The sequence below is a fragment of the Faecalicatena fissicatena genome, from assembly GCF_016900595.1.
GTDB classification, from domain to species: domain Bacteria; phylum Bacillota; class Clostridia; order Lachnospirales; family Lachnospiraceae; genus Claveliimonas; species Claveliimonas intestinigallinarum.
On sequence record NZ_JACLYY010000013.1, the window covers coordinates 1 to 100,668 of the forward strand.

Below are 100,668 nucleotides of genomic sequence, written 5' to 3' on the forward strand. Positions count from 1 at the left end.
ATGTGCAGGGAACGTACCGCTTAACTTTAGAGTTGATAAGTAGGGGATTTTTCTTGATAAAAACCGGAAGGATCATTGAAATGTTGATAACTACAATAGAAAAGCCCCGGGGTAAACCGGGGACTTTGTCTACAGTCTGAAATGCCTGGAAAAACCAGGCATTTGATCAGATGATGTCGTATGAGCCGTCGCCCAGGCACCGGATACCGCACCGGAAAAATTCCTCCATGGCCCGGATCATATTGTCTGTGTCCGAGGCTCCGGCCGTCTCGAAGGGAGAGTGCATGGCGAGCTGGGCCAGGCCGATGTCCACTGTGTTCAGGGCTACCTGGGCATTGGAAATGTTCCCCAGAGTGGAGCCTCCTGCCATGTCGGAGCGGTTCAGGAAGGTCTGGAAGGGAACTCCTGCCCGGCGGCAGATAGTCTTGAAGAGGGCGGCGGAGACAGCGTCCGTTGTATACCGCTGGTTTCCGTTGTACTTGATCACAATGCCCTGGTTCATGGCCGGACGGTTTACGGCGTCCGATCTCTCCGGCTGGTTGGGGTGCACCGCGTGGGCGTTGTCTGCCGACAGCATGAAGCTGGAGGAGAGCATGGCAAGATAGTCCTCCTCCGTTTTTCCGAGACAAAGGCAGATCCGCCGGAGGGTGTCCTTGAGAAAGGTGGAGGCGGCGCCCTGCTTTGTGCCGCTGCCTACCTCCTCGTTGTCCAGCACGCAGTGGACGGGGATAGAGGTGCTGCCGCTTTCCCTCTCCGTATTTAGAAAGGCGGTCAGGGAGGCGAAGACGCACTGCAGGTCATCCAGTCTGGGAGCTGAGATGAACTCCCCTGCCGCGCCCCAGCAGATCCCCGGCATGCGGCAGTAGAGCAGCAGGTCATGGCCTGCGATCCGCTCCGGTACTGTCCCGGCAGCCTCCGCTACGCAGCGGAGGAAGGTGTCCTTCCGGGCAATGTCTCCGTAGAGGGGCAGCATGTCCTTCTGGGGATCCGGCTTGAAGCCGGCGTTGGCCTCCTTGTTCATGTGGATGGCCAGGTTGGGGATGAGGAGGAGATCCCGGTCTATGTTCACAAGTCTTGTCCGAAGCCTCCCGTCCTCCTCCACAAGGATGCGCCCCGCCACGGAGAGCGGCCGGTCCAGCCAGGGAGCCATCAGCATGCCGCCGTACCGCTCCACATTCAGGCGGACGTAGAGCCCGGCTGAGGGAAGCTCCGGCATCTCCTTGATCTTGAAGGCAGGGGAGTCGCTGTGGCTGGCGATGATGTGGAAGCTGTCCGGGGATCCCTCCGGAACCCGGAAGGCGATGAGGGAGGAGAGATTGCGGGTGACAAAATATTTTCCTCCCGGAGCAAGTGCCCAGGGGCGGCTCTCCTCCAGTTGCATGTAGCCCTCTTTTTGCAGAGCGGCCTTCATAGTATCCACCGTGTGGTAGCTGGTGGGAGAGAGCCGGATGAATGAAAAGAGATTGTTGATTGTTGTCTGCAAAGCCGCGCGCCTCCTTATCTCAGTTTTTCCAAATAGGAAATCAGATCCTCAAAGCCTCCCCGGGGATAGCCGGACAGATCCCGTCCCTCCTTGTTGATCAGGCAGTCCGTAAGAAGAAAGACCTTCATTCCCAGTGTTTCCGTGATCATGTCCTCTGATACATCATTTCCCACCATCAGGCACTCCTGGGGACGCAGGCCACAGTGGGCGAGGATGTCCCTGTAGTAGTCCGGGTTGGGCTTGCAGTGGACGGAATTCTCATAGGTGGTGTAGTATTCGAAGTCCTCCGGCGAGACGCCGGCCCACCTCATCCGGCTCTCTGTGGCGATGGAGGGAAAGAGGGGATTAGTGGCCAGGACCCTGCGAAGTCCCAGCTCCCGGCAGAGTGCCACGGAGCGGGCCGCCAGCGGATTGTGGCCGCACACCTGTCTGGCCTCCTGAAATTCTACCTCATAAAACTCCTGGAAGACGGGGATGTCCTTTAGGGCTTTCTCACCGTAGACGTTGCTGAAGAAGTCCCAGAACACCTCCTCGTTGGTGGCTCTGCCGTCGTTTTGTACCATGGCGGCGGTGCCGCCCCACACGGCCTTGATCAGGCCCTCCGGGTCGTAGCCTCTGGGGGCCATCTTTTCAGCCAGCCTTTTGAAATATGATTTTACAAACAGATCCTGATCCATGGGGAGCAAGGTCCCGTCCAGGTCAAATAAAACAGTCGTGATCTTTTCCATATGTATTCTCCTCGTCTCACAAAATGCGGGGCGGACGGGCGGCTGCCCTTTCCCGGGACTGTCCGCGTCCGGCCCCGCGGCAACAGATAAAGTATAGAATGAAAAAACAGTGATTGTCAACTATGCCGTTTTCTCCTATAATAGATAGTAAAATCAAAAACAAAAGAGGAATTTGGTATGAATTTTTTAGAGGAACGCATTGTAAAGGATGGAATTATTACAGAAGGGAACGTGCTGAAGGTGGACAGCTTTTTAAATCATCAGATGGACATTGAGCTGTTTGACCAGATCGGGGCGGAGTTCAAGAGGAGATTTGAGGGCAAGCCCATCAACAAGATCCTCACCATTGAGGCCTCCGGCATAGGCATCGCCTGCGTGGCGGCCCAGCACTTCAAGGTGCCGGTGGTGTTCGCCAAGAAGACCCAGAGCATCAACCTGGAGGGAGAGATGTACGTGGCGGAGGTAGAGTCCTTTACCCACCGCTGCAAGAACCAGGTCATCGTGTCCCAGAAATTCCTGAGTGAGGAGGATCACGTGCTGATCATCGATGATTTCCTGGCCAACGGCTGTGCTCTCCAGGGACTGATCCAAATCGTCCAGGCGGCGGGTGCCACCGTGGAGGGAATTGGAATTGTCATCGAGAAAGGCTTCCAGGCAGGAGGCAGCATTATAAGAAATCTGGGATATCAGCTTGAGTCCCTGGCCATTGTGGACGCCATGGATGAGAAGACCGGAACCTTTGTATTCCGGGAACAGAAATAGGAATAGACGAAAAGGAGCAAAGACAGAATATGAACACATCAGTGCAGCTGGAACAGCAGCTTATGAGCATACACAGGAAAAGCTATCCGGCATACAAGAGCCTGGCCGGGAGCTGGCAGTTCCCCGGCTTTATCCTCCACATCGACCACGTGCAGGGAGATCCCTTTGCGGCGCCCTCCAAGGTGAGCGTGGAGGTGTCCCAGAAGACGGCGGCCTTCCCGGAGGAGCTTTTTGACAGAAAGGACAAGAGGATTGCCCTGCAGGATCATCTTACAAGGGAGTTCTCCCGGCAGATCGGCGAGTACATGTTCCAGGCGAAGGGCTCCGGCAAGAGCGGTCTTATCAGCATCAGCCGCTGCGGCCAGGAGGTGCTGGAGCGGACAGCCCTGGAGATGAACGGAAAGCGGATCCTGGTGCGCTTTGAGGTGGGATTTCCCGCAAACGGCCGGACCATCAACGCTCCGGAGCTGAAGAAGATCCTGTTTGACTACGTGCCCCAATGTGTGAAGAGAGCCCTGTATTACAAAAATCTCAATCCGAAGGTGCTCCGGGAGGTGGCGGACCTGGCGGAGGACCAGACCTTTATCCGGGAGGAGCTAAGAAAGAGAGGCCTGGCCGCCTTTGTGGCCAACGGCTCTGTCCTGCCCCGGCAGAGCGGCGTCTCAGACAAGCCCATGAAAGGGGCGGTGGTGTTTGAGAGCCCGAAGAGCATGGAGGTGGAGCTTTCCCTTCCCCATAAGGGTGCGCTGAAGGGGATGGCGGTGCCAAAAGGCATCACCCTCATTGTGGGCGGCGGCTATCACGGCAAATCCACTCTCCTGAAGGCGCTGGAGCTGGGCGTGTACAACCATATCAGGGGGGACGGAAGAGAGTACGTCATCACAGACGACACGGCTATGAAGATCCGGGCGGAGGACGGAAGGGCGGTGGCCCATGTGGACATCTCGCCTTTTATCAACCATCTCCCCAACGGGAAGGACACGGTGGACTTCTCCACAGAGGATGCCAGCGGTTCCACCTCCCAGGCGGCCAATGTGGTGGAGGCTGTGGAGGCGGGAGCAGGCGTGCTCCTCATCGACGAGGACACCTCGGCCACAAACTTTATGGTGCGGGACGCCCTCATGCAGTCCGTCATCGCCAGAGAGCAGGAGCCCATCACCCCCTTTATCGAGCAGGCCAGGAAGCTCTACGAGGAGAAGGATATCTCTGTCATCCTTGTGGCGGGCAGCTCGGGAGCCTACTTCTACATCGCGGACAAGATCATCCAGATGGACACCTACCGGGCATACGACATCACGGATCAGGTGAAGGATATATGCAGCCGGAATAAAGAGGAGATGGATTTTGTGACAGCCCACAGGAAGGAGTCCGAGGGTATCGCCAGATGGGGTGTCATGTCCCGCCATCCCCGCCTTGGAAAGATCGACAAAAAGCACGGCCAGATCAAGGTAAAGCAGTATGGAAAGGACAGCTTCTCCATCGGAAAGGACACGGTGGAGCTCAAGTATGTGGAGCAGATCACGGACAGCGAGCAGACCACTACGCTCAGCTATGTGCTGAAAAATGTCATCGAGGAGATGGAGACAAAAAAGAACGCCAGCCTGGAGGAGCTGGCGGAGAAAATCTGGAGAGAGATAGAAGGCAGGGGACTTTCCTGCCTGGTGAAGGGCTCGTACATCCCTTCCTCCCTTGCTATGGCGAGGAAGCAGGAGATCTATGCGTGTCTGAACCGTTATAGAGGGTTCCGCTAGGAGCCAGCATGGACAGGTACTTTTCGTAATTGACGCCGTCATTGCGAGGTACCTGTTCTTTTATGGAGTCAGCCATGGCCAGGCTGATGAATTTCCCGGCCAGCCGGACCGTGTCCTCCACAGAGTCCCCTCTTGCCATGCCAGCCGCGATGCAGGCGGCAAAGAGGTCCCCGGTGCCGGAGTAGCTGCCCCCGATGAGGGGGAAGGGGAGCAGGGTGTGACCGCCAGCGGTCACGGTCAGGTTGCCCATCATGGGGACGCCGTCCCCGTCCGTGTAGCGGATGCCAGTGACGAGCACCTCCCGGAGCCTCTCGTGGAGGAGAGAGCGGGCCAGCTCACTGATTACCTCCATGAGGAGAGAGATATTTTTGATGGATCCCAGCTCCTCATAGTCGGCTCCTGTGAGGAGGCACAGCTCAGTCAGGTTTGGGGTGATGATGTCCGCCCTTTTGCACAGCTCCTGCATTTTCTTCAGGAGCCCTTCCGTGAAGAGGCCGTGGGGCTTTCCGTCCCCGCCCAGGACCGGATCCACCAGGAGAAAGGTGTCTTCATTCAGGAAACTGTCCAGAAACATCTGGATCTGCTTCACCTGTCTTTCATCTGCCAGAAAGCCGGTGCAGATGCCGTCGAAGCGGACCCCCATCTTTTCCCACTCGGAGCGGATGAGAGGCATCTTGTCTGTATAGCTGTCAAAGTAGTAGTGGGGATATCCGGTCTGCCCGCTTAAGATGGCTGTGGGCAGGGGACAGGGCTGCACTCCCATGACAGAGATGACGGAAATAGCGGCTGTGAGAGAGCATCGCCCAAATCCGGAGAGGTCGTTGATAACGGCTATTTTTTTTGTCATTTTCTTCAGTCCTTTTCATTTGATGTAGAATGACTCTCGTGTCAATTCATTCTATTGTATACCAGGGGAAGAGGGCAAGTCAAACAAAAGGGCATAAAAAGACCAGAGTGAAAACACTCTGGCCGGAGGGGGAAATTATGAAAAAGAAAATTGAATAAAGGTTTCATTCCTTTGTTCGATTATTACTATACCGGGAAAATGTGATGAAAATGTGACTGCGATATTAAATAAATGTGAAATGAAAATGAAGGTTTTCTGATGAAAAGCATCCGACAGGAACAAAAAAACGGGCTCCATCCCGGAACCCGTCTCCAAAGCGTGGGCAAGAGGATTCGAACCCCCGACCTTCTGGTCCGTAGCCAGACGCTCTATCCAGCTGAGCTATGCCCACATTGCTGCGTATCTCTCACAGCAAAAATTATTATATTATACTTTGGCAGGCCTGTCAAGAAAAAAATGAAAAAACTTGGCAGGCCGTCGAAAGAAAAGGGGGAAGGCCTAGCTGTCCGCCGCAAACTGGCTGTAGTACAGGTCCGCGTAGAAGCCCTTCTTTGCCAGAAGCTCCTGGTGCGTCCCCTGCTCGATGATGTGCCCCTGGTTCATGACAAGGATCACGTCTGCCGTCTGGATGGTGGAGAGGCGGTGTGCTACCACAAAGCTGGTGCGCCCCTTCATCAGCGTCTCAAAGGCCCGCTGGATGCGGATCTCCGTCATGGTGTCGATGGAGGAGGTGGCCTCGTCCAGGATCAGCATGGGGGGCAGGCAGAGCATGATCCTGGCGATGCACAGGAGCTGCTTCTGTCCCTGGGACAGGTTGCCGCCGCCCTCGGAGATGATGGTGTCATACCCCTCCGGCATACGCATGATAAAGCTGTGGGCGTGCGCCTTTTTGGCTGCCTCAATGATCTCCTCCTCTGTGGCGTCAGGCCGGCCGTAGGCGATGTTGTCCCGGATGGAGGCGGATTTCAGCCAGGTCTCCTGGAGGACCATGCCGTAGCTGGTGCGCAGGGAGTGGCGGGTGATCTGACGTATGTCGTGTCCGTCCACCTGGATGGAGCCCTTCTGTACATCGTAGAACCGCATGAGCAGGTTGATGAGGGTGGTCTTGCCGCAGCCCGTGGGTCCCACGATAGCGATCCGCTGCCCCGGTTCTACGGACAGGTTCAGCCCCTGGATGAGAGGCACCTGGGGCGTGTAGGAGAAGTCCACATCCTGCAGGAGAATGCGCCCCTCCGGCTCGGTAAGGACAATGGCGTCCGCAGGCTCAGCCGGTGCAGACGGCTCGTCTATGAGCTCAAACACCCGGGCGGCGGAGGCGATGGAATTCTGGAACTCGGTCAGCACGCTGGTGATGTCATTAAAAGGCTTTGTGTATTGGTTTGTGTAGCTCAGGAAGCTGGAGAGCTGTCCCACGGTCAGCATGCCGCCTATGACAGAAAAGCACCCTGCAATGGCCACGCCCGCGTAGATGGCCGAGTACATGAAGCGGGTGGCGGGGTTGGTGATGGAGGAGAAGAAGGTGGCCTTCAGAGAGTACTCGGAGAGCCTTCTGTTGATCTCGTCAAACTCCTCATTTGCCTCGTCCTGATAGCCGAAGGCCTGGACCACCTTGATGCCGCCCAGCATCTCGTTTGTAAAGCCTGTCAGCTCCCCCCGGGTCTCGGACTGTTTTTTGAACATGGTGAAGGACTTCCTGGAGATGAAATTGGCTACCAGGAAGGACATGGGGCTTAAAACCACCACGATCAGGGTGATCCAGGGGTTAATGCCCAGCATGAAAAGGATGGTTCCCACAATGGTGGCCACCCCTGTAAAGAGCTGGGTGAAGCCCAGAAGCAGTCCGTCGGAGAACTGGTCGATATCCGTGATGACACGGCTTAACAGATCCCCTGAGGAGTGCCGGTCCACATAGGACAGGGGCAGCTCCTGGAGATGGCCAAAAGCCTGGGTCCGAAGATCCCGGACGATACGGTAGGTGATCTTGTTGTTGATATGGTTCATGATCCACTGGGCCGCCGCGGTAATGGCGATGGAGATGAGAATCCCCGTGATCACGGCCATGAGCCCTTTGAAATCCACCTGTCCTTCTCCCACGATGCAGTCCACGCCCCGCCCGGTCAGAATGGGGATGTAGAGTGTCAGCCCCACGGTCAGAGCTGAGAGAAGGAGGGAGAGGATGACGAGAGCTGTGTAGGGCCGGATATAGAGGAGGATCCGTTTCAGCGTCTTCTGGCTGTCCACTTTTTTTTCTGTTTTTTCTTTATGCATTTGCAGATGCCTCCTTTCCGGCAGACTGAGATGCGCAGATCTCCTGGTATACGTGGTTAGAGGAGAACAGCTCCTCGTGAGTGCCGTACCCGGCGGGACGGCCGTCATCCAGGACAAGGATATGATCCGCGCTGCGGATAGCGGATACCCGCTGGGAGATGATGAACACGGTCATATTTTCGGTGCTTCCCTTGATAGCCCTTCGGAGTTTCGCATCCGTGGCAAAGTCAAGAGCTGAGGCACTGTCATCCAGGATGAGGATGTCCGGCTCTCCTGCGAGAGCCCGGGCGATGGTGAGCCGCTGCTTCTGCCCGCCGGACAGGTTGCTGCCGCCCTGCTGGATCATTAGATCCAGTCCCTTCTCCTTGCTGTCTACGAACTCTCTTGCCTGGGCGATATCCAGCGCCCGGTAGATTTCCTCGTCCGTGGCGTCCCGCTTGCCCCACTGCATGTTTTTTCTGAGCGTGCCGGAGAAGATTGTGGCTTTCTGCGGGACGATGCCCACTATTTTCCGGATGGCGGAGGGCTTAAGGGAGCGCACATCCTGCCCGAAAAGGCGGATGGTGCCGGAGGTGCAGTCGTAGAACCGGGGGATGAGGTTTGCCAGCGTAGATTTCCCTGAGCCTGTCCCGCCGATGATGCCGATGGTCTCTCCGGGCATGACGGAAAAGCTGATGCCCTGGAGAGTCTCCTCTCTTGCGCCGGCGTAAGTAAAGCCTACATTTTCAAAGGAGACGGCAGGCTGTCCCTCCTGGGCAGAGGAGAAGGAGGGAGATGCCCCTTCATCGGGCATGGAGGGCTCCACATCGAAGATGGCGTCTACCCGGGCAAGGCTTGCCAGGGCACGGGAGAGAAGAATGATCAGATTGGCCAGCTTCACCAGCTCTGTCAGGATCTGGGACATGTAGTTGATGAGGGCAATGACCTGTCCCTGGGTCAGGTCTCCTGCATCCACCTGGCGCCCGCCGAACCAGAGGACCGCGATGATCCCAAGATTGATGATGACGTAAGTGAGGGGATTTAAGAGGGCTGAGATTTTTCCCACGAAGATCTGCTTTCTGTACAGCCCGTCCGCCTCCCGGCTGAACCGCTCCTTCTCCTCCCGCTGCCTCGCAAAGGCTCGTACAACCCGGATGCCAAGGAGATTTTCCCGTGTCAGGAGGAGTACTCTGTCAAGCTGTCTTTGTACTTTCTTGTAGAGGGGCATGCTGATCAGGAGGATGGCGAAGACAACCACCAGGAGCGCAGGAATGGTGACGGCAAAGGGAAGTGCTGCCCTGACATCCACGGAGAAGGCCATGACCATGGCTCCCAGGACAACAAAGGGAGAGCGCAGGAACAGGCGGAGAAACATATTGATTCCGTTCTGTACCTGGTTCACATCATTGGTCATCCGGTTGATGAGGGTGGAAGTGCCGATCGTGTCGATCTCCTGGTAGGAGAAGGTGCCGATGTGGGCAAACAGGTCGCTGCGCATGGCCATGCCGGCACTGACGGCAGATTTGGCCGCAAAGTACTGGGCGGTCAGTGAAAAGGAGAAGCCCACGATGCCAAGGAGAATGAGGAGTGCGCCCATTCTCCAGAGATAGGGAGTATTGTTCCCGGCAATTCCCACGTCGATCATCTGCGCCACTACCAGGGGGACAAAGAGCTCGAAGGTGGCCTCCAGCATCTTAAAGAGAGGGGCCATGACCGTGATGATGGGATGGGGCCGCAGGTAGCTTAATAATCGTGTCATTGTATGTTCCTCCTTCGGTAGTCACGCGGGGTCAGACCCGGCATTTTTCTTTCAGTTTCCTGTACATGTCCGCAGATACCGGAGCATCTACTCCAAGGCGCTGCGCCTCCCGGACGATATAGCCGCTGAAGGTCTCAAGCTCTGTAGGACGCCCGGCGCCTACGTCCCGCTGGAGAGAGCTGGTCGCATCGTACTGCAGCTTGTAGTAGAAGCGGTAGATGATGGCGTCCCGGTCTGCCTGCGTCACGTGGATGCCCTTTGCCAGAGCCACCCGCCATGCCTCGTCCACGAGAGCTTCATAGATGGCGGCCTTCTTGGGGTCCTCCCGGAGCTGCCCGATGGAGTTGTCGTAGAGAGCTGTCTCTACATTGTAGGCGCAGTTCAGTATGTATTTTTTCCAGATCTCAGCCTGGATATCCCGGGAGGCGGTGCAGTCCACGCCGGCGATGTTCAGCAGGTCTGTCACATCACAGCATTTTTGCCAGCAGGGAGCGCTGGCATCCTGGATGCCCACGTAGAGGTTGGCAAATTTGTCCTGCTGGGTGATGGAGAAGTCGGCGTTTGCAAAAGCCACGATGTAGATGAGAGAGTCGACGACCGTGCCTTTTGGCAGGTACTCCCGCACCCGGTCACCGGGGTCTGCGCCGTTCATGACAGGGACGATGACGGTGCCCTCGGACACGCAGCCTGCGAGGGAGAGGCAGGCCTCCTTTAGGGAATAATTTTTGACGCAGATAAAAATGTAGTCCTGGGTTTCCAGGCTCTCTGCTGTCTCCACCACACGCTCCGGGCGGACAGTGCGTTCTCCCCGGTAGTCGCTGTGGAGGACAAGGCCCTTCTCCCGGATGGATCTTCCCCGCTCTCCACGGGCTACAAAGGTGACGTGGGGATATGCGTCCGCCAGCAGGGCGCCTACGTAGCCGCCTACGCCTCCCAGTCCCAGGACAGTGATCTTCTTGTCTGCAAATGGTTTCATATGCACAAGCCTTCTTTCTATAAAATGATTTCATATTTAAATACGTTGGATACAACAAAAAGAATTATAACATACAGAGCAGGATGGCGGAACATTTTTTTGAAACTGAACAAAACCGCAGGAGACCGCCGGCCCGATGTGCGATCCATACGGAACAGCTATAGGAATGTATTGTTTTTAAGTATTTGCCCTTTTTGAGCGGCCATTTTATAATAAATTGTGAAAAAAGGGGACACAGGAGGAGATACATATGGAATACCGCACACTTCCAAGAGGAGGAGAGAGAATCAGCGTGATCGGCCTTGGAGGAGGCTACATCGGCGAGGGCGGAGAGAAAGAGACGAGGCAGGCCCTGGAGCTGGCTGTCAGCCGGGGCGTCAACTATTTTGACCTGGCTATGTCAGAGGCAGTCCCCTTTGCCGCGTACGGAGAGGCTCTGAGAGATCAGAGAAAGGACATCTACTACCAGCTCCATTTCGGGGCCGAGTACACCACGGGGAAATACGGATGGACACTGAACCTGGAGAAGATCAAAAAATCTGTGGACTGGCAGCTTGCTATGCTCAAGACCGACTATATTGATTTTGGCTTTGTTCACTGCATCGACGAGGAGGCGGACTTAAGGAAAGCCGCAGAGGGAGGAACGCTGGACTATATGAAGGAGCTGAAGGAGGAGGGAGTTATCCGTCACCTTGCCCTGTCCTCCCACACGCCGAAGATCGTGAACATGATGCTGGACACAGGACTCATCGACATGGTCATGTTCAGTATCAATCCTGCCTACGACTACCGACACGGAGACTATGCCGTCGGGACCGTGGACGAGCGGACGGCTCTGTACCGCCGGTGCGAGGCGGAGGGCGTAGGCATCTCTGTCATGAAGGCATTTGGGGGCGGACAGCTTTTGAGTGCGGGAACTTCCCCCTTTGGTCAGGCTCTCAGCGAATATCAGTGCATCCAGTACGCGCTGGACAAGCCGGGCGTGCTGACCGTCCTTCCGGGACTTCGCAGCACAGCGGATCTGCAGCGGCTTCTGGGCTTTTTTGAGGCGTCCAAGGAGGAGCGGGACTACTCGATCCTCGGCTCCTTTGCGCCCCGGGACGCGGAAGGGGTCTGCGTCTACTGCAACCACTGCCAGCCCTGCCCCTTCGGTCTGGATGTGGGACTTATCAACAAGTACTATGACCTTGCTATGGCGGGGGATGCTCTGGCAAAAGACCACTATCTCCATCTGGAGAAAAAGGCGTCTGACTGCACCGGCTGCGGCCACTGCGACAGACGGTGTCCCTTCCATGTGAAGCAGACGGAGAGGATGCAGGAGATCCAGGCGTACTTTGGGGCGTAGGGAAGATACAGTAGAATAGAGAAAGATGGCGCCGGCGCCGGTTTTCCCTTGAACAGACTGTCCGAGGAATCCGGCGCCGGATATTTTTGCAAAGATTTGGGAAAATGCCGGGTGAAAAACAAACAGGTCTAATCGTGAACATAATCTGAGAGGCCGCTGAAACTGCCAGATAGACAAAGAGAGATGCCAAATGGACAGTCTGCATTGACGGCTGTCCATTTTTCTTTTACTTTATGCAGATAGGTGCCGGGACTCAAGCGCTGCAAGGAGACATATCGCCCCCCTTTTTTGGAAATCAGTTATCTTTGCAGACAGATGCTCCCGGCATCTGGACAATAGGATAAAGATTGCAAAAGTAATGACACAGTAAGGAGAAAAAAGGATGGACCTGAAAAGACAGAAGACAGAGCAGGCGGCTGCGGCCCACGGCTTTGTCATAGATACAAGGAGAGAGCTGCCGCAGATAGGGGCTGTTCTCTGGCAGATGCACTTTGCGAAAAACGGCGCCCGGCTTTTGTGGCTGGAGCGCAGGGAGGAGAACAAGACATTTGCAGCGGCGTTCAAGACGCTGCCGTCGGACGACACAGGCGTCTTCCACATATTGGAGCACTCGCTTTTGTGCGGATCCCGGAAATACCCGGTGAGCAAGCCCTTTGTGGAGATGATCAAAAGCTCCCTGCAGACCTTTATGAACGCCTTTACCTTCCCGGACAAGACCATGTATCCGGTAAGCAGCCGCAACCAGAAGGATTTCCTCAATCTGGTGGACGTGTACCTGGACGCTGTGCTGCATCCGCTCTGCCTGGAGAAGGAGGAGATCTTCCGCCAGGAGGGCTGGCACTACGAGCTGGACAGCCAGGAGGGAGAGCTTTCTTGCAACGGCGTGGTGTACAACGAGATGAAGGGGATGTACGCGTCGCCGGACACGCTGATCGACAGCGCCTTGAACCGGGCCCTCTTCCCGGACAACTGCTACCAGTTCCAGTCCGGCGGGGACCCTGCCTGCATCCCGGCGCTCACCTACGAGGAGTACAAGGCGCAGTACCGGGAATACTATCACCCGTCAGGCGCATGGTTCCTCTTGGACGGGGAGATGGAGATCGGGCCGGTGCTGGAGAAGATCGGGCAGGTGCAGTCCGGCTTTGGACCCCAGCAAAAGGATCATCCGATCCCCTTCCAGAGCCCGGTACACCCAGGGGAGGTACGTATTCCCTATGAGGCCGGGGAGGAGGACGTGGAAAGGAAGACGATCCTGGCAAAGGGATGGGTCTACGGGCGGTTTGATGAGCCGGCAAAGGACTTAGCCTGCCAGACCTTATGCGAGATGCTCTGCGGCTCTGACGAGGCGCCTCTTAAGAAGGCGCTGCTGGAGAGAGGGCTGGCTGAGAATGTGGAATTTTCCAAGGTGGACGGCGTCCAGCAGCCCTTTGCCGTCCTGGTGGTAAGACATGCCGCCAAAGAGAAGGAGCAGGAGATCTGGGATACCGTGCGCACAGTGCTGGAGCAGCTGGCCGCCCAGGGGCTGGACCACAGAAGGCTGGAGGCGGTCATCAGCCGGATGGAGTTCCGCTATCGGGAGAAGGAGACAGGAGGCTTTCCCCAGGGGCTTTTCAACTGCATGAAAATGCTGGAGAGCTGCCTCTACGGAGGGGATCCGGCCCAGAATCTCTGCCTGGGGGACGCCTTCTTGCGCCTGCGGGAAGGAATAGAAGACGGATATTTTGAGCAGTTTATCCGGGAGAATTTCCTGGAGAACCCACACTGTGCCCAGGTGGTGCTTTTCCCCTCCAGGGAGCTGGGAGAGAGGAAGAGAAAGGAGGAGGCAGAGCGTTTCCGCAGGATAAAAGAGAGCTGGAGCAGCCAGGAGAGGGAGCAGGTCATCCAGAAGCTGGCAGCCCTTAGGGCCTTCCAGAATAGGCCGGACCGCCCCCAGGACCTGGCCGCGCTTCCGGTGCTGTCCCTTGCGGATATAGAGGAAGAGACGCCGGACATCCCCCAGCAGGTGACAGAGGAGGCGGGGGTCAAGGTCCTTTGTCATCCTCTGGAGACAGAAGGCATCGCCCATCTTGTCTGGTACTTCCTGGCCGGGGACCTGACAGAGGAGGAGCTGCACCTTCTTTCCTTCCTGCAGACCCTGCTGGGGCAGACCAGGACGGCGCGTTTTTCCGTCCTGGAGCTTGCGGCGTCTCTGGAAGGAGAGCTGGGGCGTTTTCAGACCAGTGTGGAGGTGTTCGCGCCAAGAGGGGAGACGGCAACGTGTAAGCCCTGCTTTGCCGTCCATGTGTCAGCCCTGGAGGAAAAGCTGGAGGAGGCAAAGGAACTGACAAGGGAAGTGCTGCTGGACACGGATTTTGGTGATCTTGCCTACCTAAGAGGCCGTCTGCGCCAGCTCAAGCTGTCGCTGGAACAGCACGTCCTCATGCACGGTGACAGCTATGCCTCCCTGCGCATCGCCGCCGGGTGCTCGGCGAAAGGCGGGGCCAGGGAGGCGCTGCGGGGCGTCAGTATGCTGGACTGGCTGCGGGAGATGGACAGCCAGTTTGAGGAGAGAGGCGCGGAGCTGGCAGGCAGGCTGAAAGAACTGTGCAGACGGCTCTTCGTGAGAAGGCGCGCCGTCCTTTCTGTCACAGGACAGATGCCAAGAGAGGAGCTTCCCGGTCTGGCCTCCTTCCTGCCAGAGGGACGGGCCCCGAAAGAGGCGGTCTCCTGGTCTTGGGAAAAGCCGGCGAGGAAAGAAGGTATCCTTGTCCCGGCCCCGGTGGGCTTTGCCGGCAAGGGAGGACATCTGGCCCAGTGCGGGGCCAGGTACAGCGGAGCTATGGCAGTGGCAGCCCGCATCCTGTCCTACGGGTATCTGTGGAACACCGTCCGGGTCAAAGGGGGAGCCTACGGCACCCGGCTTGCCATCACGCCTGGCGGGGACGTGGCCTTTACCAGTTTCCGAGATCCTTCTGCCGCCGCCTCCCTGGCCGTCTTTGACAAGGCCGGGGCCTCCCTTCGGGAACTGTGCGCCAGCGGGCAGGAGCTGACCTCCTATATCATCAGCACCATCGCGGCCACAGAGCCTCTTCTTACAGCAAGGCAGAAAGGCATGCAGGCAGCGGAAGATTACATGGAGCAGGTGACAGGGCAGATGCGCCAAAGGGACCGCAGGCAGATCCTTTGTACGACCAAAGAGGATTTAGAGAAGGTCAGCCGTATCCTGGATGAGATCTGTGAAAAAGGAGGCTCGTGCATCGTAGGCGGCCAGGAGATCCTGGAGGCGGCAGACGGGGCCTTATCCTGCAGAAGGGACCTGTAAAACTGCCGAACAGACAACAAAAACATCCGAATAGACATGTCGTATTGTGCGGAAAAACAGAGACGTGTTAAGATTGTTAAAATTATTTCAGAAGGAATATGAGCAATACGCAAGATACAGTCGTCTAAGGAGAGTGGCAGAAGTGGAAAATGAGGAAAAGGTCCAGGTACAGGACGGACAAGAGAAACAGCCGGAAGGACAGAAGAAAAAAATGAAGACCAGGACAAAGGTCATTGCAGGTGTCGCTGTGGCCGCCCTGGCCTGCGGCGTGGGGACAGGCGCTTACCTGATCTCTAAGAACGGCGGGATAGAAGAGCTCCTGGAGGACTCGCCCCTGGCCGACCTGGCGGACAAGATCAAGGGAGATGACGTGGACGCTGGGAGCGCAGGAAATCAGGATAAAGACGGAGCCGACGGCGCGTCGGGAGCCGGCGGGGCCTCCGGAACAGACGGAGCTGTACAGCAGACAGGCTATGTGGACAACGGGGGCGCACAGGTGGGAGGCACCAGCGCCAGCAACAGCTACCCCATCAAGATGAGTGATCTTTGTACGTTCTCGGATCCGTCCGGGCTCAGCTTTGACACCAGGTACGTGCTCCATGGAGGCTCCGACTGCATCCCGGCCAAAAGAGCGAATGCGCAGGGGTATAGCTGCAAAGAAGCGTATGTGGTCCTCTATGCGAAGGGGGGCCAGGCGGCAGGCGAATATGTCTGTTACGTCATGAGTAGCGAGGCGGAGGCACAGAGGATGGCTTCGGCCTATGCGGGAGTATATAATGGAGGCGGACAGAGCGCCGGACGCTGGGGGGATGTCGTGTATGTGTACTCATCAGGAGACTACGTGCAGACTTCGATCCGGACATATTACGATCAGGGCGTTATCAAGTCCGAGACTCCGGCAGCTTACCTTGGCATGCAGTTCTACTTTGGCGGCATGAGCGAGTACCAGCCGCCTGCATCCTCCGGAAACGGCAGCGGCGGCAGTGGCGGTGGAGGCGGCGGAAGTACGCCGGGCGGCTCCACGCCAGGGGGAACTACACCGGGTGGTAATACGCCGGGAGGAAATACGCCGGGAGGGGACACCCCGTCAGGCCCGGAAGAACCTGACCAGCCAGATAAACCGGACGACCCGGATACACCCGATCCCTCCGGGGAGACGAGCGTGGCCGTGACGGATGAGCAGCTTACCGACAAGCTGGAGGAAGCTCTGGCGACGGCGGACAATTCCTTCCCTGTGGAGATCACAGACAAATATACCTTTGAAGATCCAAAAGGACTGGAGTATGATACAAGGTATGTGCTCTACGGCGGAGAGGACAGCGGGGCGGTCTCGGCAGCAGGCCAGATCGGAAGTCAGGTTAAAGGGGTCTATGAGATCTATTACTTGAAAGACGGAAAACTGGCGGCCGTGTACCGGTGCTACGATGCGGCCAGTGCAGATGACGCGGCCCAGATCGAGAGCATGTACGGCGGCATGGGAGAAGTCGAAGTCACAGGCAGAGTGGCCTGCATCGATATGGATCTTGCCATGATCGAGAGCATGATGGAGATGTACGTGCAGATGGGCTATGCGGACGAGGCGACCCCGGAGGCATATATGGCGGCTCTTTACAAGAATGAGGGCTATCAGTATTTCCGCAATCCCAACCCGGCAGAGGAGCCGGAGGAGCCATCTGGCGGACTGACAGGCACCACGCCGGATGAGGCGTTCAGCGTGAAAGTGAGCGACAGCTACACGTACGATGAGGCGCAGGTGCTGCCGGGTCCAGAGTATGACAGACGATATGTACTGTATGGAGATGAGACAAACGGATTTGCGGCTCAGCAGGGAGCCAATGCATTCTATGAGGTCATCTACGAACAGGACAGCCGTGCGCTTTACGAAATCAAGATTTACGTCATGCCGAGTGCAGAGGAAGCCGGAGTTCTGGCAGGGCAGTTCGTGGACGCGGGCCTGTATGCGGTGGCAATGCCGGGGACAGATGCGGTGCTGGTGATCGGGACGGATCTGCAGGACACGATTGATATGTATGCACAGTACGGACAGATCGCAGAGGCAACGCCCCGGGCCTACATAGAAGGATTTTTGATGAAGCTGGGCATGACCGAGGTGACGGCAGACGGAAAAGCGCTTACCTACATCTGCCTGCCTCAGGCAGATATGAACCGCCTGCTCTACGAGGCGGAGGGACTGCTGGATACGGGAGCCGCGCAGTGGGCGGAGACGGAGCCCACGCCGGTGATCCCCGTGACGGGCGTGCTGGACCCGGAGGCGGATCTGTCGGCAGAGAGCGTAGCCCGGACCGCCAGGGAGGCGGAGGCCTTTGACCCGGCAGACGCAGGGACCGTCGCAGGCGAGACCGGGCAGCAGGAGGGATTTGACCCGGCAGCAGCCGGAAATGCGGCTCAGGCGGCAGATGGTCAGCAGGCAGATGGCCGGAGCGAAGCAGGGCAGGCAGAAGACAGCTTATCACAGGCAGGGACATTTGATCCCTCCACGGCAGGCAGTATGCCGGCAGGGACTGACGGGACAGGAGATGAAGGAGCGGCGTCCGGGGCCGGAAGTGAGACGGCGGCAGACGGCGGGATGGCCGGAGAGTCCGGCGGGACAGCACTGACGGTCGGCAGCACGGCACAGTGGAACGATGCGGACTTTGACGACGCGGCGGACCGTCTGAGAGCTGGCAGCCCGGCAGGTCCCCAGGAGCTTACTGTGGGGGAGGGTGTCTGTTTTGCAGATCCCCAGGATCTTGATTTTGACACGCGGCTTGTGTATTGGGGAGACGCCCGGAGCGCTCTGGCGGCCCAGGCGGCAGGCCAGGGCCAGATAGCAGTGACTCAGGTGTACGAGATCCTTTACGCGAAGGATGGCCAGGCGGTGGCCCAGTACCGGTGTATCGTGGCGGGAGATCATATCTTCTGCCAGAGGATGAAGCCGGAAAAGCTGGCGGAGCGCATCAGCGCCCTGCCGGTCGGACAGCCGGCCTTTGAGGCCTCCTTGCAGGGATACACAGGATGGATGAAGCAGATAGAACAGCTTGAGGAATATAAGGAAGGAGAGGAAACAAGATGAAGAAGAAACTGATCACAGTCCTGCTCTGTCTCACCCTTGGCCTGGCGGCCACAGCCTGCGGCGCCGGCAAAGACAAAGGGAGCTCTGACGCGGGAGACGCGGGGCAGGAGACAACGGTGGACAAGGATTTCAGCCTTGCCATGACGGACACCTATACTTACACAGACCCCCAGGATCTGGACTTTGACCAGCGCTTTGTGCTGACCGGGGATGAGAGCTGCAAGCTTCTGTCAGATATGAAGAACTTTGGCTATACCGCTACGAATGTATACCAGATCATCTACGCCAAGGACGGGGAGGGCGCGGCGGAATACGACTACTACGTGACGCCGGACGAGGCGTCCGCCCAGGCGCTGGCCCAGTTCTACACCTCCCAGGGGCAGCAGGTGACGCAGGAGGGCAATGTACTCTACTCGGTGATGGACGGCGACACACTCCAGGCGACCATCATTACCCTGTCATCCCAGGGGGCTATGTCCGGTGACACAGTGGAGGACTATGCGGAGATGATGAAGAATTCTTACGGACTGACAGATTATTAGGCACCTTCCGGACGGCGGGCAGAAAAAAGAATGTTCTGTCTGCCGTCTTTTCATATACGGGATCTGAAAGGAGATACGACAGTGAGTAAAGTTAAAAAAGAGGGACACAAGGGCGGGGGAAACTGGAAGGATTTCTTCCATGTGATCCGGAAGATGCGCCTGCCGTGGCACTGGATCATCATTGCCTTCCTGTGCAATTTCCTGTACAACAGGGTCATGCTGGACCTTCCCACGGTGACAGCAGGCCTGATGAGCGGCAGCACGGACAGCCAGGCTCTGGTGGACGCGGTCTGGTTCTATGTGCTGTTCACCCTGGTGCTCTGCGGGGATGTGGCCCTGCGCTCGCCCGCCAGGCATGTGGCGGCCAGGAATATAAGGAGGGTGATCTGGAAGAAGATGCTCCGCATCCGCATGGATTACTATGACGGACACAATCCTTCGGATCTGATGAGCACTATGACAAACGACGCTACGACGGCGACAGAGTATCTGGTGGAGTTCCTGGTGGGCTTTCTCCCCACGATCTACTATGTGGCGGCAGCCCTGCAGACCATCTCCTCCTACAATGTGTGGCTGATGGTGTCGGTCTTTCTCCTCCTTCCTCTGAAGCTTATTTACGCAGTCTTTGTGGGAAGATGGCAGTACAGGACCCAGTTCGGCGTGTTTAAGGAGATCGGCAGCCTGACCGCGTACCTGGCGGAGAGGGTGCGCAACCTGATGCTCATCAAGACTTACACCAACGAAGAACGGGAGCTGAAAAACGGGGAGAAGACCTCTTACGGGCTTTTTGACGCCAACATGAAGGTCAATAAGCTGAACTGTGTGATCACAGCCCTCACCACCCTCCTTGGCATGGCCCAGGTGATGGTGGTCATGGTGTTCGGCGTAGTGCTCCTGAAAAGAGGGGACATTGACATCCAGCAGTGGGTGGCTTTCTATATGTTTTCCGGCACGCTCTCCACTTCCTTCAGCAATCTGATCGACTATTGGATGAAGCTTAAAAGCGTGCAGGGAGCCATGGCCCGCACGGCGGAGCTTTTGCGCGCCCCTGAGGAGGAAGAAAAAGAAGGGCAGGGGGAAGGAAAAAGCGCTGGCACCGAGGTGCGTTTTGACCATGTCTCCTTCTCCTACGGGGACAAGGAGGCCCTAAGGGACGTGTCCTTCACTATCCCGGAGGGCAGCTCCGCGGCAGTTATCGGCCTGTGCGGCAGCGGCAAGACCACCTCCCTGAGTCTGCTGGAGCACTTCTATGAGCCCCAGGAAGGGACCGTGTCCTTAGGCGGAGTGCCGGTGGCGGACATCCCGCTTCAGGCGCTGCGGGGGCGTATGGGCTATGTGCAGCAGGGGGCGGATGTCTTCAGCGGCACCGTGCGGGAGGCTCTCACCTACGGGCTCCACCGGGAGGTGCCGGATGAGGAGATCTGGGAGGCAGCCCGCAAGACGGGCTTTGCGGAAATCCTGGAGAAATGGGACGCAGGCCTTGACACGCCGGTGGCCCCAGGCGGCACTTCTATGTCCGGCGGACAGAGGCAAAAGCTGGTGCTCACCAGGGAGTTCATGCGGGGCGCAGACGTGCTCCTGTTTGATGAGCCCACCTCAGCTCTGGACGCTGCGGCGGCCAGGATGGTACAGGATACGATCTTTGATACATTTCCAGATCAGACGAAGATCATCGTCACTCACGACCTGTCTCTTATCAGGCGGGTGGACCAGATCATTGTCCTGGACAGAGGCGTACTGGCCGGGTGCGGGAGCTACAATGACCTGTATGGGAAGTGCGGGGCTTTCATGGAGCTGATCGCAGCCTGTCAGGCAGAGAAGGAGGCGGCGCAATGCTAAGACAGATCAAAGACTACACAAAGATATTTAAGGGCATCCGGCTGCCCTGGTTCCTCATCCTCCTGGTGCTTGTCATCTCCATGATCAAGTCCCATGTGGAGGTGGAGGCCATCACGATCACGGCCTCCATCATCGACGGGACCCAGAACTCCATCAAGACAGACGAGCTGATCCGCTATATCGAGTTCCAGCTCATTACAGGGGGCATCACCATCGCTTTTACCTACCTGACCGGACTGCTCCTGCAGAAGATCAACCTGGCGGTGAGGCTGCGGATGTGGAACAAGATGATGCGCCTGCCCACCAGCTATTATGACTCAGACAATGTGAACGAGCTGGTGACCCGTGTGACTACGGACGCGGAGAGTGCGGGAAACTATTTCCAGCTGCTGATCGACATTTTCACTGCTGTGTACGCAGGCATTGTGGCCTACCAGAAGCTGTTCAGTTTCCAGTTCCAGATGGCCCTTGCCAGTCTGCTGGTGATCCCGGTCATGGTGTTTATCACCTGGCTCTACGGAAGGCTGACCTACACGGCGGGAGCTGCCGCCAGGACAAGGCTGGCCTCTGTCATGGGGTACCTGGCAGAGCACGTGCGCAGCATCCGCCTTATGAAATCCTTCTGCACGGAGGGAGAGGAGCAGAAAAAGGCAAGGGGACTTTTTGGAAGACAGTGCAAGGCGGACATCCTCCTAAGCTACACATCCATGATCCAGCTTGCCGGCATGGAGGTCATGGGATGCCTCAACATCGTCATCTCCTTTGTGCTTGGAAGCCGCATGATCGCCTCCGGCGACCTGACCGTGGGCAAGCTGATCGGTTTCTACACCCTGTGCGGCCTGGCGGTGACCCGGCTTGCTACCTTGTGCACCAGCGTGGGGACTTTCTCCCAGAACGCGGGTATCATGAAGAAGATCGGGCAGGTCTTAGATGTGCCTGACGAGAAGGAGGAGGGCTGCGAGATGGACGTGGCGGACGAGGACATTGTCCTGGACCACGTGGACTTCTCCTACCAGAGCGCCAAAGTGCTGCGGGATCTAAGCTGCTCCATACCAAAGGGGAAGGTCACGGCCATCGTAGGGACCAACGGCGCCGGCAAGACGACCCTCTTTAAGCTGCTGGAGCGGATGTACGATCCCACAGAGGGGACTATCCTCTTTGGGGACCGGGATGTCAGGGACTTTAAGCTGTCCGCCTGGCGCAAGAGCTTTGCCATCGTGTCTCAGGATAAGCCTCTCCTATCTGGCACTGTGCGGGACAATATCCTCTACGGCGTGGAGCGGAAGGTGACGGAAGAAGAACTCATCCACGTGGCGAAGATGGCCAATGTCTATGACTTTGTCATGGACACGCCGGGACAGTTTGACGCCCAGGTGGGGCCGGGAGGCTCCAACTTCTCCGGCGGCCAGCAGCAGTGCATTGCCATCGCCAGGGCCATGATGCGCAACCCGGATTACCTGCTCCTTGACGAGGCTACCAGCAACCTGGATGTGAAGAGCGAAAAGACGGTGACAGAAGCCCTAAGCAACCTGATGAAGGGCCGCACCACCATCCTCATCGCCCACAACTATTCCGCCACTGTGTTCGCGGACCAGGTGATCGTCCTGTGCGACGGCCAGATTGAGGCCTGCGGCACGCCAGAGGAGCTGCTGCGGACAAACGACTACTACCGGACCTTTGCCCACCAGGCGGCAGAGGCGGGGAAATAATATAGACAGACGGAAGGCGAACAGCAGAAAGGAAAGGATACAAGATGAGATCAAAGTTGACACAGTGTTATGACTACCGGCAGCTTGCGGTGCCGGAGGAGTTAAAGAAATGGCGTTTCCCGGAGAGCCAGATCGACGAAGAGCTTGAGGCCCTGGCCAGGGACCACTCCAGCGAACAGCAGATGGAGGGGCCTGTGAAGGACGGGCACAGCGTGCAGTGCACCTGTCTGAAGGATGAAAAAGGAAACTGGGAGGGGCGCACGGTGCTCCTCTATCCAGGCCGCAGCCTGCCGGGGGCCCAGGAGGCAGAGCAGGCTGTGCTGGGCAAAAGACAAGGGGAGACCTTCTCCTGCCAGCTGAAAGCAAGGACCCTTGTGCTCAAGGTGGAAAAGGTAGTGGAGAAGCGCACCCTCACAGTGGGCGATACGCTGGTGGGCCTTTTGGGACTGCCAGGCGTGGAGACCGTGGAGGACTACCGGCGCTGGTACCACGAAAAGCACGACCAGGCGTACCGGGACAAGGCCAGCATCCGCATCTGCCAGTTCTGGCTGGAGGCGATCCTAAGGGAGAGCACCTTCGATGTGGACGAGGCAGAGAAGGCGGCCTGGTGCCATCACCAGGCCAAGACCCGCTACGACGCCCTGGAGGCGGCAGGTGTGGACCCGAAGAAACAGCCGGACGGCACATCCCTCACAGAGGAGGAGACTATGAAGGTCATGGAACAGGAGCAGGAGAAATACTACCTTCCCAATGTCATCTACTGCTATTTCTGTGAGAAGGATGGCTTTTCTGTCACAGAGGAGGACATGGAAGAGATGGTCCGGCAGATGGCGGCAGAGAGAAAGGAAGATGTGGAGGAGCTTAAGAAACAGGCGGATTTTGAGATATTTAAGAGTGTGAAGCTCCAGGAGCACACATTCCATATGCTGATGAGAGAGGCCAATACATATCTGGAGGTGTAAGAAGATGGCAGTGATAGAAGCGACAGAGGAAAATTTTGACCAGCTGGTACAAGGCGCAGAGTACGTGATGGTGGATTTCTACGGGGACAACTGCGGGGCCTGCGTCGGCACGGCTCCCTACTACCGGGAGGTGGCGGACGATATGGCGTTCATCCGCTTCATCCAGGTGAACACGTCTGTGTACCGGAAACTGGCCAGGAGATACAAGATCATGGGCATCCCGGCCTTCCGCTATTTCCACAACGGGCAGGTGGTCCACCAGTCCGTGGGGGGCATGGACACAGAGCGGATCCACAGGGAGTTGGCAGAGCTCCTCTACCACGATGAAAAGATTGAAAAGTAGCAGAGGGGATGCTATACTAAAACATATTTGAGGAAACGATCACAGAAGAAGGAGGAGGTACCATGCTGTTTGCCGATTACGCACTTCTTGGACTGGGCGGAGCCGTGTCATGCTTTGCGGCTCTGCGCTGGGAGAGGGAGAGAGTACGGCGCAGCCTGGTACTTTCTTTTATAGGCGGAGCTGTCTGCGGGCTGGCCTGGTGCCTGGACGCAGGGATCCGTCTGGGCAGCGGGGCCTGCCTTCTCTTTCTGGTCTCCTACATGGCGGTGCTGCTGCGCCATGGGGCGGAGCAGGAGAAATCCCTGGTCGATATCCTGGCAGCCGTGTCTCTCGCCTGCGGCTGCTTTGGCATGCTGCGGGTGGTGTCGGGAGCGCTCCTTGGGATTTCTTACCTCTCCCCTTTCTTCCGGACGATGCTGGCGCTGATGTCCGTCCTGGGTGTCTGCGCAGGCCTGGCTTATTTGTCCCGGGAGTTCCCGGAGGAGGGATGGCAGCAGTACTTCTGTAAGGAGGGGACGCAGGATGGGGACAGGCCGGGGAGGCGTGCGCTGCTCTTTGCAGCCTTTGGCCTGTGCCTGTCGCTCCCCGTCCTGGGAAAATGCTCTCTGCCCACGGCAGCCCTCGCCCTTTTCGCCTTCTTCGGAGGCCTGCGGCTTTTCTGCCTGGTGGTGGCAGCCAGCAGGGAGAGGGAGTCCCTGCGCACGGAGAAACAGTACCGGGATGACATGCAGACCTACATGAGCGTGGTCCGCTCCCAGAGGCACGACTACAATTTCCATGTGCAGACTCTCCACGGCCTGCTCCTCAGGAAGGACTACGAGGCCTGCGAGAAGTATCTGGAGGAGCTTTTGCAGGATTCGGTGGCCATGAACCGGTTGCTGCCCCTAAAAGACGCCGCGGTCAGCGCCCTCATCCTCTCCTTCCAGAGCCGGGCCCAGCAGGAGGGCATCCGCCTGGAGATCACGGTGGAGAACGACCTGTCCCAGATCGCCACCAATGTCTATGAGACAAACAAGATCATCGGCAACCTTCTGCAGAATGCCCTGGACGAGACGGAGCGGCTGCCGGACCGATCCTTTGGCATCCATCTGACGATCCTAAAAAGGGGCGAGTTCTGCATCATCAATGTGGCCAACAAGACGCGGCAGGGGGACCCCATGGCATCCTACCAGGCAGGCGCCTCCTCCAAGAGCGGGCACGAGGGCATCGGCATCGCCTCCATCCAGGCCCTGGCGGCCAGGTACGGGGGCGTGGTGTACTCCCGCATGGAGGGCCAGGTCATCCATTTCGTGGCAAAGATCCCGCTTAGACTTGTGAAGGAGGCATCGTGATGTTTGAGGGAAAGATACTTCTGGTGGACGACCAGCCTGTGGCGGCGCAGGACTCCATCGCCGCCTTAGAGCATTTTGCAAAGCCGTCCCAGATCCTCTTTGCCGAGGACGCCAAGGCGGCCAGGCAGATTCTGGATACGGAGCCGGTCCGGCTGGCCTTTCTGGATATAGAAATGCCTGGCGGGGACGGCTTTTCCCTGGCGGCTTACATTGAAGATAGGCATCCGGGTCTGCCCTATGTATTCCTCACCGGGCACGCGGATTTTGCCTTGGAGAGCTACGAGTATGAGCCGGTGGATTTCCTCACTAAGCCAGTGGATATCCGGCGGATGGAGCGGACCTTTGAGAAGGTGCGGAAAAAGGCAGGTGTGCCGAGAAAAGAGAAGATTGCTGTCAGGAGCGGGGCAGACTATCTGTTCCTGGAGCCAGATCAGATCCTCTACATATGCAAAGAGAAACGGAAGGTGCAGATCCACAGGAAGGACGGAGGGACCTGGCAGACCTCCCACACGCTGGAGGAGCTGGAGCGGATCTTCCTAGACTACCATTTCTTTCGCTGCCATCAGTCCTTCCTGGTGCCCCTTGCCAATATACGGGCAGTAGGCGCCAGCCGTTTCGGTCAGACTTACGAGGCGAAGTTAGAGGGAGGGACATCCGTCCCGGTCAGCAGAAGCCGGTACGGAAAGCTTAGGGAGGAGATGGAAAAACTGGGTATCTCCTTCCTAAGAGGAACAGGAAGAAAAGGAGAGACAGGGCAAGGTGGACCACATACTGATCATAGACGATGACACAAATATCAACAATCTTTTAAGGGAGGCCCTGGAGAAGGGCAGTTACACCTGCAGCCAGGCCTACTCCGGCACTGAGGCGCTTTTGCGCCTGGACATGGAGCCCTTTGACCTGGTCCTCCTGGACCTGATGCTACCGGGCATGTCCGGGGAGAGGGTGCTGGAGGAGATACGCAGAAAGAGGGATATCCCGGTCATTGTGCTGACTGCGAAGGACCGGCTGGACGACAAGGTGGACCTCTTAAAGAGCGGGGCGGACGACTATGTGACAAAGCCCTTTGAGATACGGGAGGTGCTGGCAAGGATCGAGGTGCAGCTGCGCAGGCGGGGGACAGCCGAGGCTGCCGGGGACACTCTGAGCCACAGGAAGATGACCCTGGACAAGGAGACCTTTAAGGTCTTTGTGAGGGGAAGAGAGCTGCCCCGGTTTACACGCCAGGAGTTTGCCATCCTGGAACTCCTCCTGTCCCACCCGGGGCGGGTCTACAGCAAGGAGGAGATCTTTGAGTACGCCTGGGAGGAGCCCTACATGGGGGAGACCAAGACGCTGGATGTGCACATCAGCAATATCCGCAGGAAGATAAAGAAGGAGACGCAGGAGGAGTACATTGAGACTATATGGGGTATCGGCTACCGTATGCCCCGGTAAGCTTTACCTTTTCTTTAGATTTTATTTGCGAAGGATTAAGGAAAGGTCCTTAGAATGTAAGACAGATCGAGAGAAAAGGAGTGAGACATATGAGTGAGCTGCTGCTGCAGACAAGAGCATTGACAAAACAGTACGGCAGGCACAGGGCAGTAGACCAGGTGAGCATGCATATAAAGAAGGGGGCGATATACGGTTTTATCGGCAGGAACGGAGCGGGCAAGACCACTACCCTGCAGATGATCAGCGGTCTGGCCTCCCCCACGGCGGGAGAGATCGAGCTGTTCGGGTGCAGGGGCCGCGAGCTGAGCCGGATACGCTCCAGGGTGGGCTGCCTTATCGAGGGGCCGGGCCTCTATGGAAGCATGTCTGCCAGAGACAACCTGAAAATGAAGAGCATGCTCCTTGGCGTGTACAAGAGGGGATACGAGGAGGAGCTTCTGGATATCGTGGGCCTTGGGGGCGTGGGCAAGAAGCCGGTGAAGAGGTACTCCCTGGGCATGAAGCAGAGGCTGGGCATCGCCCTGGCCCTGGTGGGAGAGCCGGACCTGCTGGTCCTCGACGAGCCCATCAACGGCCTGGACCCACAGGGGATCGCGGAGGTGCGGGATACGGTGCTGAAGCTGAACAGGGAAAGGAATATGACGATCCTCATTTCCAGCCATATCCTGGAGGAGCTCTCCAAGATAGCCACAGACTACGGGATCATCCACAACGGGACTCTTCTCCAGGAGTTGACGAACGAAGAGCTGATGGAAAAATGCAGCGAGAGGCTGGAGGTCACACTGGATGACCCGGAGCGGGCTGTTCCGGTGATGGACCGCCTGGGAATAAAACGATACCAGGTGGCAGACAGGGAGCACATCTATATTTTTGAGAGGCTGGAGGAGAGCGCGGCGCTCAACATGGCCTTCGCAAAGGCAGGAATCCCTGTGCGGGGCATCTCTGTCACAAACGAGGAGCTGGAGACCTATTTCTTAAAACTGACAGGAGGCGGGGCAAATGCTTAATATGATAAAAATGGAAACATACCGGATGCTCCACACAAGGAGCGCCTATGTGATCCTCATCGTGCTGACGGGGTGCGTGCTTTTTACTAATATCATGAGCCGGGATGAGTATCGGGCAGACACAAGGAAGGCGGCCGAGGCATCGGTGGATATGGTGCAGGTGAGTCCCTCCTCGCCGGATGAGAGCGGGGAGGAGACGCCCAATCTGGGTATGACTGTCACTCTCCCCACCACACCTGGAGAGCAGGTGACTGTGTTTGACCTGTTTGCGGCAAATATACAGGGGCGATTTATAGCTCTTTTTATTGCTATATTCACGATTTTGTTTTCCGGGGCGGACATGAGCAGCGGCTATGTGAAGAACACAGCGGGACAGGTGAGGAGCCGGGCGGCCCTTGTGGCGGCCAAGGCGGTGGCTGTGATGGTGTACACAGTGTTTACCATCCTCTTTTTCGTGGCCATTGAGGCGATTTCTGATGCCTTGCTTTTTGGAGCTTTGGCCTGGGGTGACCCGGGCGAGTTCCTCCCTTATCTGGGAGCGCAGACAGCGCTGCACTGTACCTTTATGGTGGTCCTGTGTGCCCTTACAGTGATCATACGGAGCAGCGTGCTGAGCATGGTGCTGGGGGTGCTGCTCTGCCAGAACCTGGCTATCCTCCTGTACGGCGGGGCGGAGACACTGCTGCGCAGGATGGGGGCTGGAGATGTTGACATTATCTCCCACACCATCACGGGAAAGATTGCCATGCTCCCCCTGGCGCCCTCCGCGTCAGACGTGACAGGAGCGCTGCTGACAGCGGCCCTGTTCCTTGTCCTGTCGGCAGGCCTGGGGGCTCTTGTGTTCCAGAAGAGGGATGTGTAGGGGACAGGAGAAGTCAACAGGAGGAGCATTTACAGAAGGAGAGAGACAGGATGTTGACTATTATCCTTATAACAGGTATCGTGATCCTAGCGGTAGTGCTGTGGAAATACCAGCGGCAGATGAAAGACATCTGCCGCCAGATCGCGTTCCTGCGGGAGCACGACAGCAATATGCTCATCACGACCCAGATCCGGGCCGGCGGGGTGGGCGAGCTGGCAGAAGAGCTCAATGAACTATTGCTGGAGATGAAAAGTGAACACAGAGAGTACATGGAAAAGGAGGGAGAGATTGCCCGCATCTACACGGACCTGTCCCACGATATCCGCACGCCTCTCACCTCCCTGGACGGGTATTTTCAGCTCCTCCGGGAGACCAGAGACCCGGAGGAGCAGGAACGGTATATCCGCATCATCCAGGAGAGGATCGGCAGTCTGAAGGAGATGCTGGAGGAGCTGTTCACTTACACGAAACTCCAGGGCGGGCGCTATGAAATAGAGAGGACAGCCTGCCGGCTGAACCGGATCCTGAAGGAGACGCTGTTTTCCTACTACGAGGAATGGCTGGCGCTTGGGATCAGACCGGAGTTTTCCATTCCTGAGGAGGAAATCTGTGTGGAGGCAGACCCCCGTGCCCTCAGGCGGGTCATCCAGAATCTCATTAAGAACGGGATGGACCACGGCGAGAAGAAGATCCGCATTGCGCTCAAGAGGCAGGGGAACAGGGCTGTCATGACCTTTGCCAACCAGGTGTCCTGTCCGGACAAGATTGATACAGAGCATGTGTTTGACAGGTTCTACAAGGCAGATGAGGCAAGGAGCCGGACCTCCACGGGGCTGGGCCTCTCCATTGCCAGAGAGCTGGCCCGCAGGATGGAGGGAGATATCGCCGCCCGTATGGAGGAAGACTGGTTTGTGGCTGAGGTGCAGCTTGCGGCGCTGCCATGTGGAGCAAAGGGGTATACAGAGGACGTGTGAAAAGAAAATAAAAAAGGGCTTGACTTTTCTGCGTATCTCTGTATAATTTATTTCATAAATACTTTAGCACTATAAAGTGTAGAAGTTTTAAGCGATAAAGCGACAGGAGGAAAAGGACATGAAGTTAAAAAAGGTAACAGCAATCTTACTGACAGCAGTCATGACAGCCGCACTTGCAGCCTGCGGAAGCAGCTCAGGAGACAGCTCTGGAAGCAGCGGAGATGACGCAGGCGGAAGCGGTACATATACTATAGGAATCTGCCAGCAGATGGAGCATGCGGCTCTGGATGCGGCCACGGAAGGGTTTCAGGATGCCTGCCGGGAGCTGTTTGGCGAGGACAATGTAGAGTTTGACGTGCAGAACGCACAGGGAGAGCAGACTATGTGCTCCACCATCGTTAATAATTTTGTTTCTTCTGATGTAGATTTAATTCTTGCCAACGCTACCCTGCCTCTCCAGACAGCAGCCCAGGCGACGTCAGACATCCCGATCCTGGGAACTTCCGTTACTGATTACGGCAGTGCGCTGGGCATCGATGACTGGACAGGAGCCACGGGAGTGAATATTTCAGGAACCAGCGACCTGGCGCCTATCGAGGAGCAGGAGGACATGCTCCTGGAGCTTGTGCCGGACGCCCAGACAGTGGGAATTCTGTACTGCTCCTCCGAATCCAACTCCAAATACCAGGCAGAGCTTTTTGAGGCAGAGCTGGAGGCGGACGGCATTTCCTACAAGGAGTACACAGCGGCAGACTCCAACGAGATTCAGTCTGTGACTCAAAATGCGGTGGAGGACTGTGATGCCATCTACATCCCCACGGACAACACTATGGCGTCCAATACCCAGATCATCAATAACATCTGTCTTCCTGCCAAGGTTCCGGTGATCGCGGGGGAGGAGGGCATCTGCAGCGGCTGCGGCGTGGCTACTCTTTCCATCAGCTACTACGACCTGGGATACCAGACGGGCGAGATGGCCTACAAGATCCTGGAGGAGGGCGCTGACATCTCCACCATGGACGTAGAGACAGCAGCCCAGGTGACGAAAAAGTACAATCCCACGATCTGCGAGGAGCTGGGCATTACTATCCCTGAGGGCTACGAGGCCATAGAAGCCGAGTAGAGGAAGAAAGGCTATTGACTTTTCACGGGAAAATGAGTATATTGGAACATGTAAATTGCATATGGGGAGCTTGTAGACAGGCTGAGAGGAAGTTGTGAACTTCGACCCGGGAACCTGATTTGGATAATGCCAACGTAGGGAGAAAGATGAGAGACTGCGGGAAATGGCATGATGCCATTTCCCTTTTCTTATTCTATAGAGAAATCCTTTCGGCAAAAAGGGGCGGACCTGCCCCGCTTTGTCTGGCAGAAAGGTCAGGAGATTTACAGACAACAAAATACAGCAGGACTATGTGAGTGAACAGGAAATGGATTAAGACGGTTCACGAAGGGGTGCACCACCGCGGGTGTATTCTTTCGTGAACCTTTTTTCTTGGGAAATCTCGGGGAATATCCTGGAAATAGCCGGGAATAGCCCGGGGAATCTCGGAGCAATATCCCGCTTCGGTTCCGGCGCAGCGGCCTGCTTAGGGAGAAAGGAGGAGAGCTTTATGATCACAGCGCGCATAAACGGGCAGGAAGAGATATTTTCGTCTTCTCTTTCTGTCAGCGCATTTCTGGAAGAGAAGGGCTACCGGTCGGACCGGGTGGCCGTGGAAAAAAACGGAGCCATCGTACCAAAAAGAGAGCATGAGAGCTGTCTTATCGATGACGGAGATACACTGGAGGTCGTGAGCTTTGTGGGAGGAGGCTAGAGAAGATGAGGGACATCAGGATCACAGAGGAGGAGATCTCTCAGGCGCTCATTGACCGTCACACGGAGGAGGTTCAGGCCCGGATCCGCGCGGCCCGGGTGGCCGTGGCTGGACTTGGGGGTCTGGGATCCAACATAGCGGTCAGCCTGGCCAGAATCGGAGTGGGGCATCTCCATCTCATTGATTTTGACCGGGTGGATGTGACCAACCTGAACAGGCAGCAGTATTTTGCAGACCAGGTGGGCATGTACAAGACCGAGGCCCTCCGGGAAAATCTGCTGCGTATCAATCCGTGGCTTGAGCTGCGGACCGACTGCCTGCGTGTGACAGAGGAAAACGCGGCAGAGCTGCTGCGGGATGACGCCTATATCTGCGAGGCCTTTGATATTGCGGAGAATAAGGCCATGCTTGCGGGGGAGGTGCTGGAGCATTTCCCGGAGAAATATCTGGTGGCCGCCAGCGGTATGGCCGGATATGGGGACAGCAATGAGATTCGCACAAGACGGGTCACCTCCCATTTTTATCTGTGCGGGGATGAAAAGACCGAGGCGGAGGCAGGGCGGGGCCTTATGGCTCCCAGGGTGGCTCTCTGCGCGGCGCACCAGGCCAATATGGTGCTGCGGCTTATACTGGGAGAGAGGTAGATCACGCCCCTGGCAGACTATAGTAGGAGAAACAGAAGAAAAGAAGACAGAACTGAAGAGAAAGGCGCCGCCTGTTCCGGCGGCAGAAAGGAGAAAAAATGGAGACAAATACAGAAATCAAAAAGGATACGTGGAAGCTGGGAGACCATACATTTACCTCCAGGTTCATCCTGGGGTCAGGCAAGTATTCCCTGGAGTTGATCCAGGCGGCAGTGGAGCACGCGGGGGCTCAGATCGTCACGATGGCCCTGCGGCGGGCAAACGAGGGAGGACTTGCCAACATCCTGGATTACATACCGGAGGGCGTCTCTATCCTGCCCAACACGTCGGGAGCCAGAAATGCCCAGGAGGCGGTGCGCATCGCACGGCTGGCCAGGGAGGTCTGCGGAAGCGATCTTATCAAGATCGAGATCATGCGGGACAGCAAATACCTCCTCCCGGACAACTACGAGACGGTCAAAGCCACGGAAATCCTGGCAAAGGAAGGGTTTACCGTGATGCCCTACATGTATCCGGATCTGAATATGGCAAGGGACATGGCGGACGCGGGTGCTGCCTGCATCATGCCTCTGGGGGCGCCCATCGGGTCCAACAAGGGACTGTGCACCAAGGAATTTATCCAGATCCTTATCGATGAGATCGATCTTCCCATCATTGTGGACGCCGGGATCGGGAAGCCCTCCCAGGCATGCGAGGCCATGGAGATGGGGGCTGCCGCCGTTATGGCTAACACTGCCATCGCCACATCGGGAGACATTGCGGCCATGGCCGGAGCCATGAAGCTGGCCGTGGAGGCGGGCCGCGCCGCTTACCTCGCGGGGATGGGAAGCGTCCGTGCAAAAGGAGGAAGCGCTTCGTCACCCCTTACCGGGTATCTGAGAGATTAACATTGGACGCAGAAGGAGGCTTGCGAAAATGAGCGCAGAAAACCATGTAAATGAAAGCATTTTAAGCGATGAGATCCGGGAGCACCAGAGGAAGAACCGGATCGACCATATGACCTACCTGCCGGACATGGAGGACATTGGCTCGGAGGTGATGGACAAGGTCATCTCCGAGGTGAAAGGATACGACTATGACAGCTACACGGAGGCTGACGTGCGAAGGGCACTGGCAAGGGACAACCGGTCCCTGGAGGATTTCAAGGCCCTCCTCTCCCCGGCGGCCATGCCGCTCCTTGAGGAGATAGCCCAGGCAGCCCAGGCGGAGACGAGGAAGCATTTCGGCAATTCCGTCGCCATGTTCACCCCGGCCTACATTGCAAACTACTGTGAAAATTACTGTATTTACTGCGGCTTTAACTGCCACAACCGTATCAAGAGGGCGCAGCTTGACGAGGCGGAGATCGAGCGGGAGTTTGCGGCCATCGCAAAGACCGGACTTCAGGAGATCCTGATCCTGACAGGGGAGAGCAGAAAGAAGTCCACGGTGGAGTACATCGGAAGGGCCTGTCAGATTGCCAGGAAATATTTCCGGGTCATCGGCCTGGAGGTCTACCCCATGAACTCAGACGAGTACGCCTATCTGCAAAAATGCGGGGCGGACTATGTGACGGTCTTCCAGGAGACCTACAATTCAGATAAGTACGAGACTCTCCATCTGGCCGGGCACAAGAGGATTTTCCCCTACCGGTTCAATGCGCAGCAGAGAGCTCTCATGGGCGGCATGAGGGGCGTGGGATTTGCGGCGCTCTTAGGACTGGATGATTTCCGAAAGGACGCGTTCGCCACAGGCATGCACGCCTGGCTGCTGCAGAAGAAATATCCCCACGGGGAGATTGCCTTTTCCTGCCCCAGGCTTCGGCCTATCATCAACAATGACAGGATCAATCCCATGGACGTCCACGAAGCCCAGCTCCTCCAGGTGGTGTGCGCCTACCGGCTCTTCATGCCCTTTGCCAGCATCACCATCTCCAGCCGGGAGTGCGCCAGAGTGCGGGACAACCTGGTGCAGATCGCTGCCACCAAGATCTCCGCGGGAGTCAGCACCGGCATAGGGGAGCACGGCGAGGAAGTGGCGGACAAGGGAGACGAGCAGTTCGAGATTTCAGACGGCCGCTCTGTGGACGAGGTTTACCACGCACTGGAGGCCAATCATCTGCAGCCTGTGATGGCGGAGTACATCTATGTGTAGGACACACAGGGAAGAGGGCGGAGAAAATATTATGTCCCGGGTGGCGGCTGTGACAAACCGCCACCTGGCCGCCAGGCCCTTCCTTGAGCAGATCGAGCGGGTGTGCAGGCTGCACCCGGCGGCTGTGATCCTGCGGGAGAAGGATCTGGCGGAGAGGGACTACACCCTCCTGGCTGGACAGGTGCTGGAAGTGTGCAGAGCCTATCAGGTGCCCTGCGTTTACCACACCTACCCGGAAGCCGCGCTGAGAGCAGGGGTGAAGGCCATCCATCTGCCTCTGCCTTTGCTGCGCGCCTACAGAGAGCAGGGACTTCTGGAGTCCTTTGTGCATGTGGGCACTTCCGTTCACTCCGCGGCTGAGGCGGGGGAGGCTCTGCGTCTGGGAGCTACCTGTCTGACGGCCGGACATATTTACAGCACAGACTGCAAGAAGGGGCTGCCGCCCCGGGGGCTTTCCTATCTAAAAGAAATCTGCAGACTGTCGCCGGCGCCTGTCTGGGCCATCGGCGGTATCCATACAGGCCAGGGCCAGGTGGAGGAGGTGCTCTCCTGCGGGGCGGCCGGGGCCTGTGTCATGTCGGAAATGATGCGGATATAAGGAGCTGCAAGCTGTTTTGCTCTGCCTTGCGCTGCCAAACCACTTGTCAGTCCAGGGAAAAGGATTTACAATAATAACAATATACAAAAACAAGTGACAGGAGGAAGACATGGCTGAAGTCAGAAGGAGATTGAATTTTCGCGGGAGGGTGCAGGGCGTAGGCTTCCGCTACAAGGCAAAATACCTGGCAAAATCCATGGGGCTGACAGGATGGGTGAGAAACGAGATGGACGGCACAGTGACGCTGGAGATCCAGGGGCGCCCCCAGCTCGTGGACAAGCTTCTGCAGGGACTGAACCACGACAGCTTTATTGAGATTGACTGGGTCGACGGGAAGGATATCCCTGTAGAAGAGGAAGAAAAAAGCTTTAAGGTCCTGATGTGAGAAAACAGATGTAAAGAGAGGGATAAAAAGGATGAGCGAGAAGATGTGCGGGGACAGAGACAGGAGAGAGGAGCTTACGCCGGAGAAAGCAGGTGCCGGTTACGGGAGACTGCTATGGGAGGAGCTTAAGGGCCTGCTGGAGAGCGCAGGGGCGGCTCTGGCAGGCTGCGGCGATCTGAGAGGACAGGCGTATTCAGTGGGCGTTGCCGTGGCCCTGCCGGTCCCGGATCCAATCATCCGGCAGCTTCTGGAGGGCCCCACGAAGGAATATTATGAGACTTACCATGCCATGAACCGGAAGCTCAATGAGATCGTGCTCGCCGGGGAGGCTTTCCTGAGGGGAAAGGGGTTCCAGGCCTGGGCCCAGACTACGGACAGGGTCAGCCAGGACGAGGAGTGGAGAACGCCCCTTCCCCACAAGACAGTGGCCACAAGGGCCGGGCTTGGATGGATTGGAAAGAGCTGTATTCTGGTGACAGAGCAGTACGGCTCCGCCATCCGCCTGTCCTCCCTTCTCACAGACGCGCCTCTTCCCTGTGCCAGGCCGGTCACTGTCTCCCGGTGCGGGGACTGCCGGGTCTGCGTGGACAGCTGTCCGGCTCAGGCTCTGAAGGGGACGCTGTGGCGAGCCGGTATGGAGAGAAAAGAGCTGTTTGACAGAGAGGCCTGTTACCGCAAGCAGGTGGAGATCATGCGCCGGCGGACCGGAATAGAGGCAGATCTGTGCGGCAAATGCTTTGCCGTGTGCCCCTATACCCGCCGATATCTGGCCAGAAAGCAGGCAGATAATTCCATAGAATAAAGGAGGACAATTATGAAACAGTTTGTGATGGCGCTGGACGCCGGTACCACCAGCAACCGTTGCATTTTATTTGACCGCCGGGGAAATATACGCAGTGTGGCGCAAAAGGAGTTCACTCAGTATTTTCCGAAGCCGGGCTGGGTGGAGCATGACGCGGATGAAATCTGGTCCACCCAGCTTGGAGTGGCGGTGGAGGCCATGACCAAGATCGGGGCCGAGGCGGCGGATATTGCGACGATCGGGATCACCAACCAGCGGGAGACAGTCATCGTATGGGATAAGAAGACAGGGGAGCCCATCTGTCACGCCATCGTTTGGCAGTGCCGAAGGACAGCGGGCTTCTGCGATAAGCTGATGGCGGACGGGCTGGAGGATATGATAAGGCAGAAGACAGGACTCAAGATAGACGCCTACTTTTCAGCAACCAAGATCAAGTGGATCCTGGACCATGTGGAGGGGGCCAGAGAGAGGGCGAAGAAGGGTGAGCTGCTCTTCGGGACGGTGGAGACGTGGCTGATCTGGAAGCTGACAAAGGGAAAGGTCCATGTGACGGACTACTCCAACGCTTCCCGGACTATGCTTTTTAACATCAACACCCTTCAGTGGGACGAGGATATACTGAAGCTTCTGGACATTCCGGCCTCCATGCTGCCGGAGGTGAAGCCCTCCAGCTGCATTTACGGGGAGAGCGATCCCTCCTACTTCGGCGGCAGCATCCCCATCAGCGGGGCGGCGGGAGATCAGCAGTCAGCTCTCTTCGGGCAGACCTGCTTTCAGCCCGGGGAGGCAAAGAATACCTACGGCACAGGCTGTTTTCTTCTCATGAATACGGGTGAGAAGCCGGTTTTCTCCGACAACGGCCTTCTCACCACCATTGCCTGGGGTCTGGACGGAAAGGTAAGCTATGCCCTGGAGGGATCCATTTTCGTGGCGGGAGCCGCCATTCAATGGCTCCGGGATGAAATGCGCCTGATTGACTCCTCCGAGGATTCCGAGTACATGGCAAACAAAGTGCCGGACACAAACGGCTGCTACGTGGTGCCTGCCTTCACCGGCCTGGGCGCGCCCCACTGGGATCCCTATGCGAGAGGAACCATCGTGGGCATCACCCGCGGAGTGAACAAATACCACATCATCCGGGCTACCCTGGAGTCACTGGCCTACCAGGTCAATGACGTGCTCAGAGCCATGGAGGCGGACGCAGGGCTGACCCTGAGCTCCCTGAAGGTGGACGGAGGAGCCAGCGCCAACGATTTTCTGATGCAGTCCCAGGCGGACATCAGCAACGCGCCTGTGAACCGGCCGAAATGCGTGGAGACCACAGCCATGGGAGCTGCCTACCTGGCCGGTCTTGCTGTCGGATACTGGAAAAATAAGGAGGAAGTGCTGCGGAATTGGGCCAGTGATCAGATTTTTACACCCCAAATCCCGGAGGAGGAGAGAGTGAAGAAAATAAGGGGCTGGAACAAGGCGGTCCGCTACTCCTACCACTGGGCGAAGGATGAAGAATTGTAAAAATAAACAAAAAAACCTTATTTTTATGGACATATATGGATAAATATACTAAAATAGATATATTAAGAGCCTGACAGCGGCCACATATTATGTCCGGGTTTTCGTGGCGGAAAGGATGCGCCGTGGGCAGGCAAAAAGGACGGAGGTAGCATAACATGAAACGAAATGTAATCGTAGGTCAGTCTGGCGGTCCCACAGCCGCCATCAATTCCAGCCTTGCCGGTGTGTACCGCACAGCAAAGGACCGCGGGGCGAATAAAGTGTACGGCATGCTTCACGGCATACAGGGGCTTTTGCAGGAAAGGTATCTCGATCTGTCTGAGTATATCACCACAGAGCTGGACGCGGAGCTTCTGAAGAGGACTCCCGCTGCGTTTCTTGGATCCTGCCGCTTTAAGCTGCCGGAGATCCACGAGGACAGGGGGGTATATGAAAAAATATTCGGCATCCTTGACAAGCTGGACATAGAGGCCTTTATCTACATCGGCGGAAACGACTCCATGGACACCATCAAAAAGCTTTCCGATTATGCCATTGTGACCGGACATCCGACCCGCTTTATCGGCTGCCCAAAGACCATTGACAATGATCTGGCTCTGACGGACCACACCCCCGGCTATGGGAGCGCCGCGAAATATATCGGAACCTCTGTAAAAGAAATCATCCGCGACAGCTTCTGCCTGGAGTACAGCAAGGGACTTGTGAGCATTGTGGAGATCATGGGAAGGAATGCGGGATGGCTGACCGGAGCGGCTGCATTGGCAAAGGGCGAGGACTGCGAGGGCCCGGATCTGATCTACCTGCCGGAGCTTCCCTTTGACCTGCACGCCTTCAGCGACAAGGTAAAGGAGCTCCTGTCCAAGAAGCCCTCTGTCGTAGTGGCAGTGTCAGAGGGAATTCGGACGGCCGATGGCACCTATGTGTGCGAGCTGGGAAGCAGCATTGACTTTGTGGATGCCTTTGGACATAAGCAGCTGTCCGGGACAGCGTCCTATCTTGCCAGCTTTATTGCCGGGGAGATCGGATGTAAGACCAGGGCTATCGAGCTGAGCAGCCTCCAGAGATCCGCATCCCATGCGGCATCCAGAGTGGATATCCTGGAAGCCTACCAGGTGGGCGGTGCGGCCGTGAAGGCGGCGGATGAGGGAGATTCCGGAAAGATGGTGGTTCTCCAGAGACTGTCCGATGATCCGTACCAGTGCGGCACAGAGGTGAAGGACGTGCACAAGATCGCCAACGACGAGAAGCTGGTGCCAAGAGAGTGGGTCAATGAGGAGGGCACAGGTGTGACAGATGAGTTTGTGGCCTATGTGCGGCCCCTCATCCAGGGAGATGTGTCTCCTGTTATGGTAGACGGAATTCCGAGACATCTGTTCCGGCCTTATAATTTGTAAACTCTGTAAACGAAAAAATTTCTTTTATACCATGTGAATATCTGTTATGGAGATCCCGCAGATGCTGATGAATGTATCTGCGGGATTTTTGTACGGAAAAGGGGAAGGTTCACCGGAACTGAAGACATAGAAAAACAGTCCGGCCTGCCTTTACACCTTGGTTTTGCCGCGTTATAATATTCCCTGGACATCATTGAACGACAAAAGGAGGAATATAAATTATGAAAAAGAGAATGAAGAAGATCAGCGCCATCCTGCTGGCCTTTGCCATGACCGCTTCCATGCTGGCCGGCTGCGGCAGCAGCGCGGCTGACAGCAGCAGTGAGGAGCAGACCCAGAGTGAGTCACAGAGCGGGGCTCAGGAGACGGAGAGCGAGCCTGTGGATGTGAACGTGACAGCCCTCAAGGGCCCTACAGCTATGGGGATGGTCCAGATGATGGACGATGCTGACAACGGAAAGATTGACAGCGAAAATTATCAGTTTACCATCGCGGCTTCCATCGACGAGGTGACGCCGTCCATCTCCCAGGGAGAGACAGACATCGCGGCAGTGCCCGCTAATGTGTCCTCTGTCCTCTACAATAAACTGGAGGGCGGCGTACAGGTCCTTGCCATCAACACACTGGGTGTCCTCTACATTGTGGAAAACGGGGATACGGTTCAGTCCGTGGCTGACCTGAGGGGAAAGACGATCTACGCAGGCGGCAAGGGAGCCACACCGGAGTATGCCCTCAACTATATCCTGCAGGAGAACGGCATTGACCCGGCGTCGGATGTGACCATCGAGTGGAAGAGCGAGCACTCTGAGTGCGTGGCGGCTCTGGCCCAGGATCCGTCCGGCATTGCCATGCTGCCCCAGCCCTTTGTGACTACAGCCCAGGCCCAGAACCCGGACCTGCGGGTAGCCCTGGATCTGACAGAAGAGTGGGATAAGATCCAGGAGAATGCGGAAAATCCAAGCGCCCTCCTCACTGGCGTGGTGATCGTGAGGACAGAGTTTGCCAAGGAGCATCCGGAGGCTGTGTCCGATTTTATGGAGAGATATAAGTCATCCGTTGAATTTGTCAATGAAAATGTGGACGAGGCGGCCCAGCTTGTCGGAAACTATGATATCGTTCCTGCGGAGGTGGCAAAGAAGGCGATCCCCGCGTGCAACATCGTCTGCATCACAGGGGATGAGATGCAGGAGAAGCTGTCCGGATATCTTGCCGTATTAAACGAGCAGAACCCGGAGGCTATAGGAGGACAGCTGCCAGATGATGATTTCTACTACACCCAGGAATAGGATAAAGCTGTGGGCGGTACTTGTATGGCTGCTCATATGGCAGGCAGTGAGTATGTGGATCGGACAGGAGATACTTCTCGTATCTCCTGTCACTGTTGTCTTTACCCTCTTTCAGCTGGCTGCCACGGCACAGTTCTGGCTCTCTATTGCCTCATCCATGCTCCGGATCGTGGGAGGATTTCTGCTGGCTGTGATCCTGGGAGTGGCGCTTGCGGGTCCCTCGGCCGCTTCGGCGCGGCTTAAGGAATTCCTCCTTCCCTTTGTGGTGACCATCAAATCCATCCCGGTGGCGTCCTTTGTCATCCTCGTCCTCATCTGGGTGTCGTCCCGGAACCTGTCTGTGCTGATCTCATTTCTCATGGTATTTCCGGTGATCTACACGAACGTGCTGGACGGCATCAGCCAGATGGACGGGAAGCTCCTGGAGATGGCGCAGGTCTTTGACATCCCCTTTGGCAGAAGGCTGCGGAGCATTTACGTCTCCCAGGTCCTCCCCTATTTCCGGACCGGCTGCTCCCTGGCTCTGGGATTGTGCTGGAAGGCCGGCGTGGCGGCGGAGGTCATCGGCATCCCTCAGAATTCCATAGGAGAAAATCTCTACAATGCGAAGATTTATCTGGATACGCCGAAGCTCTTTGCCTGGACGCTGGTCATCATCTGTATCAGTGTCCTCTTTGAGAAGGGATTTTTAAGGGGTGTGGAATATCTTGTCCGTTGTATGGAGCGGATGGGATAAGGTATGCGGACGGCTGGCGGCCAAGGCGGTAAAGAGAAAGAGAGGAAAAATCATGCCTGACATCACAGATATAAATAAAACATACGGGGAACACAGGGTGCTGGAGCATTTCTCTCTTCACATAGAGGAGGGGAGAACCACCTGCATCATGGGCAGGTCTGGCTGTGGCAAGACGACTCTCCTCCGGATCCTCATGGGACTTGAACAGGCGGACGAAGATTTCGGCGGATCCAGGGAGATGGCTGCCATGAAAAAGAGCGCTGTCTTCCAGGAGGACAGGCTGTGCGAGAACTTAAGCGTCATGGCCAACATCCGCCTCACATGCCCGGACAGAACGAAAGCGCAGATACAAGAAGAGATGAGGGAGGTGGATCTGGAGGGCTGCGCGGGACAGCCTGTCCACGAGCTGTCCGGCGGCATGAAGCGCAGAGTCGCCCTGCTGCGGGCGCTGCTGGCCCCCGGTGACATCCTGTTCCTGGACGAGCCCTTCAAAGGGCTGGACGAGGAGACCCGGCAGAAGGTCATCGCCTACACAGCCAGGAAATGTCAGGGGAGGACGGTTCTCTTTGTGACCCACGATGAGAGAGAAGCCGGGCTTATGAAAGCTGCGGCGGTCATTTCCATGGAGGCCCTCTGTTGACGGCGAAATGCTGCCAGGAAAATAGAAAGATCATATGGAGAAAATAAGAAAGAACAAGCAGGAGAAAATATGGAAATGAACACAGCTGTACAAACACAGGAAAATCCGCTGGGATACAAGAGCATACCGGAGCTTTTGCGCGGCTTTGCCATCCCCAGTATCATCGCCATGGTGGTGAGCTCCCTCTACAATATCGTGGACCAGATTTTTATCGGACAGGGAGTGGGCTACCTGGGAAACGCGGCCACCAACGTGGCCTATCCACTCACCACCATCTGTCTTGCCATCGCCCTTCTCATCGGCATCGGCAGTGCCTCGCGCTTTTCCCTCCATCTGGGAGCGGGGGAGAAGGACAAGGCGCGGCTGGTGGTGGGAAACGGCATCAGCATGATGGTGGCCTTTGGAGTCATTTATGCGGTGCTGATCGAAGTATTTCTTCATCCTCTTCTGATGGCCTTCGGGGCTACAGCGGATGTACTTCCCTATGCTATCGACTACACAAGGATCACGGCGGTGGGCATGCCCTTCCTCATCGTGACCAACGGCATGAGCAACCTGGCCAGGGCGGATGGCAGCCCCAAATACTCTATGACAAGCATGCTCATAGGCGCTGTGGTCAACACCATCCTGGACCCGGTGTTCATCTTCATCTTTCACTGGGGCGTGGCGGGCGCTGCCTGGGCTACGGTCATCGGACAGGTCTGCTCCTTTGTGGCCGCTGTGCGTTATATCTGGAAATTTAAAAACATTGAACTGAAGAGGGAGGACATCCGCCTCGTCCCCCGGGAATGTCTGAGTACCGCCTCCCTGGGCATGAGCAACAGCCTGAACCAGGTGGCCATCACGTTTGTGCAGATTGTCCTGAACAATTCTCTGACCTATTACGGGGCCTCCTCTCCCTACGGGACGGACATCCCCCTGGCCGCCTGCGGGATCGTCATGAAGACAAACGCCATTCTGCTGGCGTTCATCATAGGGATTTCCCAGGGAAGCCAGCCCATCATCGGCTTCAACTACGGGGCGAGAAAATATGACCGGGTGCGCAGCACCTACAAGCTGGCGATCTGTGTCAACCTGGCAATCTCTGCGGTGGGATTTATTCTGTTCCAGTTTTTCCCCAGGCAGATTATCTCTCTGTTCGGGACAGGGGATGAGCTGTATTTTACCTTTGCGGTACGTTTCATGAGAATTTTCCTCTTTATGGTCATCGCAAACGGCGTGCAGCTTATCTCATCCAATTTCTTTGCCGCTATCGGCAAGCCGGTGAAGGGACTGCTCCTGTCCATGACAAGACAGGTCTTCTTCCTGATACCGCTGCTTTTGATCCTCCCGGTCTTCCTCGGCCTGGACGGCATCATGTTTGCGGGGCCTGCGGCAGACTCCATTGCCTTTGTGACAGCAGTTATCCTCGTGGGGAGAGAGATGGGGCATATGCGCCGGCTCCAGGAGGAGCAGCAATAAAAAATTCACATAATTTTATCTTGCATTTTCCTCTGGTCTGTGCTACTATCTGTATAAGCTTCAAAAAGCGGTCGCTTTTTTCATTCTTCGGCACTTCGCCGAGTCTATTCCTTTTCAATGCAGAGTACAGTACAGACTGGAGGTGTGCATATGGAGCAGCAGACAGAATATGACATCCTGAAACTTGTGGAAAACCAGGGGCGGTGCTATGTCAGTTCAGACTGCATGCCGGGCGTACTGCTGGCATCCTGTCTGAAATACCGGCCCAGCCTGCCCAGAGAGCAGCTTCTTGCATGGATGCGGCAGATCCTTGAGGAGCTGGAGAAATTTCACCGGTGCAGGGGAAACCCCTGTTATCAGTACGTAAATCCCTACAGCATGATCGCGGGGGAGGATGGGAGGATCCATCTTCTCGACCTGTCCGCCGCAGGGCAGCAGGAGCTCAGAAAGAAGCTGACGAGAAGGAGCGTAAGGGAGAGCTTCCTGATGCCGGACAACCAGTACTGCCAGCGGGAAAGCCTGGCGGACGACATATACGGAATCGGCCGGACCTTCCAGTATATGCTGGCAGCGGTAGAGACAGACCCGCCCATTCAGGGGGGGACAAAGCGAAAGCTGCAAAAAATCATTTTCAGATGCCTCAGTCAGACTCCTGGTCAGGAGAAGAGAGGCAGATCCAGAAAACAATATCATTCGGTTCGAGAAATATCAGAACAATTTCCAAAAGACAGACAGGAGACAAAAAAGACAAGAAAAGCTATGGTCATTGCCGCCGCGGCAGTTTCCTTTACAGCAGTCATGGTCATCACAGCAAAGGATCCCGCAGATAAAAGTGTGCAGGAAAATTCCAAGAGCCCGCAGGAGAGTTCAGAGGGCGGTGCAGGTGAGAGCCCCAGGAATAGCACAAAAGCAAAGACAGAAGGAGAGACGGAGGAGGCCGCTCAGACAGCGGATCAGCTGAAATTTGATATGGCCATGCTCTATTTTCTGGAGCTTGAGGACTACCGGGAGAGCCGGCAGCTGTTCCGGGAGGCGGGCCAGGACAATTTTCTGGCAGCCGGTTACGCCGAGCTCTCCGCCTGCATGCTGGATGCGGATTACATGGATGCGGAGGAGTTGGAAACGCTTCTGAAGGAGCTGCAGGAAAATATGCCGGACAGGGCGGACTACAGATACTATCTGTCCATCCTGCGGGGATACGGGCTCCTGGAAAAGGACGAGGCCAAGGAGGAGATCATTCGGCTGGGGGAGCAGCTTTTTGCCCTCCGGGACTGGACGGAGGCGGACAGAGACCACGAGAAGGAAAAGGAGGCCAGGTGGATGCTGGCCGGGGCCTTTGAGGCGGCGGGGAAGCCGGAAAAGTCGGCAGAGCAGTACGGGTACATACTGGAGCTGGAAGAGGAGGAAGGGATACGGGAGCAGATATACAGCAGTCTGATCTCTCTCTGCGGGGAAAGCGGGGACATGGAGGCTGCCTGGGAATACTGCCAGAGAGGGCTGGAGGAGCTGACAGACTCTGTGCTCCTTCGCGTTCAGTATATCCGTATGCAGTGCGCCTCGCCGGAGACAGACAGGCAGGTCTGCGCCCAGACGATACAGAAATTTCTCCGTGAGGTTCCAAAGATAGCGGATGAGCCGGAGTTTAAGAAGCTGCAGGAAGAGTATGAGATCAAAGTGGAGGGTGAGGAAGTATGGGTAGGAAAATAGCAGCTCAGTTCCTTCTGCTGGTTCTTCTTCTGGCTGCTCTGTACGGGCAGCAGGAGACATTTGCCCAGGAGGACAGACAGGAAACGTATGAGGAAAGTCAGGAAACATACGAGGACGGGAAGCAAACATACGAGGAGAGGGAGGAGACAGACAGCGGAGATGAAGGTGAGGAACAGCATGAGCAGCCGAAGGGGGATACAGAGCAATCAGGAGAGGGAGGCGAAAACCCGGGAGAGGAGCAGACAGACCAGCCCCAGAAGGGGGAGGACGGTGATGGCCAGAAGGAGGATCCGCCTGTTCCGTATGAGATTACATATGGGGAGCCGGACGGGGAGGATCAGTACTATACAGTAAAGCCGCAGGTGACGATCCTGCACCAGGGAGAGACAGGGGAGACTGTCTACAGCCTGGAAAACGCCTCGGGAGTCTCGGCCGGGGGCCGCATCAGCCAGCCGGACGGGCAGGCGGTTGTGGAGCCGGAGGCCTTCGGGGAGGGGGAGAACCATCTTCGGGTCTGGATCGAGTACACGCCGCCGGGGGAAGAACTCCGGATTCTCTATGAGAAGGAGTTCTTATTTAAAATAGATACCTGTCCGCCTGCCCTGGATATGTGGGTGGAAGGAGGAGAGGACTGGCATCAGTATCAGGCTAATGTAAGATACAAAACAAGAGAAAGCAGTGATGGAAGCGGAATAAAATACATTGTATGCTATATAAATGGACAGCAACAGGAAAGAACAGAAAAGAGTGAGGGAGCCTTCTCTGTCCGCCAGGCATCCAGAGGAGGACAGGGAATCCCTGTGGCGGTTGCTGCTGTTGACCAGGCCGGCAACCGGACCTATCGGGAGAGCCAGGTGTATGTGGATGATGCCCCTCCTGCTGTGGAGATCAGAGGAGTGCAGGACTATATGATCACCAGCAGGGACGTCCAGGCTCTTTTCGAGGCATCCGATGACAACGGGCTGGCCTCCTGCAGCGTGCACACTATCTGGATTTCCCCGGAGGGGGCCAGTACTGTGCTTGAGGAGGGGGAATGGAGGGATGAAAATGGCAGCAGCAAGCTGAGCCAGATTTTCAGCCAGGACGGCATTTACCGGATGCGGATCAGGGCTGTGGACAGGGCCGGGTTCCAATCGGAGACAGAGACCCAGGTCATTGTGGACAAGCAGAACCCGGTGATCGCCTATGTGGATGAGATAGATGGAACCTGGGTGAAGGAATTTTGCTGGGACAGGCCTGTATCCGAGATATTCACGGATTTTACCAGCTACACCTACAGGCTGACACTGGACGGCGTTCCCTATCTTCCGGGACAGACGGTGAAAAAGGAAGGCAGGCGTATTCTGGAGGCCGAGGCAGTGGACGCGGCGGGCAACCGCTCCCGGGCAGCGGCGGAGTTTGTCATCGACCACACGCCCCCAAAGATCGTATTTGAAGGGGTGGAAAACGGCGTGGCCTACGAGGAGCGCAGGACCTGCACGGTCCGCCTGGGAAACAGCGCGGACTGGATAAAGGAGATCCGGGTCAATGGTGAAAGGCAGAGCCTGGCGCCGGGCACAGATGAATACACCTGCACATTTGAGGAGTATCAGGTTCACAGTATCCGCGTGACCGCTGTGGATAAGGCTGGAAATGAGAAAAAGGATTCTGTGGTGTTCCAGGTGGTGCCAAGGCAGTCGCTGGCGGGCCGGCTGCTGTCCCCTGTCAGGCAATCCCTGGGACTGGAGAAGGATGGCTTTAAGCAGCATGAGGACGGGACAGGGGCTGCTGTGGAAGGAAGGGAAGAAGAGAGCGGTGCGATGCCTGCCGTGACGGTGGCTGTCCTCCTGCTTATCTTTCTTGTCCTTCTCCTGCCGGGCTTTGCCCTGTACAGGCGTATCGCAAAAAGGAAGGGAGTGTGATAGAATGGACTAAAACAGACAGGGAGGGAGAAGCATGCAGGCAGTTGTATATAGAGGAAAAGGTGAGATAGGCATGGAAGAGCGGCCCATGCCGCACATAGAGGAGGACACGGACGCCATCCTTCGGGTGACGCTGACTACCATCTGCACCAGCGATCTTCATATAAGAAACGGAGCAGTTCCCAGGGCCGTGCCGGGGATTATCCTGGGGCATGAGTTTGTGGGCGTTGTGGAGGAGACAGGGAGGAGGGTGAAAAATGTGCGCCCCGGACAGCGGGTGGCGGTGAATGTGGAGACCTTCTGCGGGGAATGCTTTTTCTGCAAAAGAGGATTTGTCAACAACTGTGAGGACAAGAACGGCGGATGGGCGCTGGGCTGCCGCATAGACGGGGGCCAGGCTGAGTACGTGCGCATTCCCTTTGCGGACCAGGCCCTGACGCCTATACCGGACCAGGTGACAGACGAGCAGGCGCTCTTTACAGGGGACCTTCTGTCCACCGGGTACTGGGCGGCAAAGATCGGGGAGATCAAAAAGAGAGACACAGTCCTTGTGCTGGGGGCAGGGCCGGCAGGCATGTGTGCCATGATGTGTGCGGCCCTCTACAGTCCTGCCAGGATCGTGGCGGCGGATATAGATGAGAGCAGGCTGGCTTTTGCGAGGAGACACGGACTGGCGGACGATTTTCTGAACCCTGCCAATGTCTCTGTGCCGGATGCGCTGAGAGAGCGGACACAGGGCAGGGGGGCCGATGTGGTCATCGAGGCGGCTGGAGGAAAGGACAGCTTTCAGCTTGCCTGGCAGGCGGCGAGGCCTAACGCGGTGGTGGTTGTTGCAGCCATGTACGAGGAGAACCAGATTCTGCCTCTCCCGGAAATGTACGGGAAAAATCTGATCTTCAAGACAGGGGGTGTGGATGCCTGCAGCTGCAGGGAAATACTGGAGCTGACAGCGCAGGGAAGGCTGAAGGGAGAGTGTCTGATCACCCACAGAGCACCCCTGGCGGACGCCATGGAAATGTACCGGCTGTTTGAAAGAAAAGAGGACGGGGTGATAAAAGTGGCGCTGACCCCGTAAAGGGCAGCGCCGTTATAAATTGCTGCTTTCATCTGTATGGTTTTAATCTACATAGCCTGTGGCCTGGCCGATCATATAGGGAGTGCCGGTGCTGTCCACAATGTAGGCGTCTATATAGTAGACACCCAGCTTGAAGCCGTAGTTGGCCACATTGATGTTAGCGCCAAAGCTTCCGTCTTCCCGGGCCCCCAGCTGTATCCACTGCAGGTCGCTCTGGTCCTCATTGGTCCAGACCGCGATCTGCACGCTCTGCACCTCGTCCGGCAGATTGGCCAGGTCTGTCACCGTGACAGGAATTCCTCCGATGTCCCGCAGATAGGGATCCGCGTAGACAGTGCCTGTGGGAACACGCCCCTCTCGCACTTTCAGAGACTCGGAGTCATAGTCGATATCTGCCAGCTTCTCGATGAGCTGAGAATTTTTCTTCAGCTCCCTCTCCTCTGTTTCCCGCCCAAATCTCTCAGTCAGCGTGGGCTCGGAGGAGAAAAGGTTGGTACCCAGCCCCAGGCGGTTGCCCTCAATCTGCACGCCCAGGGCGGCCAGAGTGGTGGGAAACTGATCAAAGGTGGTGAAATCCCGCCTTGTCTCCGTCTCCTTCTGGGCCGCGGCATTGATGTAGGCGGTGTAGGTCTTCCGGGTGTAGCCGCTGTCAATATCCTCGCAGTAGTCGCTGTCCATGGTAGGATGGTCTCCGCAGAGGATGATGGTGGTGTTCTCGTAAAAATCCTGCTGCTGGAGCCACTGTACGAAGGCGGAGACCTGCCGGCTGGAGCAGCGCATGACATTGGAATACTGGTCATCACCGTAGAGCTGCGGGCAGCGCTCGCACACATACCCGTCCTCAAAGTGTGTGTCCACTGTCAGCATGGTGAGGTTAAAGGGCTCCGGCTGGGCGGCCAGCTCGGTCACCTTCTGCCTGGCGAACTCAAAGAGCTTCTCATCTTCATAGCCCCACCATACATGGTAGTCCTCCGGGATGAGGCCGTTTTGCACCGCGTATTTATAATCCATCATCTCGTAATTCCCGTGCTCGGTGAAGTAGAGCTCCCGCCCTCCGAAGGCTGCGTCTGAGCCGATGAGGAGAGTCTGGGAATAGCCCTGGCTTTCCAGGATGTCGCCAAGAGTCACGGCCCCGGCAAAGAAGCTGGTCTGGGTATCCATGCTGTTCCCGTCGATGGAGACGCTCAGTGGCAGGCCGGAGGTCTGGGCAAACATGGCGCCGATGGTCCAGGTAGTGCCGGGCATGGAGTATCCGCCGTTCAGGTCAGCGGTCTCTCCGGAAAAGTCTTCATTTTCCTGGGCAATCTGTGTCAGCTCAGGGATCACATTGCGATCAAAGGCGCCGCCGCTTTGTGTGTCAGCGTAGGTGGTCTCCATGGACTCAAGGAAGATGTAGATCAGGTTTCTCTTCTCCTGAGGGAAGGTCAGCTCCACATCCGACGGACTCACATAATTGTCGTCGATAAAGGTGGAGTAGGTTCCCCTGTCCGCCACATAGTTTCCCACATCCAGATCCTGCCAGGCGCCTCTCACCGACAGAGCGCCCACTGATACGGACAGGACGATAGCCCCTGCCATGACAATATAGTAGCGCTTCTTTTTCCGGAAAGCGGCAAAAAGCACGAGGAGGAAAAGAAGAACGATGACAGCCGGCACAATACATGTATCAATGTACTCCCTGATCATGGCATCGTTGGTTCCATCCAGTGGGGATGTCAGATGGTAGATGAGCTCGTCCATGGTCAGGTTGCTCCAGGTATCGAACATCCACCGCAGGCTGCAGGTGATGACAGTGGCAAGGACAGCCAGCAGCACAGCCAGGATCGTGAACAGGATGCGGAAGAAGGCTTTTACAAAAACAGACAAATTTCTCATTTTTTACACACATTTCTCCTAAATTTTACATTTGTCAACTTACTTATTATAAAAGGTTTGGGGAAGGCCTTCAAGAAAAAATCTCTAAAATGTGTGAAAATACAGATATACCTGAAAAACCCCGTAAAACGGGAGGATGCCGGGTGACCGATTTCTCAGTCCCCGGCATGTATTATGAAAAAGTTTATTCCAATAGTATTTCTACTACGAAGCGTCTTGATTTATTTGATAGTTTTAGTATAAGACAGAGCTGTGAAGAAATGGTGTTCAAGAAATGAAACTTTTTTAAATGATAAATGAACAAATTATGAACGAAGGAAATTTTACGTAGATTTTACAGGATCTTGATTTTGAGAAAAGGAAAGAACGATATACTGTAGGTAAAATATAATCCGGAAAGGGGATACTCTATGGTAAAGATCTATGTGCTTGATACGAATGTCCTGATCCAGGCACCCTACGCGGCCGAGTGCTTTGAGGACAACCAGGTGGTGCTTCCCATGGCTGTGCTGGAGGAGCTTGACCATCTGAAAAAAGCGGAAGGGGAGAGGGGCGCAAGCGCCAGGCGGGCTATCCGGTTCCTGGAGCAGCTCCGCCACAGGGGAGATCTGCTCACCGGCGTACCGCTTCCCGGCGGAGGAAGCTGCCGGGTGGAGAGAAACTATGTGGATGTGAAGCTGCCGCCGGAGCTGTCCGAGGAGGTCATGGACAACCGGATCCTGAAGGTGTGCCTGGGCCTTAAGAACACCCACGAGGAGCAGGTGACTCTCGTGACCAAGGACATCCTACTTCGCATCAAGGCGCAGATCCTGGGGATATCTGCCGAGGACTTTACGACAGAGCAGGTGTTTGACAACGAAAACCAGTACAAGGGCAGGACCGAGGTGTACGTGCCTGAGGAGATTTTCAAGGATTTTAAGAAAAAAGGCATCCCGGCCCAGTGCGTGTACGTGACGGACAGTGAGGGCAACCGGTTTGTTCCGGAGCTCACAGAAAATCAGTTTGTCATACTGCGGGCGGATCAGTCCGTGAAGAAGACCCACCTGGGAAGGGTGGAAAAAGGAGTCATCCGGAAGCTGGAGTACAAAAAGAGCGCGCCCTACGGTATCCGACCGAGAAACGCAGGGCAGTATTTTCTCCAGGAGGCTCTCATGCAGCCGGCGAAGACGGCGCCCCTTGTCATTGTCAAGGGCATGGCAGGCACAAGCAAGACCTTTTACTCACTGGCAGTGGGGCTTGAGAAGGTGCTGAACAATCCCACAGGCGAGTACAGGCGGATACTGGTGTGCAGGCCTAACGCCCAGTTCGACTCGGACATCGGCTTTCTGCCGGGGGACGAGCAGGAGAAGATTTCTCCGCTGATGAGGCCCATTATCGACAACCTGGAGCAGCTGATCGACTCCAACGAGGAGGAGCGGTACGCGGATGAGGACGAGCTGAGGGGAAAGATTGAGGAAATCTTTGCCAGAGGACTGATCCAGACAGAGGCCATGAATTATATTCGGGGCCGGTCCATCATCAAGACCTACCTTATTATAGATGAGGCCCAGAACATGACGCCCAACCAGATCAAGGGCATCATCACCAGGGCGGGAAAGGACACAAAGATTATCCTTCTGGGGGACCCGGATCAGATAGACCGGCCTTTTCTGGACGAGAGGACCAACGGCCTCAGCTACGCCTCAGAGCATATGAAGGGCAGCCCCCTATGCTGGCAGGTGACCATGACAGCGGAGGAGTGCGAGAGATCCGCGCTGGCCATGGACGCCATCCGGAGGCTGTAACCCATATGAGTTATATAGTCTGAGACAGATGGCTGTAAGATACATAGAGATATTGGAGGAGAAGAGTTTGTCAGTCACATTTAAACAGATCAGGAGTGATGAGGAGATAGGTCTCCTGATCGAGCAGGGAAACGAGATACTCAATGAGCTGGGATACACGGAGCATTCCAGGAAGCACGCCGCCAAGGTGGCGGACACGGCGGGGAAAATCTTAAAGGAGCTGGGCTACGGGAAGCACAAGATCGAGCTGGGCCGTATTGCGGGGTACATGCACGATATCGGCAACAGCGTGAACCGGCATGACCATCCCCACAGTGGGGCAGTGCTGGCCTACCAGATCCTGAAGGAGAGGGGAGCAGAGCTGTCGGACGCTATGACTGTGATGACGGCCATCGGCCATCACGATGAGGACACAGGGGCGGCTGTGGACGAGGTGTCGGCGGCCCTGATCCTGGCGGACAAGACGGATGTGCGGAGGAACCGGGTGCAGAACCCGGTTCCCGCGAATTTTGACATTCACGACAGGGTCAACTATGCGGCATTGTCGTCCACTCTCACTATAGATAAAGACAAGAGAGTGATCCGCATGGAGATTGAGCTGGACGACACCATGTGCACGGTGATGGATTACTTTGAGATCTTCCTGCAGCGGATGATCATGTGCAGGCGGGCGGCGGAGCGGCTGGGATGCAAGTTCAAGCTGGTGGCAAACGGGAGCAAGCTGTGCTGATTGTATTTTTTTCGGTACAATCCCCAAAGTGAAAAAATGATAACAAAAAGCGGTCGGAGGGACGGCATCCGGCAAAAGTTCAAAATGAACAAAAATCGTAGAGTTTCTACAGAGAGGATAACAGGAAATATGGTAAAACAGAAGATACAGAACATCTATGCGGCTCTGCGGCCGTCAGAGCGCAAGGTGGCCGACTACATTTTTTCCTACCAGGGAAAGGCGGGAGAGCTCCTTATCGAGGAGCTGGCGCGTGAGGCAGAGGTAAGCCAGCCCACAGTGGTGCGCTTTGTGAAGGCTGTAGGATACAAGAGCTTTAAGGATTTCAAGTACGCCATGCTCCAGGACGAGATGCGGGAGCGGGCAGAGGAGAAGGAGGAGGAGATCGGCCTCTACGGATTCCGGCTTTCCGGCAAGGACAGGCTGGAGGAGATACCCGGGAAGATCATCACTACCTCCATCCAGATGCTGGAGGAGACCTTAAAGAGCATACGGAAAAAGGAATTTGAGAGGGCGGTGGACGCCATCCTGGGGGCGGACAATATCGTGATCTACGGGGTGGAGAACTCCCTTTGCACGGTCAACGACCTGCTCACCAAGCTCACCTACCTGGGACTGAACTGCAGGACCTACACAGACTCCTACCTGCAGAACGTGAGCGCGGGCAATCTGACGAAGAAGGACCTGGCCATTGGAGTCTCCTACTCCGGGTATTCCAGGAACACGGTGGAGATGATGCAGACGGCAAAGAGGGCGGGGGCCAGGACGCTGGTGCTGACCAATTTTGAGAACGCCCTCATTGCAAAGTACGCGGACATCCTGCTTTGCGCCAGCCACAGGCAGTTCTTCTATGGAGATACGATTTTTTCCCGCATTTCCCAGCTGGCGCTGGTGGACATGCTCTATGCGGGGGTGCTGAACCGGAACTATCCGGTCCTTTCAAAAAAGCTGAAAAAGACAAACGAGATCGTGGCCCGGAGGGCCTACAGCCAGGATGAAGAGGTTTTGTAGAAAATCTACAAACCTCTTTTTCTGTTTTACATTCCCTTTACAAAGAGTTCACCCCGATTTGATTGAAGATAGAAAAATGAAGCTCCTATAATATGGGCGTGACAGGAACGAAACAAGAGGACACCGGCACGGGAAGAACGGGTGCCGCGGGAGAAGAAAGGAGTTTCAATATTATGCTGGAACTGAAAAATATCAAGAAGTCATTTGGTGGAAAGACAATACTGAACGACATCAGCCTAGATGTGCAGGACGGAGAGATCATTTCCATATTAGGGCCCTCCGGAAGCGGGAAGACTACACTGCTGAACCTGATCCTGGGCATCACGGAGGTGGACGGAGGCAAAATTATCTACAATGGGGAGGATATGACAAACGTTCCCATGGAGCAGAGAGGATTTAACATCGTGTTCCAGGACTACGCCCTGTTCCCCAATCTGAATGCCTATCAGAATATTACCTACGGACTAAAAAACAAGCCAGGCATCTCCAGCCAGGATGAAGTGGACGACCTGATCGAGCTCCTGGGGCTGAAGGAGCATCTGGACAAGAAGATCGAGCAGCTCTCCGGAGGACAGAAGCAGAGAGTGGCGCTGGCCCGGACCATGGTTATGAAGCCGAAGATCCTTCTTCTGGATGAGCCCTTAAGCGCCCTGGACGGCGTCATCAAGGAGTCCATCAAGGACAGGATCAAGACCATCGCCAGGGAGTATCACCTGACTACCATCATCGTGACCCATGATCCGGAGGAGGCCCTGACGCTGTCTGACCGTGTCCTTATTATAAATGAGGGAAAGATATCCCAGTACGGAAAGCCGGAGGAGATCATCAACAGGCCCAGCAATCCGTTTATCAGGGAATTTATCTTAAACCAGCTTGAGATCAAGAGAAGCAATATCTTCACCCTGTTTCAGTGTGAAGCGACAGCGTAGAGGGCGGACAGATGAAGACAAAGCTTGAGAGACTGATAAAATCTCAGATAGAGATCAAGATCATTTTCATCGCAGTGGCAGTCCTGTTTCTCTGGTTCCTGGCAGCGCCCATCATCCTGCTGCTCTTAAAATCCTTCCAGAGTACAGGGGGAGACTTCTGGGTTCACTATGTGGATGTGTTCACGGAGAACGGCTTCTGGACATCTGTGGGAAACAGCTTTAAATCAGCCGGCCTGAGCGCCGTCATCACCACGGTTCTGGCCTTTTTGCTGGCCTACACGGTGCACTACACCAACCTTCCGAAGCCCTTAAAAAAGCTGATCCACGGCGGGGCGGTGCTGCCCATGCTGCTGCCCACCATCACCTACGGATTTGCCATCATCTACTCCTTTGGGAAGCAGGGGCTCATCACCCGGCTCCTGGGCCATCAGCTTTTTGACATCTACGGGTTCACAGGGCTGCTGCTTGGCTATGTGATCTACACGCTGCCGGTGTCCTTCCTGCTGATCCATAACACTATGGGGTACATTGACAAGAAATTTATGGTGGTGTCCAGGATCATGGGAGACGGAGGGATGAAGACCTTCTGGATCACCATCATCCGTCCGCTTCTTGGCACCCTGGCGGCCTCCTTTGTACAGTGCTTCTTTCTGTCATTTACAGATTTTGGTATCCCGGCCTCCGTGGGAGGACAGTACGAGGTGGTGGCCTCTGTCCTGTACGATGAGATGCTGGGGAGCCTGCCTGACTTTAACAACGGCGCTGTGGTGGCTATGGTCATGCTGGTGCCCTCTGTGGTGAGCATCCTTCTCCTCCATTATCTGGAGCGGTACAATGTGCGGTACAGCAAGATTTCTATTGTGGAGAACCTTAAGAACAGAGGAAGAGATATTGCCTGCGGTATCTGCTGCGGAGTGGTCCTGCTGATGATCGTCATTATCTTTGCGGTGGTGTTTATCGTTCCCTTTGTCAGCGAGTGGCCCTACCAGATGACATTTACCATGGCACATGTGCGGGATGTGTTCAGTGACAGTGTGCTGGCCAGCGTGTTCAGAAACTCCCTGCTGGTGGCGGCGCTGACGGCGGTGATCGGCTCCATTGTGGCCTACGGCGCTGCCCTTGTGACGGCCAGAAGCAAAATCTCGGCGGGATGCAAGGGAGTGATTGAGAGCATCGCCCTTGTGACCAACACCATCCCCGGCATGGTCATAGGTATCGCCTTCCTTCTGATGTTTTCGGGCACATCCCTGCAGAACACATTTGCCCTCATCATCATCTGCAATGTGGTGCACTATTTCTCCACGCCCTATCTGATGATGAAGAATTCCCTGGAGAAGATGAACGCCTCCTGGGAAACGACAGCCCTGCTCATGGGAGACAACTGGATGAAGACCATCTTCCGCATCGTGACGCCCAACGCCCTGCCCACCATCCTGGAGGTGTTCAGCTACTACTTTGTGAACGCCATGGTGACAGTCAGCGCGGTCATCTTTATTGCCGGGGCCAGAACCATGGTCATCACCACAAAGATCAAGGAGCTGCAGCATTTTGCCAAATTCAATGAAATATTTGTGCTGTCCCTGTGCATCCTCTTTACGAACATTGCGGCCAAGCTGCTCTTCCAGGCAGTGGCGGCCTGCACAAGGAGTGCCAAAAAGAGGGCAAGCAGGCCGGGGAAGCCGGCCGGCAGGCTGGCCAGGGCGGCGGCCATCTGTGTGGCTCTTGTACTGGTAGCGGGCACCGGGTATGTGGTGGCCGGATCCGGAAAGGATGGCTCCAACCACACAGACCAGGTGGTTATCTACTCCAACGCGGACGACGAGGCGGTGGCAGCCATGAAACATGCCCTGGATGAGAACGGCTATCAGGGGAAATATATGTTCCAGACCTTTGGCACCTCCGAGCTGGGAGGCAAGCTCCTGGCGGAGGGGACAGACATCGAGGCGGACATTGTGACCATGAGTTCCTTCTACCTGGACAGCGCCCAGGAGGAGAACGAGATGTTCCAGGAGATCACATTTGACGCCCCCACGCTGGAGGAGACGCCCTCCTTCTACCGGCCTATTACCTCCCAGGAGGGAGCAATTATCTACAATACGCAGGCACTTAGAGAGGCGGGGCTTCCCGTGCCGGAGAGTATCGCCGACCTGGCGGAGCCTGCCTATAAGGGCCAGATCTCCGTCACGGACATCAAGAGCTCTTCCACAGCCTGGCTCCTCATACAGGCTCTTGTCAGCGAGTACGGGGAGGACGGAGCGGCGGAGGTGCTGTTCGGGATCTATGAGAACGCAGGCCCTCACATCGAGGACTCCGGCTCCGGCCCCATCAAGAAGGTGCGCTCCGGGGAGGTGGCCCTTGGATTTGGCCTGAGACACCAAGCGGTGGCGGACAAGAACGAGGGTATGCCCGTTGATTACGTGGATCCAAAGGAGGGGAATTTCTCCCTTACCGAGTCCGTGGCCGTTGTGGACAAGGGGGAGAACGAAAATCCCCTTGCCATGGAGATGGCGGAGTGCATCATCAAAAACGGCCGGCAGGAACTTCAGCAGACCTATCCGAACGCCCTCTATGAGGGGGAGACGACGGACGAGGCTAACCAGTCCGCCTATCCGAAGAAGTTCCCGGAGCCGCTGACAGCCCAGCTCCTTCAGAAGCATCAGGAGCTTTCGGAGAAATGCATGCCGTAGGGCACGCCCGCAAAAGAACGCGGACAGGCTGTGCGTTGGCATTGAATTAATAAAAAACTATGTATAAAGAGAGGTAATAAAAAATGGTAAACTACAAACTGCTCACACCGGGCCCACTTACAACAACAGACACTGTAAAAAGAGAGATGTTGGCAGACCACTGCACATGGGATGACGACTACAAGCAGATTACACAAAAAATCCGCAGGGAGCTCCTTGAACTGGCTCATGTGACGGAGAAGGACTATACGGTCGTGCTGATGCAGGGCAGCGGCAGCTTTGGCGTGGAGTCCGTTATCACAAGCGTGGTGGGGGACGATGAGAAGCTACTGATCGTGGCCAACGGGGCCTACGGGGAGAGAATGGTGGATATCGCAAAGCACGCCCGGATCAGCTACGCCCTCTACGAGGAGGAGTACGACAAAATCCCCTCCGCCGGAAAAGTGGAGGAGATGCTGAAGAATGATCCCTCTATTACTCATGTGGCTATGGTGCACTCAGAGACAACCTCCGGCATTCTCAACGACATTGCCTCTGTGGCAGAGGTGGTGAAGGCAGCGGGAAAGACCATGATTGTGGACGCCATGTCCAGCTTCGGGGGTGTGGACATTGAGGTCGGAAAGCTGGGCATCGACTTTATCATCAGCAGTGCCAACAAGTGTATTCAGGGAGTGCCCGGATTTTCCTTTATCATCTGCAACAGGCAGAAGCTGATGGAGAGCGCGGGAAAGGCCAGAAGCCTGTCCCTTGACCTCTATGACCAGTGGAAGACAATGGAGAAGGACGGAAAATGGAGATTTACCTCCCCCACGCACACCGTGCTGGCCTTTGCGAAGGCGATCGAGGAGCTGAAGGAGGAGGGAGGCATCCCTGCCAGGTCAAAGAGGTACTATGACAATAACCGCCTGCTGATCCGCAAGATGAAGGATATGGGCATACAGGCCTACATTGGGGAGGAGCACCAGGGCCCCATCATCACCACCTTCTTCTACCCGGAGCACCACAATTTTTCCTTCCAGGAGATGTACCAGTTCATCAAGGAGCGAGGCTATGCTATCTACCCCGGAAAGGTGACAGACGCGGACACCTTCCGTATCGGCAATATCGGGGAGATCTACGAGGAGGACATCCTGAAGCTGTGTGACATCTTTGAGGAATTCTTTGCCCGGATGAAGAAAAAGAAAGCAAGCTAATAATAAAAAACAGAGGAAGCGAAGGAGAACGCAAATGAGCAAGATAGAGGCAGTGATCTTTGACTGGGCGGGCACGACTGTGGATTACGGGTGCTTTGCCCCGGTCAAGGTCTTTACAGAGGTATTTAAAAATGCAGGCGTGGAGCCGACTATGGAGGAGGTGCGTGAGCCCATGGGCATGCTGAAGTGGGCCCACATCCGGACTATGCTGGAGATGCCCAGGATCAAGGCGGCCTGGAAGGAGCTGTACGGAAGAGAGCCACAGGACGCGGATGCGGACAAAATGTACGAGAGCTACGAGCCCTCTCTTCTTAAGATACTGGATCAGTACTCGGATCCCAAGCCCTATGTGCTGGAGACAGTGCAGGCCTTGAGGGACAAGGGGATCAGGATCGGGTCCACCACAGGCTACACAGATGTGATGATGGGCATTGTGGTTCCCAGGGCAAAGGAGCTGGGATACGAGCCGGACTGCTGGTTCAGCCCCGACTCCACCGGCGGCATGGGCCGTCCCTATCCCTACATGATATTCAGGAACATGGAGGAGCTGAAGGTGAGCGCTGTGGACAGGGTGATCAAGGCGGGAGACACCATCTCTGACATCAAAGAGGGAAAGAACGCCGGTGTCTTCACCATCGGCATCCTGGAGGGGAGCTCCCTTCTGGGACTGTCCAGGGAGGAATATGAGTCTCTCCCCGAGGAGGAGAAGGAAAAGCTCCTGAAAGAGGGAGAGGAAAAGTACAGGGCCGCAGGGACGGACGCTGTGGTGAGAGATATCCGGGGGATCCTGGAGTATGTATGATGCCAGGGTCAAAAGGTCTAAGCCCACATGAGCTTGCTCATAAGTGGGCGAAAGACCTTGGGACCCGCCCCGATATGAGCATAAAAGTGGGATGTATATCCCACGATATGCGAATATCGGGTAGGATTGTGAGAGTGCGCAGCACGGAACAATCCGTAGGCATCATAGTATCTATTTATAATAAAAAGGCAGGCAGAGGTTTCACTCTGCCTGCTTTTTCATCAGCTCCAGGAACAGCCTCATCTGGGGAGTCACGTACTTGTTCCGGTGACAGATGAGCTGACTCCACATGACGATCTCCGGACATTCCGTGTCCAGCACTGCGAGGCGGCCGGCCTGTACGTCTTCCTTTACCACGTATTCCGGGAGGAAAGAAATGCCTTTATTTTGCAGGAGAAAGCGGGTGATCACATCTGTGTTTCCCACCTCCAGCCGGGGATGGAGCTCATAGCCCTGGGCGGCCAGTGCCTGCTCCATGGCATACCGGTAGCTGATCCCCCTCTCGGTCAGATACAGAGGCTCCTGGATCAGACGGCTGACCGGAATTTGCTTCATACCCGCCAGAGGGGAGCTGGAGGAGGCCACGAAATAGATTTTCTCCGGCCGCTCCAGCACCTTGACCCACTCCGGGAAGAAGAGCTTTTTGTCCAGGAAGAATAAAATGTCAATATCGTTCTGGCGCAGCATGTTGACCAGATCAGGCACGGGAGCAGTGTGGGTGCTGATCTCCACGCCGGGACAGCGCTCTCCCAGCTCCATGAAAACAGGGGGAAGAACGCTGATCACGTAGGACTCGCAGGTGCCGATGCGCAGCTTTCCGGAGATCTGCTCCGGCTCCCTGGCGATGTCCTCCGCTTTCCTGGCAGAGTCCAGTATATTAAGAGCCAGGGGGAGAAGCCGCTCGCCGGCCTGCGTCAGCTTGGCTCTTTTTCCGATCCGCTCGAAGAGCTGTGCCTGCAGCTCTGCCTCCAGCTGCTTGATCTGCATGGTGACAGCGGACTGGGAGTAGCCCAGCTCCTGCGCGGTCTTTGAAAAATTCCGGAGCTCCGCAATGCGGACGAAGGTTATGAGATTGCGTATTTCCATGACAATGCCTTTCTGCTTTCTGACAAGAATGTTCAAAATTATTGAATGTTTCTATAAAAACTATGAATTTTACAGTGGTTTTTATTCATGTTAGCATGATAATCAGAAGCGGTCAAGGAGGTACAAGAAATATGCGTATAGACACGAGAGAACAAAATCGGGAGATTGGAGAGCTGTTGAGAGCGTTTGTTTCCAGAACCGTGGATTTTTATGAGCACATAGAAAATGAGGCTGTCTGCCGCCCAGCTGCCGAGGACAGCCTTTCGCGCATAGAAAAGCAGGCTATCCCGGCCGGAGGGCGCTCTGTGGAGGAGGTTTTCCGGGAGATGGAGCAGGATATTTATTCCAGCACACTCCTGGGGCAGCACCCACGCAGCTTTTCCTGCGTTCCGTCCACCATGTCCCTCCTCTCCTGGATGGGGGATGTGATGACCAGCGCCTACAATCCCCACGCCAGCTGCCGGGTCAACGGACCAGCAGCAGATCTGGTGGAGAAGAAGCTGATCCGATGGATGTGTGAAAAAGCCGGGTATCCGGAGGGGAGCGGAGGACTCTTCGTGTCCGGCGGCTCTATTGCCAATCTGACTGCCCTGACAGCGGCAAGAGACGCAAAGCTGGCATGGGAGGACCGGGGGAGGGCTGTAGTCTACCTGTCCGGGCAGACCCATGCCTCTGTGTCCAAGGGGCTTCACATGATCGGGTTTTGCAGGGAGCAGATCCGGATCCTCCCCGTGGACGAGAGCTTCCGCATGGATATGGCCGCGCTGCAGTCCTCGGTCAGGAAGGATCTTGCGGACGGGAAAATCCCCTTTGCGGTCATCGCCTCTGCGGGGACAACGAATACGGGGAGCGTGGATCCTCTGAGGCCGATCGGGGGTATCTGCCGGAAATATGATATGTGGATGCATGTGGACGGGGCCTTCGGGGCGTCAGCCCTCCTGTCTGAAACATACAAAAAAGAGCTGGACGGGATCCAGCTGTCGGACAGCTTAAGCTGGGATGCCCACAAGTGGATGCTGCAGACCTACGGGTGCAGCGCGGTTCTGGTGAGAAGAAGGGATGATCTGGTCCGCAGCTTTGCCGCTCATCCGGAGTATTTAAAGGACGCGGAGACCTCGGAGGGAGGCGTGGAATTCTGGGATCTGGGGCCGGAGCTGACAAGGCCGGCCAGGGGACTGAAGCTGTGGCTTACGCTCCAGACTATGGGGACAGAGGAGCTGGGACGTGTGGTGGAACACGGCTGTGAGCTGGCAGAGCTGGCGGCGGGGATCATCAGAAAAGAGCCGGAATGGGAGCTCCTGTCCGGCCCCTGGCTGGGGATCGTGAACTTCCGCTACAGGGCGGACGGCTCTCTGTCTGAGGCGGAGCTGGACGCCGTGAACCAGGAGATATCCGCGGAGATAACCGACAGCGGCTTTGCCCAGATATTTACGACAGAGCTGCGGGGGAGGAAGGTTCTTCGCATGTGCACCATCCATCCTGAGACGACAAAGGAGGATATCCGGCGCACCATCGAGAGGCTGATGGAGACAAAGGCTGTCTCGGACCGGAGACAAGAGCAGAACAAAAGCAGGACAGCGTAGCCTATGGGGCTGCGCTGCCCTGCTTTTTCTATAGCTTCTTATGGATCCGGAGCTGCCCTCTGTCCGGTACGTGTCCCTTTCTATGCCTTGCGGTAGGCGAAAAGAGGGATGCCGTTCTTTGTGGGAAGCTCCACGTGTCCCTGGGTCAGGGGGCGGACATAGTCGATGAAGGCGTCGCTGATGTCGGAGCCATCGTTTGTGATCCACTCCAGAGGTACGCATTTCTCCTTGTTGCAGATGATGTTGACGTCCGCGGTGCTGTAGGAGAGCTCATAGGGTACACTTTTGTTTCTTATGAAAGTAATCATTTTCCCGCTCTCCCCTGCAAGGGCTGCCTGTACGGCGTAGACACCCGCGTTGACAGCCTCGTCCAGATCCACCCGGGACAGGTGTGAGCAGGAGCATCTCTGGCAGACATTCAGCTCTACGGAGCGAACCTTGACGCCCAGCCGCTCCTTTACCAGGTTCTCCAGATATTTTCCGGAGCCGGTGAGCATCTTGTGGCCGAAGGTGTCTGTGCCCACCTCGCTGGCGTACTCACAGATAAAGGTGCCCTTTCCGTCGTTGATGCCCTCGGAGATGCAGACTACCAGGTTGGGTGTGGTCTCCAGGGAGGTGCGCACCTTCTCGATGAAGGCATCCTGGTCAAAGACCACCTCCGGCAGGTAGATGAGCACCGGGTTGTCCCCCTCAAACTTCCTGGCCAGCATGCTGGCGGCTGTGAGCCATCCGGCGTGGCGGCCCATGATCTCCACGATGGTGACAGACTGCTTGTTGTCGTACACGGAGGCGTCGATGGCGATCTCCCGCACGGTGGTGGCCACGTACTTGGCGGCGCTTCCATATCCCGGTGTGTGGTCTGTCTCCACCAGGTCGTTGTCAATGGTCTTGGGAACGCCGATGAAGCGGATGGTACTGTTCATAAATCCGGCGTACCGGGACAGCTTGCTCACCGTGTCCATGGAGTCGTTTCCTCCTATATAAAAGAAGTAGCCGATATTCAGCTCCTCAAAGCGTCGGAACAGCTCCGGGTACACTGGGTCGTGCAGGTCCTCCGGCAGCTTGTAGCGGCAGGAGCCCAGGTAAGCGCCTGGCGTGGTGCGCACAAGCTCCAGCTCGTTGGTTGTGTCCAGGGCTCCCAGATCCATGTAGTGGCCCTGGAGAAATCCCTCTATTCCGTTGATCATTCCGTATACCGTGTCGATGTGGTCTGTCATTTTGATACCCTCAGACACAACACCGTAGAGACTTCCGTTGATGACTGCCGTGGGACCTCCGGACTGTCCCACAATGATATTTTTTTTCATGTTCTCTCCTCCAAGCTTTTGTTCAGCGGCCAGGGCCCTGCCAGGCAGGGGCAAGGGGCCCGTCGGCCTTCTACACATAACTATACCGGAAAACCCTCCTTTTTACAATTGTGTGATGAAGATTTTGCAAAGTTTAAGTTGGAAAAACCGGAGGAATACTATATACTATAAAAGTCAGGAGGAAGAAAAATATGAAGTACATTTCGTTTGCGATCCCGTGCTATAATTCCCAGGATTATATGGCGCATGCGATCGAGAGCATCCTTCCGGGCGGGGAGGACGTGGAGATCATCATTGTAAATGACGGATCCAGCGATGACACATCAAAGATAGGACATGAGTATGCGGAGAAATATCCGGATATCGTAAAAGTGATCGACAAGGAGAACGGCGGACACGGAGACGCAGTAAACTGCGGGCTTTCCAACGCAACAGGAAAATATTTTAAGGTTGTGGACAGCGACGACTGGGTGAATGAGGAATCCCTTCACAGAATCCTTCAGGTCCTCAGGAACTTCGAGGACGAGGGCGAGGAGGTGGATATGCTCATCGCCAACTATGTGTATGAGAAGGTCGGAGTGGAGAATAAAAAATGTATCCACTACCGGAACGTACTGCCCCAGGACGAGATATTCCACTGGTCGGATATAGGGCATTTTCATCTGGATCAGTACATCCTTATGCACTCGGTGATCTACCGGACAGAGCTGCTGCTTCTGTGTCAGCTGAGACTGCCCAAGCACACCTTTTATGTGGATAACATCTATGTATATTATCCGCTGCCCCATGTGCGGAAGCTCTACTATATGGATGAGGATTTCTACCGCTACTATATCGGGCGTGAGGATCAGTCGGTCAACGAGAAGGTTATGATCAAGAGACTGGATCAGCAGATCTTTGTCACAAAGAAGATGATCGACATGTATCAGATGAGGGAGATCACCAATAAGAAGCTGAAAAAATACATGATCAACTATCTCGCCATCATGATGACCGTCTCTTCCATTCTGTGCATCCGCTCCAAGGAGAAGGAGAACCTGGACAAGAAAAAGGATCTGTGGCTGTACCTGCGGAAGAAGGACGCCAGAACCTATGTGAAGATTCGCTACGGCATCCTCGGACAGACCATGAACCTGCCGGGAAGATCCGGAAGAAAGATCTCTTCTCTGGCCTACATGGTGGCCAGAAGGCTGATCGGTTTCCAGTAGATAGGCAAAGTGACAGCCGGGAAAACGTGGAATACAAGGTATAAAATCACTGCCATGGTACATACTCTATGTAAAAAGGTAAAGGAGTATGTATCATGGCAGTTGATTTTTGTAAGAGCAGGACAAAGGAAAATCTGATGAAGGCGTTTGCCGGGGAGAGCCAGGCCAGAAACCGGTATACCATCGCGGCGGAGATGGCCATGGAGCACCACATGTACTCGGTGGGGCAGATCTTTCTCTTCACCGCGGACCAGGAGAGAGCCCACGCCCAGCGCTACTATGAGCTCTTGAAGGAGGCCGAGGGGGAGACGATAGAGATCTGCGGCGGCTTCCCGGTGGATACCTACGACTCCCTGACAGACCTTCTGCGGGCGGCGGAGCACAACGAGACGGAGGAATATAAGGACGTGTACCAGGCCTTTGGCGACCAGGCCAAGGAGGAGGGCTTTCTGGAGGCGGCATCCGCTTTTTACCAGATCGCCGAGGTGGAGAAGACCCACGCCAAGCGGTTCGGGAAAATACGGGAGCTGATGGAGACAAACACCTACTTTGAGCTGGCGAAGGAGGGAGCCTGGATGTGCCTGAACTGCGGCCATATCCACAGGGGAACAAAGGCGCCCGAGGTATGCCCGGTCTGCCGGCATGAAAAGGGCTTTTTCATTCCCCTCTCCCTGGCTCCCTACACGGACAGCGGGATCGTGGTCATGTAGAATATCATGCAAAATAACTTGTCAAAGGAGTGAGGGCAGATGGCGGGACAGAAGATCGAGGATCTTTTGAATCTTGCGCTGGATGCTACCCAGGAGGAGAGAGAAAAGTCGCTGGAGCTGGATGTGGGGTACGATCCCATCGAGAGAGAGTGGGACGTGATCGTGAAATACTCCGGGAGTCTGGATGATATAAAGGCCCTGTCGGTCCGGGTGACAGAGCTCCTGAACGAGTATGCCATCGTCACTGTGAAGGAGTCCCGGCTGTCCGCTCTGGCGGCGCTGCCGGAGGTGGAGTATATTGAAAAGCCAAAGCGGCTGTTTTTTCAGACCGCTGACGGGAGGCGCGTGTCCTGCATCGATACAGTGCAGGGCGGGCGCCTTTCCCTTTTCGGACAGGGAGTCCTGGTGGCGGTCATAGACTCGGGGATTGACTATATGCTGCCGGATTTCCGGGATGAGGAGGGCCGTACCAGGATCCTTGCGCTGTGGGATCAGTCCGCGGTTCCCAGATCGGATCGGGGAGAGGGACCGCCGCCTGGATATGCCCTGGGGACAGAGTACACAAGAGAGCAGATCGATGAGGCCATCGCGGCTCCCGGGGAGGCGGAGCAAAGGAGCATTGTCCCCAGCGTGGACACCTCAGGACATGGCACCTCCGTGGCAGCTATCGCGGCGGGAAACGGGGGAGGAGAGAGCAGGTACAGGGGAGTGGCCTTCCGGAGCAGCCTTCTCATCGTGAAGCTGGGCGTGCCACGGGCAGAGGGATTTCCCAGAACCATAGAGCTGATGGCGGGCATTGACTATGCGGTGAGAAAATCGCTGGAGTACCGGATGCCCCTGGCCATAAACATCAGCTTTGGAAATACGTACGGGGCCCACGACGGCTCCTCCCTTCTGGAGCGGTACATAGACGATGTGGCCAACCTGGGCCGTACCTCCATCTGCGTGGGGGCGGGCAATGAGGGGAACGCAGCCGGCCACACCACGGGGAGGCTTGCAAGCTATGAGACAAAGGATATTGAGCTGGGGGTGCAGCCCAGGCAGACGGCCATGAGCATCCAGATCTGGAAGACCTACGCGGATCAGGTGCGCATCCTACTTATCACCCCCTCCGGGGTCCGCAGCGATCCCATCCAGGAGATAAGGGGCACCCAGAGGATGCGGATCGGCCCCACGGAGATCCTCGTCTACTATGGGGAGCCCAGCCCCTACAGCCTGGTGCAGGAGATCTTCATCGATCTTCTGCCGGTGGAGACCTACATCGCCTCCGGGGTGTGGACCATCCGGCTGGAGACGGGAAGGATCGTGGACGGACGGTATCAGATGTGGCTTCCGTCAGAGGCTGTCCTGAACCCGGGTACAGGCTTTCTCCTGCCCTCGGAGGAGGCCACCTTCACCATTCCCTCCACCGCTTCCCGGGTGATTACGGTGGGGGCCTACGATGCCCTCACCTTTACCTATGCGGATTTTTCCGGGCGCGGGGGCGCGGGGGAGGGCTACCGGACCAAGCCGGATCTGGCGGCTCCCGGCGTGGGGATTATGACGCGGGCGCCGGGAGGCACAGTGACGGCAGTCACCGGCACCTCCTTTGCCACCCCCTTTGTGACGGGCGGGGCAGCCCTCCTCATGGAGTGGGGGATCATAAAAGAAAACGACCCTTATCTCTACGGGGAAAAGATAAAGGCCTATTTGAGAAGAGGAGCCCGGCAGCTTCCGGGCTTTGCTGCTTACCCCAACAACCAGGTAGGGTATGGGGCGCTGTGCGTGGAGGAGAGTATACCGGATTAAGAGGAGGGCAGCTGTACCATCTGCCCTGTCAGCAGTCTGTACAGCTGGTCTGTCAGCGCCTCCGGGTCAGCCTGGCCGCTGCGGCAGCTCTCAATCAGCACGCCGGAGATCCCGTAGGTGAAAAAGTCCAGGGCCATGGTCAGATCCCGGTAGCTTAAGGATGCGTCCACTGCCGTGTGTCTGTAGAGGCTTTCCAGGTAGCTGTGGAAGTTCTTGTGGATGATATGTTCCATCTGCTCCCGCTGCCGGGATCGGAGCAGGTGGTGGATGAAGCTTCTGTTTTCCATGGAAAAATCAATGAAGAGGCGGAGGGCGGCCTTGGGGTCTTCTGCCTGCAGGCTGCGCCGCAGGAGTTCGTCCGCGCTTCTTTGCATGATCCATTCAATAACCTCCAGTATATCCTGGAAATGATAGTAGAAGGCCTGGCGGGAGATGCCGCACTCCTGTACCAGGTCTTTGATTGTGATCTTGTCAAAATTCTTTCTGGCGGTCATGGCCAGAAAGGTCTCCGCGATTTTTTCTTTTACGTTCTCAGCCAAAATCCTGCCTCCTGTCGTGAACCTATGTATGTGAGCCTGCACGGGCTCGTGCTGCCGTGAGGGGCTGTTTCCCGTCCATGATAGCATGGAGGAGATGTTCTTGTCCAGCTTTACAAATCCCGAGATCTGTCTAGTCAGCTGGAAAAGATTGAAAATGGAAAAAGGGTTTCAGCTCTGGTAAAGTAAAATACGGAAAGGAGGCTGACAGAAATGAGTGTACAGCAGGGAATTTTTTCGGCGAAGCTCTGTGAGATGGAGAAGCAGTATGAGAAATTCCAGGCTCATCTGGTGACGTGTCAGCAGATGGAACACGAGGCTATCAGAGAAGAGTGCCGCCGTATGGATCAGGAGTGTATGGAAAATGAGTACATCCTGAAGCAGGGCATGAAGGGGTGCCGCTCCCGCTCTGCCAGGCGGCTGGCTGACATCCAGCTCGAATATATGAAAAAAGCGGACGATATTTTAAAGAACGAGATGGCGGACGATATGTCCGATATAGAAGACCGTGCGGAGAGGAGGGCTGAGGCCAGCACTCTGTACGCGGAGTTCAGTATGGATTTCGCCGTTCAGGCCATGAGGCACGCCATGCGGGCGGCCCTGTCGGCCATCGATGCCCAGATGAGCTGTGAGGAACAAAAGACACAGGAACAGGAGGAAGCACAATGAAAGAAGTAAAGACACCGAAGAAACCGCTGATCTACTACTATATGATCGTGATCATCGCCCTCCTGCTTTTCAATTTCCTGGCCGTGCCCTTTATCACTGAGAGGGAGATCAAGGACGTGGACTACGGAACGTTTATCGATATGACGAATGAAGGGAAAGTAGGGAAAGCGGAGATACAGGAGCAGGAGAATACGATCCTTTTTACAGACAAAGATGAAGAGCATATTTATCGGACTGCCATGGTGCAGGACGAAGGCCTGACCCAGCGCCTCTATGACGCCGGAGTGTCCTTTTCAGGACAGGAGATCCAGCAGACGTCGCCCATCGTGACGGCCATCTTTTCCTGGCTGATCCCCATCATCATCTTCATCGCCATCGGACAGTACATGTCCAGGAAGCTGGCCAAGAGGGCGGGGGGAGGCCCCAACTCCATGATGTTTGGCATGGGAAAGAGCAATGCCAAGATTTACGTGAAGTCCTCTGAGGGGATTAAATTCTCCGATGTTGCAGGGGAGGACGAGGCAAAGGAAAATCTGACTGAGATCGTGGAGTATCTCCATGACCCCGGCAAATACAAAGAGATCGGAGCCTCCATGCCGAAGGGCATCCTCCTTGTGGGCCCTCCGGGAACCGGCAAGACTATGCTGGCCAAGGCCGTGGCAGGCGAGGCAAACGTGCCCTTCTTTTCCATTTCGGGCTCTGAGTTCGTGGAAATGTTCGTGGGCATGGGCGCCTCCAAGGTGAGAGATCTGTTCAGTCAGGCAAAGGAGAAGGCGCCCTGTATCGTCTTCATCGATGAGATCGATGCCATCGGAAAGAAGAGGGACGGCCAGCTGGGCGGAAACGACGAGAGAGAACAGACACTGAACCAGCTGCTTACAGAGATGGACGGATTTGAGGAGAACACAGGCGTCATCATCCTGGCGGCCACCAACCGTCCGGAATCCCTGGATCCCGCCCTCCTGCGGCCGGGACGGTTTGACCGGAGAGTGCCGGTGGAGCTGCCGGATCTGAAGGGCAGGGAGGATATTTTAAAGGTGCACGCCAGAAAGATCAAGGTGGCGGACAATGTGGACTTCAACAAGATTGCCCGCATGGCATCCGGCGCCTCGGGGGCAGAGCTGGCCAACATTGTCAATGAGGCGGCCCTCCGGGCGGTCCGGGATGGCAGGAAGTTTGCCACCCAGGCGGATCTGGAGGAGAGCATCGAGGTGGTCATCGCAGGCTACCAGAAGAAGAACGCCATCCTGACAGACAAGGAGAAGCTGGTCGTGGCCTACCACGAGATCGGTCACGCCCTTGTGGCTGCCATGCAGACCCAGTCGGCTCCGGTGCAGAAGATCACCATTGTGCCAAGGACGTCCGGGGCTCTCGGCTACACCATGCAGGTGGAGGAGGGCAATCACTACCTGATGACCAAGGAGGAGATCGAGAACAAGATCGCCACTCTGACAGGCGGAAGGGCAGCTGAGGAGGTGGAGTTCCACTCCATAACGACAGGCGCCTCCAACGACATTGAGCAGGCCACCAAGCTGGCCCGGGCCATGATCACCCAGTACGGCATGAGCGACACATTTGACATGGTGGCCATGGAAACCCGCACAAATCAGTACCTGGGCGGGGATACCTCCCTTGCCTGCTCTGCCCAGACCCAGGCAGAGATAGATCAGAAGGTTGTAGAGCTGGTGAAGCAGCAGCATGAGAAGGCCATCCGGATCATCCGCGAGAACAAGAAGAAGCTGGACGAGCTGGCACAGTATCTCTATGAGAAGGAGACCATAACAGGCGAGGAGTTCATGAAAATACTGACAAAGAAAGGTGAGGAGGGGCCGCAGTAACAGGAGCAATAAATTACAATAAGAGAGCAGGAATTCAGATTGCACCGACCGCCGTGATAGGATACTATAGATGTAACTATCTAAAATTCTACACGGCAAAAGGAGAAAATTTCTATGAGACCGGAACTGCGATTTGAGACAAAGAAAATGAGAGTGGCAGGACTCGGAGAGGAGTCCTGCCTTCCTGATCTTCTGGGGGAGAAGATCCTGCAGAACGACCTTGTCTTCCGGCTGAGCGAGGAGGATGAGATCTATGAGGGCTACGGCAGGCGGAAGAACGCCTACCCGTACAGACAGTACAGCTGCTACACCCGAAAGCTTGAGGAGAGGGACGTAGAAAGCGCTGTGCTGGAAAATGACTTCCTGAGAGCGGTCTTTCTTCCAGGGTACGGGGGACGGCTGTGGGAGCTGTGGGACAAGGAGAAGGGCCGCAACCTTCTCTACACAAACGATGTCCTTCGGTTCAGCAACCTGGCAGTGCGGAACGCCTGGTTCAGCGGAGGCGTGGAGTGGAACATCGGCGTTATCGGCCACACGCCCCTGACCACAGAGCCGCTGTATGCGGCCCGGACGGCTCTTGAGAGCGGGGAGCCCGTGCTGCGCATGTACGAGTATGAGAGGATAAGAAAAGTGACGTACCAGATGGATTTCTGGCTGGGGGAGAAGGATCGGTTCCTGAACTGCCGGATGCGGATCGTCAATGAGAGCAGCCAGGTCATTCCCATGTACTGGTGGAGCAATATGGCGGTTCCCGAGTACGAGGGCGGGCGTGTGATCGTTCCCGCAAAGCAGGCCTTCACCTACGCGGACGGCGCTGTGTTCAAGGTGGATATCCCGGTGGTGAACGGGGTGGATATCACGGACTATAAGAAAATTCCCCGGTCTGTGGACTACTTTTTCGACATCCCGCAGGAGTCGCCCAAGTACGTGGCCAACGTAGACAGGGAGGGCTTTGGCCTTCTCCAGATGTCCACCAAAAGGCTGCGCAGCCGGAAGCTTTTCTCCTGGGGCAGCCGGGAGGGCTCGGACAGGTGGCAGGAGTTCCTGACAGACAAGGCGGGCAGATATATCGAGATCCAGGCGGGGCTTGGAAAGACCCAGTACGGCTGTATTCCCATGGCGCCCCACACGGCCTGGGAGTGGCTGGAGAGATACGGCTCTGCCTGTGTGGAAAAGAAGGTGCTGGACCTTCCCCACGCCGCAAGGAGCGCCGCCCTGACAGCGGCCATACATAAGTCCGGGGAGCCGGAGCGGATGGAGCGGCTCCTGGCAGACACAAAGGCCATGGCCAAGAGCCCGGCCTGCCTGGTTCGCGCAGGGAGCGGCTATGGCGCTATGAGAAACCAGGGAAGGTGGACAGAGCATCTTGCCTTCCAGGTGCCGGAGGGGCCGCTTCAGAGCTGGCAGCGGTTCTTTGAGACCGGGGAGCTCAAGGCGCCGGATGTGACAGAGCGGCCCGATGAATTCCTCATAGACGGGGACAGTATCGGATTTCTGGAGAGCACCCTTGAGGGCTGCAACCGGGACAACTGGTACGCCTTTTACCAGGCCGGCGTCTGGCTGGCTCAGGCCGAACAGGGGGAGAGGGCCCGGACTATGCTGGAGCGGTCCCTGGAGCTTGAGGAAAATCCCTGGGCGTACCACGCCCTGGCCTGCGTCAGCCTGAGAGAGGGGGAGGAGATAAGAGCACGGGAGGAGATCCTGCGGGGCATGCATCTGGCGGCAGGGCTGCCCCGGCGGGAGGACCGGCTCCCCTACATGAAGGAGGGCTTCCGGATGCTGCATATGATGGGCGCATCGGAGGAGATCCGGACATTTTACAGAGAGATGGAGGCAGAGCTGAAGGCGAACAGCCGACTGAAATTCATCTATATTTTCGCTCTCCACAGACTGGGGGAGAACCGGGAGGCAGAAAGACTTCTGGAGGAGAGGGGAGGCCTTCTTTTAGAGGATATCCGGGAGGGGGAGGACTCCATCGGGAAGCTGTGGCAGTCTCTTCACCGGGATGAGGCCGGCAGGGAGGCGAAGCTGCCCCGCCAGTATGATTTCTCGGCCAGCTAGAGGAGCCGCCTCCAAGCCCTGTAAAAGAGCCCGCCGGAAGACCCTGCGTCCGGTTGAATTTCCTTTCTAAATGATGTATGATAAATAGCGGATTACGTACTGAAACAGCAGAAAGGAATATCCCTATGAAAGAAGAGAACAATACAAAAAACAGCCCGGACAGGCAGAAGGCGCTGGCCCATCTGCGAAACGCAAAGGAGCTTTTTGTCATCATATCCATGCACACAAGGATGCCCTTTGTCTTCTGCGATCCGGAGACCTTTGACGACGAGGTGCTTCTCTACAAGACGGAGGAGGAGGCCCAGAAGGGCGGGAAGCTCCTTCTGGCGCAGAAGGACCCGGTCAACATCGCAAAGCTGGAGAACAGGCATCTTTTGTCCTTCTACTCGAACCTGTTCACCATGGGAGTCAACGCCATGGCGGTGAACAAGGGGTTGGAGGATGAGATCCATCTGCAGCTGGGAGAGCTGGTAAAGAGGCCGGATATGGACAACCTTCCCGATGGGAGGAAATGGGTGGAAAACCCCCAGTTTCATCTCACCGCCCTCTATTTTATGCAGCAGATGAGAAAGGACCCGAAGCAGCAGATGACAGAGGAGCTCAAAGAGATGCAGGAGGAGCTGCTGGTTGACCTGCAGAGAGGAAAGTATCTCGTGCCGGCGGAGCCGGACAAGGGCCTCCTTGTCATGAAGCAGAAGGACGGGTCTGTGTTCCTGCCCATCTTCACCGATCCCGACGAGCTGCGCAAGTTCAACAGGGACAATAAGTACAGGACGGCGGTCATCGAGTACGCCAAGATCCCGGAGCTCCTGCCGCCTGAGGCCAAAGGGGTGATCGTGAACCCCCTGGGAGTCAATATCCCGTTCAATATCGCCCGGCCGAAGAAGACGGAGACGAAATAGGGGTCGGCGTCATATGATATATTAATCACAATGTGCGGAGGAGATAAAGGAATGATTTACGAGAATATACTTGAGGCAACCGGGAACACGCCTCTGATCCGGCTGAACCATATGACCGGACCTGAGGACGCCCAGATCCTCGTGAAATTCGAGGCTATGAACGCAGGCGGCTCCATCAAGACGAGGACCGCCCTTAACATGATAGAGGCAGCGGAGAAAAAGGGGCTGATCCAGCCCGGTAAGACTACCATCGTGGAGCCCACAAGCGGCAACCAGGGCATTGGCCTTGCCCTCATCGGCGCGGTCAAGGGCTACAGGACCATCATCATCATGCCCGACTCGGTGAGCGAGGAGAGGAGAAAGCTGGTAAGGCACTACGGGGCGGAGGTAAAGCTGATCCACGACGCAGGAAATATCGGAAAATGTATTGATGAGTGTCTGGAGACCGCCATGAAGATGGCGGCGGAGAATCCGGACGTGTATGTACCCCAGCAGTTTGAAAATGAGGCCAACAGCCAGGCCCAGAAGGAGCAGACGGGTCGGGAGATCCTGGAGCAGGCAGGTATCACTATTGATGGGTTCTGCTCTGGAATCGGAACCGGGGGCACTATCACAGGCGTGGGGGAGGCCCTGAAGGAGGCCAACCCGGACGTGGAGATCTGGGCGGCGGAGCCGGAGCACGCGGCCATCCTCTCAGGAGGAGAGGTGGGCACCCACATCCAGATGGGCATCGGCGACGGTGTCATCCCGGCCATCCTGAACCAGAAGATATACAGCCACATTGAGATCGTGACAGACGAGGAGGCCCTGGAGACAGCCAGAGAGCTGGCCTCAAAGGAGGGACTCATGTGCGGTATCTCCAGCGGGACGAATGTGGCCGTGGCAAAGCGCATGGCAAGAAAGCTGGGAAAGGGAAAGACGGTGGTGACGATCCTGGCGGACACGGCGGAGAGGTATTTTTCCACACCTCTTTTTGAGGGACAGTAGAGATGCTGCGAACACTGCTTTCCTATTTTAAGCCCCACATAGGCATCTTCCTTCTGGATATGTTCTGCGCCGTCCTGGTGGCGGCGGTGGATCTCGCCTTTCCCCTGGTGTCCAGGCACGCCATGTACGAGATGCTGCCGGATAAGCTGTACGGCACCTTCTTCACGGTCATGGCCATTGTGGCGGTCAGCTATGTGCTGCGGTCCGGCTGCAACTACATCATGACCTACTGGGGACACACCTTCGGCGTCCGGGTGGAGGCGGACATCCGGAGGGATTTGTTCCGTCACCTCCAGGATCTGGACTTTGAATTTTACGACGCTAACAGGACGGGAAAGCTGATGAACCGGCTGACGGGAGACCTTTTTGAGATCACGGAGCTGGCTCACCACGGGCCGGAGGACCTGCTGATCTCTGTCCTCACCATTGTGGGAGCCCTGGGAGTCATGTTCTCCATCGAGTGGCGGCTGGCCCTTGTAGTGGCGGTGATCATCCCGGTCTTTCTTGTGGTGGTCATGCTCTGCAGGCGGAGCATGTCGGATGCCTCCCTGCAGGTGAAGCAGAAGATGGCCTCCATCAATGCGGACATCGAGTCCTGTATCTCAGGCATCCGCACCTCAAAGGCCTTTGCCAACGAGGAGGTGGACCAGGCCCGGTTCGACCACTCCAACGATATGTTTAAATCTTCCAAGAGCGGCTACTATAAGGCGATGGGAAGGTTTAACGCCTCCCTGGAGTTTTTCATGTGCATCATGCCCGTGGCGGTGATCACCTTCGGCGGATGGCTGATCATGCAGGGGCGGATGAACTATGTGGACCTGATCACCTTTAATCTCTACATCAGCACCTTCATCACCCCGGTACGGAAGCTCTCCAACTTTGCGGAGATCTTCACCAACGGCACGGCGGGGCTTCGGCGCTTCCAGGAGCTGATGGCCATAGAGCCGACGGTGAAGGAAAAGGAGGGGGCTTTGGACCTGACTGTGAGGGAAGGGCGGATCGATATGGATCATGTCAGCTTTTCCTACAATGGAAACGGGGAGGTGCTGACGGACGTGGATCTTCACATCGAGCCGGGACAGACCGTGGCCGTGGTGGGACACTCCGGCGGCGGGAAGACCACCCTCTGCCAGCTCATTCCACGGTTTTACGATGTGACAGGCGGCTCCATCAGGATCGACGGGATGGACATCCGGGATGTGAAGAAGAGATCCCTGAGGGACAACATCGGCATGGTGCAGCAGGATGTGTTCATGTTTGCGGACACGGTGTACGAGAACATCCGCTACGGAAAGCCTGACGCCTCCTACGAGGAGGTGGTACGGGCGGCGAAGAAGGCGGAGATCTTTGAGGATATCATGGAGATGCCAGGAGGCTTTGACACCTACATCGGGGAGAGGGGGACCATGCTCTCCGGCGGGCAGAAACAGAGAATTGCCATCGCCCGCATTTTCCTGAAGGACCCGAAGATCCTCATCCTGGACGAGGCCACCTCGGCCCTGGACACGGTGACGGAGAGCTATATACAGAAGAGCTTTGACGAGCTGAGGGCTGGCAGGACAACCCTCATCATCGCCCACAGGCTGGCCACTGTGCGGGACGCAGACCGCATCATCCTGATCGACGACGGAAGGATCCAGGAGAGCGGCACCCACGAGGAGCTCATAAAAAAAGACGGGCAGTACGCCCGTCTGTATCACACGCAGGAGCTGAAATAAAAGCTTCCGCTGAAAGAACAGCTTCCCGGAATAAATCAGATGCTTTACAGGAGATTTTGCATGATGAGTGCATAGATCTCCTGGTTTTTTTTACTCCAGTTGTTGGAGATAGTCTCCGCCTCCGCCTCAGAGGGGACGGTCAGGGTCAGGTCGATGAGAGGCTGGTTGTTCTCGATGACCTGGCAGCGGACCGTGAATTCCGCGCCGGAGCCGGGGAAATAGTCGGACTTCACGGACACTTCATTTTTCAGCTCATAGTGCTTTTCCTTCAGGAATTCGTCGATGTCCTTCTGGATGGCATCGGAGATCTTGTTCCGGAAGAAGTGGATGGTCTCCTCGCCGTCCTCAGTCAGATGGTAGAAGGTCCTGCTGTGGGTCGCCTCCTCCCGGATAAATCCGGACTCAGTCAGCTCGGAAAGAGCCTGCTGGAGTTTGAAGTAGGTGGTGTAGCCCTTGTCCAGGATAAACCCGGAGATCTGGGCGTTTGTCAGCGGAAAATCCACTTTGTCCAGCATGTACAGTATGATCAGCTTGTATAGTGTAAATGGTTCAGACATGTATATAACTCCTTCCCTGCCAGATATGCTGGCGTTTCAGATAGGCGTGGAACTGGTTCAGCACGTACCGCTTGTTTCCGGTCCACAGGGGTGCGATGAGAAGCTCCTTTGGACCGTCTCCCGTGAGCCTGTGGATGACGATGTCGGGGCGCAGCATGCCAAGGCAGCCCCCCAGCACCCGGAAATAGTCCTCCATGCAGGGGATGAAAAAGGGGTGCGACTCATAGAAGCCAGCCAGATCTGTCCCTTTTAAAATATGCAGAAGCTGCAGCTTTATGCCCTGGATATCCATCCGGTTCAGCTGACGGATGGTCTGGTACATATCTTCCTGCGTCTCCCCCGGGAGAAAGAGGATCACGTGGACGATCACATCCAGCCCGGCGGCCCGCAGGTCCCGGACAGCCTGCTCAAACACGGGAAATGTGTAGCCTCTGCGGATGAAGGCGGCAGTCCTCTCGTGGATGGTCTGCAGGCCAAGCTCCACCCACACCGGCTTGATCTGGTTTACCTCTTTGAGGAGCTCCAGCACCTTATGTCCCAGGCAGTCCGGCCTGGTGGCGATGGAGAGGACCCGGATATCCGGGTGGGAGGCCGCCTCCAGGAAGAGGCGGCGCAGCCGGGACACAGGCCCGTAGGTGTTGGTGTAGGCCTGGAAGTAGGCGATGTAGCCGCTTCCTTTAAATTTTCCGGCTGACTGCTGCTTCCCGGACTCGATCTGCTCCGTGATGGACAGGCGCCGGTCCGAGGCGAAATCCCCGGAGCCACCCTGGCTGCAGAAGATGCAGCCCCTCTCGCCCAGGGTGCCGTCCCGGTTGGGACAGGTGAGACCGGCGTCCAGGGAGATCTTGTAGAGCTTTTCCCCGAAGGTCTGCCGGATGTGGTAGTCCAGGCTGTGGTAGGGCCTGCCGCTCCAGTATACGGGCTTTCTCGCCAGAGCTTCCGTCAGATTTTCCACTAGATCAGTTCCTTTACGGCTCTGCTCACCACGTCTGCCACGCGGGGGTCAAAGGCCTCCGGAAGGATGTTGTCCTCGCTCAGCTCCTCGTCCGGCACCAGGCCTGCGATGGCGTGGGCGGCGGCCAGCTTCATCTCCTCCGTGATCTGGGTGGCCCGCCCCTCCAGAGCTCCCTTGAAGATGCCCGGGAAGGCGACTACGTTGTTGACCTGATTGGGGAAGTCAGAGCGGCCTGTTCCCACGACTCTCGCGCCGGCCTCCCTGGCCAGATCCGGCATGATCTCCGGAACCGGGTTTGCCATGGCAAAGAGGATAGAGTCCTTGTTCATGGACGCCACCATCTCCTGTGTCACGATGCCGGGTGCGGACACGCCCACGAAGATGTCGGCTCCTTTGAGAGCGTCTGCCAGTGTGCCGGTCTTCTTTTCCAGGTTGGTGACCTTGGCCATCTCCTTTTGCATCCAGTTGAGATTTTCAGAGTGCTCCCCGATGATGCCGTTAATATCGCACATGGTCACATGGGGGAAGCCGTAGGTGAGGAGCAGCTTGGTGATGGCCACGCCGGCGCTTCCGGCGCCGTTCACTACCACCTGCACGTCTTCCTTTTTCTTTCCCGTCACTTTCATGGCGTTGATGATACCTGCCAGCACTACGATAGCTGTCCCGTGCTGGTCATCGTGGAACACCGGGATATTAAGGAGCTCTTTTAAGCGGGACTCGATCTCAAAGCAGCGGGGGGCACTGATGTCCTCCAGGTTGATGCCGCCGAAGGCGGGGGCGATGTTGACCACTGTTTTGATGATCTCCTCCGTGTCCTGGGTGTCCAGGCAGATGGGCACCGCGTTGACGCCGCCGAACTCCTTGAAGAGGACTGCCTTCCCCTCCATGACGGGCATGGCTGCCAGGGCGCCAATGTTTCCGAGACCAAGGACCGCGCTCCCGTCAGACACCACGGCCACTGTGTTGGCCTTCATGGTGTAAGTGTAGGCCGCCTCCTTGTTCTCTGCGATCACTTTGCAGGGCTCCGCCACGCCAGGTGTGTAGGCGATGGACAGATCCTCCCGGGAGCTGACGTGGGCCTTGGCCGTCGTCTCCAGCTTTCCGTTCCATTCTCTGTGCATTTCAAGGGCTTTTTCCTGTAATGTCATATGAATTCCACCTTCTTCTTTTCGTCTTTTTATACCGCTTATAATCATAACATTCATTTATTTGCGGCGCAATAAAAAACATTTCTATAAAATTGGGGGTTTAAAAATCGGGAAAGGTATTGTATAATAAGCCTATATTTCAGTTCGGTCAAGTCAGACTAACAATCCCGAAAACATAAAGATAAACAAACAGTGAAAGAAAGGATTAGTTTATATGCGAGAAAAATATGAGTCTCTTTCCCTTGCCACGCTGAAGGATCTTGCGAAAGCGAGAGGACTGAAAGGTATCTCCGGCCTGAAGAAGGCGGAGCTTATCGAGCGTATGCTTGAGGAGGATGAAAAGGATAAACAGAAAGCGGAGAAGGCGGAGGAGAAATCTGCCGACAGACCTGCGGAGAACAGAAGCGCCTCGCGGGGGGACAGGCATGAGAGGTCTGATCAGCACCGCCAGGAGGGGCATCGCAAAAATATGAAAAATGTGAACGCAAACCACTCTGATATGAACCAGGTGAAGCTGACTGAGGACAATGTAAAAGAGCTGTCCGCCAACACGGGAGACCGGGAGATCCATGACATAGACCGCCTGGACAGCGGCATTACAGCCCACGGCATCCTGGAGGTCATGCCCGACGGGTACGGTTTCATCCGGTGCGAGAACTATCTGCCCGGGGACAACGACGTGTACGTGTCCCCCTCCCAGATCCGCAGATTTAATCTGAAGACCGGGGATATCCTGGAGGGAAACACGAGGATCAAGACACAGCAGGAGAAATTCAGCGCTCTTCTGTACCTGTCCAGGATCAATGATATCCATCCCGCCGTGGCGGCCAGAAGGCCCAACTTTGAGGATCTGACCCCCATCTTCCCCAACGAGCGGCTGTCCCTTGAGAGCGGCAGGAGCAGCACAGCCATGCGTATCATGGATCTGTTCTCCCCCATCGGAAAAGGGCAGAGAGGTATGATCGTGTCCCCGCCGAAGGCAGGAAAGACTACCCTCCTCAAGGAGGTGGCCCTCTCTGTCAAGAGGAATAATCCGGAGATCCATCTGCTCATCCTCCTCATCGACGAGCGCCCCGAGGAGGTGACAGACATCAAGGAGACCATCGCGGGAAAGAACGTGGAGGTCATCTACTCCACCTTTGATGAGCTGCCGGATCACCACAAGAGGGTGTCCGAGATGGTGATCGAGCGGGCCAAGAGGCTTGTGGAGCACGGCAAGGACGTGATGATCCTTCTGGACAGCATCACCAGGCTGGCCAGGGCCTACAACCTGATCGTGCCGCCTTCAGGGCGCACCCTCTCCGGAGGTCTGGATCCGGCGGCCCTGCACATGCCCAAGAGGTTCTTCGGAGCGGCCAGAAACATCCGGGAGGGCGGAAGCCTGACGATCCTGGCCACAGCCCTTGTGGACACGGGAAGCAAGATGGACGATGTGATCTACGAGGAGTTCAAGGGAACAGGAAACATGGAGCTTGTGCTGGACAGAAAGCTGTCTGAGAGGCGTATGTTCCCGGCTATCGACATTCCCCAGTCCGGCACAAGGCGGGAGGATCTGCTTCTTTCAAGGGAAGAGCAGGAGGCCGTCACATCCATGCGCCGTGCTCTCAACGGCATGAGGGCGGAGGAGGCCGTAGACAATATCCTCAACATGTTCACACGCACCCGGTCCAACAGGGAGCTTGTGCAGCTTGTAAAAAAGACAAAAATAATCTAGACAAGAGTAAAGTTTTGTGATACAATTACAGAGCTGTTTAGAAAAAGAATAAGATTATTGCGCTCTGGCGCGAGAGAATAAAGAAGAGGTGAAAGGCAATGAAAGAAGGAATACATCCAGCTTACTATCAGGCAACTGTAACATGCAACTGTGGAAACACATTTGTGACCGGTTCTACAAAAGAAGATATCCACGTAGAAATCTGCTCCAAGTGCCATCCGTTCTACACAGGACAGCAGAAAGCCGCTCAGGCTCGCGGACGTGTAGATAAGTTCAACAAGAAATACGGCCTGGACAAATAAGATGACAGTGAAAGGGTTGAGATTTTACGATCTCAACCCTTTTTCATAGCAGGAATTAAGGAGGACATCTATGAAATCTTCGAATATAGGCGGCCAGGCGGTCCTGGAAGGGATCATGATGAAGCACAGAGAGGAGTATGCCGTGGCGGTGAGGAAGCCGGACGGACAGATCGAGGTGAGCCGGGACCGCTACACGGGGATCGCCGGCAGAGTGGGCGCCCTGGCAAGGGTTCCCTTTATCCGGGGGATTTTCAATTTTGTAGATTCCCTTGTGCTGGGGATGAAGACCCTCACCTGGTCGGCCAGCTTTTTTGAGGACGAGGAGGAAGAGAAAAAGGAGCTGACAAAGGATCAGGAGGAGCAAAAGGAGAGACAGGAAAAGTGGATCATGCGGGGCGTTGTGGCTTTCTCCGTTGTGCTGGCGGTGGGCATCTTCATGGTGCTTCCCTATTTCCTGTCCGGACTTTTGGAGCCCCTTGTCCCCTCCTATCATGTGCGCACCGTGATCGAAGGCTTCGTGCGCATCGGTATCTTTATCGTCTATATCCTCCTCATTTCCAGGACGGAGGATATCCAGCGCACCTTTATGTACCACGGGGCGGAGCACAAGTGCATCAACTGCATTGAGCACGGCCTTCCCCTGACGGTGGAGAACGTGCGGATCAGCTCCAGGCAGCACAAGAGATGCGGCACCAGCTTTCTCTTTTTTGTCCTGCTGATCAGCATCATCCTGCTGCTCCTCGTCCAGGTGGAGTCCCCGGTCATGCGGGTGGCCGTGCGCATCGCCCTTCTGCCGGTCATCGCGGGGATTTCCTACGAGGTGCTCAAGGCCGCGGGAAATTCAGACAATCCGGTCATTAATCTGCTCAGCATGCCGGGACTTGGCATACAGAGACTGACCACAAAGGAGCCGGATGACAGTATGATCGAGGTGGCCATCCAGGCGGTGGAGGCTGTCTTTGACTGGAGGGAATATGAGAGAGAAAACTTTGGCACAGACCGGGCAGCTTAGGGCCCTTGTGAGGGAGGCGGCGGAAAAGCTGTTTGAGGCCGGGATCGAGGAGGCGCACCTGGACGCCAGACTTCTTCTGGAGTATGCCGCCGGCATCACCGTCCAGGACTACATGATGGATCCCTTCCAGGTGCTGCCGGAGGAGAAAGTGCGGGCCTACCACGAGGCGGTGGAGAAGCGGGCCGCCAGGATCCCTCTGCAGCACATCACCGGGCAGCAGGAATTCATGGGATATCCCTTCCGTGTCAATGAGCACGTGCTGATCCCAAGGCAGGACACGGAGACGTTGGTGGAGTGCGCTCTGGAGAAGCTGGAGCCGGAGATGGAGGTACTGGATCTTTGCACCGGTTCCGGGTGCATCGCCGCCAGCCTCTATTTAATAGGAAAAAAGCAGGGGAAGGTGTTCCCGGATCGCTGTTTTGACGCGGCAGACATCTCGGCGGAGGCCCTTGACACAGCGAGGGAGAACTGCCGGGCGCTGGGGGCGCAGGTACGCCTGATACACAGTGACCTTTTTGAGAGGATCGAAGGCTCCTACGACATGATCGTGTCCAACCCGCCCTACATCAGGCGCGGCGTCATAGAGGGGCTGCAGGAGGAAGTGCGGCTGCACGACCCCTACATCGCCCTGGACGGCCACGAGGACGGCCTTTACTTCTATCGCCGGATTGCCGATGAGGCGGGCCGGCATCTGAAGCGGGGCGGATGGGTTCTCCTGGAGGTCGGACATGACCAGAGTAAGGACGTGTCCCGGTTCCTTGCGGAGGCCGGATTTACCTGCATCCAGGGGAAAAAGGACCTGGCCGGACTTGACCGTGTTGTCATGGGCATGTACAATAAATAAAGTGCAATGAATAGTAGGAGGAGAGAACATGTTTGATAAATTGGACGATCTGCTCGTGCGCTATGAGGAAATCATGAACGAGCTGTCAGAGCCGGGCGTGGCGGACAATCAGGACCGCTTCCGGAAGCTGATGAAGGAGCAGAATGACCTGGCCCCTATTGTGGAGGCATATAAAGAGTACAAGGCAAACAACCAGGCCATCGAGGACAGCCTGGTGATGCTGGAGGAGGAGACAGACGAGGAGATGAAGGAGCTGGCCAAGGAGGAGCTGAGTGAGTCCAAGGCCAGAGTGGAGGAGCTGGAGCAGAAGCTGAAGATCCTCCTTCTCCCCAAGGACCCCAACGATGACAAGAACGTTATCGTGGAGATCCGCGCCGGCGCGGGCGGCGATGAGGCGGCTCTCTTCGCAGCCGAGATCTACCGCATGTACGTCCACTACGCGGAGAGCCGCAGGTGGAAGACAGAGCTGATCTCTGTCAATGAGAACGGCATCGGCGGCTTCAAGGAGGTGGTCTTCATGATCACCGGCCAGGGGGCCTACTCCAGGCTGAAGTACGAGAGCGGCGTCCACCGTGTGCAGAGGGTGCCGGAGACAGAGAGCGGCGGCCGCATTCACACATCCACCATCACCGTGGCCATCATGCCCGAGGCGGAGGATGTTGACGTGGTCATCGATGAGAAGGATATCCGCATCGACGTCATGCGAGCCTCCGGAAACGGCGGACAGTGCGTCAACACCACGGACTCGGCTGTCCGTCTGACCCATTACCCCACAGGCATCGTGATCTACAGCCAGACAGAGAAATCCCAACTCCAGAACAAGGAGAAGGCCTTCCGGCTCCTGAGATCCAAGCTCTATGACCTGGAGCTGGAGAAGCAGCAGGCATCCCAGGCGGAGGCCCGCAGAAGTCAGATCGGCACAGGGGACCGGTCCGAGAAGATCCGGACCTACAACTTCCCCCAGGGACGAGTGACAGACCACCGGATCAAGCTCACTCTCCACAAGCTGGACAGTGTGATGAACGGGGATCTGGACGAGATCATCGACAGCCTGATCGCGGCGGACCAGGCGGCCAAGCTGGCGAATATGAACGAAGAATAGACAGAGTTTAAGGAGAATAAGGACTGATATTGTATGTTGGAATTTGATTTTAAGAGGCCCCAGCTGGAGGACAAGGAAGTGATCTCCCATTATTTTAAGCATCACACCAGCCGCAGCTGTGAGCGGACCTTCGTGAATGTATTTCTCTGGGCAAGGTTCTACAATGTGACCTTTGCCATCATTGAGGACACGCTCGTCTTCAAGAGCGAGGGTGAGAACAGCTTTGCCTTTGCCTACCCGGCGGGAGAACCGGAGAACGTGAAGAAGGCGCTGGATACGCTGTACCAGTACAGCCAGGAGCGGGGCGTGCCCTTCCGGCTGTACAACGTGACCCCGGATCATTTTGAGCAGATCGAGGCCTGGTATCCGGGACGGTTCCAGATTGAGTACAACGAGGATCTGGCCGACTATGTGTACGAGTCAGAGAAGCTCTGCACCCTGGCGGGCAAGAAGCTCCACGGCAAGCGGAACCACATCAACAAGTTCAAGTCTCTCTACGAGGGGCGGTGGAGCTATGAGACCATGTCAGGCGACAATGTGGAGGAGTGCTTCCAGATGGCGCTGAAGTGGAGAAACCTGAACGGCTGTGACGACGATCCGGAGAAGAACTCCGAGATGTGCGTCACACTCAACTCCCTGCGGCTTTTCAGGGAGCTGGAGCTGACGGGAGGCATCCTCAGGGTGGACGGACAGATTGTGGCCTTCACCATAGGGGAGCCGGTCTGCTCCGACACCTTTGTAGTGCATATTGAGAAGGCCTTCCCGGATGTGCAGGGAGCCTACACCATGATCAACCAGCAGTTTGTGGAGCATGAGTGCATGGACTACAGGTATGTGAACCGGGAGGAGGACACAGGGGACGAGGGACTGCGCAAGGCAAAGCGCTCCTACAGGCCTGTGTTCATGGTGGAAAAAGGCGTTGTGACAGAAAAAAATTAGGGTCTGCAGGCGCGCCGGAAAGGGCGGGGCAGGCAGAACCAGGTGCAGGATAAGGAGGAAAAAGAAATGATCGCAGATAAGATGAAGGGAATGGTGGCAAACAGCTCAGCAATCCGTGCCATGTTCGAGGAGGGCACAAGGATGGCGGAGAAGTTTGGAGCGGAGAATGTATATGATTTCAGCCTGGGCAATCCCAATGTCCCGGCTCCCGCCTCTGTGAAGAAGGCGATTATCGAGCTTCTTGATGAGGAGGACCCGGTGGTGCTCCACGGCTACACCAACAGCAACAGCGGCTACGCGGACGTGAGAGAGACAGTGGCCCAGTCCTTGAACCGGCGTTTCGGAACCTCCTTTGAGGGAAAAAACATAATCATGACCGTTGGGGCAGCAGGGGGACTCAACGTGATCCTGAAGACATTGCTGAACCCGGGGGACGAGGTCATTACCTTTGCGCCCTACTTTGGAGAGTACCGCTCCTACACGAACAACTATGACGGCGTTCTCGTAGAGGTATCTCCCGACACAGCCACCTTCCAGCCCAAGCTGGACGAGTTCGAGACAAAGATCACCCCGAAGACAAAGGCGGTTATTGTCAACACCCCCAACAACCCAACCGGTGTCGTGTACTCCGAGGATACCATCAAAAGGCTGGCGGCCATCATGGAGGCAAAGCAGAAGGAGTTCGGAACAGATATTTACCTCATCTCCGATGAGCCTTACCGTGAGCTGGTGTACGACAAAGTGGAGGTTCCCTATCTGACGAAATACTACGCCAACACGATTGTCGGCTATTCCTACAGCAAGTCCCTGTCCCTGCCGGGAGAGCGGATCGGCTACCTGGTCATCCCGGACGAGGTGACGGACAGCGAGACCGTGCTCTCTGCCGCCAATGTGGCCACCCGCATCCTGGGATTTGTGAACGCCCCCACTCTGCAGCAGAAGGTGGTGGCAAAGTGCATCGACGAGGAGACAGACATCTCCTTCTACGACAGGAACCGGGAGACTCTCTACGGCGGCCTGAAGGAGTGCGGCTTTGAGTGCATCAAGCCGGAGGGGGCCTTCTACCTCTTTGTAAAATCTCCGGTGGAGGATGAGAAGGAATTCTGCGCGGCGGCCAAGAAATACCACATCCTCATGGTGCCGGGAAGCTCCTTTGCCTGCCCGGGCTACGTGCGGCTGGCCTACTGCGTGTCCCACGAGACCATTGTGAATTCGCTTCCGGGGTTCAGGGAGCTGGCCAAAGAGTATTTCTAGAGAGGACGGACAACGCATGGAAGCATTTGAGCGAAATATACGGAAAGTGGAACCCTACGTGCCGGGTGAGCAGCCCCGGCAGAGGGTGGTCAAGCTGAATACAAATGAAAATCCCTACCCCCCGGCGCCGGGGGTGGAGCGGGCTCTTAAGGAGCTTGACACGGCGGATTTCCGCCTGTATCCGGATCCGGCCTGCAGCGTGCTGGTGGACGCCATCGCGGATTTCTACAAGGTGGGAAGAGATCAGGTGTTCGTGGGAGTGGGCTCCGACGATGTCCTGTCCCTGTGCTTCCTCACCTTTTTCAACTCGGATAAACCGATCCTTTTTCCGGACATCACCTACTCCTTCTACAAGGTATGGGCCCAGCTGTACCGCATCCCGTATGAGTGCAAGAGGGTGGATGAGCAGTTTCGGATCGTTCGGGAGGACTACTACGGGGAGAACGGGGGCGTCATTTTTCCCAACCCCAACGCACCCACGGCCCTCTACGAGGATCTGGAGCTTGTGGAGGATATCCTCCGCCACAACCGGGATGTGATCGTCATTGTGGACGAGGCCTACATAGACTATGCGGGGCCGTCGGCTGTGGAGCTGGTGGACCGGTACGACAATCTTATCGTGACCCAGACCTTCTCCAAGTCCCGGTCCATGGCGGGCATGCGCATCGGATATGCCATTGCGAATCCGAAGCTGATCCGGTATCTGAACGATGTGAAATACTCATTCAACTCCTACACTCTGAACCGTGCCTCCCTCGTGTGCGGGGCGGAGGCGGTAAAGGACCGGGCCTATTTTGAGGAGACGGTGGAGAAGATCAAAGCCACGCGGGAGAGAGCCATGGAGAGGCTTGGAAGCCTTGGCTTTTCCTGTACAAGGTCCAGCGCCAACTTCCTCTTTGCTACCCATCCGGACTGCGACGCGAGGGAGCTCTTTGAGGCGCTGAAGAGAGAGGGCATCTACGTACGCTGGTGGGATAGCGAGAGAATCCGCCAGTACATGCGCATCACAGTGGGAACGGATGAGGAGATGGAAAAGCTCTTTGCCTTCCTGGAACAATATCTTTCAAAAGGGGAATAAAACATGTTAAGACTTATATTACAGGGAGTTGTGGTCGGAGTGGCCAATATCATACCGGGAGTCAGCGGCGGAACCATGATGGTCGCCATGGGACTTTACGACAGGCTGATCCACGCCATCACCCATCTGAAGAGTGAATTTGGAAAGAGCATGAAGCTGATCCTTCCCATTCTGATAGGGGCGGCGCTTGCCATTGTGATCCTGTCCAGGGTGTTCGAGTTTCTTCTGGAGGTGTATCCGATCCCGACGAACTTTGCCTTCTGCGGACTCATCGCCGGCAGCCTTCCCTTTATCTTCCAGAAGGTGAAGGGCCACAGGCCGACCGTCAGCAGGATGATTCCGCTTCTCGTGTTCTTTGCCATTGTCATCCTGATGGCTGTCATGGGGGAGACAGGGGGAAAGGCGGCGGATGTGAGCTTTACCCTGATCAACGAGATCAAGCTGCTGCTGGTGGGGATTATCGCCGCGGCCACGATGGTTATTCCGGGTGTGAGCGGCTCCATGATGCTGATGCTGCTGGGCTATTACGATACGATCCTTCGGACCATCAACCAGTTTATGGACGCCCTGTTTGCCTTTGACGTGCCGGAGCTTCTGGTGCGGTGCGGCATACTGATTCCCTTTGGCATCGGCGTGCTGCTGGGAATTTTTCTGATCGCCAAGATCATAGAATTTATTTTTGCCCGGGCAGAGATCCACGCGTACTACGCCATCATCGGCCTGATCGTGGCGTCTCCCCTGGCGATCCTCATCAAGATCGACTGGAGCACGTTCTCGATCCTCACACTTGCCGCGGGCATTGTGGCATTTGTGGCCGGCTGGTTTGTCGCAGGGCGCCTGGGAGGAGAATAGACTGACTCACAGAAACAGCCGGAGGTGCTTTTATGGAATATTCCCACGAGATCATAAGACCCAACGAGGACATCCCCTTCAAGCTTTTTGTGTTCGAGGGGAAGGACGGAAACTACATAAGGCAGAAGCACTGGCATCGGTCCATAGAGATATTCGCCCTCTTTGAGGGGGAGCTGACGTTCTTCATCAATGAGGAGGAATATCCCTTAAGGCCCGGTGAGTTTATGCTGGTCAATTCCAACGAGGTACACTCTGTATTTTCGCCAAGGGCAAACCAGACTATCGTGCTGCAGATACCGCTCTCTACGTTTGAAAATTACTACACTGATGAGCGGTTTATTTATTTTTCCCGCAGCTCCAGGCTCCAGGACGACGAGGTGATGAAGCTCATCGAGGATATGTACCGGACCTACAGGGCCAGGGAATGTGGCTACGAGCTGAAGGTACAGAGCCAGTTCTACATGCTGATCTACATCTTGGTGACAAAGTACCGGAAGATGGAGGTCAATCCGGAGATGGTGCGCATTGGGAAAAAGCTGAACCGCCTGTCCGCCATCACGGATTATATGAAAAAGAACTATAATAAGGAGCTGTCCCTGGAGACGCTGGCCAGAACCTTTGGCTACTCGCCCACCTATCTCTCCAGGATGTTCCGAAAGTATGCCAAGACAAACTATAAGGCCTACCTGGACGGCATCCGCCTGGAGCACGGCATGGAGCAGCTTGAGAGGACGGATCTCTCCATAGGGGAGATCGCGGTGCGGTGCGGCTTCCCAAACAGCAAGTCCTTTTCCAGAGCGTTCAGGGAGAAGTATGGGGTGCTGCCGAGCAGATTTCGAAAAGGGGACTGACAGGGAATGAAGTATTTTAAAGATAACAACCGGCTGATGTATGTGGTCATGGCAGCCACGGTCCTCCTTGCCCTGAGTATCATGGTCGGATTCAGTGTGTTTCTGAACCAGGACAGAGACGGGAAGAAGGGGGACGCGGACGATGGACAGAGCTATGCCTACCATGTGGCCATGGTCAGCGGAGATACATCGGACGTGTTCTGGGAGTCTCTCTATGAAGAGGCCAGAAGCACCGGCGCCAGTGCCGGCATCTACGCGGAGAATTTCGGCGCTCTGCTGAACGAGGACTACACGGCCTCGGAGCTGATGCGCATGGCGATAGACTCAAGAGTGGACGGGATCATTGTGGAGACGGACGACACGAAGGATATAGAGGAGTTGATCGGCCAGGCGGAGGAGGCGGGCATCCCCGTCGTCACGCTGATGGAGGATATTCCGGAGAGCGGCCGGGTCAGCTACGTGGGGGCCAATGATTATACTCTGGGTGAGATGTACGGGCAGGAGGTGCTGAAGGCGGTGGGAAGTGACAGGACCAGCGCGAGCGCCGCGGTGCTCGTGCCGGTGAACGAGGAGGAAACCTCACCCAGCTTTATCTACACCGGCATCAGTGAGACGGTTGGCCGTGCCTCCGGAGCTATATCCGTGTCCACGGTGCGGACAGGGGAAGACAGGGAGTTCCTGTCAGAGGAGCGGGTGCGCAGCCTTCTGCTGGACGAGGAGAGCCGCCCGGATGTGCTTGTCTGCCTGAATGTGGTGGACACCATCAGCGCCTACCAGTGTGTCAGGGATTACAACCTGGTGGGGAAGGTGAAGATCATCGGCTACTACTCCTCCCCGGAAATACTGGAGGGTATCCAGAAGGGCATCATCGAGTCCACCATTGTGGTGGATGCCAGGGAGGCAGGGGAGCTGTGCATGCAGGCCATGGAGGAGTATCTGTCCCAGAGATACACAAGCGAGTACTTTCCGGTGTCTGTGAAGCTGGTCAATGAGGCAAACGTGGAAGAGTATATCCAGGAAGAAAGCGGGGAGTAAGAGATGGAGGGATCCCAGTCAAAGTCAATACGTGTGAAGCTGGTGGAGATATTCCTCATTGTGTCGGTCACGGTTTTTGTCATTGTGATTTTTATCTACTATAATCTGAACAGGACTATACGGGAGATGGATACGGTCTACAACAGCAATATCCAGTTTAACGACCTGTCAGAGAACGTGGGGGAAATCCAGAATTCTCTCTATCAGTATCTGAGCACAAAGAGCTCGGACTCCCTGGAGGACTATTACCGGTACAGCCAGGACTATCAGGAGCTTCTGGACGGACTGAACAATCAGGTCAGCGGCGATCCGGTGAAGCTGGCGGAGAAAAATATCTATTACCTGTCCCAGACCTATCTGGAGGTGGCGGACGAGGCGGTGGACAGAAAGAGGGGAAGGGACGCGGCGGGAGTCCGCGAGTCCTACCAGGAGACGGAGGAGATATACGGCTATATCCAGGCCAACATAAGTAGCGTCAATACCTCGACGTTTGTGAGCAACGCCAAGAACTACTCTACACTGCGGGTGATCTTAAGCTATACCACCGGCTTCAGCATCTGCGTTCTCTTCGGAGTCATGGCGATCGCGGTGGGATGGATCATCATGATGACCAGGAGCATTACGAAGCCCCTGATCGAGCTGGCGGGCGTGGCCACTGAGATCGCCCAGGGAAATATGGATGTGGATTTCCCTATTGTGGAGACCGGCGATGAGGTGACTGCCGTGGCCAAGGCCTGCAACAAGATGATCGGCAGCATCCGCAATTATATAGAAGAGACAAAGAGAAACTATGAGAGGGAGAATGAGCTTGTGGCCAATGAGCTGCGGATGAAAAACGACCTGAAGGAGGCCCAGCTCAAGTACCTGCAGGCACAGATCAACCCCCATTTCCTTTTTAACAGTCTGAATGCCGGCGCCCAGCTGGCCATGATGGAGGGGGCAGAGAAGGCCTGTATGTTCATCCAGAACATGGCGGATTTCTTCCGGTACAATGTCCGGAAGATGGAGAAGGACGTGACCCTGCGGGAGGAGCTGCAGCTTGTGGACAGCTACATTTACATCCTGAACGTAAGGTTTGCGGGGGATATCCACTACAGCAGACAGATCGATGAGAGGCTTCTGGACATTTCCATGCCCAGCATGATCTTGCAGCCCATCATCGAAAATGCTGTCAACCACGGTATCCGTGAGATGGAGGGTGAGGGAGTCATCCACCTGTCTGTCTTTGGGAATGAGGCCGAGGTGTGCATAGAGATCACGGACAACGGAGTGGGGATCGAGCCCGAGACCGCGGCTAAGGTCATGCGGGGAGAGAGCGTCCACAGCATGAGCGGCCGGGACTCGGAGGGAATCGGCCTGGACAATGTGATCAACCGGCTGCGCAGCTACTATGGCAGACAGCATGTGTTTGAGATCAGGAGAAGAGAAGAGGGGGGAACGGCGGTAACGCTGTACATTCCGAAGAAAGGGGAGGAGCTAGAGGATGACGAGAATACTGATCTGTGACGATGAGGGAATTGTCAGGCAATCTCTTCAGTTTATGATCGAGAAGGCCTTCGGTGATGAGTGCGAGCTGGAGTTCGCGCGAAACGGAAGGACGGCCATAGAGCTGGCTGAGAGCTTTCACCCGGATATCATCCTGATGGATATCCAGATGCCGGGTATCAATGGGCTGGAGGCCATGCAGGAGATACGAAAGGAAGACAAGCATGTGGTCTTTATCGTGCTGACTGCCTATGATAAGTTTGAGTATACCCAGAAATCCATCGACGTGGGCGTCCTGTCCTATCTGACCAAGCCCATCAACCGGGATACGCTGACGGACACCCTGAGAAAGGCCATGAAGCAGGTGCGGGACCGCCGGGAGAAGGCCAGAAACGACCTGCGGATCAAGGAAAAGCTGGAGGCCGTCGTCCCCATGATCGAGAGCGGTTTTGTGTACAGCGTTCTCATGGAGGGAACCGGCAAGGAGGAGTACGTCGGATACCGGGACCTCCTCAACGTGGAGGAGGAGTACGGCTACGTCATGGTGATCGAGTGCGGTGATGAGCTGCACAGAGGAGAGCTGACCAACACGGTGGGCTCGGGCATTAAGCTGCAGAAGCATTACATGGTCTTCCGGGAGACAGTAAAGGAGGCCACCGGAGGAATCGTGGGAGCCCTCATGGCCAACAAGGTGATCGTGCTCATTCCGTGTCAGAGCGAGGAGGAGGAGTACAGCCAGCGGGTCATGAAGATCGAGAACACCCGGGCTCTCCTGCGGAAGCTGGAGCAGCAGACGGAGCTGAAGTTCAAGGCCGGTATCGGCACGGTGAAGAGCTGGAAGGAGATGGAGGAGTCCTATCGTGAGGCCCTGGAGAGCGTGCACCAGACAGTGGGAAAGGTGATCCACGCGAAGGATATCTCCACGAGCTGCGGCTATGCCGACGACTATCCCATTGATCTTGAGAAGCAGCTCTTTGAGGCCGTCCGGGAGGGGGATGTGGAGAACACCCGAATCCTGGGCGAGCGGTATATGGACTGGATGCAGGGCTACGAGCCGAAGCTGAAGAACGTGGTCCGGCTGAAGGCTATGGAGTTTGTCCTCTGGGCGGAGCATCTTGCCTATATGCAGGGAGGCCTCTCCGAGTACCGGTTTGAGGACAGAGAGGGGTATATGGAGCTCCTCCTCTCCTTTAACTCTTACCAGGAGCTGCGGCACTGGTTTTTGAAAAAGCTGGACGAGAGCGTCTGCCACATTGCCCGGAAGCAGCAGACAAAGACAGACAGCGTGGTGGAGCAGGCAAAGCAGTACATTGCGGAGCATTTTAACAAGGAGCTGTCCCTGGAGGAGATGGCCAGGGAGGTGGGGATCAGCCCCTACTACCTGAGCAAGCTCTTTAAGGAGTCCGAGGGGACGGGCTACATAGAGTACACGACAAAGCTGCGGATGGATTACGCCAAGGAGCAGCTGGGGACCACCGACAGGAGCATCAAGGAGATCTGCCATGACGCGGGCTACCAGGATCCCAACTATTTCAGCCGCATTTTTAAAAAGTGGACAGGCATGACGCCGACAGAGTACCGAGGGGGTGTATCTATATGATGAAACTAAAAAGACTGGCTGCAGCTGCAGCCGCCCTGATCGCGGCGGCGGGTCTCCTTCTGACCGCCTGTGCGGACACCTCTCAGGAGACCTCCCAGGAGCCCTCCGGGGAGATGGAAAAGGAGACGGACGAGGGGATCCGCATCGGCATCACCTTTGACACCTTTGTGCTGGAGCGCTGGACCAGGGACAGGGATGTGTTCGTGGACACGGCCCGGAAGCTGGGAGCCACAGTGGACGTGCAGACAGCCAACGGGGACGTGGAGAAGCAGAAGGCACAGATCCGCAAATTCACGGAGGAGAACATGGACGCCATCGTCGTTGTGGCGACAGACTGCTACGCTCTGTCAGAGGAGGTCAAGGATGCCCGAAACAAGGGAATTCAGGTCATCTCCTACGACAGGCTCATCCAGGGGGAGCAGACGGATCTGTACATCACGGTGGACAACGAGATGGTGGGTGCCCTGATGGCCCAGAGCATCAAAGAAAATCTCCCGGATGGAGGAAATGTAGTTATGATCTGCGGCCCGGAGGCAGACTCCAACAGCATGGACGTGGTGAACGGCTTTGAGGCGGAGCTGGGCGAGGGGCCCTGGAAGATCGTGTACAAGAGCCATGTGAAATCCTGGACGCCGGAGAACGGCACCCAGGCCGTGGCGGATGCCTTTGCGGGGACGGAGGAGCAGATCGATGCGGTTATGTGCGGAAACGATGGGCTGGCCGGCTATGTGATCCGGTCCCTGAGCGAGAGACAGCTTGCCGGGGATGTGGTGGTGGTTGGCCAGGACGCGGATCTGGAGGCCTGCCAGAGAATCGTGGAGGGAACCCAGGCCATGACCGTCTTCAAGCCCATCAACGATCTGGCCAAGGAGGCGGCGGAGTGCACCGTAAAGCTGGCAAAAGGGGAACAGATCACGGGAGACCTGCTGGATGCTTCCGACGTGAAAGAAAATGAGGATGGACAGAAGGTTCCCTACTACGGGCTGGAGCCGGTGGCTGTGACAAAAGAGAATATGGACAGTGTGATCATCTCCTCGGGCTTCCACTCCAGGGAAGAGGTATACCTGAATGTAGAAAACTGACAAAAAGAGACGGGAACAGCACGTGTCAATAGGACATTTTTAACAGGGACAAGCACAAAAATGTGCTAGTCCCTTTTTTGAACCTGAATTTTCGTAAATTTGTGCAGACCTTTGCAAACATGTCCAGATGACATCCTGTTATAGTAATACCATCAAATAATTCTTAAATGAATGGAGGAACGATATTATGAAAAACAGAACAAAGAGACTTCTGGCAATCGGCCTGATCGCTGCGATGACAGCATCTCTGGCTGCATGCTCAAGCGAGGGAAGCGGCGGAGCTACCTCCGGAAGCGATGACAAACAGACTGAGGCCGGATCAGGAAAGATCGGCGTTGCCATGCCGACAAAGGATCTGCAGAGATGGAACCAGGACGGCGAGAACATGAAGAAACAGCTGGAGGATGCCGGATACGAGGTTGACCTTCAGTTCGCAAGTAACGATCCGGCAACACAGGTTTCCCAGATTGAGAACATGATCTCCGGCGGATGTGACCTTCTTGTGATTGCTTCTATTGATGGAGAGTCTCTCGGAACACCTCTTGCAACAGCAGAGGAACAGGACATTCCGGTTATCTCCTACGACCGTCTGATCATGAACACGACAGCTGTTAAATACTATGCCACATTCGACAACTACTTAGTTGGCCAGAAGCAGGGCGAGTACCTGGTGGACGCTCTCGACCTTGAGAACCAGGCAGGACCTTTCAATATCGAGATCTTCACAGGTGACCCGGGTGACAACAACGTAAACTTCTTCTTCGGCGGCGCTATGGATGTCCTTCAGCCCTACATTGACGAAGGAAAGCTGGTTGTTCAGTCCGGACAGACGACAAAAGAGCAGTGCGCCACAGCAGACTGGTCCACAGAGAAGGCTCAGTCCAGAATGGACGCGATCTTAAGCTCCAACTACGCAGACAAGCAGCTTGACGCTGTACTTTGCTCCAACGACTCCACAGCACTTGGTGTTGAGAACTCTCTTGAGGCAAACTACACAGGCGAGTGGCCGATCATCACAGGTCAGGACTGTGATAAACCGAACGTTAAGAACATCGTAGCCGGCAAGCAGGCAATGTCTGTATTCAAAGACACACGTCTCCTTGCAGAGCAGACCGTTAAGATGGTGGACGCCATCATGAGCGGCGAGGAAGCAGAAGTAAACGATACAGAGTCCTACGACAACGGAACAGGTGTCATCCCCACATACCTCTGCGAGCCTACAGTTGTGACAAAAGACAACTATCAGGAAATGCTGATCGACTCAGGATATTACACAGAGGAAGATGTCCAGTAATTATTGAAAATGTAACTTGTGAAGATGCAGGCGGGAACGAGTGGCCCGCCTGTTTTATGAAGGAAAGGGAGGGAGAACATTGGCAAATATCCTGTTGGAGATGAAAAATATTACCAAGACTTTCCCCGGCGTCAAGGCACTTGACAATGTAAATCTGCAGGTGGAGGAGGGCGAGATCCACGCTCTTGTGGGTGAGAACGGAGCCGGGAAATCCACACTGATGAACGTCTTAAGCGGTATCTACCCGTATGGCAGCTATGAGGGAGATATCATATACAACGGAGAAGTTTGTAAATTTAACAAGATCAAAGACAGCGAAGAAAAAGGCATCGTTATCATCCACCAGGAGCTAGCTCTTGTACCGGAGATGACGATCGGTGAAAATATGTATCTGGGAAATGAGCAGGGAAAATCCTTTGCCATCGACTGGAGCAGAACATACGGGGAGGCGGACAAATACCTGAAGCAGGTAGGTCTTAATGAGTCTTCCCGCACACTTATTAAAGACATTGGAACCGGCAAGCAGCAGCTTGTGGAGATCGCCAAGGCTCTGGCCAAGAACGCGAAGCTGCTCATTCTCGATGAGCCCACATCTTCTCTGAACGAGGAGGATTCCCAGGCGCTCCTGGATCTTCTGCTGGAGTTCAAGAAGCGGGGCATGACTTCGATCATTATCTCACACAAATTAAATGAGATTGCCTATGTGGCAGATAAAATCACTGTCATCCGTGACGGCTCTACCATTGAGACGCTGGACAAAAAGAAGGACGCCTTTACGGAGGACAGGATCATCAAGGGTATGGTTGGCCGTGAGCTGACGGACCGTTTCCCCAAGAGGGAGAAGAAAAATATCGGGGATGTGGCCCTGGAGGTGAAGAACTGGACCGTACATCACCCGCTGTATTCTGAGAGAAAAGTCGTGGACAACGTATCCATGTACGTGAGAAAGGGAGAGGTTCTCGGCATCTCCGGACTGATGGGTGCAGGACGTACCGAGCTGGCCATGAGCATCTTTGGAAAGAGCTACGGCAAAAACATTTCCGGACAGCTGTTTATAAATGGAAAAGAAGTGCATCTCCACTCTGTAAAGGATGCTATCAAACATAAACTGGCCTACGTGACAGAAGACCGGAAGGGGAACGGACTGATCCTGAGCAATCCTATCCGTGTCAATACCACTCTTGCCAATCTGGAAGGAGTCAGCAGCCACGGCGTCATCGACAACGACAAGGAGATCGCCGTTGCGGAGGAATACCGCGAAAAGCTGCGGACAAAATGCCCCTCAGTGGAGCAGAACGTAGGGAACCTGAGCGGTGGTAACCAGCAGAAGGTGCTCCTGGCAAAATGGATGTTCGCTGAGCCGGATGTGCTGATCCTGGACGAACCCACAAGAGGTATCGACGTGGGAGCCAAGTATGAGATCTACTGCATCATCAACGATCTGGTGGCGCAGGGGAAATCCGTGATCATGATCTCCTCCGAGCTTCCGGAGGTTCTCGGCATGTCAGACCGCATCTACATCATGAATGAAGGAAAGATGGTGGGAGAGCTGAGCGGAGAAGAGGCAACCCAGGAACTGATCATGTCACGCATCTTGAAATCGAGCAAAGGAGAATAGCTATGGAAAAGAGTAAAGTATCAGAATTTTTGAAGAAGTATACAATGGTCATTGTCCTGGTCATTGTGGTATTGTTTTTTACATGGCAGACCGGCGGAAGGATGATTCTGCCGCAGAACGTCAACAACCTGATCGCCCAGAACGCGTATGTATTCATCCTGGCAACAGGTATGCTGCTCTGTATCCTGACAGGCGGTAACATCGACCTGAGCGTGGGCTCTGTAGTCTGCTTCGTGGGCGCTGTGGGCGCTACGGTCATGGTCAACATGAAGATGAACGTGTTTATCGGTATCATTGTCATGCTGGCGGTAGGACTGGCCATCGGCGTGTGGCAGGGCTTCTGGATCGCCTACAGGCGTATCCCGCCATTCGTTGTAACTCTGGCAGGTATGCTCATGTTCAGAGGTCTCTCCAACATCGTGCTGGACGGCTTCACCATCGCGCCTATGCCCCAGGGCTACCTGAACCTGTTCAACAGCTACATCATTGACTTCTTCGGAGGCCAGGGACTGAACATCACCTGTGTGCTCATCGGCGTGATCGCGGCAGCCATCTTCATCCTGCTTACATTCAAGGGAAGAATGTCCAAGATCAAGAAGGGCTACGCAGTGAACAAGGCAAGCAACGACATTATCCGCTGCGCTATCATCAGCATCGTTATCATCGGCTTTATGTGGAGACTGGCACAGTACAAGGGCCTTCCCAACATGTTGATTTGGATCGCTGTGATCGTCCTCATTTACGGGTACATCACATCCAAGACAACCATCGGACGTCACCTGTATGCTATCGGCGGAAATGAGAAGGCTGCACAGCTCTCCGGTATCAACACAAACAAGGTGTACTTCTTCGCCTACGCCAACATGGGTCTTCTGGCAGCAGTTGCAGGTATGGTGACCATCGCCCGTCTGAATTCTGCTAGTCCGACGTCCGGAGACAGCTACGAGATGGACGCCATCGGCTCCTGTTTCATCGGCGGCGCATCCGCATACGGCGGAAGCGGAACCATCCCCGGCGTTATTATTGGTGCAATGTTAATGGGTGTAATCAACCTTGGTATGTCTATCATGGGTATTGACATGAACTGGCAGAAGGTTGTAAAGGGCCTGGTTGTTCTGGCGGCTGTAATTTTTGACGTAGAGTCTAAAAAGGTTTGATATATATAATAAGGATATGTTTTGCTAATAAGGGCTATTGCTTGAAGTTATTAGTTTTTAAGTAATAGCTCTTCTAGTATGGAATGGGAAGAGGAAAATGAATGGATAAAAAGGAAAGAAATAAAATCATAAAAGAATTAATATCAAAAATGTTAAAAATTCATTTGAATATTAGTTTAATTTTATTTCTTTTTCTTTTTTTGAATTTATTGAGTTTTTTGTATCCTGTAATGGTTCAAAAGCTTATCGACGAAGGTTTCATTAAAAAGAAATTTGCTGACATTGTATGTTATGTAGCAATTTTGGCAGGAATTATTATCATCCGTGAGATTACAGAAATAATGCGTGCTAATTTTTTGGCCGATTTACAAAACAAGGTGCAACTTTCTTTGTATCAGGATGTTTTTGACAAGATTACGCGAATAAGAATGTCTTTTTTTTCTCAAAAAGAAACTATAGAAGTTGTAGAACAGATATCGACCGATATAGAGTATTTGAATGGGATGTTTTGGCAGGGAATATTTGGTGGGATCAGTCAGATATTACAGGTAATAACAGGACTATTTGGATTGTTTATAATTAATTGGAAATTAGCCCTTGGAGCTTTGATTGTAATTCCTGTAGATTATATTTTTGTAAAGTTTTTTTCAGATCGGCAGCAAAAAATTACTGATAAACTATTATATTCGTCTAATATGTTCTTTTCATGGTTTGGAGATACTATTTCAGGTATTAGGGAATTGAAACTATGGAATGCAAAAGACTTTAAAGAGCAGGAGTTAAAAGAAAGACAAGGCGATACTATAAAGTGGGCTAAAAAGTCGCTTATGATGGAACAATATAATACATCTTTTAGTTCTTTAATTGTTGAAGGTATGGTTGTGTTTTTTTATTTGTTAGGTGGAGGTTTGGTTTGCAATAACCAGTTGACGGTGGGAGGAATATTAGCTTTTGTTACATATTGTCAATATGTTTTCGGCCCAATACATTCTATAATCAATATTCGCTATATTTTTTCGAGAATATTACCTTCTGCCAAAAGATTGTTTGATGTATATGATTATCCTGAAGAATACGAAAATAAGAGTGATACAAGACAAAATTTTCAGCGATTAGAATTTAAGGACATAAGTTTTTCATATAGCGATGATAAGATTTTGGAACATGTCAATATGACTATTTCAGCAGGTGAGAAAGTAGCGATAATAGGGGAAAATGGAACGGGAAAGAGCACTTTTTTAGATTTGATTTTAAGATTTATAACACCAGATGATGGAGAAATACTATTAAACGGAAAAAATATAGAAAAAATAGATATTCATAAATATCGAGAACTTTTCAGTGTGGTAGAACAGTTTCCATATTTGTTTAGTGACACAATAGAAAACAACATAAATCTTAGCCATATGAAAACCTTTGATTTGAAGGAATGTATTACGGAAGAGAATATTTTGAAGCTTATCCAAAAAATGCCAAAAGGTATTAAAACTCTTTTAAATAGTAATGGTGAAAATCTATCAGGAGGGGAACGTCAAAAGATAGCTATTGCGAGAATGCTAGCGAGACAAGCACCTATCATTATTTTAGATGAAGCCTTTTCCAATTGTGATAAACGTTCAGAAGAAGAAATATGTGATTATATTTACAACAATACTCTTGATCGTACGGTGATTTTTATTACACATAATAAAGAAATACGTAATGTGGACAAGATTTTAAAATTTGAAAATGGAATTATAAGAGAGGAAAGACAATGAAAAGTGAAGAACTATCCAGACAAGAAAGTATAGAATTTTTACAGCGGCTTTTAGAGCAAGGGGACTTTAAAAGATTAGGGAAAACTTTTAAAACAAGACAAAAGTATTATTTTTATGATAGAGGAACAGGCAAAGTGTTAGAGTGCGGAAAAGGACTTTATGATCTATTATGTTGTCTGGAACGAAATAATAATGTTGATGATTATGATAAGATAGACAAAAACTTTGTTGAAGAAGTGCATGAGTTGAAAGAAGCATTTGAAACCGAGAAAGTGTTGCAGGCACCAGAGGTAAAACAATTCGGGGGAACTAATATAAATTATTTAGAAGAAAGCATTAATGAGCATTTGGAACAAATGACCCTAGAGTTGACAGAGCGATGCAATTTAAGATGTAAATATTGTATTTATGGCAGCGAAAATTTAGACAATCGTGATTTCGGAAACAATGATATGAGTTTTGAAATAGCTAAAAAAGCTATAGACTATGCAGCTGCGCATTCGGGAAAGAGCATTTCTATTGTTTTTTATGGTGGAGAGCCACTTCTAAAATTTGATTTGTTAAAAGAATGTGTTGAGTATTGCGAAGATAGATTGCAAGATAAAGAACTAACTTTTAATATGACAAGCAACATGGTTCTTATGGATGAGGAAAAAGCGAATTATTTTGCTAAAAAGAAGAATTTTATGATTACTTGTAGTTTAGATGGCCCGGAGTTAATCCATGATGAAAATAGAGTTTTCCCTGATGGAAAGGGGAGCTTTCAGAAGACGTATCAAGGATTAAAAAATTTTGTAACAGCAATAGAAGATAAGGAGACTGTTTCAGAGAGGGTAAGTATTAGCATGGTTGTTACACCACCGTATACCACCGCTAAGCTGGAAGATATGAAAGAGTTTTATGAGAGTATAAAAGAGTGGTTACCCTTAAAAGTAGTAAAAAATGTTGCCTATGTCGATTATGGAAATCATGATGTAGTATCTGAGGAAGTTTATTCAGGGGATAACAAAGACAGGGATCCTATAGGGAACTGGTCTCAGGAATATTTACAGACACAAGGTGGACTGGATGACGAAAAGTTATTTACAAGCGATGGTTTAATAAAGGGATTATATAGAATACATGCTAGACGTTTATGCGAAGAGCCCATAGAAAGTTTTACTTTTAATGGATGTTGTACTCCGGCTAATCGCAGACTGTACGTTACAGTCGATGGAAAATTTAAGGTATGCGAAAAAATTGGTTTTTCACCTTATATAGGAGATATAGATAAGGGAATTGATTTGGATGCTATAAAAAAATACTATATAGATGACTATATGAAAAATTCAATCCCTGAATGTCAAAAATGTTGGGCGGTTCATTTGTGTTCTATATGCTATGAATGCTGTTACACAAAAGAAGGGATTAATATGGTTCATAAAAATGAAGCATGTAAACTAGAAAGGGCAACGTGGGCTCAAAAATTAGCGGATTATCATGAAATATTAGAAACATCTCCAGAAAAGCTGGAGTTTTTGAATACTATTCATATTGACTGACATTTTATCCTTTGGATATTAGATATTAACTTGGATAATTTATTTCTTTGCTTTTAGCATGGAAGTAAATTAGATATAATGGGGAAGGAGGTGAAAAGATGAAGGTTATTAATCCGGTAGGTAGGCATGTGTCTACTAAAGCAGAAGCTAATTTTGACATGAGAGCATGTATGTGTGCTGGGAGCCATTACGATAATATGAGAGGTAATGGTGGAAATAGTTGTGCTTGGTGTGGATGTAGTTGTAACGGAAATTCCGCGGCAAATAGAAGTACAGCTCAAAGAAAAGTTACATATTAGTGGATTGTGGAAAAAGGGTATTGCTGATTTCGATCAGTAATACCCTTAAAGATTACTTGTTTGCGGAGATTAACTATGAAAGAATGGGAAATAAACAATAAATTTTCTTTATGTGTAAAACGAGCAGAGAGTAGCACTGATAAAATCAATATTAAATTAATTGTAGAAACAGGATCTGAAAATGAAACCAAAGAGGGTACAACTCATTTATTAGAACATCTGTTATTATCATTTGATCTTATAGAAAATGATAGTGGGAAATTTTATGAATATGTACGAGGATGTACACACTTTGAATATTCTACATTTGAGATAGAATTTGAAAATAATATAGCTAATATTCGCCGAGGATTGTTGAGATTTAAGGAAATATTAGATGGGAAATATATAAACCAAGAAACTGTCTCTTATACACATCT

Annotated in this window: 84 protein-coding genes, 1 tRNA gene and 1 riboswitch; of the genes, 71 read left to right on the forward strand and 14 right to left on the reverse strand. The window is 55.0% G+C overall.

The genetic code is table 11. The features are described 5' to 3' along the window. Nucleotides 1-166: 166 nt before the first annotated feature. Both H7U36_RS12170 and H7U36_RS12175 read right to left on the reverse strand, forming a co-directional pair. Nucleotides 167-1,483 (reverse strand): M18 family aminopeptidase, encoded by a 1,317-nt coding sequence (locus H7U36_RS12170; RefSeq protein WP_191493844.1) that lies wholly within the window; start codon nt 1,481-1,483, stop codon nt 167-169. 14 nt (nt 1,484-1,497) lie between these two features. Next, nucleotides 1,498-2,211, reverse strand: coding sequence for an HAD family hydrolase (locus tag H7U36_RS12175; protein WP_191428577.1), 714 nt, complete (start codon nt 2,209-2,211; stop codon nt 1,498-1,500). A 177-nt stretch (nt 2,212-2,388) separates the two neighbouring features. On the opposite strand from H7U36_RS12175, the gene H7U36_RS12180 reads away from it, so the two are divergent. Together H7U36_RS12180 and H7U36_RS12185 are read left to right on the forward strand one after the other, a co-directional pair. Continuing rightward, a complete protein-coding gene (locus H7U36_RS12180) occupies nt 2,389-2,973 on the forward strand; it encodes a xanthine phosphoribosyltransferase (protein WP_033124338.1) in 585 nt (194 codons plus the stop codon). A gap of 29 nt (nt 2,974-3,002) precedes the next feature. Beyond that, the gene (locus H7U36_RS12185; RefSeq protein ID WP_191493845.1) at nt 3,003-4,724 is read left to right on the forward strand and encodes an ABC-ATPase domain-containing protein; all 1,722 of its coding nucleotides are present in this window, start codon (nt 3,003-3,005) and stop codon (nt 4,722-4,724) included. Here the strand turns inward: H7U36_RS12185 and H7U36_RS12190 are convergent. From H7U36_RS12190 to H7U36_RS12210, 5 genes are all read right to left on the reverse strand, one after another. Continuing rightward, a complete protein-coding gene (locus H7U36_RS12190) occupies nt 4,666-5,571 on the reverse strand; it encodes a pyridoxamine kinase (RefSeq protein WP_191493846.1) in 906 nt (301 codons plus the stop codon). The genes H7U36_RS12185 and H7U36_RS12190 overlap by 59 nt on opposite strands. 317 nt (nt 5,572-5,888) lie before the next feature. Continuing rightward, nucleotides 5,889-5,962: transfer RNA gene (locus H7U36_RS12195), tRNA-Arg, on the reverse strand. Nucleotides 5,963-6,069: 107 nt separating this feature from the next. Beyond that, nucleotides 6,070-7,839, reverse strand: a complete 1,770-nt coding sequence (locus H7U36_RS12200) for an ABC transporter ATP-binding protein (protein ID WP_191493847.1) — start codon at nt 7,837-7,839, stop codon at nt 6,070-6,072. Next, nucleotides 7,832-9,577, reverse strand: coding sequence for an ABC transporter ATP-binding protein (locus H7U36_RS12205; protein ID WP_191493848.1), 1,746 nt, complete (start codon nt 9,575-9,577; stop codon nt 7,832-7,834). Before H7U36_RS12205 ends, H7U36_RS12200 begins: the two co-directional genes overlap by 8 nt. A gap of 31 nt (nt 9,578-9,608) precedes the next feature. Next, nucleotides 9,609-10,553, reverse strand: coding sequence for a ketopantoate reductase family protein (locus tag H7U36_RS12210; RefSeq protein ID WP_033124334.1), 945 nt, complete (start codon nt 10,551-10,553; stop codon nt 9,609-9,611). Between the two features lie 250 nt (nt 10,554-10,803). Between H7U36_RS12210 and H7U36_RS12215 the strand changes: the two genes are divergently transcribed. From H7U36_RS12215 to H7U36_RS12365, 31 genes are all read left to right on the forward strand, one after another. Further along, nucleotides 10,804-11,898, forward strand: a complete 1,095-nt coding sequence (locus H7U36_RS12215; RefSeq protein ID WP_191429225.1) for an aldo/keto reductase — start codon at nt 10,804-10,806, stop codon at nt 11,896-11,898. Between the two features lie 382 nt (nt 11,899-12,280). After that, on the forward strand, nt 12,281-15,199 hold the full coding sequence (locus tag H7U36_RS12220) for an insulinase family protein (protein WP_191493450.1): 2,919 nt from the start codon (nt 12,281-12,283) through the stop codon (nt 15,197-15,199). 142 nt (nt 15,200-15,341) lie between these two features. Further along, nucleotides 15,342-18,272 carry a hypothetical protein gene (locus H7U36_RS12225; protein WP_205156248.1) on the forward strand — a complete coding sequence of 977 codons (2,931 nt, stop codon included), beginning with the start codon at nt 15,342-15,344 and terminating at the stop codon, nt 18,270-18,272. Further along, complete coding sequence (locus tag H7U36_RS12230; protein ID WP_205156249.1) at nt 18,269-18,814, forward strand: hypothetical protein; 546 nt, start codon at nt 18,269-18,271, stop codon at nt 18,812-18,814. Before H7U36_RS12225 ends, H7U36_RS12230 begins: the two co-directional genes overlap by 4 nt. A gap of 81 nt (nt 18,815-18,895) precedes the next feature. Continuing rightward, nucleotides 18,896-20,653, forward strand: a complete 1,758-nt coding sequence (locus H7U36_RS12235; protein WP_033124329.1) for an ABC transporter ATP-binding protein — start codon at nt 18,896-18,898, stop codon at nt 20,651-20,653. Beyond that, complete coding sequence (locus tag H7U36_RS12240; RefSeq protein WP_033124328.1) at nt 20,647-22,362, forward strand: ABC transporter ATP-binding protein; 1,716 nt, start codon at nt 20,647-20,649, stop codon at nt 22,360-22,362. Before H7U36_RS12235 ends, H7U36_RS12240 begins: the two co-directional genes overlap by 7 nt. A gap of 56 nt (nt 22,363-22,418) precedes the next feature. Continuing rightward, nucleotides 22,419-23,324, forward strand: a complete 906-nt coding sequence (locus tag H7U36_RS12245) for a trigger factor (protein WP_205156250.1) — start codon at nt 22,419-22,421, stop codon at nt 23,322-23,324. 4 nt (nt 23,325-23,328) lie between these two features. Further along, nucleotides 23,329-23,667 carry a thioredoxin family protein gene (locus H7U36_RS12250; protein WP_052083739.1) on the forward strand — a complete coding sequence of 113 codons (339 nt, stop codon included), beginning with the start codon at nt 23,329-23,331 and terminating at the stop codon, nt 23,665-23,667. A gap of 62 nt (nt 23,668-23,729) precedes the next feature. Continuing rightward, nucleotides 23,730-24,998, forward strand: a complete 1,269-nt coding sequence (locus H7U36_RS12255) for a sensor histidine kinase (protein WP_138303217.1) — start codon at nt 23,730-23,732, stop codon at nt 24,996-24,998. Then, a complete protein-coding gene (locus H7U36_RS12260) occupies nt 24,998-25,786 on the forward strand; it encodes a LytR/AlgR family response regulator transcription factor (RefSeq protein ID WP_033124325.1) in 789 nt (262 codons plus the stop codon). The genes H7U36_RS12255 and H7U36_RS12260 overlap by 1 nt, the downstream gene beginning before the upstream one ends. Further along, complete coding sequence (locus H7U36_RS12265) at nt 25,758-26,435, forward strand: response regulator transcription factor (RefSeq protein ID WP_138303218.1); 678 nt, start codon at nt 25,758-25,760, stop codon at nt 26,433-26,435. The genes H7U36_RS12260 and H7U36_RS12265 overlap by 29 nt, the downstream gene beginning before the upstream one ends. An 89-nt stretch (nt 26,436-26,524) precedes the next feature. Further along, nucleotides 26,525-27,442 (forward strand): ABC transporter ATP-binding protein, encoded by a 918-nt coding sequence (locus H7U36_RS12270; RefSeq protein WP_138303219.1) that lies wholly within the window; start codon nt 26,525-26,527, stop codon nt 27,440-27,442. Between the two features lie 10 nt (nt 27,443-27,452). Continuing rightward, nucleotides 27,453-28,304: an ABC transporter permease gene (locus H7U36_RS12275; RefSeq protein WP_205156251.1), complete on the forward strand. Its 852-nt coding sequence runs from the start codon at nt 27,453-27,455 to the stop codon at nt 28,302-28,304. 50 nt (nt 28,305-28,354) lie between these two features. Further along, nucleotides 28,355-29,278 carry a sensor histidine kinase gene (locus H7U36_RS12280; protein ID WP_191493457.1) on the forward strand — a complete coding sequence of 308 codons (924 nt, stop codon included), beginning with the start codon at nt 28,355-28,357 and terminating at the stop codon, nt 29,276-29,278. Nucleotides 29,279-29,396: 118 nt separating this feature from the next. Beyond that, a complete protein-coding gene (locus tag H7U36_RS12285; RefSeq protein WP_033124321.1) occupies nt 29,397-30,401 on the forward strand; it encodes an ABC transporter substrate-binding protein in 1,005 nt (334 codons plus the stop codon). A gap of 52 nt (nt 30,402-30,453) precedes the next feature. After that, a riboswitch (TPP riboswitch) is annotated at nt 30,454-30,560 on the forward strand. A 331-nt stretch (nt 30,561-30,891) separates the two neighbouring features. Beyond that, complete coding sequence (gene thiS / locus H7U36_RS12290; RefSeq protein WP_033124320.1) at nt 30,892-31,095, forward strand: sulfur carrier protein ThiS; 204 nt, start codon at nt 30,892-30,894, stop codon at nt 31,093-31,095. A 5-nt stretch (nt 31,096-31,100) separates the two neighbouring features. Next, a complete protein-coding gene (thiF, locus tag H7U36_RS12295; RefSeq protein ID WP_033124319.1) occupies nt 31,101-31,739 on the forward strand; it encodes a sulfur carrier protein ThiS adenylyltransferase ThiF in 639 nt (212 codons plus the stop codon). A gap of 98 nt (nt 31,740-31,837) precedes the next feature. Further along, on the forward strand, nt 31,838-32,626 hold the full coding sequence (locus H7U36_RS12300) for a thiazole synthase (RefSeq protein ID WP_033124318.1): 789 nt from the start codon (nt 31,838-31,840) through the stop codon (nt 32,624-32,626). 28 nt (nt 32,627-32,654) lie between these two features. Then, entirely contained in the window at nt 32,655-33,872 is a 1,218-nt protein-coding gene (gene thiH / locus H7U36_RS12305) for a 2-iminoacetate synthase ThiH (protein ID WP_033124317.1), read from the forward strand. Further along, on the forward strand, nt 33,865-34,470 hold the full coding sequence (locus H7U36_RS12310) for a thiamine phosphate synthase (protein WP_033124316.1): 606 nt from the start codon (nt 33,865-33,867) through the stop codon (nt 34,468-34,470). Before thiH ends, H7U36_RS12310 begins: the two co-directional genes overlap by 8 nt. Nucleotides 34,471-34,579: 109 nt before the next feature. Next, nucleotides 34,580-34,855 (forward strand): acylphosphatase, encoded by a 276-nt coding sequence (locus tag H7U36_RS12315; RefSeq protein WP_033124315.1) that lies wholly within the window; start codon nt 34,580-34,582, stop codon nt 34,853-34,855. Between the two features lie 31 nt (nt 34,856-34,886). Then, the gene (locus tag H7U36_RS12320) at nt 34,887-35,657 is read left to right on the forward strand and encodes a 4Fe-4S double cluster binding domain-containing protein (RefSeq protein WP_242842787.1); all 771 of its coding nucleotides are present in this window, start codon (nt 34,887-34,889) and stop codon (nt 35,655-35,657) included. Nucleotides 35,658-35,669: 12 nt separating this feature from the next. After that, a complete protein-coding gene (glpK, locus tag H7U36_RS12325; protein WP_033124314.1) occupies nt 35,670-37,172 on the forward strand; it encodes a glycerol kinase GlpK in 1,503 nt (500 codons plus the stop codon). Nucleotides 37,173-37,327: 155 nt separating this feature from the next. Further along, complete coding sequence (locus H7U36_RS12330; protein WP_033124313.1) at nt 37,328-38,566, forward strand: 6-phosphofructokinase; 1,239 nt, start codon at nt 37,328-37,330, stop codon at nt 38,564-38,566. A 221-nt stretch (nt 38,567-38,787) separates the two neighbouring features. Then, a complete protein-coding gene (locus H7U36_RS12335) occupies nt 38,788-39,852 on the forward strand; it encodes an ABC transporter substrate-binding protein (RefSeq protein WP_330637131.1) in 1,065 nt (354 codons plus the stop codon). Between the two features lie 52 nt (nt 39,853-39,904). Continuing rightward, the gene (locus H7U36_RS12340; RefSeq protein WP_330637132.1) at nt 39,905-40,588 is read left to right on the forward strand and encodes an ABC transporter permease; all 684 of its coding nucleotides are present in this window, start codon (nt 39,905-39,907) and stop codon (nt 40,586-40,588) included. Next, nucleotides 40,560-41,228 (forward strand): ATP-binding cassette domain-containing protein, encoded by a 669-nt coding sequence (locus H7U36_RS12345; protein WP_330635906.1) that lies wholly within the window; start codon nt 40,560-40,562, stop codon nt 41,226-41,228. Before H7U36_RS12340 ends, H7U36_RS12345 begins: the two co-directional genes overlap by 29 nt. 75 nt (nt 41,229-41,303) lie before the next feature. Beyond that, complete coding sequence (locus H7U36_RS12350) at nt 41,304-42,689, forward strand: MATE family efflux transporter (protein WP_033124312.1); 1,386 nt, start codon at nt 41,304-41,306, stop codon at nt 42,687-42,689. Between the two features lie 150 nt (nt 42,690-42,839). Beyond that, entirely contained in the window at nt 42,840-44,396 is a 1,557-nt protein-coding gene (locus tag H7U36_RS12355) for a serine/threonine-protein kinase (protein ID WP_033124311.1), read from the forward strand. Beyond that, nucleotides 44,381-46,297: a hypothetical protein gene (locus tag H7U36_RS12360; RefSeq protein ID WP_033124310.1), complete on the forward strand. Its 1,917-nt coding sequence runs from the start codon at nt 44,381-44,383 to the stop codon at nt 46,295-46,297. Before H7U36_RS12355 ends, H7U36_RS12360 begins: the two co-directional genes overlap by 16 nt. 34 nt (nt 46,298-46,331) lie before the next feature. Then, nucleotides 46,332-47,372 carry an alcohol dehydrogenase gene (locus H7U36_RS12365; protein WP_033124309.1) on the forward strand — a complete coding sequence of 347 codons (1,041 nt, stop codon included), beginning with the start codon at nt 46,332-46,334 and terminating at the stop codon, nt 47,370-47,372. 42 nt (nt 47,373-47,414) lie between these two features. On the opposite strand, the gene H7U36_RS12370 is transcribed toward H7U36_RS12365, so the two are convergent. Continuing rightward, nucleotides 47,415-49,247 carry a GBS Bsp-like repeat-containing protein gene (locus H7U36_RS12370; protein ID WP_052083736.1) on the reverse strand — a complete coding sequence of 611 codons (1,833 nt, stop codon included), beginning with the start codon at nt 49,245-49,247 and terminating at the stop codon, nt 47,415-47,417. A 410-nt stretch (nt 49,248-49,657) separates the two neighbouring features. Here H7U36_RS12370 and H7U36_RS12375 point away from each other — a divergent pair, with 410 nt between their 5' ends. From H7U36_RS12375 to phnX, 7 genes are all read left to right on the forward strand, one after another. Then, nucleotides 49,658-51,031 carry a PhoH family protein gene (locus H7U36_RS12375; RefSeq protein WP_033124308.1) on the forward strand — a complete coding sequence of 458 codons (1,374 nt, stop codon included), beginning with the start codon at nt 49,658-49,660 and terminating at the stop codon, nt 51,029-51,031. 28 nt (nt 51,032-51,059) lie between these two features. Next, nucleotides 51,060-51,761: an HD domain-containing protein gene (locus H7U36_RS12380; protein ID WP_052083735.1), complete on the forward strand. Its 702-nt coding sequence runs from the start codon at nt 51,060-51,062 to the stop codon at nt 51,759-51,761. Between the two features lie 129 nt (nt 51,762-51,890). Next, a complete protein-coding gene (locus H7U36_RS12385) occupies nt 51,891-52,769 on the forward strand; it encodes a MurR/RpiR family transcriptional regulator (protein WP_033124307.1) in 879 nt (292 codons plus the stop codon). Nucleotides 52,770-52,942: 173 nt separating this feature from the next. After that, nucleotides 52,943-53,698 carry an ABC transporter ATP-binding protein gene (locus tag H7U36_RS12390; protein ID WP_033124306.1) on the forward strand — a complete coding sequence of 252 codons (756 nt, stop codon included), beginning with the start codon at nt 52,943-52,945 and terminating at the stop codon, nt 53,696-53,698. Nucleotides 53,699-53,709: 11 nt separating this feature from the next. Next, a complete protein-coding gene (locus H7U36_RS12395; RefSeq protein WP_243426761.1) occupies nt 53,710-56,385 on the forward strand; it encodes an extracellular solute-binding protein in 2,676 nt (891 codons plus the stop codon). An 83-nt stretch (nt 56,386-56,468) separates the two neighbouring features. After that, nucleotides 56,469-57,578, forward strand: coding sequence for a 2-aminoethylphosphonate--pyruvate transaminase (locus tag H7U36_RS12400; RefSeq protein ID WP_033124305.1), 1,110 nt, complete (start codon nt 56,469-56,471; stop codon nt 57,576-57,578). A 34-nt stretch (nt 57,579-57,612) separates the two neighbouring features. Beyond that, nucleotides 57,613-58,380, forward strand: a complete 768-nt coding sequence (gene phnX / locus H7U36_RS12405; RefSeq protein WP_138303225.1) for a phosphonoacetaldehyde hydrolase — start codon at nt 57,613-57,615, stop codon at nt 58,378-58,380. Nucleotides 58,381-58,581: 201 nt separating this feature from the next. Here phnX and H7U36_RS12410 read toward each other — a convergent pair whose 3' ends face one another. Further along, the gene (locus tag H7U36_RS12410; protein WP_033124358.1) at nt 58,582-59,466 is read right to left on the reverse strand and encodes a LysR family transcriptional regulator; all 885 of its coding nucleotides are present in this window, start codon (nt 59,464-59,466) and stop codon (nt 58,582-58,584) included. A gap of 131 nt (nt 59,467-59,597) precedes the next feature. Here H7U36_RS12410 and H7U36_RS12415 point away from each other — a divergent pair, with 131 nt between their 5' ends. Then, nucleotides 59,598-61,049, forward strand: a complete 1,452-nt coding sequence (locus tag H7U36_RS12415) for a pyridoxal phosphate-dependent decarboxylase family protein (protein ID WP_033124303.1) — start codon at nt 59,598-59,600, stop codon at nt 61,047-61,049. An 80-nt stretch (nt 61,050-61,129) separates the two neighbouring features. On the opposite strand, the gene H7U36_RS12420 is transcribed toward H7U36_RS12415, so the two are convergent. Then, nucleotides 61,130-62,356, reverse strand: coding sequence for a 6-phosphofructokinase (locus tag H7U36_RS12420; protein ID WP_191493271.1), 1,227 nt, complete (start codon nt 62,354-62,356; stop codon nt 61,130-61,132). A gap of 191 nt (nt 62,357-62,547) precedes the next feature. Between H7U36_RS12420 and H7U36_RS12425 the strand changes: the two genes are divergently transcribed. The 3 genes from H7U36_RS12425 to H7U36_RS12435 all read left to right on the forward strand — a co-directional run bounded on the left by H7U36_RS12425 (nt 62,548) and on the right by H7U36_RS12435 (nt 66,062). Continuing rightward, nucleotides 62,548-63,564 (forward strand): glycosyltransferase family 2 protein, encoded by a 1,017-nt coding sequence (locus H7U36_RS12425; protein WP_138303227.1) that lies wholly within the window; start codon nt 62,548-62,550, stop codon nt 63,562-63,564. Nucleotides 63,565-63,659: 95 nt separating this feature from the next. Next, complete coding sequence (locus tag H7U36_RS12430; RefSeq protein ID WP_033124300.1) at nt 63,660-64,274, forward strand: rubrerythrin family protein; 615 nt, start codon at nt 63,660-63,662, stop codon at nt 64,272-64,274. A gap of 39 nt (nt 64,275-64,313) precedes the next feature. Continuing rightward, complete coding sequence (locus tag H7U36_RS12435; protein WP_191493272.1) at nt 64,314-66,062, forward strand: S8 family peptidase; 1,749 nt, start codon at nt 64,314-64,316, stop codon at nt 66,060-66,062. Here the strand turns inward: H7U36_RS12435 and H7U36_RS12440 are convergent. Next, nucleotides 66,059-66,601: a TetR/AcrR family transcriptional regulator C-terminal domain-containing protein gene (locus H7U36_RS12440; protein WP_033124298.1), complete on the reverse strand. Its 543-nt coding sequence runs from the start codon at nt 66,599-66,601 to the stop codon at nt 66,059-66,061. The genes H7U36_RS12435 and H7U36_RS12440 overlap by 4 nt on opposite strands. 210 nt (nt 66,602-66,811) lie before the next feature. Between H7U36_RS12440 and H7U36_RS12445 the strand changes: the two genes are divergently transcribed. The 6 genes from H7U36_RS12445 (at nt 66,812) to H7U36_RS12470 (ending at nt 74,773) form a co-directional block, all read left to right on the forward strand. Further along, nucleotides 66,812-67,267, forward strand: coding sequence for a hypothetical protein (locus H7U36_RS12445; RefSeq protein ID WP_033124297.1), 456 nt, complete (start codon nt 66,812-66,814; stop codon nt 67,265-67,267). Beyond that, entirely contained in the window at nt 67,264-69,105 is a 1,842-nt protein-coding gene (gene ftsH, locus H7U36_RS12450) for an ATP-dependent zinc metalloprotease FtsH (protein ID WP_033124296.1), read from the forward strand. The genes H7U36_RS12445 and ftsH overlap by 4 nt, the downstream gene beginning before the upstream one ends. A 114-nt stretch (nt 69,106-69,219) precedes the next feature. Next, entirely contained in the window at nt 69,220-71,166 is a 1,947-nt protein-coding gene (locus H7U36_RS12455; protein ID WP_205156253.1) for a DUF5107 domain-containing protein, read from the forward strand. Nucleotides 71,167-71,291: 125 nt separating this feature from the next. Further along, entirely contained in the window at nt 71,292-72,068 is a 777-nt protein-coding gene (locus H7U36_RS12460) for an SseB family protein (protein ID WP_033124294.1), read from the forward strand. Between the two features lie 51 nt (nt 72,069-72,119). Beyond that, nucleotides 72,120-73,055, forward strand: coding sequence for a cysteine synthase A (gene cysK, locus H7U36_RS12465; protein ID WP_033124293.1), 936 nt, complete (start codon nt 72,120-72,122; stop codon nt 73,053-73,055). A gap of 2 nt (nt 73,056-73,057) precedes the next feature. Next, nucleotides 73,058-74,773 (forward strand): ABC transporter ATP-binding protein, encoded by a 1,716-nt coding sequence (locus tag H7U36_RS12470; RefSeq protein ID WP_205156254.1) that lies wholly within the window; start codon nt 73,058-73,060, stop codon nt 74,771-74,773. Between the two features lie 44 nt (nt 74,774-74,817). Here the strand turns inward: H7U36_RS12470 and H7U36_RS12475 are convergent, their stop codons facing one another. Genes H7U36_RS12475 through H7U36_RS12485 form a run of 3 tightly spaced genes read right to left on the reverse strand, consistent with a single transcriptional unit; the run spans nt 74,818 to nt 77,433 of the window. Continuing rightward, entirely contained in the window at nt 74,818-75,330 is a 513-nt protein-coding gene (locus H7U36_RS12475; RefSeq protein ID WP_033124291.1) for a DUF4364 family protein, read from the reverse strand. Continuing rightward, on the reverse strand, nt 75,323-76,285 hold the full coding sequence (locus H7U36_RS12480; protein WP_330637134.1) for a tRNA modification radical SAM protein MnmL/YtqA: 963 nt from the start codon (nt 76,283-76,285) through the stop codon (nt 75,323-75,325). Before H7U36_RS12480 ends, H7U36_RS12475 begins: the two co-directional genes overlap by 8 nt. After that, on the reverse strand, nt 76,285-77,433 hold the full coding sequence (locus tag H7U36_RS12485) for an NAD(P)-dependent malic enzyme (RefSeq protein ID WP_033124290.1): 1,149 nt from the start codon (nt 77,431-77,433) through the stop codon (nt 76,285-76,287). Before H7U36_RS12485 ends, H7U36_RS12480 begins: the two co-directional genes overlap by 1 nt. A 214-nt stretch (nt 77,434-77,647) precedes the next feature. Here H7U36_RS12485 and rho point away from each other — a divergent pair, with 214 nt between their 5' ends. The 21 genes from rho to H7U36_RS12590 all read left to right on the forward strand — a co-directional run. Continuing rightward, nucleotides 77,648-79,147 carry a transcription termination factor Rho gene (gene rho, locus H7U36_RS12490; RefSeq protein WP_205156255.1) on the forward strand — a complete coding sequence of 500 codons (1,500 nt, stop codon included), beginning with the start codon at nt 77,648-77,650 and terminating at the stop codon, nt 79,145-79,147. Between the two features lie 98 nt (nt 79,148-79,245). After that, nucleotides 79,246-79,449, forward strand: coding sequence for a 50S ribosomal protein L31 (rpmE, locus tag H7U36_RS12495; protein WP_033124288.1), 204 nt, complete (start codon nt 79,246-79,248; stop codon nt 79,447-79,449). A gap of 70 nt (nt 79,450-79,519) precedes the next feature. Next, nucleotides 79,520-80,461 (forward strand): DUF1385 domain-containing protein, encoded by a 942-nt coding sequence (locus tag H7U36_RS12500; RefSeq protein ID WP_191428847.1) that lies wholly within the window; start codon nt 79,520-79,522, stop codon nt 80,459-80,461. Continuing rightward, on the forward strand, nt 80,424-81,305 hold the full coding sequence (gene prmC / locus H7U36_RS12505) for a peptide chain release factor N(5)-glutamine methyltransferase (protein WP_205156256.1): 882 nt from the start codon (nt 80,424-80,426) through the stop codon (nt 81,303-81,305). The genes H7U36_RS12500 and prmC overlap by 38 nt, the downstream gene beginning before the upstream one ends. A 28-nt stretch (nt 81,306-81,333) precedes the next feature. Then, nucleotides 81,334-82,407 (forward strand): peptide chain release factor 1, encoded by a 1,074-nt coding sequence (prfA, locus tag H7U36_RS12510; RefSeq protein ID WP_033124285.1) that lies wholly within the window; start codon nt 81,334-81,336, stop codon nt 82,405-82,407. A gap of 33 nt (nt 82,408-82,440) precedes the next feature. After that, entirely contained in the window at nt 82,441-83,346 is a 906-nt protein-coding gene (locus H7U36_RS12515) for a DUF2156 domain-containing protein (protein ID WP_205156257.1), read from the forward strand. Between the two features lie 66 nt (nt 83,347-83,412). Next, nucleotides 83,413-84,600 carry a pyridoxal phosphate-dependent aminotransferase gene (locus H7U36_RS12520; protein WP_033124283.1) on the forward strand — a complete coding sequence of 396 codons (1,188 nt, stop codon included), beginning with the start codon at nt 83,413-83,415 and terminating at the stop codon, nt 84,598-84,600. A gap of 16 nt (nt 84,601-84,616) precedes the next feature. After that, nucleotides 84,617-85,678 carry a histidinol-phosphate transaminase gene (hisC, locus tag H7U36_RS12525; protein WP_033124282.1) on the forward strand — a complete coding sequence of 354 codons (1,062 nt, stop codon included), beginning with the start codon at nt 84,617-84,619 and terminating at the stop codon, nt 85,676-85,678. Nucleotides 85,679-85,681: 3 nt separating this feature from the next. Next, nucleotides 85,682-86,530: a DUF368 domain-containing protein gene (locus tag H7U36_RS12530; RefSeq protein WP_033124281.1), complete on the forward strand. Its 849-nt coding sequence runs from the start codon at nt 85,682-85,684 to the stop codon at nt 86,528-86,530. Nucleotides 86,531-86,562: 32 nt separating this feature from the next. Further along, nucleotides 86,563-87,381, forward strand: coding sequence for an AraC family transcriptional regulator (locus H7U36_RS12535; RefSeq protein WP_138303239.1), 819 nt, complete (start codon nt 86,563-86,565; stop codon nt 87,379-87,381). A 6-nt stretch (nt 87,382-87,387) separates the two neighbouring features. Next, the gene (locus H7U36_RS12540; protein WP_033124279.1) at nt 87,388-88,416 is read left to right on the forward strand and encodes a sugar ABC transporter substrate-binding protein; all 1,029 of its coding nucleotides are present in this window, start codon (nt 87,388-87,390) and stop codon (nt 88,414-88,416) included. 33 nt (nt 88,417-88,449) lie between these two features. Next, nucleotides 88,450-89,922 carry a sensor histidine kinase gene (locus H7U36_RS12545; RefSeq protein WP_205156258.1) on the forward strand — a complete coding sequence of 491 codons (1,473 nt, stop codon included), beginning with the start codon at nt 88,450-88,452 and terminating at the stop codon, nt 89,920-89,922. Beyond that, nucleotides 89,900-91,501 carry a response regulator transcription factor gene (locus H7U36_RS12550; RefSeq protein ID WP_191428865.1) on the forward strand — a complete coding sequence of 534 codons (1,602 nt, stop codon included), beginning with the start codon at nt 89,900-89,902 and terminating at the stop codon, nt 91,499-91,501. Before H7U36_RS12545 ends, H7U36_RS12550 begins: the two co-directional genes overlap by 23 nt. Then, nucleotides 91,498-92,583, forward strand: coding sequence for a sugar ABC transporter substrate-binding protein (locus tag H7U36_RS12555; protein WP_243426762.1), 1,086 nt, complete (start codon nt 91,498-91,500; stop codon nt 92,581-92,583). Before H7U36_RS12550 ends, H7U36_RS12555 begins: the two co-directional genes overlap by 4 nt. 187 nt (nt 92,584-92,770) lie before the next feature. Then, nucleotides 92,771-93,877, forward strand: a complete 1,107-nt coding sequence (chvE, locus tag H7U36_RS12560; RefSeq protein ID WP_205156259.1) for a multiple monosaccharide ABC transporter substrate-binding protein — start codon at nt 92,771-92,773, stop codon at nt 93,875-93,877. A gap of 79 nt (nt 93,878-93,956) precedes the next feature. Continuing rightward, nucleotides 93,957-95,495 carry a multiple monosaccharide ABC transporter ATP-binding protein gene (gene mmsA, locus H7U36_RS12565; protein WP_205156260.1) on the forward strand — a complete coding sequence of 513 codons (1,539 nt, stop codon included), beginning with the start codon at nt 93,957-93,959 and terminating at the stop codon, nt 95,493-95,495. A 2-nt stretch (nt 95,496-95,497) separates the two neighbouring features. Next, a complete protein-coding gene (gene mmsB, locus H7U36_RS12570; RefSeq protein ID WP_205156261.1) occupies nt 95,498-96,652 on the forward strand; it encodes a multiple monosaccharide ABC transporter permease in 1,155 nt (384 codons plus the stop codon). A 101-nt stretch (nt 96,653-96,753) separates the two neighbouring features. Next, entirely contained in the window at nt 96,754-98,409 is a 1,656-nt protein-coding gene (locus H7U36_RS12575; protein ID WP_205156262.1) for an ABC transporter ATP-binding protein, read from the forward strand. Next, a complete protein-coding gene (locus H7U36_RS12580; RefSeq protein WP_205156263.1) occupies nt 98,406-99,950 on the forward strand; it encodes a radical SAM protein in 1,545 nt (514 codons plus the stop codon). The genes H7U36_RS12575 and H7U36_RS12580 overlap by 4 nt, the downstream gene beginning before the upstream one ends. A 98-nt stretch (nt 99,951-100,048) precedes the next feature. Continuing rightward, a complete protein-coding gene (locus tag H7U36_RS12585) occupies nt 100,049-100,249 on the forward strand; it encodes a hypothetical protein (RefSeq protein ID WP_205156264.1) in 201 nt (66 codons plus the stop codon). Nucleotides 100,250-100,324: 75 nt separating this feature from the next. Continuing rightward, nucleotides 100,325-100,668 (forward strand): insulinase family protein (locus H7U36_RS12590; RefSeq protein ID WP_205156265.1); only part of this gene is annotated, 344 nt, incomplete at its 3' end.

Bases quoted from the DNA above. Each gene is read 5' to 3' on its own strand.
- H7U36_RS12320 (WP_242842787.1), top strand. From the start codon at position 34,887: ATGAGCGAGAAGATGTGCGGGGACAGAGACAGGAGAGAGGAGCTTACG.
- H7U36_RS12200 (WP_191493847.1), bottom strand. From the start codon at position 7,839: ATGCATAAAGAAAAAACAGAAAAAAAAGTGGACAGCCAGAAGACGCTG.
- H7U36_RS12475 (WP_033124291.1), bottom strand. From the start codon at position 75,330: ATGTCTGAACCATTTACACTATACAAGCTGATCATACTGTACATGCTG.
- H7U36_RS12175 (WP_191428577.1), bottom strand. From the start codon at position 2,211: ATGGAAAAGATCACGACTGTTTTATTTGACCTGGACGGGACCTTGCTC.
- H7U36_RS12310 (WP_033124316.1), top strand. From the start codon at position 33,865: ATGTGTAGGACACACAGGGAAGAGGGCGGAGAAAATATTATGTCCCGG.
- H7U36_RS12280 (WP_191493457.1), top strand. From the start codon at position 28,355: ATGTTGACTATTATCCTTATAACAGGTATCGTGATCCTAGCGGTAGTG.
- H7U36_RS12285 (WP_033124321.1), top strand. From the start codon at position 29,397: ATGAAGTTAAAAAAGGTAACAGCAATCTTACTGACAGCAGTCATGACA.
- H7U36_RS12180 (WP_033124338.1), top strand. From the start codon at position 2,389: ATGAATTTTTTAGAGGAACGCATTGTAAAGGATGGAATTATTACAGAA.
- H7U36_RS12530 (WP_033124281.1), top strand. From the start codon at position 85,682: ATGTTAAGACTTATATTACAGGGAGTTGTGGTCGGAGTGGCCAATATC.
- mmsB (WP_205156261.1), top strand. From the start codon at position 95,498: ATGGAAAAGAGTAAAGTATCAGAATTTTTGAAGAAGTATACAATGGTC.
- H7U36_RS12520 (WP_033124283.1), top strand. From the start codon at position 83,413: ATGATCGCAGATAAGATGAAGGGAATGGTGGCAAACAGCTCAGCAATC.
- H7U36_RS12240 (WP_033124328.1), top strand. From the start codon at position 20,647: ATGCTAAGACAGATCAAAGACTACACAAAGATATTTAAGGGCATCCGG.
- H7U36_RS12400 (WP_033124305.1), top strand. From the start codon at position 56,469: ATGGTAAACTACAAACTGCTCACACCGGGCCCACTTACAACAACAGAC.
- H7U36_RS12515 (WP_205156257.1), top strand. From the start codon at position 82,441: ATGTTGGAATTTGATTTTAAGAGGCCCCAGCTGGAGGACAAGGAAGTG.
- H7U36_RS12500 (WP_191428847.1), top strand. From the start codon at position 79,520: ATGAAATCTTCGAATATAGGCGGCCAGGCGGTCCTGGAAGGGATCATG.
- H7U36_RS12355 (WP_033124311.1), top strand. From the start codon at position 42,840: ATGGAGCAGCAGACAGAATATGACATCCTGAAACTTGTGGAAAACCAG.
- H7U36_RS12335 (WP_330637131.1), top strand. From the start codon at position 38,788: ATGAAAAAGAGAATGAAGAAGATCAGCGCCATCCTGCTGGCCTTTGCC.
- H7U36_RS12425 (WP_138303227.1), top strand. From the start codon at position 62,548: ATGAAGTACATTTCGTTTGCGATCCCGTGCTATAATTCCCAGGATTAT.
- H7U36_RS12485 (WP_033124290.1), bottom strand. From the start codon at position 77,433: ATGACATTACAGGAAAAAGCCCTTGAAATGCACAGAGAATGGAACGGA.
- H7U36_RS12435 (WP_191493272.1), top strand. From the start codon at position 64,314: ATGGCGGGACAGAAGATCGAGGATCTTTTGAATCTTGCGCTGGATGCT.
- H7U36_RS12375 (WP_033124308.1), top strand. From the start codon at position 49,658: ATGGTAAAGATCTATGTGCTTGATACGAATGTCCTGATCCAGGCACCC.
- rpmE (WP_033124288.1), top strand. From the start codon at position 79,246: ATGAAAGAAGGAATACATCCAGCTTACTATCAGGCAACTGTAACATGC.
- H7U36_RS12330 (WP_033124313.1), top strand. From the start codon at position 37,328: ATGAAACGAAATGTAATCGTAGGTCAGTCTGGCGGTCCCACAGCCGCC.
- H7U36_RS12420 (WP_191493271.1), bottom strand. From the start codon at position 62,356: ATGAAAAAAAATATCATTGTGGGACAGTCCGGAGGTCCCACGGCAGTC.
- H7U36_RS12255 (WP_138303217.1), top strand. From the start codon at position 23,730: ATGCTGTTTGCCGATTACGCACTTCTTGGACTGGGCGGAGCCGTGTCA.
- H7U36_RS12470 (WP_205156254.1), top strand. From the start codon at position 73,058: ATGCTGCGAACACTGCTTTCCTATTTTAAGCCCCACATAGGCATCTTC.
- H7U36_RS12585 (WP_205156264.1), top strand. From the start codon at position 100,049: ATGAAGGTTATTAATCCGGTAGGTAGGCATGTGTCTACTAAAGCAGAA.
- H7U36_RS12315 (WP_033124315.1), top strand. From the start codon at position 34,580: ATGGCTGAAGTCAGAAGGAGATTGAATTTTCGCGGGAGGGTGCAGGGC.
- H7U36_RS12575 (WP_205156262.1), top strand. From the start codon at position 96,754: ATGGATAAAAAGGAAAGAAATAAAATCATAAAAGAATTAATATCAAAA.
- H7U36_RS12215 (WP_191429225.1), top strand. From the start codon at position 10,804: ATGGAATACCGCACACTTCCAAGAGGAGGAGAGAGAATCAGCGTGATC.
- H7U36_RS12390 (WP_033124306.1), top strand. From the start codon at position 52,943: ATGCTGGAACTGAAAAATATCAAGAAGTCATTTGGTGGAAAGACAATA.
- H7U36_RS12460 (WP_033124294.1), top strand. From the start codon at position 71,292: ATGAAAGAAGAGAACAATACAAAAAACAGCCCGGACAGGCAGAAGGCG.
- chvE (WP_205156259.1), top strand. From the start codon at position 92,771: ATGAAAAACAGAACAAAGAGACTTCTGGCAATCGGCCTGATCGCTGCG.
- thiS (WP_033124320.1), top strand. From the start codon at position 30,892: ATGATCACAGCGCGCATAAACGGGCAGGAAGAGATATTTTCGTCTTCT.
- H7U36_RS12395 (WP_243426761.1), top strand. From the start codon at position 53,710: ATGAAGACAAAGCTTGAGAGACTGATAAAATCTCAGATAGAGATCAAG.
- H7U36_RS12275 (WP_205156251.1), top strand. From the start codon at position 27,453: ATGGAAACATACCGGATGCTCCACACAAGGAGCGCCTATGTGATCCTC.
- H7U36_RS12270 (WP_138303219.1), top strand. From the start codon at position 26,525: ATGAGTGAGCTGCTGCTGCAGACAAGAGCATTGACAAAACAGTACGGC.
- H7U36_RS12205 (WP_191493848.1), bottom strand. From the start codon at position 9,577: ATGACACGATTATTAAGCTACCTGCGGCCCCATCCCATCATCACGGTC.
- rho (WP_205156255.1), top strand. From the start codon at position 77,648: ATGCGAGAAAAATATGAGTCTCTTTCCCTTGCCACGCTGAAGGATCTT.
- H7U36_RS12550 (WP_191428865.1), top strand. From the start codon at position 89,900: ATGACGAGAATACTGATCTGTGACGATGAGGGAATTGTCAGGCAATCT.
- H7U36_RS12340 (WP_330637132.1), top strand. From the start codon at position 39,905: ATGTGGATCGGACAGGAGATACTTCTCGTATCTCCTGTCACTGTTGTC.
- H7U36_RS12535 (WP_138303239.1), top strand. From the start codon at position 86,563: ATGGAATATTCCCACGAGATCATAAGACCCAACGAGGACATCCCCTTC.
- H7U36_RS12385 (WP_033124307.1), top strand. From the start codon at position 51,891: ATGGTAAAACAGAAGATACAGAACATCTATGCGGCTCTGCGGCCGTCA.
- H7U36_RS12380 (WP_052083735.1), top strand. From the start codon at position 51,060: ATGGCTGTAAGATACATAGAGATATTGGAGGAGAAGAGTTTGTCAGTC.
- prmC (WP_205156256.1), top strand. From the start codon at position 80,424: ATGAGAGAGAAAACTTTGGCACAGACCGGGCAGCTTAGGGCCCTTGTG.
- H7U36_RS12370 (WP_052083736.1), bottom strand. From the start codon at position 49,247: ATGAGAAATTTGTCTGTTTTTGTAAAAGCCTTCTTCCGCATCCTGTTC.
- H7U36_RS12300 (WP_033124318.1), top strand. From the start codon at position 31,838: ATGGAGACAAATACAGAAATCAAAAAGGATACGTGGAAGCTGGGAGAC.
- H7U36_RS12430 (WP_033124300.1), top strand. From the start codon at position 63,660: ATGGCAGTTGATTTTTGTAAGAGCAGGACAAAGGAAAATCTGATGAAG.
- hisC (WP_033124282.1), top strand. From the start codon at position 84,617: ATGGAAGCATTTGAGCGAAATATACGGAAAGTGGAACCCTACGTGCCG.
- H7U36_RS12220 (WP_191493450.1), top strand. From the start codon at position 12,281: ATGGACCTGAAAAGACAGAAGACAGAGCAGGCGGCTGCGGCCCACGGC.
- H7U36_RS12260 (WP_033124325.1), top strand. From the start codon at position 24,998: ATGTTTGAGGGAAAGATACTTCTGGTGGACGACCAGCCTGTGGCGGCG.
- cysK (WP_033124293.1), top strand. From the start codon at position 72,120: ATGATTTACGAGAATATACTTGAGGCAACCGGGAACACGCCTCTGATC.
- H7U36_RS12250 (WP_052083739.1), top strand. From the start codon at position 23,329: ATGGCAGTGATAGAAGCGACAGAGGAAAATTTTGACCAGCTGGTACAA.
- H7U36_RS12230 (WP_205156249.1), top strand. From the start codon at position 18,269: ATGAAGAAGAAACTGATCACAGTCCTGCTCTGTCTCACCCTTGGCCTG.
- H7U36_RS12455 (WP_205156253.1), top strand. From the start codon at position 69,220: ATGAGACCGGAACTGCGATTTGAGACAAAGAAAATGAGAGTGGCAGGA.
- prfA (WP_033124285.1), top strand. From the start codon at position 81,334: ATGTTTGATAAATTGGACGATCTGCTCGTGCGCTATGAGGAAATCATG.
- glpK (WP_033124314.1), top strand. From the start codon at position 35,670: ATGAAACAGTTTGTGATGGCGCTGGACGCCGGTACCACCAGCAACCGT.
- ftsH (WP_033124296.1), top strand. From the start codon at position 67,264: ATGAAAGAAGTAAAGACACCGAAGAAACCGCTGATCTACTACTATATG.
- H7U36_RS12540 (WP_033124279.1), top strand. From the start codon at position 87,388: ATGAAGTATTTTAAAGATAACAACCGGCTGATGTATGTGGTCATGGCA.
- H7U36_RS12210 (WP_033124334.1), bottom strand. From the start codon at position 10,553: ATGAAACCATTTGCAGACAAGAAGATCACTGTCCTGGGACTGGGAGGC.
- H7U36_RS12410 (WP_033124358.1), bottom strand. From the start codon at position 59,466: ATGGAAATACGCAATCTCATAACCTTCGTCCGCATTGCGGAGCTCCGG.
- H7U36_RS12350 (WP_033124312.1), top strand. From the start codon at position 41,304: ATGAACACAGCTGTACAAACACAGGAAAATCCGCTGGGATACAAGAGC.
- H7U36_RS12360 (WP_033124310.1), top strand. From the start codon at position 44,381: ATGGGTAGGAAAATAGCAGCTCAGTTCCTTCTGCTGGTTCTTCTTCTG.
- H7U36_RS12445 (WP_033124297.1), top strand. From the start codon at position 66,812: ATGAGTGTACAGCAGGGAATTTTTTCGGCGAAGCTCTGTGAGATGGAG.
- H7U36_RS12415 (WP_033124303.1), top strand. From the start codon at position 59,598: ATGCGTATAGACACGAGAGAACAAAATCGGGAGATTGGAGAGCTGTTG.
- H7U36_RS12555 (WP_243426762.1), top strand. From the start codon at position 91,498: ATGATGAAACTAAAAAGACTGGCTGCAGCTGCAGCCGCCCTGATCGCG.
- H7U36_RS12365 (WP_033124309.1), top strand. From the start codon at position 46,332: ATGCAGGCAGTTGTATATAGAGGAAAAGGTGAGATAGGCATGGAAGAG.
- H7U36_RS12185 (WP_191493845.1), top strand. From the start codon at position 3,003: ATGAACACATCAGTGCAGCTGGAACAGCAGCTTATGAGCATACACAGG.
- phnX (WP_138303225.1), top strand. From the start codon at position 57,613: ATGAGCAAGATAGAGGCAGTGATCTTTGACTGGGCGGGCACGACTGTG.
- thiH (WP_033124317.1), top strand. From the start codon at position 32,655: ATGAGCGCAGAAAACCATGTAAATGAAAGCATTTTAAGCGATGAGATC.
- H7U36_RS12580 (WP_205156263.1), top strand. From the start codon at position 98,406: ATGAAAAGTGAAGAACTATCCAGACAAGAAAGTATAGAATTTTTACAG.
- H7U36_RS12190 (WP_191493846.1), bottom strand. From the start codon at position 5,571: ATGACAAAAAAAATAGCCGTTATCAACGACCTCTCCGGATTTGGGCGA.
- thiF (WP_033124319.1), top strand. From the start codon at position 31,101: ATGAGGGACATCAGGATCACAGAGGAGGAGATCTCTCAGGCGCTCATT.